Origin of the sequence: Sinosporangium siamense (assembly GCF_016863435.1) — a bacterium.
Classification (GTDB): domain Bacteria; phylum Actinomycetota; class Actinomycetes; order Streptosporangiales; family Streptosporangiaceae; genus Sinosporangium; species Sinosporangium siamense.
In genome coordinates this window covers 57268-172610 of sequence record NZ_BOOW01000027.1, presented here as the reverse complement: position 1 = coordinate 172610, position 115343 = coordinate 57268, and the positions used below count along the sequence as shown (strand labels likewise).

General features: G+C 71.0%; 103 protein-coding genes and 1 pseudogene (2 of these 104 only partly in view). 46 read left to right on the top strand and 58 right to left on the bottom strand.

Annotated elements, in window-relative coordinates; all coding sequences use genetic code 11:
• The 3 genes from Ssi02_RS20475 to clpB all read left to right on the top strand — a co-directional run.
• Window positions 1-850: the 3' portion of a DnaJ C-terminal domain-containing protein gene (locus Ssi02_RS20475; RefSeq protein WP_204027745.1), read on the top strand. It extends 74 nt beyond the left edge of the window; 850 of the gene's 924 nt are visible here — the last part of the coding sequence; its start codon lies beyond the left edge, outside the window; the stop codon is at window positions 848-850.
• Window positions 851-965: 115 nt separating this feature from the next.
• Window positions 966-1433, top strand: a complete 468-nt coding sequence (locus tag Ssi02_RS20470; RefSeq protein WP_239129184.1) for a chaperone modulator CbpM — start codon at window positions 966-968, stop codon at window positions 1431-1433.
• Complete coding sequence (gene clpB, locus Ssi02_RS20465; protein ID WP_204027739.1) at window positions 1415-4018, top strand: ATP-dependent chaperone ClpB; 2604 nt, start codon at window positions 1415-1417, stop codon at window positions 4016-4018. Before Ssi02_RS20470 ends, clpB begins: the two co-directional genes overlap by 19 nt.
• A gap of 4 nt (window positions 4019-4022) precedes the next feature.
• On the opposite strand, the gene Ssi02_RS20460 is transcribed toward clpB, so the two are convergent.
• Both Ssi02_RS20460 and Ssi02_RS20455 read right to left on the bottom strand, forming a co-directional pair.
• Entirely contained in the window at window positions 4023-5213 is a 1191-nt protein-coding gene (locus tag Ssi02_RS20460; RefSeq protein WP_204027738.1) for a macrolide family glycosyltransferase, read from the bottom strand.
• A 91-nt stretch (window positions 5214-5304) separates the two neighbouring features.
• Window positions 5305-5970 carry a GAP family protein gene (locus Ssi02_RS20455; protein ID WP_204027737.1) on the bottom strand — a complete coding sequence of 222 codons (666 nt, stop codon included), beginning with the start codon at window positions 5968-5970 and terminating at the stop codon, window positions 5305-5307.
• A gap of 81 nt (window positions 5971-6051) precedes the next feature.
• On the opposite strand from Ssi02_RS20455, the gene Ssi02_RS20450 reads away from it, so the two are divergent.
• On the top strand, window positions 6052-6702 hold the full coding sequence (locus tag Ssi02_RS20450; RefSeq protein WP_204027736.1) for a TetR/AcrR family transcriptional regulator: 651 nt from the start codon (window positions 6052-6054) through the stop codon (window positions 6700-6702).
• Window positions 6703-6731: 29 nt separating this feature from the next.
• On the opposite strand, the gene Ssi02_RS20445 is transcribed toward Ssi02_RS20450, so the two are convergent.
• On the bottom strand, window positions 6732-6998 hold the full coding sequence (locus Ssi02_RS20445) for an SDR family NAD(P)-dependent oxidoreductase (RefSeq protein ID WP_204027734.1): 267 nt from the start codon (window positions 6996-6998) through the stop codon (window positions 6732-6734).
• Entirely contained in the window at window positions 6995-7153 is a 159-nt protein-coding gene (locus Ssi02_RS20440) for a hypothetical protein (protein ID WP_204027733.1), read from the bottom strand. The genes Ssi02_RS20445 and Ssi02_RS20440 overlap by 4 nt, the downstream gene beginning before the upstream one ends.
• 147 nt (window positions 7154-7300) lie before the next feature.
• On the opposite strand from Ssi02_RS20440, the gene Ssi02_RS20435 reads away from it, so the two are divergent.
• Together Ssi02_RS20435 and Ssi02_RS20430 are read left to right on the top strand one after the other, a co-directional pair.
• Entirely contained in the window at window positions 7301-7849 is a 549-nt protein-coding gene (locus Ssi02_RS20435) for a SigE family RNA polymerase sigma factor (protein ID WP_204027732.1), read from the top strand.
• Window positions 7846-9039, top strand: a complete 1194-nt coding sequence (locus Ssi02_RS20430) for a TolB family protein (protein ID WP_204027731.1) — start codon at window positions 7846-7848, stop codon at window positions 9037-9039. Before Ssi02_RS20435 ends, Ssi02_RS20430 begins: the two co-directional genes overlap by 4 nt.
• Before the next feature lie 77 nt (window positions 9040-9116).
• Here Ssi02_RS20430 and Ssi02_RS20425 read toward each other — a convergent pair whose 3' ends face one another.
• On the bottom strand, window positions 9117-9659 hold the full coding sequence (locus Ssi02_RS20425) for a GNAT family N-acetyltransferase (protein ID WP_204027730.1): 543 nt from the start codon (window positions 9657-9659) through the stop codon (window positions 9117-9119).
• 307 nt (window positions 9660-9966) lie between these two features.
• On the opposite strand from Ssi02_RS20425, the gene Ssi02_RS20420 reads away from it, so the two are divergent.
• From Ssi02_RS20420 to Ssi02_RS20380, 9 genes are all read left to right on the top strand, one after another.
• The gene (locus Ssi02_RS20420) at window positions 9967-11382 is read left to right on the top strand and encodes an MFS transporter (protein WP_204027729.1); all 1416 of its coding nucleotides are present in this window, start codon (window positions 9967-9969) and stop codon (window positions 11380-11382) included.
• A 162-nt stretch (window positions 11383-11544) separates the two neighbouring features.
• Window positions 11545-11955, top strand: a complete 411-nt coding sequence (locus tag Ssi02_RS20415) for a YciI family protein (RefSeq protein ID WP_239129222.1) — start codon at window positions 11545-11547, stop codon at window positions 11953-11955.
• Window positions 11952-13190: an RNA polymerase sigma factor gene (locus tag Ssi02_RS20410; RefSeq protein WP_204027727.1), complete on the top strand. Its 1239-nt coding sequence runs from the start codon at window positions 11952-11954 to the stop codon at window positions 13188-13190. The genes Ssi02_RS20415 and Ssi02_RS20410 overlap by 4 nt, the downstream gene beginning before the upstream one ends.
• 420 nt (window positions 13191-13610) lie before the next feature.
• Window positions 13611-13931, top strand: coding sequence for a hypothetical protein (locus tag Ssi02_RS20405; RefSeq protein ID WP_204027726.1), 321 nt, complete (start codon window positions 13611-13613; stop codon window positions 13929-13931).
• Between the two features lie 928 nt (window positions 13932-14859).
• On the top strand, window positions 14860-15471 hold the full coding sequence (locus Ssi02_RS20400; RefSeq protein WP_204027725.1) for a class I SAM-dependent methyltransferase: 612 nt from the start codon (window positions 14860-14862) through the stop codon (window positions 15469-15471).
• 85 nt (window positions 15472-15556) lie between these two features.
• Window positions 15557-16093 carry a TrmH family RNA methyltransferase gene (locus Ssi02_RS20395; protein WP_239129183.1) on the top strand — a complete coding sequence of 179 codons (537 nt, stop codon included), beginning with the start codon at window positions 15557-15559 and terminating at the stop codon, window positions 16091-16093.
• Between the two features lie 50 nt (window positions 16094-16143).
• Complete coding sequence (locus Ssi02_RS20390; protein ID WP_204027724.1) at window positions 16144-16941, top strand: glycerophosphodiester phosphodiesterase family protein; 798 nt, start codon at window positions 16144-16146, stop codon at window positions 16939-16941.
• 66 nt (window positions 16942-17007) lie between these two features.
• Window positions 17008-18390 (top strand): MFS transporter, encoded by a 1383-nt coding sequence (locus Ssi02_RS20385; protein ID WP_239129181.1) that lies wholly within the window; start codon window positions 17008-17010, stop codon window positions 18388-18390.
• Window positions 18391-18514: 124 nt separating this feature from the next.
• Window positions 18515-18859 (top strand): RNA polymerase-binding protein RbpA, encoded by a 345-nt coding sequence (locus Ssi02_RS20380; RefSeq protein ID WP_204027722.1) that lies wholly within the window; start codon window positions 18515-18517, stop codon window positions 18857-18859.
• Between the two features lie 416 nt (window positions 18860-19275).
• Here the strand turns inward: Ssi02_RS20380 and Ssi02_RS20375 are convergent, their stop codons facing one another.
• The 4 genes from Ssi02_RS20375 to Ssi02_RS20360 form a co-directional block, all read right to left on the bottom strand.
• Window positions 19276-19830, bottom strand: coding sequence for an FxsA family protein (locus tag Ssi02_RS20375; RefSeq protein ID WP_204027720.1), 555 nt, complete (start codon window positions 19828-19830; stop codon window positions 19276-19278).
• 170 nt (window positions 19831-20000) lie between these two features.
• Window positions 20001-20744, bottom strand: coding sequence for a polyprenol monophosphomannose synthase (locus Ssi02_RS20370; protein WP_204027718.1), 744 nt, complete (start codon window positions 20742-20744; stop codon window positions 20001-20003).
• A gap of 1 nt (window position 20745) precedes the next feature.
• Window positions 20746-22719 (bottom strand): apolipoprotein N-acyltransferase, encoded by a 1974-nt coding sequence (gene lnt / locus Ssi02_RS20365; RefSeq protein ID WP_204027707.1) that lies wholly within the window; start codon window positions 22717-22719, stop codon window positions 20746-20748.
• Between the two features lie 862 nt (window positions 22720-23581).
• Window positions 23582-25900 carry a HelD family protein gene (locus Ssi02_RS20360; protein WP_507763436.1) on the bottom strand — a complete coding sequence of 773 codons (2319 nt, stop codon included), beginning with the start codon at window positions 25898-25900 and terminating at the stop codon, window positions 23582-23584.
• A gap of 441 nt (window positions 25901-26341) precedes the next feature.
• Between Ssi02_RS20360 and Ssi02_RS20355 the strand changes: the two genes are divergently transcribed.
• The 6 genes from Ssi02_RS20355 to Ssi02_RS20330 all read left to right on the top strand — a co-directional run bounded on the left by Ssi02_RS20355 (window position 26342) and on the right by Ssi02_RS20330 (window position 33151).
• Complete coding sequence (locus tag Ssi02_RS20355) at window positions 26342-27550, top strand: ROK family transcriptional regulator (RefSeq protein ID WP_204027703.1); 1209 nt, start codon at window positions 26342-26344, stop codon at window positions 27548-27550.
• Window positions 27551-27579: 29 nt separating this feature from the next.
• Window positions 27580-28914: an extracellular solute-binding protein gene (locus tag Ssi02_RS20350; RefSeq protein WP_204027701.1), complete on the top strand. Its 1335-nt coding sequence runs from the start codon at window positions 27580-27582 to the stop codon at window positions 28912-28914.
• Window positions 28915-28920: 6 nt separating this feature from the next.
• Window positions 28921-29865, top strand: coding sequence for a carbohydrate ABC transporter permease (locus tag Ssi02_RS20345; protein ID WP_204027699.1), 945 nt, complete (start codon window positions 28921-28923; stop codon window positions 29863-29865).
• A gap of 3 nt (window positions 29866-29868) precedes the next feature.
• A complete protein-coding gene (locus Ssi02_RS20340; protein WP_204027698.1) occupies window positions 29869-30762 on the top strand; it encodes a carbohydrate ABC transporter permease in 894 nt (297 codons plus the stop codon).
• A complete protein-coding gene (locus tag Ssi02_RS20335; RefSeq protein WP_204027697.1) occupies window positions 30759-32018 on the top strand; it encodes a family 4 glycosyl hydrolase in 1260 nt (419 codons plus the stop codon). Before Ssi02_RS20340 ends, Ssi02_RS20335 begins: the two co-directional genes overlap by 4 nt.
• Before the next feature lie 122 nt (window positions 32019-32140).
• Complete coding sequence (locus Ssi02_RS20330; protein ID WP_239129176.1) at window positions 32141-33151, top strand: N-acetylglucosamine kinase; 1011 nt, start codon at window positions 32141-32143, stop codon at window positions 33149-33151.
• A gap of 268 nt (window positions 33152-33419) precedes the next feature.
• Here Ssi02_RS20330 and Ssi02_RS20325 read toward each other — a convergent pair whose 3' ends face one another.
• From Ssi02_RS20325 to Ssi02_RS20310, 4 genes are all read right to left on the bottom strand, one after another.
• Complete coding sequence (locus tag Ssi02_RS20325; protein WP_204027695.1) at window positions 33420-33896, bottom strand: Lrp/AsnC family transcriptional regulator; 477 nt, start codon at window positions 33894-33896, stop codon at window positions 33420-33422.
• Between the two features lie 279 nt (window positions 33897-34175).
• A complete protein-coding gene (locus Ssi02_RS20320; RefSeq protein ID WP_239129173.1) occupies window positions 34176-34739 on the bottom strand; it encodes a hypothetical protein in 564 nt (187 codons plus the stop codon).
• Between the two features lie 424 nt (window positions 34740-35163).
• Window positions 35164-35316, bottom strand: a complete 153-nt coding sequence (locus tag Ssi02_RS20315; protein ID WP_204027682.1) for a hypothetical protein — start codon at window positions 35314-35316, stop codon at window positions 35164-35166.
• 18 nt (window positions 35317-35334) lie between these two features.
• Complete coding sequence (locus tag Ssi02_RS20310; RefSeq protein WP_204027670.1) at window positions 35335-35505, bottom strand: hypothetical protein; 171 nt, start codon at window positions 35503-35505, stop codon at window positions 35335-35337.
• Window positions 35506-35648: 143 nt separating this feature from the next.
• On the opposite strand from Ssi02_RS20310, the gene Ssi02_RS20305 reads away from it, so the two are divergent.
• Window positions 35649-35810: a hypothetical protein gene (locus tag Ssi02_RS20305; protein WP_204027653.1), complete on the top strand. Its 162-nt coding sequence runs from the start codon at window positions 35649-35651 to the stop codon at window positions 35808-35810.
• Here Ssi02_RS20305 and Ssi02_RS39835 read toward each other — a convergent pair.
• Window positions 35742-36059: a VOC family protein gene (locus Ssi02_RS39835; RefSeq protein ID WP_373870182.1), complete on the bottom strand. Its 318-nt coding sequence runs from the start codon at window positions 36057-36059 to the stop codon at window positions 35742-35744. The two genes, Ssi02_RS20305 and Ssi02_RS39835, sit on opposite strands and share 69 nt — an antisense overlap.
• On the opposite strand from Ssi02_RS39835, the gene Ssi02_RS20300 reads away from it, so the two are divergent.
• Entirely contained in the window at window positions 36049-36966 is a 918-nt protein-coding gene (locus tag Ssi02_RS20300) for an ADP-ribosylglycohydrolase family protein (protein WP_204027652.1), read from the top strand. The two genes, Ssi02_RS39835 and Ssi02_RS20300, sit on opposite strands and share 11 nt — an antisense overlap.
• On the opposite strand, the gene Ssi02_RS20295 is transcribed toward Ssi02_RS20300, so the two are convergent.
• Complete coding sequence (locus Ssi02_RS20295) at window positions 36935-38083, bottom strand: acyl-CoA dehydrogenase family protein (protein WP_204027651.1); 1149 nt, start codon at window positions 38081-38083, stop codon at window positions 36935-36937. The two genes, Ssi02_RS20300 and Ssi02_RS20295, sit on opposite strands and share 32 nt — an antisense overlap.
• Window positions 38084-38337: 254 nt before the next feature.
• On the opposite strand from Ssi02_RS20295, the gene Ssi02_RS40155 reads away from it, so the two are divergent.
• Window positions 38338-38577 (top strand): DUF6247 family protein, encoded by a 240-nt coding sequence (locus tag Ssi02_RS40155; RefSeq protein WP_507763435.1) that lies wholly within the window; start codon window positions 38338-38340, stop codon window positions 38575-38577.
• A gap of 265 nt (window positions 38578-38842) precedes the next feature.
• On the opposite strand, the gene Ssi02_RS20290 is transcribed toward Ssi02_RS40155, so the two are convergent.
• From Ssi02_RS20290 to Ssi02_RS38805, 3 genes are all read right to left on the bottom strand, one after another.
• Window positions 38843-39370, bottom strand: coding sequence for a hypothetical protein (locus tag Ssi02_RS20290; RefSeq protein ID WP_204027650.1), 528 nt, complete (start codon window positions 39368-39370; stop codon window positions 38843-38845).
• Between the two features lie 285 nt (window positions 39371-39655).
• Window positions 39656-40741, bottom strand: coding sequence for a M24 family metallopeptidase (locus tag Ssi02_RS20285; protein WP_239129170.1), 1086 nt, complete (start codon window positions 40739-40741; stop codon window positions 39656-39658).
• 152 nt (window positions 40742-40893) lie between these two features.
• Complete coding sequence (locus tag Ssi02_RS38805; protein WP_239129167.1) at window positions 40894-41088, bottom strand: hypothetical protein; 195 nt, start codon at window positions 41086-41088, stop codon at window positions 40894-40896.
• A 30-nt stretch (window positions 41089-41118) separates the two neighbouring features.
• Between Ssi02_RS38805 and Ssi02_RS20280 the strand changes: the two genes are divergently transcribed.
• From Ssi02_RS20280 to Ssi02_RS20260, 5 genes are all read left to right on the top strand, one after another.
• Window positions 41119-42258 carry a PP2C family protein-serine/threonine phosphatase gene (locus tag Ssi02_RS20280; protein ID WP_239129164.1) on the top strand — a complete coding sequence of 380 codons (1140 nt, stop codon included), beginning with the start codon at window positions 41119-41121 and terminating at the stop codon, window positions 42256-42258.
• Between the two features lie 5 nt (window positions 42259-42263).
• Window positions 42264-43169 carry a 5'-3' exonuclease gene (locus tag Ssi02_RS20275; protein ID WP_204027645.1) on the top strand — a complete coding sequence of 302 codons (906 nt, stop codon included), beginning with the start codon at window positions 42264-42266 and terminating at the stop codon, window positions 43167-43169.
• 43 nt (window positions 43170-43212) lie between these two features.
• The gene (locus Ssi02_RS20270) at window positions 43213-44196 is read left to right on the top strand and encodes an alpha/beta fold hydrolase (RefSeq protein ID WP_204027642.1); all 984 of its coding nucleotides are present in this window, start codon (window positions 43213-43215) and stop codon (window positions 44194-44196) included.
• 3 nt (window positions 44197-44199) lie between these two features.
• Window positions 44200-45081, top strand: a complete 882-nt coding sequence (locus Ssi02_RS20265; protein ID WP_204027640.1) for a MerR family transcriptional regulator — start codon at window positions 44200-44202, stop codon at window positions 45079-45081.
• A gap of 171 nt (window positions 45082-45252) precedes the next feature.
• A complete protein-coding gene (locus tag Ssi02_RS20260) occupies window positions 45253-45576 on the top strand; it encodes a hypothetical protein (protein WP_204027638.1) in 324 nt (107 codons plus the stop codon).
• A 919-nt stretch (window positions 45577-46495) separates the two neighbouring features.
• On the opposite strand, the pseudogene rox reads toward Ssi02_RS20260, so the two are convergent.
• A pseudogene (gene rox, locus Ssi02_RS20255) lies at window positions 46496-47933 on the bottom strand (rifampin monooxygenase).
• Window positions 47934-48551: 618 nt separating this feature from the next.
• Between rox and Ssi02_RS20250 the strand changes: the two are divergent.
• Together Ssi02_RS20250 and Ssi02_RS20245 are read left to right on the top strand one after the other, a co-directional pair.
• Complete coding sequence (locus Ssi02_RS20250; RefSeq protein ID WP_373870181.1) at window positions 48552-48971, top strand: SWIM zinc finger family protein; 420 nt, start codon at window positions 48552-48554, stop codon at window positions 48969-48971.
• A gap of 301 nt (window positions 48972-49272) precedes the next feature.
• On the top strand, window positions 49273-50697 hold the full coding sequence (locus Ssi02_RS20245; protein WP_239129161.1) for an RNB domain-containing ribonuclease: 1425 nt from the start codon (window positions 49273-49275) through the stop codon (window positions 50695-50697).
• 150 nt (window positions 50698-50847) lie between these two features.
• On the opposite strand, the gene Ssi02_RS20240 is transcribed toward Ssi02_RS20245, so the two are convergent.
• Entirely contained in the window at window positions 50848-51015 is a 168-nt protein-coding gene (locus Ssi02_RS20240) for a hypothetical protein (RefSeq protein ID WP_204027634.1), read from the bottom strand.
• A gap of 274 nt (window positions 51016-51289) precedes the next feature.
• Here Ssi02_RS20240 and Ssi02_RS20235 point away from each other — a divergent pair, with 274 nt between their 5' ends.
• Complete coding sequence (locus tag Ssi02_RS20235; protein ID WP_204027633.1) at window positions 51290-51475, top strand: hypothetical protein; 186 nt, start codon at window positions 51290-51292, stop codon at window positions 51473-51475.
• Here the strand turns inward: Ssi02_RS20235 and Ssi02_RS20230 are convergent.
• The 7 genes from Ssi02_RS20230 to Ssi02_RS20200 all read right to left on the bottom strand — a co-directional run bounded on the left by Ssi02_RS20230 (window position 51457) and on the right by Ssi02_RS20200 (window position 59149).
• Window positions 51457-54216, bottom strand: a complete 2760-nt coding sequence (locus Ssi02_RS20230; RefSeq protein ID WP_204027632.1) for a DEAD/DEAH box helicase — start codon at window positions 54214-54216, stop codon at window positions 51457-51459. The genes Ssi02_RS20235 and Ssi02_RS20230 overlap by 19 nt on opposite strands.
• A gap of 268 nt (window positions 54217-54484) precedes the next feature.
• Window positions 54485-55369 carry a diacylglycerol/lipid kinase family protein gene (locus Ssi02_RS20225; RefSeq protein WP_307825727.1) on the bottom strand — a complete coding sequence of 295 codons (885 nt, stop codon included), beginning with the start codon at window positions 55367-55369 and terminating at the stop codon, window positions 54485-54487.
• 24 nt (window positions 55370-55393) lie between these two features.
• Window positions 55394-56272 (bottom strand): twin-arginine translocase subunit TatC, encoded by an 879-nt coding sequence (tatC, locus tag Ssi02_RS20220; RefSeq protein WP_204027631.1) that lies wholly within the window; start codon window positions 56270-56272, stop codon window positions 55394-55396.
• Between the two features lie 53 nt (window positions 56273-56325).
• Complete coding sequence (tatA, locus tag Ssi02_RS20215; protein WP_204027630.1) at window positions 56326-56649, bottom strand: Sec-independent protein translocase subunit TatA; 324 nt, start codon at window positions 56647-56649, stop codon at window positions 56326-56328.
• A gap of 348 nt (window positions 56650-56997) precedes the next feature.
• Window positions 56998-57189: a hypothetical protein gene (locus Ssi02_RS20210; RefSeq protein WP_204027628.1), complete on the bottom strand. Its 192-nt coding sequence runs from the start codon at window positions 57187-57189 to the stop codon at window positions 56998-57000.
• Window positions 57186-58160 (bottom strand): helix-turn-helix transcriptional regulator, encoded by a 975-nt coding sequence (locus Ssi02_RS20205; RefSeq protein ID WP_204027627.1) that lies wholly within the window; start codon window positions 58158-58160, stop codon window positions 57186-57188. Before Ssi02_RS20205 ends, Ssi02_RS20210 begins: the two co-directional genes overlap by 4 nt.
• Window positions 58157-59149, bottom strand: a complete 993-nt coding sequence (locus Ssi02_RS20200; protein WP_204027626.1) for a helix-turn-helix transcriptional regulator — start codon at window positions 59147-59149, stop codon at window positions 58157-58159. Before Ssi02_RS20200 ends, Ssi02_RS20205 begins: the two co-directional genes overlap by 4 nt.
• Window positions 59150-59246: 97 nt before the next feature.
• On the opposite strand from Ssi02_RS20200, the gene Ssi02_RS20195 reads away from it, so the two are divergent.
• Window positions 59247-60314, top strand: coding sequence for a DUF3866 family protein (locus tag Ssi02_RS20195; protein WP_204027625.1), 1068 nt, complete (start codon window positions 59247-59249; stop codon window positions 60312-60314).
• A gap of 323 nt (window positions 60315-60637) precedes the next feature.
• On the opposite strand, the gene Ssi02_RS20190 is transcribed toward Ssi02_RS20195, so the two are convergent.
• Together Ssi02_RS20190 and Ssi02_RS20185 are read right to left on the bottom strand one after the other, a co-directional pair.
• Window positions 60638-62344 (bottom strand): hydantoinase B/oxoprolinase family protein, encoded by a 1707-nt coding sequence (locus Ssi02_RS20190; RefSeq protein ID WP_204027624.1) that lies wholly within the window; start codon window positions 62342-62344, stop codon window positions 60638-60640.
• Complete coding sequence (locus tag Ssi02_RS20185; protein ID WP_204027623.1) at window positions 62341-65163, bottom strand: hydantoinase/oxoprolinase family protein; 2823 nt, start codon at window positions 65161-65163, stop codon at window positions 62341-62343. Before Ssi02_RS20185 ends, Ssi02_RS20190 begins: the two co-directional genes overlap by 4 nt.
• Before the next feature lie 29 nt (window positions 65164-65192).
• Here Ssi02_RS20185 and Ssi02_RS20180 point away from each other — a divergent pair, with 29 nt between their 5' ends.
• Window positions 65193-65564 (top strand): hypothetical protein, encoded by a 372-nt coding sequence (locus Ssi02_RS20180; protein WP_204027622.1) that lies wholly within the window; start codon window positions 65193-65195, stop codon window positions 65562-65564.
• Between the two features lie 47 nt (window positions 65565-65611).
• Here the strand turns inward: Ssi02_RS20180 and Ssi02_RS20175 are convergent, their stop codons facing one another.
• The 9 genes from Ssi02_RS20175 to Ssi02_RS20135 form a co-directional block, all read right to left on the bottom strand.
• Window positions 65612-66547: an ABC transporter ATP-binding protein gene (locus tag Ssi02_RS20175; RefSeq protein ID WP_239129158.1), complete on the bottom strand. Its 936-nt coding sequence runs from the start codon at window positions 66545-66547 to the stop codon at window positions 65612-65614.
• Complete coding sequence (locus Ssi02_RS20170) at window positions 66432-67313, bottom strand: ATP-binding cassette domain-containing protein (protein ID WP_239129156.1); 882 nt, start codon at window positions 67311-67313, stop codon at window positions 66432-66434. The genes Ssi02_RS20175 and Ssi02_RS20170 overlap by 116 nt, the downstream gene beginning before the upstream one ends.
• Entirely contained in the window at window positions 67310-68269 is a 960-nt protein-coding gene (locus Ssi02_RS20165) for an ABC transporter permease (protein WP_239129153.1), read from the bottom strand. The genes Ssi02_RS20170 and Ssi02_RS20165 overlap by 4 nt, the downstream gene beginning before the upstream one ends.
• Entirely contained in the window at window positions 68266-69282 is a 1017-nt protein-coding gene (locus Ssi02_RS20160) for an ABC transporter permease (RefSeq protein WP_204027620.1), read from the bottom strand. The genes Ssi02_RS20165 and Ssi02_RS20160 overlap by 4 nt, the downstream gene beginning before the upstream one ends.
• Before the next feature lie 4 nt (window positions 69283-69286).
• On the bottom strand, window positions 69287-70918 hold the full coding sequence (locus Ssi02_RS20155; protein WP_204027618.1) for an ABC transporter substrate-binding protein: 1632 nt from the start codon (window positions 70916-70918) through the stop codon (window positions 69287-69289).
• 27 nt (window positions 70919-70945) lie between these two features.
• Window positions 70946-72475 (bottom strand): hydantoinase/oxoprolinase N-terminal domain-containing protein, encoded by a 1530-nt coding sequence (locus tag Ssi02_RS20150; protein ID WP_239129150.1) that lies wholly within the window; start codon window positions 72473-72475, stop codon window positions 70946-70948.
• Complete coding sequence (locus tag Ssi02_RS20145) at window positions 72472-73545, bottom strand: S-methyl thiohydantoin desulfurase family protein (RefSeq protein WP_204027616.1); 1074 nt, start codon at window positions 73543-73545, stop codon at window positions 72472-72474. The genes Ssi02_RS20150 and Ssi02_RS20145 overlap by 4 nt, the downstream gene beginning before the upstream one ends.
• 182 nt (window positions 73546-73727) lie before the next feature.
• The gene (locus tag Ssi02_RS20140; protein WP_204027614.1) at window positions 73728-74675 is read right to left on the bottom strand and encodes an FKBP-type peptidyl-prolyl cis-trans isomerase; all 948 of its coding nucleotides are present in this window, start codon (window positions 74673-74675) and stop codon (window positions 73728-73730) included.
• A 681-nt stretch (window positions 74676-75356) separates the two neighbouring features.
• On the bottom strand, window positions 75357-75917 hold the full coding sequence (locus Ssi02_RS20135) for a TetR/AcrR family transcriptional regulator (protein ID WP_204027612.1): 561 nt from the start codon (window positions 75915-75917) through the stop codon (window positions 75357-75359).
• A 102-nt stretch (window positions 75918-76019) separates the two neighbouring features.
• Here Ssi02_RS20135 and Ssi02_RS20130 point away from each other — a divergent pair, with 102 nt between their 5' ends.
• A complete protein-coding gene (locus tag Ssi02_RS20130; protein WP_204027610.1) occupies window positions 76020-76964 on the top strand; it encodes an NmrA family NAD(P)-binding protein in 945 nt (314 codons plus the stop codon).
• Here Ssi02_RS20130 and Ssi02_RS20125 read toward each other — a convergent pair.
• From Ssi02_RS20125 to Ssi02_RS20100, 6 genes are all read right to left on the bottom strand, one after another.
• Window positions 76961-78163 (bottom strand): erythromycin esterase family protein, encoded by a 1203-nt coding sequence (locus Ssi02_RS20125; RefSeq protein ID WP_204027609.1) that lies wholly within the window; start codon window positions 78161-78163, stop codon window positions 76961-76963. The two genes, Ssi02_RS20130 and Ssi02_RS20125, sit on opposite strands and share 4 nt — an antisense overlap.
• A 438-nt stretch (window positions 78164-78601) precedes the next feature.
• Window positions 78602-79960 (bottom strand): Pup--protein ligase, encoded by a 1359-nt coding sequence (pafA, locus tag Ssi02_RS20120; RefSeq protein ID WP_204027608.1) that lies wholly within the window; start codon window positions 79958-79960, stop codon window positions 78602-78604.
• Window positions 79961-80149: 189 nt separating this feature from the next.
• A complete protein-coding gene (locus Ssi02_RS20115) occupies window positions 80150-80686 on the bottom strand; it encodes a hypothetical protein (protein WP_239129147.1) in 537 nt (178 codons plus the stop codon).
• A 90-nt stretch (window positions 80687-80776) separates the two neighbouring features.
• The gene (prcA, locus tag Ssi02_RS20110; protein WP_204027917.1) at window positions 80777-81568 is read right to left on the bottom strand and encodes a proteasome subunit alpha; all 792 of its coding nucleotides are present in this window, start codon (window positions 81566-81568) and stop codon (window positions 80777-80779) included.
• 42 nt (window positions 81569-81610) lie between these two features.
• Window positions 81611-82456 (bottom strand): proteasome subunit beta, encoded by an 846-nt coding sequence (gene prcB, locus Ssi02_RS20105; protein ID WP_373870177.1) that lies wholly within the window; start codon window positions 82454-82456, stop codon window positions 81611-81613.
• Between the two features lie 333 nt (window positions 82457-82789).
• The gene (locus Ssi02_RS20100) at window positions 82790-82999 is read right to left on the bottom strand and encodes a ubiquitin-like protein Pup (RefSeq protein WP_204027607.1); all 210 of its coding nucleotides are present in this window, start codon (window positions 82997-82999) and stop codon (window positions 82790-82792) included.
• Between the two features lie 471 nt (window positions 83000-83470).
• On the opposite strand from Ssi02_RS20100, the gene Ssi02_RS20095 reads away from it, so the two are divergent.
• The 3 genes from Ssi02_RS20095 to Ssi02_RS20085 all read left to right on the top strand — a co-directional run bounded on the left by Ssi02_RS20095 (window position 83471) and on the right by Ssi02_RS20085 (window position 85537).
• The gene (locus Ssi02_RS20095) at window positions 83471-84334 is read left to right on the top strand and encodes a serine/threonine-protein kinase (RefSeq protein WP_239129144.1); all 864 of its coding nucleotides are present in this window, start codon (window positions 83471-83473) and stop codon (window positions 84332-84334) included.
• A 291-nt stretch (window positions 84335-84625) separates the two neighbouring features.
• Complete coding sequence (locus Ssi02_RS20090; RefSeq protein ID WP_204027606.1) at window positions 84626-84997, top strand: VOC family protein; 372 nt, start codon at window positions 84626-84628, stop codon at window positions 84995-84997.
• Between the two features lie 105 nt (window positions 84998-85102).
• Window positions 85103-85537: a nuclear transport factor 2 family protein gene (locus Ssi02_RS20085; RefSeq protein WP_204027605.1), complete on the top strand. Its 435-nt coding sequence runs from the start codon at window positions 85103-85105 to the stop codon at window positions 85535-85537.
• Between the two features lie 235 nt (window positions 85538-85772).
• On the opposite strand, the gene Ssi02_RS20080 is transcribed toward Ssi02_RS20085, so the two are convergent.
• From Ssi02_RS20080 to Ssi02_RS20065, 4 genes are all read right to left on the bottom strand, one after another.
• The gene (locus Ssi02_RS20080; RefSeq protein WP_204027604.1) at window positions 85773-87182 is read right to left on the bottom strand and encodes a cobyrinic acid a,c-diamide synthase CobB; all 1410 of its coding nucleotides are present in this window, start codon (window positions 87180-87182) and stop codon (window positions 85773-85775) included.
• Window positions 87183-87291: 109 nt separating this feature from the next.
• Window positions 87292-87894, bottom strand: coding sequence for a cob(I)yrinic acid a,c-diamide adenosyltransferase (cobO, locus tag Ssi02_RS20075; protein WP_204027603.1), 603 nt, complete (start codon window positions 87892-87894; stop codon window positions 87292-87294).
• A complete protein-coding gene (locus Ssi02_RS20070) occupies window positions 87852-88745 on the bottom strand; it encodes an NACHT domain-containing protein (protein ID WP_204027601.1) in 894 nt (297 codons plus the stop codon). The genes cobO and Ssi02_RS20070 overlap by 43 nt, the downstream gene beginning before the upstream one ends.
• A 111-nt stretch (window positions 88746-88856) precedes the next feature.
• The gene (locus tag Ssi02_RS20065; RefSeq protein ID WP_204027599.1) at window positions 88857-89282 is read right to left on the bottom strand and encodes a CBS domain-containing protein; all 426 of its coding nucleotides are present in this window, start codon (window positions 89280-89282) and stop codon (window positions 88857-88859) included.
• Window positions 89283-89671: 389 nt separating this feature from the next.
• On the opposite strand from Ssi02_RS20065, the gene Ssi02_RS20060 reads away from it, so the two are divergent.
• Window positions 89672-90121, top strand: a complete 450-nt coding sequence (locus Ssi02_RS20060) for a hypothetical protein (RefSeq protein ID WP_204027597.1) — start codon at window positions 89672-89674, stop codon at window positions 90119-90121.
• A 75-nt stretch (window positions 90122-90196) separates the two neighbouring features.
• Here the strand turns inward: Ssi02_RS20060 and Ssi02_RS20055 are convergent, their stop codons facing one another.
• The 8 genes from Ssi02_RS20055 to Ssi02_RS20020 all read right to left on the bottom strand — a co-directional run bounded on the left by Ssi02_RS20055 (window position 90197) and on the right by Ssi02_RS20020 (window position 100700).
• Entirely contained in the window at window positions 90197-92224 is a 2028-nt protein-coding gene (locus Ssi02_RS20055) for a putative cobaltochelatase (RefSeq protein WP_204027594.1), read from the bottom strand.
• A gap of 94 nt (window positions 92225-92318) precedes the next feature.
• Window positions 92319-92783, bottom strand: a complete 465-nt coding sequence (locus tag Ssi02_RS20050) for a histidine phosphatase family protein (protein WP_275410719.1) — start codon at window positions 92781-92783, stop codon at window positions 92319-92321.
• Window positions 92784-93451: 668 nt separating this feature from the next.
• Window positions 93452-94204, bottom strand: coding sequence for a CbtA family protein (locus Ssi02_RS20045; protein ID WP_204027590.1), 753 nt, complete (start codon window positions 94202-94204; stop codon window positions 93452-93454).
• 8 nt (window positions 94205-94212) lie between these two features.
• Entirely contained in the window at window positions 94213-94407 is a 195-nt protein-coding gene (locus Ssi02_RS20040; protein WP_204027588.1) for a CbtB domain-containing protein, read from the bottom strand.
• A 292-nt stretch (window positions 94408-94699) separates the two neighbouring features.
• Window positions 94700-96214, bottom strand: coding sequence for a depupylase/deamidase Dop (gene dop, locus Ssi02_RS20035; RefSeq protein WP_275410718.1), 1515 nt, complete (start codon window positions 96212-96214; stop codon window positions 94700-94702).
• An 85-nt stretch (window positions 96215-96299) separates the two neighbouring features.
• Window positions 96300-97451, bottom strand: coding sequence for an acyltransferase family protein (locus Ssi02_RS20030; protein WP_204027586.1), 1152 nt, complete (start codon window positions 97449-97451; stop codon window positions 96300-96302).
• Window positions 97452-97775: 324 nt separating this feature from the next.
• Window positions 97776-99539, bottom strand: coding sequence for a proteasome ATPase (arc, locus tag Ssi02_RS20025; protein ID WP_204027584.1), 1764 nt, complete (start codon window positions 99537-99539; stop codon window positions 97776-97778).
• A gap of 312 nt (window positions 99540-99851) precedes the next feature.
• Entirely contained in the window at window positions 99852-100700 is an 849-nt protein-coding gene (locus tag Ssi02_RS20020; protein WP_204027582.1) for a tRNA (adenine-N1)-methyltransferase, read from the bottom strand.
• A 104-nt stretch (window positions 100701-100804) separates the two neighbouring features.
• Here Ssi02_RS20020 and Ssi02_RS20015 point away from each other — a divergent pair, with 104 nt between their 5' ends.
• From Ssi02_RS20015 to Ssi02_RS19995, 5 genes are all read left to right on the top strand, one after another.
• Window positions 100805-101902 carry a GNAT family N-acetyltransferase gene (locus tag Ssi02_RS20015; protein ID WP_239129143.1) on the top strand — a complete coding sequence of 366 codons (1098 nt, stop codon included), beginning with the start codon at window positions 100805-100807 and terminating at the stop codon, window positions 101900-101902.
• A 595-nt stretch (window positions 101903-102497) separates the two neighbouring features.
• Complete coding sequence (locus tag Ssi02_RS20010) at window positions 102498-103280, top strand: AAA family ATPase (protein WP_204027578.1); 783 nt, start codon at window positions 102498-102500, stop codon at window positions 103278-103280.
• Window positions 103281-103288: 8 nt separating this feature from the next.
• Entirely contained in the window at window positions 103289-105163 is a 1875-nt protein-coding gene (locus tag Ssi02_RS20005) for a helix-turn-helix transcriptional regulator (protein ID WP_204027577.1), read from the top strand.
• 224 nt (window positions 105164-105387) lie between these two features.
• Complete coding sequence (locus Ssi02_RS20000) at window positions 105388-107553, top strand: HelD family protein (protein WP_239129141.1); 2166 nt, start codon at window positions 105388-105390, stop codon at window positions 107551-107553.
• A gap of 108 nt (window positions 107554-107661) precedes the next feature.
• On the top strand, window positions 107662-109968 hold the full coding sequence (locus Ssi02_RS19995; protein WP_204027574.1) for a hypothetical protein: 2307 nt from the start codon (window positions 107662-107664) through the stop codon (window positions 109966-109968).
• 237 nt (window positions 109969-110205) lie between these two features.
• Here the strand turns inward: Ssi02_RS19995 and Ssi02_RS19990 are convergent, their stop codons facing one another.
• Window positions 110206-111699 (bottom strand): FHA domain-containing protein, encoded by a 1494-nt coding sequence (locus tag Ssi02_RS19990; protein ID WP_204027572.1) that lies wholly within the window; start codon window positions 111697-111699, stop codon window positions 110206-110208.
• A gap of 226 nt (window positions 111700-111925) precedes the next feature.
• Window positions 111926-113020, bottom strand: coding sequence for a site-2 protease family protein (locus Ssi02_RS19985; protein ID WP_204027909.1), 1095 nt, complete (start codon window positions 113018-113020; stop codon window positions 111926-111928).
• Window positions 113021-113436: 416 nt separating this feature from the next.
• Between Ssi02_RS19985 and Ssi02_RS19980 the strand changes: the two genes are divergently transcribed.
• Window positions 113437-114297: a RecB family exonuclease gene (locus Ssi02_RS19980; RefSeq protein WP_239129218.1), complete on the top strand. Its 861-nt coding sequence runs from the start codon at window positions 113437-113439 to the stop codon at window positions 114295-114297.
• A 623-nt stretch (window positions 114298-114920) separates the two neighbouring features.
• A protein-coding gene (locus Ssi02_RS39360) for a sensor histidine kinase (RefSeq protein WP_204027568.1) crosses the window boundary here: on the top strand, window positions 114921-115343 show its 5' portion. It continues 801 nt past the right edge of the window; only the first 423 of its 1224 coding nucleotides appear in the window; the start codon lies at window positions 114921-114923; its stop codon lies beyond the right edge, outside the window.

Sequence of the window (115343 nt, the reverse complement as noted above, 5' to 3'; positions counted from 1 at the left end):
CTACCGCAAGCTGGCCCGCACCTACCACCCGGACGTCAACAAGGACCCGGGGGCCGAGGAGAGGTTCAAGGAGGCCTCCGAGGCCTACCAGGTGCTGTCCGATCCGGAGACGCGGCGCCGCTACGACGCGTTCGGGCCCGACTTCCGCCGGGTGCCGGAGGGCGTCGACCCGCAGGCGTGGGCCCGCGCGGGCGCCGCGGCCGGGGCGGGCCAGGGAGGCCGGGGGGGCGGGGGGCGGCGGCGGGTCGATGTGAACATCGACCTGGAGGACCTGCTCGGCGAGATGTTCGGCGGCGTGGGGGGCCGCAGCTGGGGTCCGGCGCCCGGCGCCGACCAGGAGGCCGAACTGGTGCTCACCGTCGAGGACGCCTACCGGGGCGGGCGCAGGACACTCACCCTCGGCGAGGGGCGGCGGCTCGACGTCTCGATCCCTGCCGGGGTGACCGACGGGCAGCGCATCCGGCTGGCCGGCCAAGGCGGGCACGGCGGGCGGGGCGCGACCCGCGGCGACCTCTACCTGCTCGTGCGCATCGCCGACCACCCGCGCTACCGCGTCGAGGGGCGCGACGTCCACGTGGCGCTGCCGCTCACCCCTTGGGAGGCGGCGCTGGGGGCGACCGTCCCCCTCGACACCCCCGGCGGGGAGACCAAGGTGAAGGTGCCGCCGGGCACCTCCACGGGCCGCCGCCTGCGGCTGCGCCGCCAGGGGCTGCCCAACCCGCACGGCGACCCCGGCGACCTCTACGCCGAGGCCCGCGTCATGGTCCCCGGTCATCCCACCGACACCGAACGCCACCTGTTCGAGCAACTCGCTACCGCCTCCGCCTTCGACCCGAGGAGGCCACGATGACCGGCTCCGCCGTACGGCACCCGGACCGGCCGACGACCCCTCACGCCTCAGGCCGGACCGGCTCCGCCGTACGGCACGGGCCTCGGGGCCCGGCGGCCCCGCGCGGCCGGATCGAGTGGCCGGCCCGAGCACCCGGCCGGACCGGCTCCGCCGTACGGCACCCGGACCGGCCCACGACCCCTCACGCCTCAGGCCGGACCGGCTGCGCCGTACGCCGCCCGGACCCGCGCGGGAGGCCGCGATGAGCCGGCTTGTCGTGCGGCGGGTGCCTCCGGGGCGGGTGCTGGACCTGGAGAGTTTCGCCCATGCCACCGGGCTCCACCCCGATCTGGCGCGGCGGCTCGTCGCGCTCGGCCTGCTTGAGGCCGCGCCCGACGCGGGCGGGCGGCTGTGGTTCCCCCTGTCGCAGATCGCCGCGGCGGGGCGGATCCAGCGGCTGCGGGCCGGGTTCTCGCTGAACTACGCCGCGCTGGGGCTGGTGATGGACCTGCTCGACCATATCGCGGAGCTGGAGGCGGCTCTGCGCGACCGACGCCGCAACCCACGCACCGGAGGAGGGTCGCCGTGGACCCGAACCGACTGACGCACAAATCGCAGGAGGCGCTGCACGACGCGCAGACGCGGGCGCTGCGATTCGGCCATACCGAGGCCGACGGCGAGCACCTGCTGTCGGCGCTGCTGGACAAACCCGACGAGCTCGTGCCGCGCCTGCTGCGCCAGGCGGGCGCCGACCCGGACCGCCTCAAAGACGACCTTGAGGCCGAGCTGGAGCGCCGTCCCCGCGTGAGCGGGCCGGGGGCGACACCGGGGCAGATCTTCGTGACCCGGCGCCTGTCGCGGCTGCTCGACGACGCGGAGCGGGAGGCCGACCGGCTGAAGGACGAGTATGTCTCGGTCGAGCACCTGCTGACGGCGCTGCTCGACGAGGGCTCGCAGACCGTGTCCGGGCGGCTGCTGCACGACCACGGTGTCACCCGCGACGGCTTCCTGCGGGCACTCACGGCGATCCGCGGCCACCAGCGGGTCACCTCGGCGACGCCGGAGGCGGCCTATGAGGCCTTGGAGAAGTACGGCAGGGACCTGGTGGCCGACGCCGCCGCCGGCAAGCTCGACCCGGTGATCGGCCGCGACGCCGAGATCCGGCGGGTGATCCAGATTCTCTCCCGCAAGACGAAGAACAACCCGGTGCTGGTCGGCGACCCCGGCGTCGGCAAGACCGCCGTCGTGGAGGGCCTCGCCCAGCGTATCGACCGCGGCGACGTGCCCGAGGGCCTGAAGGACAAGACGGTCTTCGCGCTGGACATGGGCTCGCTTGTGGCGGGGGCGAAGTACCGCGGCGAGTTCGAGGAGCGGCTGAAGGCCGTGCTGAACGAGGTCAAGGCGGCCGAGGGGCGGATCCTGCTCTTCATCGACGAGCTGCACACCGTCGTCGGGGCGGGCGCGGCCGAGGGCGCCGTGGACGCCGGGAACATGCTGAAGCCGATGCTGGCCCGCGGCGAGCTCCACATGATCGGCGCCACCACCGTGCAGGAATACCGCAAGCACATCGAGAAGGACGCCGCGCTGGAGCGCCGCTTCCAGCCGGTGCTGCTCGACGAGCCCTCCGTGGAGGACGCCATCTCGATCCTGCGCGGCCTGCGCGAGCGGCTTGAGGTGTTCCACGGCGTGAAGATCCAGGACAGCGCTTTGATCGCCGCCGTGGTGCTGAGCCACCGCTACATCTCCGACCGCTTCCTGCCCGACAAGGCGATCGACCTGGTCGACGAGGCGTGCGCGATGCTGCGCACGGAGATGGACTCGATGCCGGCCGAGCTCGACGAGCTGACCCGGCGGGTCACCCGCCTGGAGATCGAGGAGGCGGCCCTGTCGAAGGAGAGCGACCCGGCCAGTGAGGCGCGGCTGGACGACCTGCGCAGGGAGCTCGCCGACCTGCGCGCCGAGGCCGGCTCGATGCGTGCCCAGTGGGAGGCCGAGCGGCGGGCCCTGCGCAAGGTGCAGGAGCTGCGGCGCGAGATCGAGGAGGTGCACCGCCTCGCCGAGCAGGCCGAGCGCGACTACGACCTCAGCCGCGCCGCCGAGCTCCACCACGGCAGGCTGCCCGAACTCCAGCGCAGGCTCGAGGCGGAGGAGGAGCAGCTGGCGGCCAAGCAGGGCGGCAGGCGGCTGCTCCGCGAAGTCGTGACCGAGGACGAGATCGCCGCCATCGTCGCCCGCTGGACCGGCATCCCCGTCACCCGCCTCAAAGAGGGCGAACGCGACAAGCTGCTGCGTCTCGACGAGATCCTGCACCAGCGTGTCGTCGGCCAGGACGAGGCGGTGCAACTGGTGGCGGACGCCATCATCCGCGCGCGGTCCGGCATCAAGGACCCGCGGCGGCCCATCGGCTCCTTCATCTTCCTCGGCCCGACCGGCGTCGGGAAGACGGAGCTGGCCAAGGCACTGGCCGAAGGGCTGTTCGACAGCGACGAGAACCTCGTCAGGATCGACATGAGCGAATACCAGGAGCGCCACACCGTCAGCCGGCTGCTCGGGGCGCCGCCCGGATATGTCGGCTATGAGGAGGGCGGGCAGCTCACGGAGGCCGTACGGCGCAAGCCGTACTCGGTGGTGCTCTTCGACGAGATCGAGAAGGCGCACGCCGACGTCTTCAACACCCTGCTCCAGGTGCTCGACGACGGGCGGCTGACCGACGCGCAGGGCCGTACGGTCGACTTCCGCAACACCGTCGTCATCATGACGTCCAACATCGGCTCGGACTATCTCATCGAGGGCATCTCCCAGGCGGGGGAGATCAAGCCGGAGAGCCGCGAGAGCGTCATGGCGGACCTGCGGCGGCACTTCCGGCCCGAGTTCCTCAACCGGGTGGACGACATCGTGCTGTTCAAGCCGCTCACCGAGGCCGAGATCGAGCAGATCGTGGACCTGATGTTCAACGAGATCAGGGCGCGCCTCGCCGACCGCCGCCTGACGCTGGAGGTCACCGAGAACGCGCGGCGCTTCATCGCCCGCCAGGGTTACGACCCGGTGTACGGCGCGCGCCCGCTGCGCCGCTTCATCGCACGTGAGGTGGAGACCCGCATCGGCCGGGCGCTGCTCCAGGGCGACGTCGAGGAGGGCTCGGCGATCAGGGTGGACGAACGCGACGGCGAGCTGATCGTGACCTTCTGAGGCGCTATCTCAGCGGGTCGTTGAGCGTGAGGATGTGCTCCACCAGATCGGCGGCGCGTATGGTGCCGCCCTCGGACTTGGCCTCGGCGCGCAGCCACGCGGACCTGCGGGCCACCTCCGGGTCGGTCGTCAGGTCGGCCAGTGCGCCGCGCAGGGCCTCCGGGGTGGCGTCCTCCGTGTCGAGGCGGCGGGCCACCCCGAGGGCGACCAGCCGGTCGGCGTTGTCGAACTGCTCGGCCGCCTGCGGCACGGCGATCATCGGCACGCCGGTGAACAGCCCCTCGCCGCAGCCGCCCATGCCGGCGTGCGTGACGAACGCGTCGGCCTGCTCCAGGATCGCGAGCTGCGGCACCCACGGGTGCACCTCGACGTTGGCCGGGATCTCCCCGAGCTCGGCGGGGTCGACGTATTTGCCGATCTGCAGCACCACATGCCACCCGGGCAGGCCGCCGAACGCCTCCAGGCAGCGCCGGTAGAACTCCGGCTGCCGCGTGTAGGCCGACCCGAGGGAGATCAGCAGCACCTTTTCTGCCCCCGCGGGGCGCGTCCACCCGCCCTGCTCGCGCAGCGGGCCGAAGCACGGCCCGACGAACGACACCACCTCCGGGTCGACCTGCTCGGCGTGCGGCTGCATCGCCCGCGGGATCAGCGCCAGCACCCGCGGCGGGCGCCCGGAGAAGTCGTCCACGTCCGTCGTCGCCGCCCCGCACCCGGCCAGCCACCCGGCGAACCGCCCGCGGTAGTCGTCGGCCCCCGGCAGCGCCCACATCTGCGCCGCGACCTCCTCATAGCCCTTCCAGGCCACATATGTCGGCGACAACTGCACGAGCGGCCGCCGCTGGACCTCGGCGAGCGCGCGGGCGGCGTAGGCGCCGATGTCGTAGAGGTAGAGGTCGGCCGGGTCCCTGTCGTATACCTCGCGGAGCTGCGGCAGCACCCGCATGGCGTCGTCCAGGAAGACCCCCATCGCGGCGATCGGATCCTCCGGCCAGTCGTTGTCGGCGACCGGCAACCCCGAGGAGTAGGGCACGAGCTCGGCCCCCGAGGACCTGACCAGGCCGGCCACCGCCGCGTCGTTGGCATAGGTGACGCGGTGGCCGCGGGCCACCAGCTCGTGCACGACCTCCAGGCTCGGCAGGACGTGGCTGACGGCGGGAATGCCGACCATGGCGATGTGTGCGCGGCGAGCGGACATGACCTTCACTCTATGCCGACGATCAACACCCACCGGGGAATGCGGCCCGGCATGTCGCCACACTGGGCGAACCCCCACCCGAGGCGGCCGGTCACACACTCAGCCAGTTGGCGACCTGCTCCGCCGCCTCCAGGACGAGCAGGATTCCCGCGATGAAGACGATCCAGCTCACCGCCGTGCGGGAACCGGAGGCGAGCTTGTCCTGCCACCGTTCGAACCGCGCACGCACCCGTTCCCCCAGGGCGGCCCACGCGGCGAGAAGCAGCAAACCGGGGATCACCATGACGGTCACGTACACGGCGAGGAGCGGCAGCCACTGCACGGCCGCCAGGCCGGCCGAGGTCATGATGGCGATCGCGCCGAAGTACGGCACAGCGGTGGAGAACTCGAACAGCCAGGTCCCAAGCGCCAGCACCAGCATCGCGCGCATGGTGAAGGTCCGCGTCCGGACGGACGCGCGTTCGGGGTCCTTGCCGGGGATGTAGTAGCTCCCCACGATGAGTGCGACGCCGAGGAGGCCCTGCCCCCAGGCCCACACGGTGTCGTCGATCAGCGGCTCGACGGCGCCCAGGCCGAGCATGAGCAGGACGCCTAAGGCGAAGTACGCCGCCGCGACCGTTCCGAGGTATGTGCCGAGCAGGAGGCTCATGCGGCGCGGCCTGGCCAATAGCAGGTAGAGCGTCACCCCGATCACGCTAGGGCTCAGCGTGTCGAGCAGGGCCAGCCCGAGTACGGCTCCGATGGTCTCGATCGACAAACCTGTCTCCTTACAGGGTCAACGAGCCGCAATGACACGCCCGTGTTATTTAAAGTAGCACAGGGGTGTTACCATAAGGACGTGCCGCGACTCGTTGATCACGACCAGCGACGGGCCGAGATCGGCGAGGCCGCCATCCGGGTGATCCTGCGCGAAGGCCTGACCGGCGTGACCGTCCGCGGCATCGCCGCCGAAGCCGGCTGGTCCACCGGGTCCCTGCGGCATTACTTCGGCAATCAGCACGAGCTGCAGGCCTACGTCGTCCGGGCCGCCACCGAGACCCTCCACCGCCGGGTCCTCCCGCGCGTGCAGCGGCCCCGTACGGAGGGCTCGGTGGTCGACCGGATCGCCGGCATCGTGGAGGAGAACCTGCCACTGGACGCCGAGCGGCGCGAGGAATACGCGTTGTGGGCGGCGGTCGTGGAATGGGAACGCCACCACCCTCCCGAGAACGGCTCGGTCACGTGGGACGACCAGCGGGCGCTCTACCGCCAGTGCATCGCCGCCATGCGCGGCCACGAACCCGTCCGCGACCCCGACCGGGCCGCACACCCGCACCCCGACCCCCAGGTCGAACTCTGGGCGGCCCTCCTGCACACCTTCGTCGACGGCCTCGCCTCCCAGCTCGTCAACACCCCCGGTGAGCTGTCCCCTGGCACCGCCGCCGCCCTCCTGCGCTCACTACTGGAGGCCGTGCCCGGCCAGCAGCCGGATCCGCACGCGCTCCAATGAGGCTGAGAACAACCGAGAACACCCTTAGATCAGCTTCCTCCGGTCACGTTGACGGTCTCACCGGTGATGTTGCCGTTGAACGGAGAGCCGAAGAAGACGATCGCGCGGGCGACGTCCTCGGGGGTCGACAGGCGTCCTGTGGACGTGTGCGCGATCTCCGCGTCACGCACGCTCTGCGGCATCATCGCGAGATTGTTCTCCGTGCCGCCGCCCGCCGTCACCGCCTTCAATGTCGTGTCGATGTCGTCGACCTCCACCCAGGGGATGACGGCCTGCTTCTGGTACTCGCTGCTCATGACGGCCCCGTCGATGCCCGGCCCCGCGCGGTGGCTCTGCCGTTCGGCACGAGCACAGCGCGCACCGGGCTCGCGGGCGCGGGGGACACGACCGGCCAGTAGTGCTCGACCACGTCCCGCAAGGCCGCCGCCGGTGCATATCGCCGATAACGCATGAATCCCCCTTCCCCCGGCCACCGTACGGCATCGCCCCGCCGGCGGGAGACGGGAGCGGGGGCCGCACAGAACTCCTCGGGAAGATGCAACAGTTTGCCCTCCGGCGCCCACTGAGAGGTGACAGAGACGACGAAGGGCATGGGTAGTTGGAAACAGACCCGCGGTTCGCGGAGTTCGTCGCCGCACGGGGCGACGCGCTGCTGCGCTACGGCCACGTGCTGGCCGGGAACCCGCACGACGCGGCCGACCTGGTGCAGGAGGCGCTGCTCAAGCTGCGCGCCTCCTGGCGACGGCTCAAGGCCGAGGAGAACGCCGAGAAGTATGTGCGCACCATCATGGCGCGCATGCACGCAGCCACCTGGCGGTTGCGCCGGCGCGAACTGCTCACCTGGGACCTGCCTGAGCGGGGCCGCCTCGACGCGCTTCCCAGCGGCTTCGAGCAGACCATGTGGGAGGCGCTGGCCGGGCTGCCGCGCAAGCAGCGGGCGGTGGTGGTCCTGCGCTACTACGAGGATCTCAGCGACGAGGAGATCGCGTCGGCCTTGGGCATCTCCCGGGGCACCGTGCGCAGCCAGGTGTCACGGGCGCTTGACAAGCTGCGGTCCGCCCCGCCGGCGAGCGGTCTCAGCGTCGCCGGAGGCGTCACATTCGAGCAGGCCGGAAGCGCCACGTCCAAGCGAGGGGAACGGCGATGAACGACGTTGAGAACACGGTGCGCGAGACCTTGGCGCGGGCGGCGGGCCGAGCGCCTCGCCTGTCCGCCGCGGCGGCGGAGCAGCTGGAGAGAGGCTACCGGCGGCGCAGGCAGCGGTCGCAGGCGCTGCTCGCAGCGGTGGCGGCGGCGGCGGTCGCGGGGGGCGGCGTTCTGGGGGTGCGTATCGGTGACGAACAGGGGCCGTCACCGTCCGTCAACCCGCTGAGCGTCCCCTCGGCGATGATCACCAAGGCGGTGGACATGCCCAAGCCCATCGGGAAGGTGTGGCCACAGGCCTTGCACAAGCTGCCGCAGAAGGACGGTGAGGGCCGGAAACTGAACGCGGCGGTGCTGATCGACGATCACATGGTGCTCCTCATCGCCTCGCGCGGGTTCGAGCGCAACGAGGCGATCTACACCTACGACCTGGCCGGCAAGAAGCTGCGGAAGATCGCGGATCTGCCCACGTCGAAGGGAAGCGAGACCTTCCCCGCCGATTTCCGGGTCGGCGACGGACAGATCGTGTGGTGGACCGCGTCGAAGGAATTCAGGCGGATCTGGACCGTCCCCCTAACGGGCGGCGAGGTGCGGCAGGTGGTCGAGGAGAAGGTCGGGGGGAACACCCGCGGGTTCGACCTCGCCGGCGGCAAGGTCGCGTTCTCCGCCATGGAGGGCGGAGTTTTCACCGTTCCGCTGACGGGAGGCGCCGTGACACCCGTCGAGGGTGGCGCCGGGTTGCACCTGCTGACCTGGCCGTGGGCCGGTTCACCGGCCGACCCCGGCGCCTCGGCGCCCTATACGCATCTCGTCAACCTGGAGACAGGGGAGAGCAGCTCGGCCCTCGTCAAGGAGGGTGAACAGCTGTACGCCTGCGGGGTGCGGTCGTGCACGGGAACCACCAAGGACGGCAAGGCCTTCACCCGGCAGCGGGACGGCTCCCAGCAAAAGGAGATCCCGGTCGGCTACCAGATCCCGGAACCGCCGAGCCAGAGCCGCTTCCACTTCCGCAACATGTTCGACCGCCCCGGGATCGGTCTGTACGACGTGGACACGGGCACCTTCGCCGATCTCGGCATCCGCGAGGAGGTCGCCAGCCGCGGCGAGGTCCCCCGCGCGGACCGTACGGGACGCTTCATGAGCTACCACATCAAGAGCGGCCACTATCTGATCGACCTCACCAAGATCCCCTAACGCACGAACCGTCGAGCGGGCGGGTCACAGTGTTTGCTCCCCCGGACCACCCGGCGGTACGGTGACCCGCCTGAGCCTCACGGCCGGCCGGGCCGGTCGAGCCGGTAGACGTAGTGGGTCTTGTCGTCCGCCGGGTTGTCGGGTTCGAGGTCGCCTTCTGCCACGCGGCGCATGCCGGCCTTCTCCAGGGCCCGCCAGGACGCCCGGTTGACCGCCACCACCGGCACCAGGACACACGTGGCGCCGGGGATGTCGTGCCAGGTCGCCTCCAGCACGGCGCCGAGCATGCGGCCGCCGTGCCCCTTCCCGACCTGGGCCGGGTCGCCGATGAGGTAGTCGACGGTCACCGCGCCCTCGGGCACCTCGGTCACGGTCGCGAGCTCGGCGGCGTATTCGGGATAGTCGCTCAGCCGGCAGCGCTGCACCAGGCCGAGGGGGTGCCCGCCGAGGCTGATCAGCAGGTCTTCCGAGGGCTCCTCTCCGCGCGCGGCGGGGCCGAAGTCGCGTTCGATCGCCTCGGCGGAGGTCTCGTGGTTCCACCACCTCGCCACGTGCGGCTGCTCCAGCCATGTCCTCAGCAGCGGGAAGTCCTGCTCGGTCAGCCGGCGCCACGTCACCATGCGACCCCCCTCCTCATATAGCGCTGCCGCATGGTAAACCGACCGGACGGAGACGGCGAAACGGTTTTCCGCAGGACGCCGGGTTTCAACCGGGGGGTGAAAGGTCTCCGCGGGGCCTGCCACGGTGTTTGCGGAAAAGTCTCCGGGCTCGGTTCAACGGAAGGCTTGAAGTCATGACATTCGCCAACAGCGAGCGTGTTGTCGTGGCCAGCCCCACAGCGGCACGCGTCTTCTCGCCCGCCTGTCCTCCCGGGGTCCTCCGCCGGTCCTTCCCGGCTTCCGCCGTACCGGCCACGGGAGCGGGGGCGTGAGCGACTCCCCCGCCACGTGGCGGGACCTCCTCGGCGCGGGGCACCGCGGCGCCGTGAGCGTGCTGGCGGGCGGGCTGCTCGTCGGCGCGGTCAACATCTACCTGACCGCGAGCCTGCTGCCCACCGCCGTGGCCGATCTCGGCGGCGCGAGCTTCTACGCGTGGAACCTGACGCTCTATCTCGTCGCCATGGTGGTCACGACGATGCTCGTCAGCCGGTTCCTCGCCCGGTGGGGCAACGTCGGCGCCTATCTGATTGGTTTCGGGGTCTTCGCGGCGGGCTCGCTGGTGTGTGCGGTGGGCCCGTCGATGCCGGTGCTGCTGGCCGGCCGCGTCGTGCAGGGGCTCGGCGCTGGGCTGCTGTCGGGGCTCGCGTACGCGGTGATCCGGTCGGCGCTGCCGCCGCGGCTCTGGACGCGGGGCGCGGCTCTGATGTCGGGGATGTACGGCATAGGCAACCTGGTGGGCCCGGCGCTCGGCGGCCTGTTCGCCCAGTTCGGGCAGTGGCGGCCGGCGTTCCTGCTCATGGCGGGCGCGGCGGCCGTGGGCGGGGTGCTCGTCCCCCGGGTGCTGCCGCGCGGGGAGCGCGGCGGGGCGCGTGCTCCGATCCCAGTGGTGTCGCTGGCCCTGGTCACCGCCGCGACCACCGCCGTCAGCGTGGTCTCGGTGCTGCCCGGGGCGGCGGCGATGGGCGTGGGGATCGTGGTGGCGGTGGCGCTCATCGCCGGGTTCGTCGTCTATGAGCGCCGCAGTGACCTGCGGGTCTTCCCCCGCGCGACCTACCGCGCGGACTCCCCCTTGAAGTGGGTCTACCTGACGATCGGGCTGCTGTCCTTCGGCGTCGCCGTCGAGTCCTTCCTGCCGCTGTTCGGGCAGGAGTCGGCGGGGTTGCCGCCGTTTGTGGCGGGGCTGTTCGCCGCCGCCGTCTCCCTCGGGTGGTCCGCGACCCAGATCTTCAGTGCGTCGGCGGTCGCGGAGCGCGCGGTGCGGCGGCTGTGCGTGCTCGGGCCCGTCCTGCTCGCGGGGGGTTTCCTCGCCCTGGCGCTGATGCAGCGGGAGGATCCGCCGGTCTGGCTGGTGGCGGCCTGGGTGCCGGCGCTGCTGATCGCGGGCGCCGGCATCGGGCTCGCCTACCCGCACCTGTCGGTCGCCGCGATGTCGGCCACCGCGGATCCCGAGGAGGGCAGGGCGTCCGCCGCGGGCATCGCGACCGTGACGTCGCTGTCCACGGCGTTCGGTACGGCTGTCGCCGGCGTCCTGGTCAACCTCGGGGGCGCGTCGATGGTGGACTCGGCCCGCATCATGCTGATCGGCTTCACGGTGGTCTGCGCCTTGGGGATCCTCACGTCGCGCGGCACCCGCCGGGCGCGTGCGGGCGCTCCCGAGGCCGCCGATGCCGTGACGGCGCGTTAGGGGACGGCCCCGGCCTGGTTGGCTCCGCCGTACGCCGCAGGAGTTCGGATAAGTTTTTTGGATTCGGGGAGAAAACGTGTCCGGTAGGAAGCGAGGGCTTCGACGTCTCCGGTGAATGGGCGCCGTGAGGGCGCCGGTGAGAAGGAGAAGACCGTGAAGTACATGATCATGCTGTACGGCTCGCAGGACGACTACGACGCGATGGCGGGCACCTCCACGCGGCAGCCGGCCTGGTCGTCGGACGAGCTCGCGGCGCTGGGCAAGTTCATGGAGGAGTGGAGCGCGGAGTTCATGGAGACCGGCGAGATGGTCAGCGGGTTCGGCCTGGTGGCGCCCGTGCACACCCGCAGGGTCAGCCTGAAGGCCGGGGTGCCCGTCGTGACCGACGGGCCCTACTCCGAGACCCAGGAGGTGCTCGCCGGTTACAACATCGTCGAGTGCGACAGTTTCGACCGGGCCACGGAGATCGCCGCGCGCCTGGCGAAGTGCCCTGTTCCGGCGGCGGTCGCCGAGACATACGCCTGGCATGTCGACGTGCGGCCCATCGAGGGCGGGTTCGAGACCGGGTCGTGAGTGATCGCGACGTCGAGGGCCTGCTGCGCGATCTCGCGCCGCGGGTCCTCGGCGCGCTCGTGCGGCGCTACGGGCACTTCGACACGGCGGAGGACGCGGTCCAGGAGGCGCTGCTCGCGGCGGCCACGCAGTGGCCCGGCGAGGGGGTGCCGGACAATCCCCGGGCCTGGTTGATCACGGTGGCGTCGCGGCGGCTGACCGACCTGCTGCGCAGTGAGCAGGCCCGCCGGAACCGCGAGGGTGTGGTCGCGCAGCGGACCCTGCCCGAGGAGTGGCTGGCGCCGGCCGCCGACCGGCCGGCGCCCCCTGCGGACGACACGCTGGTGCTGCTCTTCATGTGCTGCCATCCCTCGTTGTCGCCCGCCTCGCAGATCGCGCTCACCCTGCGCGCGGTCGGGGGTCTGACGACGGCGGAGATCGCCCGCGCCTTCCTGGTGCCCGAGGCCACGATGACGCGGCGGATCACCCGCGCCAAGCAGCGGGTGAAGGACAGCGGCCTGCCGTTCTGCCTGCCTCCGGCGGCCGAGCGGGGCGAGCGGCTGGGGGCGGTGCTCCATGTGCTCTACCTGATCTTCAACGAGGGCTACACGAGCACCTCGGGGCCGCGCCTGCACCGGGTGGAGTTGTCGGCCGAGGCGATCCGGCTGGCCCGGCTGGCGCACCGGCTGCTGCCCGGCGACTCCGAGGCGGCGGGGCTGCTCGCGCTGATGCTGCTCACCGACGCGCGCCGTCCGGCGCGCACGGCGGCCGACGGCACGCTGATCCCGATGGCCGAGCAGGACCGCGGGTTGTGGAACCGCGACGCCGTCGCCGAGGGCGTCGCGCTGATCAGCCGGGCGCTGCCTCGAGGGCCCACAGGCCCTTACCAGTTGCAGGCGGCCATCGCCGCGCTCCACGACGAGGCCCCGACCGCGGAGGCCACGGACTGGGCGCAGATCAAGGCGCTGTACGAGGTGCTGATGGCGGTGGCGGGCAGTCCCCTCGTGGCGCTGAACCACGCGGTAGCGGTGGCGATGGCCGACGGGCCTCAGGCCGGGCTCGACCTGGTGGCGAAGGTGGAGGACGCACTCGCCGCCGACCATCGTCTGCACTCCGTGCGGGCCCACCTGCTGGAGATGGCGGGCGACCGCCCCGCCGCCCGCGCCTGTTACCTGGAGGCCGCGTCACGGGCTTTGGGGCTCACGCAGCAGCGCTATCTGCGGGCGAAGGCGGCCCGCCTGGAGGATGACGGCTGAGCCGGGGGCCACAGGTCTGACCGGGTACGGCGGAGCCGGCCGGGCGTCAGCCCGAGCTCGCCCGGACCAGGTAAGGCGTCCCGGCGAACCGCCTGACGGGTACGGCGGAGCCGGGTGGGCCTGGGGGCAGCCTGCTTGTCTTATGGGTCGGGCGTCACGGCGGGCAGGGTTGAGCCGGGTGGGTGTCAGTTCGAGGTCGGCCGGGCGGGAGCGAAGACCAACCGGCCTTCCTGATGAGTGCGACGGCTCCGGAACTCGCGGCTGCGACGAATGTAGGGCAATGCGCAGGTTTGTCACCCCTACCTTCGTCTAAGAAAGGTAGATCTTCTCGCTGCGTCGCAACCTGGGCGGCGTCGCGCGCATCTCTCAGTGGCGGGCCTGAGCAGGTCCGCAGCGCGACCCGAGCCAAGGAGTTCTCTCATGCGCCTACGCAGCGTCTCTGTGGCCGTGATCATCGCGGCCGCCGCTCTGGCGGCGACCGCCACGGCCGCGACGGCCGATTCGGCCCCCAACGGCAGCGCCGCCGTCGTCTCGTCAAGCGACAGCAAACTCGACAACAACCACCGGCACCTCTCCCCCCAGGCACGCAACGCCACGCAGCACCTCTCCCCCAGTGCCCGCGCCAAGGCCGCCGCCAGAGCCAAGGCGAAGCACCGCCGCCTGTGCGCGTCCAAGTCGTCCCGCAAGTCGCCGGGGTGTGTGACCACCCGCCTGCGGCCGGTGGCGAAGAAGGGAAAGTGACGGGCGAGCCCGCGTGAGGCCCGGCCGACGCCGCGCTCGATGACGTGCCCGCCCCCTTCCTCCGTGAGATCCGCCGGGGCCGCCGGCGAGGGATGGCCCTGCCGGTCCGCGAAACGAAGGGGGCGGTGCCCGACCCGGGAATCGCGGAGCGCTGATCGGGACCCGGGAGCACCCTTCCCGGCCGATCACGCCCGCCGCTCCCGGCGCGGGCACCCAGGCAGTACCGGCCAGGCGCCGGTCCGAGTTGGTACCGGTTCGGTACCGGTCCGGTCTGAGGCGGCATGGCCCGGCAAGGCCGACGACCGACATGTCGGGATGTCATAACCGGCATCGCGGGGATGCCGGCAACCGGCATGGTGGCCGGCCCGGCCACACCGGTCCAGTGGTCCGGTGGTCTGGGGGTCCGGCTATGCCGGTCCGCTGGTCCGGGGGCCGGCCATCGGTCCGGCTGCGCCGTACCCGGCGCGCCGCTCAGGTGGTCCGGGGTCCGGCTACGCCGGTCCGCTGGTCCGGCCATGGGTCCGGCTGCGCCGTACCTGCCGGACCGCTCAGGTGGTCCGGGGTCCGGCCACACGGGTCCGCTGGTCCAGGGGCCGCGGGGGCGGCTGCGCCTGGCGTACCGCTCAGGTGGTCCGGTGGTCCGAGGGACCGGCCACGCCGGTCCCCTGGTCCGGGGGTCCGGGGCCGGAGGCCGGCCATCGGTCCGGCTGCGCCGTACCTGGCGCGCCGCTCAGGTCGTCGCGCCGAGGCTCGCGTGACTCGCCACCGGCCGGGCGCTGCCGTCGCGGTTGCCGTCAGGGTCTTCCCTCCCCCTCGGGCCGCGTCCACCGGGTGTCCTCACGCCCGGTGGACGCGGGCGGCGGGGGTCTCACGCCCGGCGGACGCGGGCGGCAGGGGGTGGGTGCCGGGGCTGATAGCGTCTTTGCGCGTGGCGCACTACTTCGAGGACAGTCCGCAGGCGGCCAGTCGGCCGGGGGCGGTGACGCTGGTCCTCCCCGATCTGCATCTCAAGCTGGAGACCGACCGCGGGGTGTTCTCCCCCGAGCGGATCGATCTGGGCACGCGTGTGCTGCTGGAGAGTGTGCCGCCACCACCGGCCGAGGGTGATCTTCTGGACCTGGGGTGCGGTTACGGGCCGATCGCGCTGACCATGGCGACGCGGGCGCCGGCGGCCACGGTGTGGGCGGTCGATGTCAACCGGCGTTCCCTGGAGCTGTGCGCGCGCAATGCCACAGCCGCCCGCCTTGACAAAGTAAGGTCGATGCATGTCGACGAGGTGCCGCAGGACGTGCGGTTCGCCGCCATCTGGTCCAACCCCGCCATCCGCATCGGCAAACCCGCCCTGCACGCCATGCTGACGCGCTGGCTGAGCCGGCTCGTCCCGGGCGGCAGCGCCTACCTGGTGGTGCAAAAGCACCTCGGCGCCGACTCCCTCCAGCGGTGGCTGACCAGTGAGGGCTTTCCCGCCAGCCGCCACTCCTCCCGCTCGTCCTACCGCATCCTCAAGGTCTCCGCCGCTTCCGGCGGCTCCGAAGGCTGAGACTGGTAGCGTTCAGGGCGAGCCGTCACACGGCCCGCGCCTTAACAAAGTAAGGTCGATGCATGTCGACAGGTGGATCCCTCACATGACCGCACGCAGGCAGATGCGGCCGACCGACGTCAAACGGCTCAACCGGACCTGGCGCAGGAACACCGAGCAGCGGCTCGGCCTGATCGTGGAGTCGGTCACCGGCCCGTTCAACGTCGGTTCGATCTTCCGTACGGCGGCGGCCTTCGGGGTCGAGCACGTCTGGCTCGCCGGCAACGCCACCCCGCCGACCAACCCCAAGGCGCAGAAGACCGCCCTCGGCACCGACCGGCTCGTGACCTGGAGCGAGCCCCTGCCGGCTGCCGACGCCGTGCAGGCCGCCAAGGACGAGGGGCTGGCGGTGATCGCCGTCGAGCTGACGGGGGACGCACTGCCACTGCACGAGTCGCCCCTCGCCGGGGACGTGTGCCTGGTGGTCGGCGGCGAGGACCACGGCTGCTCCCCCGCGCTGCTGGAGGCGGCGGACGGGGTGTGCTACATCCCGCAGGTGGGGCGCGTGGGGTCCTTCAACGTGGCGGTGGCCGCCGCCATCGCGCTGGCCGAGGCGCGCCGCCAGGGCTGGACCGCCCCGTGACATCGCCGATCACGGCGGGAGAAGCCGCGTGAGAGGGGGATACTTCGCTCGTGCTTGACCGCTACGCGTTCCTCGACCACCCGGGGCCGCTCGCCTTCGCCCACCGCGGTGGGGCGACCGAGGGCCGGGAGAACACCATGCCCGCCTTCCAGCGGGCGGTCGACCTCGGCTACACCTATCTGGAGACCGACGCCCACGCCACCCGCGACGGCGTGCTGCTCGCCTTCCACGACCACACCCTCGACCGGGTGACCGACCGCACGGGCCGCATCGCCGACCTGCCCTACCGCGAGATCAAGCGGGCCCGGGTCGGCGGCGTGGACGACATCCCCCTGCTGGAGGACGTCCTCGGGGCGTGGCCGGACACGCGGCTCAACATCGACGTCAAGGAGGCGGCGGTCATCGCGCCGCTGGCCGAGATGGTCAAACGCACCGCCGCCCACGACCGCATCTGCCTGACGTCGTTCTCCGAGACGCGGCTGGCCGCCGCCAGGGCCGCGATGGACCGCCCGGTCTGCTCCTCGCTCGGCCCGCGCGGCGTGGCGGCCCTGCGCATCGCCTCGGCCACGGAGGGATACGGCAAGGCCCTCGTGCGCCTGGCCCGGTCGGGCGTGCCCTGCGCCCAGGTGCCATACGGCTTCCGCGGCCTTCGCGTGGCCACCCGCTCGCTGATCCGCACCGCGCACGCCCTCGGCATGCAGGTGCACGTGTGGACCGTCGACCGCCCGAGGACCATGGAGCATCTCCTCGACATCGGGGCCGACGGCATCATGACCGACAACATCTCCGGCCTGCGTGCGGTCCTGTCCGAACGTGGTCAATGGCATCCCCGCCCCGCCTCCCCCTGACCTTGGTCCGTGCTCCCCGGGCATGATGAGGCGAGGCCCCCGCTCGATCCCCCCAGGAGCCCGATGATGACCACCGTCAAGGCCGTCGACGACGACTCCCCCACCTCCCGTCTGCGTGAGCAGCGCGGGTGGTACTGGTACGACTTCGCCAACTCCGCCTTCCCCACCACCGTCATGACGGTCTTCCTCGGGCCCTACCTGACCGAGGTCGCCAAGTCCGCAGCCGGCGGCGCGGCATATGTCGACGTGCTCGGCATGGACGTGCGCCCGGAGGCCTACTATCCGTTCGTGCTCGGGGTCTCGGCGATCCTGCAGATCGTCCTGATGCTGATCTCCGGGGCGCTCGCCGACCACACCGGCAGGAAGAGGGAGCTGCTCGGCTTCTTCGCCTACCTCGGCGCGGGAGCCACCCTGTGCATGTGGTTCATCTCCGATGGGGGCTACCTGCTCGGCGGCTTCCTGTTCATGATCGGAAATGCCTGTTTCGCGGCCGCCATGGTGGTCTACAACTCGTTCCTGCCGGAGATCTCCACACCCGACGAGCGGGACAAGGTGTCCTCGCGGGGCTGGGGCTTCGGCTACCTCGGCGGCGGCACGCTGCTCGTGATCAACCTCGCGCTGTTCACGCAGGCCGACGCGATCGGCATCGGCGAGGCGTCAGCCGTACGCATCTCGCTGGCCTCGGCGGGACTGTGGTGGGGCGCGTTCACCATCATCCCGATGATGCGGCTGCGCAACCGGGTGCCCAGAGCCGCCGAGGCCCAGCCGCACGGGGCCCAGGCCCGCGAGCCCCTGGGACAGGCCCTCGCCGGGTCGTTCCGGCAACTCGGCCGCACGGTGGCCGGGCTGCGGCACTATCCGCTGACGTTGTTCTTCCTGCTCGCCTACCTCGTCTACAACGACGGGGTGCAGACCGTGATCTCGTTCTCGGCGACCTACGCGGACCAGGAGCTCGGTCTGAGCACCAATGTGCAGATCAGCGCCATCCTGCTCGTGCAGTTCGCGGCCTTCGGCGGGGCGCTGCTGCTGGGCCGGCTGGCCGCGAGACACGGCGCGAAACGGGTGGTGCTGGTGAGCCTCGTGGCGTGGACCGCGGTGGTGGCGGTCGCCTACTTCCTGGAGCGCGGGGCTGCCTGGCAGTTCTACGCGCTCGGCTTCGCCATCGCGATCGTCATGGGCGGCACGCAGTCTCTGTCAAGGTCGATGTACTCACTGGTGATCCCGGCCGGGCGGGAGGCCGAATATTTCAGCCTGTATGAAATCAGCGACAAGGGGGCCGCGATCTTCGGCTCCTTCGTGCTGGGCACCGCCGTACAGATCACGGGCAGCCAGCGTGCGGGGATCGTATCGCTGGTGGTCTTCTTCGTGATCGGCTTTGTGTTGCTGTCTCTTGTGAACCTGCCGAAGGCCATCAGAGCCGCCGGAAACGAGGTGCCCGAGCGGATCTGACCCAGCGCGCACCCAAAAGCGCGATTGGATCACGTCCAGGATGGGAATCCAACCACGGTATCAAGCGTTGTACGCCGTGGGAGACAGACCCCTCAAGATGGGGCCCTGTAGGAGGCATTTGAACATGGGCGAGCGTGCGCTTCGCGGCACCCGACTCGGGGCGACCAGCTACGAGAACGACCGTAACACGGATCTGGCCCCGCGCCAGGAGGTGGCCTACACCTGCCCGAAGGGTCACGACTTCGACGTGCCGCTTGCCGCCGAGGCCGAGATCCCCGCGACATGGGAGTGCCGCAGTTGCGGCGCGACCGCCGTCCGGGTGGATGGCGAGCTGCCTGAGCAGAAGAAGATCAAACCACCGAGAACCCACTGGGACATGCTCTTGGAGCGACGCACCATCGAGGACCTTGAGGAGGTCTTGAACGAGAGGCTGGCGATCCTCCGGGCCCAGAGGCGCAAGAGCGCGTGACCTGACCCACGAGCGAATACTGTAAGAAGCCCCCGGCACACCACCGAACGTGCCGGGGGCTTCTCATGCCCACACCCACCGCCGGGGGAAGACCGGATGCCTCCGGAACCACCCGTGCCCCTCTACCTTCCCCGGCCGCCCCGAACGGCGCGCGGCTTTTCGCTTACGCGCGCCCGGCCTGGTGTTGAACAAACGGCAACCTTCACGCGAGGCTTGGGAGCCGTATCGGGACGTGTGTGCCGGAAATCGACCGGCGGCGCGCTGGTGGCGCGCCGCCCGTCTTCTGATCGCACCTAGCGGAGCGGAGACAACTTGTCTTTCCCCTGCCCCTAGGGAAGGCAAAGAAACATTTCCACGCATCGCACGGCTCGTACTGCACGGCCTGTACGGCGGAAGCCCGGGTGGCGTGCTCCCCGTCAGCTCGTGCGGCGCGGATCCAGGGGGCGAGGGCTCCCGGCCTCCGGCGGCTCGCGCCGCTCGTCCCTCAGCACCTCACCGTGGATGACCGGACCCGAAGGACGCTCCGCCTCCTCCGGCCGGGAGGCACCGGGAGGGGTGAAGGGCATGCCGAGGTTGATCCCCGCGTAGGGCGAGGCGGCGGCCATCTTCTCCAGGCGGCGCTTGAACATCCAGTTGCCGACCTTGCGCACGACAGGCCTGGTGAACGGCAAGATGCACGCGAACCCCACGATGTCGGTCAGGAACCCGGGGATGAGCAACAGCGCACCGCCCGCCATGAGCAGTGCACCGTCGCCGAGCTCACGGTCGGGCATCTTCCCCGAGGCCAGAGCGGCGTTGATGTCCCGCCAGACCTTCAGCCCCTCACGCCGCACCAGCCACCCGCCGAGCAGCATCCCGAGGACCAGCAGACCCACCGTGGTCCATCCGCCGATCACACCTCCGATCTGGATCAACAGCCAGATCTCCAGAACCGGGATCAGCAGGAAACTCAGCAAAACCAGGGCACGCATTTTCCCTCAATCACGAAGTCACACGGTGGGCACGTCGCGAGAGGAACAACGTCCAAACACCCGGAGGCGTTCCACCTTCCCCATTCTCCTCCGGCTCCTCCGCCCCGCCGGCCCTGCGCTCGTCACTCAGGCTTCGCCGTACCTGCCGAGCGTCCGAGGCCAGGGAGTGGTCAGCGGTGGCGTTTGAAGCGTTTGGGGACGCCGGTGACGCCCCAGGCGGTGATGCGCCACATGGCTTCGGTCATGACGCTGCGATCCATCTTGCTCGTGCCGACGGTGCGGTCGACGAAGGTGATGGGCACCTCGACGACGCGCAGGCCGCAACGCACGGTGCGCAGGGTCAGGTCGATCTGGAAGCAGTAGCCCTGCGACTCGACGTCCGAGAGGCCGATCTTCTCCAGGGTGGCGGCGCGGTAGGCGCGGAAGCCCGCCGTGGAGTCGCGGACGCGCAGGCCGAGCATCATGCGCGAGTAGGCGTTGGCGCCGCGCGACAGCAGCTCGCGGCTGCCGGGCCAGTTGACGACCTTGCCACCGGGCACCCAGCGGGAGCCGATGGCGAGGTCGGCGCCGCCGGCGACGGCGGCGAGCAGTTTGGGGAGCTCCTCGGGCTGGTGGGAGCCGTCGGCGTCGATCTCGACGAGCACGTCGTAGCCGCGCTCCAGGCCCCAGCGGAACCCCGCGATGTAGGCCGCGCCGAGGCCCTGCTTGCCGGGCCGGTGCAGGACGTGGACCTGGTCGTCGGCTGCGGCCAGGCCGTCGGCGACGGCTCCGGTGCCGTCGGGGCTGTTGTCGTCGGCGACGAGCAGGTGCGCCTCGGGGACGGCGTCCCGGATCCTGCCGACGATCCCTTGGATGTTGTCGGCCTCGTTGTAGGTGGGGACGATCACGAGGACCCGACCGAGCCTGTTGTCCATGTCAGCCAACCCCGTTCGCCTCGTGATCACTTGGAGCACCCACGCTACGCGGTCGGCGGCTCGCTGCCCATGCCAACGCGCTAATTGCAACCGCGACAAGGACCCATTCCGGCGCCGGCCCCACGCGGGTGGCCAGGGTGGCTTCGGTGCGGACCTGCACAGTCCGGGCATTCATATCAGCGACGAGTTCGCCGGTGCGCCAGCTGACGCGGCCGTCGGGCTCCACGAACGCCGAGACCCCGGTGGTGGCGGCGGCCACGACGGCCCTGTTGTGCTCGACGGCGCGCAGGCGGTACATCGCGAGTTGCTGGACGGGCAGGTCCGACAACGCGTAGGTCGCGTTGTTGGCCTGCACGACGATCGGGCTGCTGCCCGCTTTGACGGTTTCGCGGACGACGGGGTCGAAGGCGATCTCGTAGCAGTTGACCGCGCCGATCGTCGCCGGGCCCATCCGCAGGTCGCCGGGCTCGGTGCCGGCGATCGACTGGCGTCCGACGAGCCTCGCGCGGGCGAACAGGGTCTGCACGAGCTCCTGCATCGGGGTGAACTCGCCGAACGGCACGAGCTGCTGCTTGTCGTAGTAGTCGCCGGGCCCCGTCACGGGGTCCCACACCAGGGAGCGGGTGGCCCGGTGCTCGTCCCCGATGGCCACGACCACGCCGACGAGCACGGGCACGCCGACGTCCTTGACCGCCGCGTCGATGACGGCCCTGGCGGACGCGTCGCGGTAGGGGTCGATGTCGCTGGAGTTCTCCGGCCAGACGACCAGGTCGGGCTTGGGGAAGCGGCCCGCGCGCACGGCGGCGGCCAGCTCGTGGGTCTTGTTCGCGTGGTTGCGCAGCACGACGGCCCGCTCGTCGCCCATGGGGTTCATGCCGCGTCCCGGCACGTTGCCCTGGATCGCGGCGATCGTGACGGTGCGCCCCTCGTCCCCGGGGCGGGGTACGGCATAAGCCAGTACGGGCACGGCCACCGCCCCGGCCAGCAGCAACGCCACGGGCCGCCATCGGGCGGCCGGGCGGCCGGCACTCCGGGTGCCTGACCTGTCCCGGCCCGACCCTGAGCCACCGGCGTCCGTGGCTTCCAGACCGCCTGAGCCACCGCCGTCCGTGCCCTCCAGACCGGCCGCGCTCTGCGCCGGTGCCGCGCTCCGCGCCGCCGTCACTCGTCTCAGCGCCGTCACGCCCTTCACACACGCCGCGGCGATCAGCGCACCGCAGAGCGCGACGGCGAAGGTCGTGAGGGGCGCTCCGCCGAGCGCCGCATAGGGCGTGAACGGCGACCCGGCCTGGCTGAACGCCACCCTGGCCCACGGGAACCCGCCGAAGGGGAACAGGCTGCGCGCCCACTCCCCCGTCACCCAGAGGGCGGCGGTCCACAGCGGCCACAGGGGCAACCGCATGACGAATGCCGTCGCCGCACCGAGGGCGGCGTAGAAGCCGCTCTCCATGGCGGCCAGCGCCAGCCAGGCGTCGAACCCGATGGGCTGCACCCAGGCCATCGCGGGCACAAGGAACCCGAGCCCGTTGAGGAATCCCAGCCAGGCCCCGCGCCGTGGACGCGTGCCGTAGACCGACAGGGCCGCCAGCGCGACCCCGGGAGGCGCGAGGAACCACAGGTCGAGCGGCGGAAAAGCCAGGTAAAGCAGCACCCCGCCGGCGATCGCGGCGGCGACCCGCGCCCAGAGCCGTCCGGGCCCCTCGCCACGAACCGCCGGGGCGGTCGTCCGCCCCTCACCTGTCTTGGCCCCTTCGTCACCGGCCTCCGGCCCGCCACGCTCCTCCGCGGGGACGGACGCCGCGCCGTCCCGCACGGCCGCGCTCGACGACCGGCCGCCGTCGGATGCGCCACGAGCCGCCGAAGCGGTCGTCCGCGGCTCGCCTGCCTCCACCTCCTGCGTGGCGGCGGGGGGGGACGGAGAGTCCTCGGCGGAAGCGCCCGCAAGTCCGCGAGTCGCCGCGGCGGCAGGCTGCACGTCGCCTCCTTCGGCGGCCTCGCCGCCAGGGGCCACCTCAAGGGGGGAGAACCCATTCTCGGCGGGAGACCGGCCACTCGCCGCGGCGGCGGGCCGCGCCCCATCCGTCTCAGGCGCACCGCTCCGAGCGGACACGGTCAAGGACCGGCCACTCGGCGAGGAGGCGGGCCGCGCCCCATCCGTCTCAGGCGCACCGCTCCGAGCGGACACGCTCGAGGACCGGCCACTCGGCGAGGAGGCGGGTGGCTCGCCCGCGGAGTCACGCGCGGGTTCCCCGGCTGTGCCGTGCGCCGCCGGGCCCGGGCCGGGCCGGTCGGTGGACGGCGGGGCCGTCGGGGGGCCTGCCGGGACTGTCTTGTCGTGCACCGCCGGGGCTCTCCTCGGGAACGTGTCTGCGTGTTGCCCGAACGCTACCGCCCCGTGTGGCCGGTGCCCAAAAGGGCGGCGGGGTGGCCCTCTCCAGAGCGAGAGGGCCACCCGACGCGGCCTTCGGGCACGGAACGGGAAGAGGGCCCGGAAACCCTTCGGACCGGATCCGTCCCGTCGGCGGCGAGCGCGGAATTCCGTTGTCTACTGGGCGTCCGGGCCCGTCCCGGGTCCAACCCCCCGCCCGGTCGGGGTGCCCCGCCCCGACGGATCGCCGACACTGCACCTGGCTGCAGCGGCGGAAAGCCACTCCGCCGCGTGCGCAGGATCCGACGATGTCGAGAACGACCGACCGGCCAGTCCCGTGCTGGACTGGGCAGCAAACTACCGACCTCAGCGCAGATGTCAACCCTGTCCCGACCAGGCTGGACACCAAGTTTTCGCAGCCTAGACATGTTCCTCTAGGGGCTCCCTAATGCCGCCATCTGCGGCGATGTCAGGGCAGCGGTGGACGGGCTGTGAGGCGGGACAGGACGGGCGGCAGAGAAGTGGTATGGACCACACCGAGCCCCCGGGTGGCGCGGGTGAGGGCCACGTAAAGATCGTTGGCGCCCCGGGGCGACTCGGTGAGGATGCGCTCCGGCTCCGCCACGATCACCGCGTCGAACTCGAGCCCCTTGGCGTCGGCGACGGTCAGCACCACCGCGGGAGCCTCCAGAGCGGTGGCCGAGGGCCCCGCGACCGCGCCGGGCACCGCGGCGGCGACGGCGGCGCCGAGCTCGTCCACGGCGCTCTCGGGGACGAGGACCGCCATGGTGCCGCCGCTCCCGTCGAGCTCGGCGGCGACGACCTTGGCCAGCCCGCCGGCGAGTGTGCCGACCTGTTGCGACCAGGGCGGGGCGGCGCCCTCGCGCACCGAGTCCGGCGGGTCGAGCGAGGCGTCGATGGAGGCGAGCACGTCGGCGGCGAGCGCCATGATCTCGGCCGGGGTGCGGTAGTTGACGGTCAGCCGCTCCTCGCGCCACCGCCCGCCGGTGTAGGGGTCGAGCACCGCGCCCCACGAGCGGCCTCCGGCGGACGAGCCGGTCTGGGCGATGTCGCCGACCACGGTCATGGAGCGGGCGGGGCAGCGCCGCATGACCATGCGCCAGGCCATCGGGGACAGCTCCTGCGCCTCGTCCACGATCACGTGGCCGAACGCCCACGTGCGGTCGGTCGCGGCCCGCTCGGCCGTGGTGAGGTGGCTGACGTCGCCGCGGTGCCGCTCGGCGAGCCGCTCGGCGTCGATCATGTCCGACAATCCGGTGAGCTCCAGGACCTCGCGGGCATAGGTGAGCTCGTAGCGCCGCTCGTGCTCCTCGGCCTCGCGGGCGGCGGCGAGCTCCTCCTCGTTCTGCAGCGCGGTGGCGACGAGCACGGACTGGTCGATCTCGCCGAGCAGCTCGGCGGCCTCGTCGAGCAGCGGCACGTCGGACTCCGTATACCAAGACCGGCCGCGCACGGGCGGCTCGCGCAGCATGAGGGCGCGCTCCTCGCGGGTGAACGCCTCGGCGGCGTAGGCGAGCCGCTCGCGCGAGGTGAACAGGCCGAGCAGGAGCTGGTGAGGCGTGAGATAGGGCCACAGCCGGTTGAGCGCGGTCTTGACCGCGGGCTCGGTGCGCAGCTCCTCGCGCAGATCGGCGAGCTCGTCCTCGTCGATGAGGTTGCGGCCCATGTGCTTGGCCGCCTGGCGGGCCAGCTTGTTGAGGATGTGCCGCACGAAGACCGCTCGCGCCTGGTTGTGCAGGCGCCCCGAGCGGACCGCCTTGGTGCGGGCGGCGTCGCAGACGCGCCAGTCGAGGAAGAGCTTGTATTTGCCGAGGTCGAGCTCGACCGACCGCTTGGGCACCCGCTGGCGGTCGCGGACGGCCCTGGCGATGACCTGGGCCATGCGGGCGTCGCCTTTGACCTGGGCGGTCTCGGGGCGGTCGCGGGTGGTGGCGGTGAGCCCGGGGAACATCTCCCCGATGGTCATGAGCAGCACGTCGGTCTCGCCCAGTGAGGGCAGCACCTGCTCGATGTAGCGCAGGAAGGTGAGGTTGGGGCCGATGATCAGCACGCCGCGCCGGTCGAGGCGCTCGCGGTGGGTGTAGAGAAGGTAGGCGGCGCGGTGGAGGGCCACGACGGTCTTGCCGGTGCCGGGGCCGCCCTGCACCACGAGCACGCCGGGCAGGTCGGCGCGGATGATGCGGTCCTGCTCGGACTGGATGGTGGCGACGATGTCGCGCATGCGGCCGGTGCGCTTCTCGGCGAGGGCCGCCAGCAGGGCCGCCTCGCCGTTGAGTGTGGCGCGGTCGGCGTCGGTCAGCCCTTCGAGGTCGAACAGGTCGTCGTTGACGGCGACGACGCGCCGGTCCCGGGTCTGCAGGTGCCTTCTGCGGGTGAGGCCCATCGGGGAGGCGGGGGTGGCGCGGTAGAACGGCTGGGCGACCGGTGCCCGCCAGTCGATGAGCAGCCGCCTTTCCTCCTCTGACAGGCCGATGCGGCCGATGTAGAGCGAGGTCTGGTCGGTGTGGTCGAGGCGGCCGAAGCACAGGCCGTTCTCCACCGACCACAGGCGGGAGAGTCTCGCGGCATACATGCCCGCCATGGAGTCGCGCTCGGAGCGGTTCTGATGGGTGCCGCCGCTCCCTCCCTGGCCCAGCACCTGGTCGAGGCTGCGCTGCGTTGTCTCGCGCAGGACGTCGAGGCGGGTGTAGAGGCGGGACACGTAGTCCTGCTCGCGGGCCACCTCGGTTTGACGAGGCGAGATGGGGCTGTTACTCTTGGCGCTAATGGGATGCTCCGGGCCTCTCGTGGCTTGTGTGATCTGCGTGAGAGCGGGCACAAGCCTACCAGCCCCGTCGAGCCCCTCCTCCTCTCGCTCACCCTCGCCCCTTGTGCGGCGGACCGTCCTTTTTTGATCACCCTGCTCGCGGCGGCGTCCGCCGTACGGCGAAGCCCGCCCGAGGAGCGGCGAACGCCGGCCGGCCTGCGGCAAAAAATGCGGATTCCGCGGCGAAGTGGCGGGGCGCACGGCGGGGATCGCACCAGGCCGGGCTTTTCGCCGCGATGGCACTCCGCACCGTAACGTTCCAAGCATCGATGCTCACAGGTCCGCACCCGGTCCGTCACAGCTTGGTTGCGACGGCCCGTCATGTCTTGACCTGGAAGAGGCGAATGAATACGTTTCAAGCAAGTTAGGAAACTTTCCTAACTCACAGGGAGGAACACGCGAGTGAGCCAGCCGACGCCAGGCACCCCGAGCCTGCTGCGGGCCATCAACGACCGGGCCGCGCTCCAGGCGCTGCTCGAACGCGGGCCGCTCACCCGTCCGGAGATCGGCGCCATCACCGGCCTGTCCAAACCCACCGCCTCCCAGCTGCTGGTGCGGCTCCAGGAGGCCGGTCTGGTCGTGCTCGACGGCATCCGCGAGGGGCTGCCGGGCCGCACCGCCGAGCTCTACCGCATCAATCACAAGGTGGCCTACGTCGGCGCGCTCGACGTGACCCCCTCCCGCATCGAGGTCGCCGTCGCCGACATCACCGGCGCCGCGGCCGGGCGGTTCCGCCTGGCCACGCCGGGGCGGTCGGGCGGCGACGTGGTGCACCGCGTCCGCGAGGCGCTCGAAGGGGCGTGCGCGGGCGGTTCGGTGCCGCCGTCGGCGCTGCGCCGCGTCGTCATCGGCATCCAGGGCGCCGTGGACCCGGCGACCGGGCGCCTCGGCTACGCCGCCCACATCCCCGGGTGGCACATCCCCGACCTGCTCGGCACCCTGCGTGAGGGGCTGGGTGTGCCGGTCGATGTGGAAAACGACGTCAACCTGGTCGCACTGGCCGAGCAGGCGCGTGGCATCGCGCGTGGACACGCCGACTTCGTCCTGATGTGGGCGGACGAAGGCATCGGGTCCGCGCTGGTGCTCGGCGGCCGGCTGCACCGCGGCGCGACCGGCGGTGCGGGCGAGGTCGGCTACATGCCCGCGGTCGGCGCGCCCACCGTGCGTGAGGCCGGGCGCCGAGCCGAGCACGGCTTCCAGGCCCTCGCGGGCGGTCCCACGGTCCGCTCCGTCCTGCGTTTCTACGGTGTGCGCGGCGCCTCGCCGGCGGCAGCCGTACAGAACGCCGTCAACCTGGCCCACTCCGACCGGGCCGGGGCGGCGCGCGCCGCCGACGGCCTGCGAGAGATCGCCCGGCGTCTCGCCACCGGTCTGGCCGCCGTCTGCGCGGTCGTCGACCCCGAGATCGTGGTCCTCACCGGCGGCACACTGATCGCCGGTGGCGACACCTTGCGTGAGCTCGTCGAACAGGAGCTCCACGCGCTAACGCTCCCGCGGCCACCGCTGCGGCTCTCCACCGTCGAGGGCAATCCCGTCCTCGCCGGGGCCCTGGACCTCGCCCTGGACACCGTCCGCGACGAGGTCTTCAGTTCCACCGTCCCCTCCTCCTGATCTCCCCCACCCCATAGGAGGCACCCCCCGTGCACCGACGGTTCACCCCCCTGGCCGCCATAGCCGCCGTCGCCGCTCTCGCCCTGTCCGCCTGCACGGCCGGCACGGAGTCCGCCGCCCCCCTGACCGGCCGGCAGGCCAGCCAGAAGGCCGCCCAGCCGCAGACCGTCGAGCTGTGGCACGGCTTCTCGGCCGACAGCGAGGTCAAGGCGTTCGAGGACGCCGTGGCCGCCTTCAAGACCAAGTTCCCCCACATCACCGTCAAGCTCACCAAGGGTGTCCAGGACGACCAGATCATTCAGGCGATCCGCGGCGGCAACCCGCCGGACATCGCCTCCTCCTTTACCACCGACAACGTGGCGCAGTTCTGTAAGACCGGGATGTTCCAGGACCTCATGCCGTCGATCCAGGCGGACAAGGTGGACTTGAACGTGTTGCCGGCCGTGGTGCGGTCCTACACCGAATACGAGGGCAAGCGCTGCGTGATGCCGCTGCTGGCCGACGCCTACGGCCTGTATCTCAATACCAAGCTGATGGACGGCAACCCCGCGCCGAAGACGCTCACCGAGCTCGCCGACCTGGCCAAGAAGCTGACCAAGCGCAAGCCGAACGGCGACATCGAGGTGGCCGGCTTCCTGCCCTCGGTGCAGTATTACGAGAACACCCCCTCGCACCTCGGCCCGATGGTCGGCGGCAAGTGGTATAACGCCGACGGCACCTCCGCCATCGGCTCGGACCCGGCGTGGAAGCAGCTCCTGAAGTGGCAGAAGGAGCTGGTCGACTGGTTCGGGCACGACAAGATCGAGAAGTTCCGCAAGGGCCTCGGCCAGGAGTGGTCCGACGACAACCCCTTCCACAAGGGCAAGGTCGCCATGGCGCTGGACGGCGAGTGGCGCAACGCGATGATCAAGAACTCGGGCATCGACCTCGACTACACCACAGCGCCGCTGCCCGTCGCCGACGACAAGCCCGGCCTCTACGGCTCCGGCTTCGTCGCCGGCACCATCATCGGCATCCCCAAGGGCGCCAAGCATCCTGAGGCCGCCTGGCAGCTCATCCGCTATCTCACCACCGAGACCGACGGTCTGGTGACGCTCTCCAACGCGCTGCGCAACGTGCCGACCACCTCGGCCGCGCTCCAGTCGCCGCAGCTGGCGAAGGACGCCAACTTCCAGACCTTCCTCGACATCTTCTCCCACCCCAAGACGAACACGTTGCCCGCACACATCAACAGTGTGTTCAACCAGGACACCTTCACCACGTTCATCCAGAAGTGGGAGCAGGGCAAGGTCAAGGATCTCGACGCCGGTCTGGCCGAGGTCGACAAGGCGATCAACGACAAGCTAAAGCTCGCGGGCGGCTGATCCTCGATGGCCGTCCTGTCCTCTCCGGCGCCGCCCTCGCGGCGGCGCCGGGAGGGCCTCCGGGCCCTCCTCTGGCTCTCCCCGTGGCTCGCCGGGATCGTGCTGTTCTTCGGCTACCCGCTGGTGGCCACCGTGTACTTCTCCTTCCACCGGTACGACCTGTTCACGCTGGAGTTCATCGGGCTGGAGAACTACCGCTACTTCTTCCGGGACCAGCGCGCCCACACCGCGATCGGCAACACCTTGTGGCTGGTCGTGTTCATGGTGCCCGCCCAGGTGCTGTTCGCGCTGGGCACGGCGCAGCTGCTGACCAAGCTCAAGAGGGGGGCCGGGTTCTTCCGTACGGTGTTCTACCTGCCGTCGCTGGTGCCGCTGGTGGCCGGTACGGTGTCCTTCGTCTTCCTGATGAACCCGTCGAGCGGCCCGGTCAACCAGTTCCTGGCGTTCCTCGGCATCGACGCGCCCGACTGGTTCGGCGACCCGAGCTGGTCCAAGCCGGGCCTGACGATGCTGGCGCTGTGGGGCATCGGCAACACGATGGTGATCTTCCTGGCCGCCCTGCTCGACGTGCCGAAGCACCTCTACGAAGCCGCCGCCATCGACGGGGCCAAGGCGTGGCGGCAGTTCCGCAGCATCACCCTGCCGATGATCTCGCCGGTGCTGATGTTCTCCGCCGTCACCGGCGTCATCTACGCTCTGCAGTACTTCACCCAGGCCATGGTCGCCTCCCGCGTCGCCGCCGGTGTCACCGACTCGCCCGGCACCTCCTTCGTGCCCGGCTATCCCGGCGAGTCCACCCTGACGCTCCCCCAGTGGCTCTTCCACCAGGGCTTCCGCGACTTCACCATGGGTTACGCCTCCGTGCTCGCGCTCGTCCTGTTCGCGGCCTCGCTCGCCCTCACCCTGCTGCTGCTGCGCCAGTTCCGCGCCTTCACCGACACGGAGAGGTGACCCATGAGCCTCACGATCACCCCTCCGGCGCAGAACAGCCGCCGGCCGGCGCCGCCGACGCCGCGCGGCATGCGCGCCCGCCGGACGCTGCACTGGATCGCGGTGCACTCCCTGGCCATCGCGCTGGCGATCATGTTCGTCGGCCCGCTGGTGTTCGTCGCGCTCACCGCGCTGATGACCGACTCCCAGGCCCTCACCTCAACCCTGTGGCCGGAGTCGTGGAACTGGGGGAACTTCGCCGAGGTGCTGGAGCGGTCGCCGCTGCTGCTGTGGCTCGGCAACACCCTGATGTACGCGGGCCTGGCCACCGTCTTCATGCTGCTGTCGTCGATCCCCGTGGCGTACGCGCTGTCGAAGTTCCGCTTCAGGGGCCGCAACCTGGCCTTCTTCCTGGTCATCTCGGCGATGATGCTGCCTCCGCAGGTCGTCGCGGTGCCGATCTACCTCCTCTGGGCCCGGGCCGAGCTCACCGGGACGCTGTGGCCGCTCATCATCCCGATGCTGCTGGGCGACGCCTACTCGATCTTCCTGCTCCGGCAGTTCCTGATGACCATCCCCCGGGAGTACACCGAGGCCGCGCGGGTCGACGGCTGCTCCGACTTCACGACGCTGATCCGCGTGGTGCTGCCGATGGCGAGGCCCGCGATCGCGGCGGTGGCGCTGTTCCAGTTCTTCTACTGCTGGAACGACTACTATGGGCCGCTCCTCTACGCCTCCACCGAGGAGGCCAATTGGACGTTGTCGATCGGCCTGGCCTCCTTCCGCGCCCTGCACAGCGTGCAGTGGAACCTCACCATGGCGGCGACGCTTCTCGTGATCGCCCCGGTGCTTATTGTCTTTTTCCTCGCCCAAAGGGTTTTCATCGAAGGTGTCACACTGACAGGAGTTAAAGGGTGAAACTTGCCGTTGTCGGGGGCGGCTCGACGTACACACCGGAGCTGATCGACGGGTTCGCCCGGCTCCGGGACACGCTGCCCCTCACCGAGATCGCGCTCATCGACCCGGACGAGCGGCGGGTGTCGCTGGTCGCCGGGATGGCCAGGCGCATGCTGGCCCGCGCCGGCCACCCGGCCGTCGTGCGGGCGCACACCGGTGTCGAGGAGGGGGTGGCCGGCGCACAGGCGGTGCTGCTGCAGCTGCGCGTCGGCGGTCAGGCCGCCCGCGAGGTCGACGAGACGCTGCCGCTGGACTGCGGCTGCGTCGGCCAGGAGACCGTCGGGGCCGGCGGCCTCGCCAAGGCTCTGCGCACGGTGCCGGTGGTGCTCGACATCGCCGCCGCCGCCGCCGAGCACGCGCCGGACGCGTGGATCGTCGACTTCACCAACCCCGTCGGCATCGTCACCAAGGCGCTGCTCGACGCCGGGCACCGCGCCATCGGCCTGTGCAACGTGGCCATCGGCTTCCAGCGCCGCTTCGCCAAGCGGCTCGGCGTCGCGCCCGAGCGGCTGTCCCTCGGCCACATCGGCCTCAACCACCTCACCTGGGAACGCTCGGTCCACCTCGACGGCGCCGATGTGCTGCCCGCCCTGCTCGCCGAGCATGGGCAGGACATCGCCGACGAGGTCGGCCTGCCCGTGGAGCTGCTGCGCCGGCTCGGCGCCGTGCCGTCCTACTACCTGCGTTACTTCTACGAGCACGACCGCGTGGTCGAGGAGCAGCGCACCAAGCCGTCGCGGGCCGCCGAGGTCGCCGCGATGGAGTCGGCGCTGCTCGAGATCTACGCCGACCCCGCCTCCGACACCAAGCCCGAGCTGCTGGAGAAGCGCGGCGGCGCGTTCTACTCCGAGGCGGCGGTGGCGCTCATCGCGTCCCTGCTCGGCGACCGCGGCGACGCCCAGGTCGTCAACGTCCGCAACGGCACCACCCTGCCCTTCCTGCCGCCCGAGGCGGTCATCGAGGTGCCCGCCGTCGTCACCGGCGACGGCGCGATCCCCCTGCCGGTCGCGCCCGTCGAGCCGCTCTACGCGGGCCTGATCGCCCACGTGTCGGCCTACGAGTCCCTCGCCCTCGACGCGGCCCTGCACGGCGGTGTGGGACGCGTGGAGGACGCGCTGCTCGCCAACCCCCTCATCGGCCAGGCGTCGCTCTCGGCCGACCTGGCGGCGCGGCTCGTCGCGGCCAACGCCGCCCACCTCCCATGGGCCCGGACCTGAGCGGCACCGGGCCGCGCGACACCCCGCGGGCAGCCTCGCCCCCGGGCGGGCACCATCGGCAGAAACAGGAGAAGCAGCATGTCCCCCCGACCCGCGTTGACACACAGCCCGGCGGGCAACCCGTGAACGAGGCGACCGGAGAGCAGGAGCCGCCCGTGTTCCTGCGCACGGTCCTCGCGGTCGACGGCGGCAACTCCAAGACCGACGTCGTCCTCGTGGCAGAGGACGGCACCATCCTCGCCACGGGCCGCAGCCGCGGCTTCCAGCCGCAGAGCGAGGGCGTCTCCACCGCCGTCGACGTGATCGACGACGCTGTGCGCCGGGCGCTCGGCGAGTCCGCCGGCGCGCCCTACGCCGACCACGTCGCCGCCTACGTCGCCGGCGCCGACCTCCCGGTCGAGGAGGACGCCATCCGCGAGGAGCTGAAGGCCCGCTCCTACGGGCGTGAGATCGTCGTGGGCAATGACACCTTCGCCCTGCTGCGGGCCGGCGCGTCCGGCCCGTGGGGCGTCGCCGTGGTGTGCGGCGCCGGCATCAACGCCGTCGCCGTCGCCCCGGACGGGCAGGTGGCGCGTTTCCCCGCGCTCGGCAAGCTCAGCGGCGACTGGGGCGGCGGCATGGGGCTCGGCGAGGAGACCCTGTGGCACGCGGTCCGCGCCGAGGACGGGCGGGGCGAGGGCACGGCCCTGGTCTCCGCCGTACTCGGCGTCTTCGGCACGGAGACCGTCGAGGAGGCCGTGCTGGACCTGCACTTCGGCCGCCGCACGATCGGCGAGCTGCACCGGCTCGTGCCGGCGCTGTTCGCCACCGCGGCGGCGGGCGACGCGGTCGCGGTCTCCCTCGTGGAGCGCATGGCCGACGAGATCGCCGCGATGGGGGGCGTGGCCGCCCGGCGGATCGCGCTCCACGACGTGCCGGTCGAGGTCGTGCTCGGCGGCGGTGTGCTGACGGCCCGGGACCCGCTTCTGACGGACCTGGTCGAAAGACGTTTCGCCGGGTTGATGCCCCAAGCCAAACTGGTCGTCACCGACGTGCCGCCGATCGTCGGCGCCGCCTTGCTGGGGCTGGACGCCATCGGCGCCACGGAGGAGGCCAAGGCCCGGCTTCGCGCCCGGTTCACACCCGGCGGCTGAAGCCCCGCAAGCCGCCCCGGCCGGCCGGGGCGGAGACGGCGGTGCGCGGCGCGGCGCGCACCGCCCGTCCCTTTGTCTTCCGTCCCCTTGCCGTACGGAGGACGCGGGGGCGCGGTGCTTTGAACGCCTGGCGGCGGGCGCCGTGAACGCCTGACGGCGCGGTGGTTTGAACGCCCGGCTTCGGCCGGCCCTGATCGCCGGGCTCGGGAGCGCTCCGGCGGCGGGCGCAGGTGAGTCGCGCGCCCTGCCCCGGCCTCCGTCGGCCTCGTTAAGCCTTATCGGCTTCTTCCGCGTCCTCGTCCTCGCCCGGCACCGGGAAGCGGTGTTCATACGGGGTGCTCAGCACCACCGTGGTGCGTGTCGACACATTGGCCGCTGCGCGGATCTGCTGGAGCAACTCCTCCAGTCCTATGGGCGACGAAACCCGGACCTTCAGGATGTAGCTCTCATCACCCGCCACACTGTGACACGCCTCGATCGCCGACAAATGTTTCAGGCGTTCCGGGGCGTCGTCCGGGGCGGACGGGTCGATCGGCTTAATCGAAATGAACGCCGTCATCGGCAGCCCGATAGCGTCATAATCGACAAGCGACGTATATCCCCGCAAAACTCCGCGCTTCTCCAGGCGGCGCACCCGCTGGTGCACCGCCGACACCGACAGCCCGGTCTCCCGGGCAAGATCGGTAAAGCTCATGCGGCCGTCCCTGGCCAGCAACGTCACGATCCTGCGGTCGATCTCCTCCACCCGCCACACGCTAGCGCTCCCAGACGCCCGATGTGACCCGACCTCGATCACGGGAACGTTCCGAAATCTCCATTCGGCCATGAAAAGCGCTGTCCACCCACGCATTTTCCCACAATGACCGCATAGTTCATCCCGTACGATCCAGCCGGAAGGTGATTACAGAGCTCTGGACCGCCCCACAACGTGGGAACGGTCCATCAACCGGGCGAATACCCCCTTACCCCCGTTGTTTTTGCCGTCATGCTCCCGGCGGGCCCTGAAGCCCGCTGCCGCCGGCTGTCAGCCCCGCTGCACCCCGGCGTCGAGTTGCTCGACAACGGGCCCCAGCAACGCGTTCAGCTCCCGCGCCAGCACCACCAGAGCCCGGTGGGCGGTCTCCGCGAGATCGGGTCCCGGCACCTCCGGGGCCGGGGGCAGGCCGTCCAGCGGTATGGGCGCGTCCATGTGGAGCACCGTGCGAAGGTAGGGCACCTTGGCGAGGTCCTGCCGGGCGGGCTCCACGAACTGCCCGAAGATCTCCGGCCAGTCCCGCCACCCCCGGTCCCGCCACCACTGCCGGCTCACCGTCAGCTCCGCCGGAAGCGGCGCCGCCAGCGTCACGTGGGCCAGCGGCGACCCGTCCCACGAGTTGCGCACACACTCGGCCGCGAGCACCCGCCGGTGGCGGCGCACATGCCCCGGATCCGACAGCGGCGGCGTCGCCACCCGCCACGCCGCACATGCGAACTCCACCGGCGAGATGTCCCCGAAGCTCGCCGCGAACTCCTCCTCGCACCGGTGCACATCGGCGGCATAACGGCTCACCGCGTCCCGCGATCGCTCGATCCAGAAGGGCTCGGCCACGTCACATCCCTCCCAGGCGCCTGGCTTCCCTTGGCCCGGCCGGACGCCGCCGCCCCCACCGCCCGCCACGGCCGGCCCCGGACGACACCCCCCGCCACGCAAGATCCCCTCAGATCCTACGCACCGGACGCCGAAGGCCCCGTGGCCGCACCACCAAGACAGGGCCGGCCGCCGGGTCCGGCCTGGCCGTCTTCATGACGATCAACCAGGCCTGGTTCATGGGCGCGTTCTTCCTGCTGTCCGGTTACTTCGTCCCCGCGTCGTTCGACCGGAAGGGACCGTGGGCGTTCCCGCGGGACCGGCTGGTCCGGCTGGGGATCCCGCTCGTGGTCTCCTTCGTGCTGGACCCGCTCGTGGAACCGGGGCACAGCTTCGGGACGGGGCCGCTGTGGTTCGTGCTGGCGCTGCTCGTCTTCGACTTCGCCTACGCGGGCTTCCGCGTGCTCGCCCGTGCGCCGCGCCCGCGGGCCGCGAAGGCTCCGGCCTGGTGGGCGGTGCCCGCGTTCGTGCTGGTGCTGGCCGCGGTGACGTTCGCGGTGCGGATCGTGCTCCCGATCGAGTTCTTCGTGCCGGTCATCGGGTTCCCGAGCAGCGCCTACCTGCCGCAGTACACCGCCTTCTTCGCGCTGGGGGCCATCGCCCGGTGTCGCGGCTGGTTCCAGGCCATCACTGCCAGGATGGGCCGGGCCGGGCTCGGCATGGCGGTGCTCGCCACCGTGGTGCTCATGCCGCTGATGCTGAACGGCAACTCGACCGGGCACGGCACCCTGGCCTCGCTGTTCTACGCGCTGTGGGACTCGGCCTTCGCCGTGGGCCTGGTGCTCGCGCTGATCACGTTCTTCCGCGCCAGGCTGAACAGCCAGGGGCCGGCACGCCCGCTACCTGTCGGCGAACGCGTTCACCGTCTACGTGATCCACGCCCTCGTCGTCACCGGCGCGGGCTACACGCTCAGCACGCTGACGATCCCGTCCGTGGCCAAGTTCGCGATCGCGGGTGTCGCGTCACTGGTGGTCTGCTTCGCGCTCGCAGGTCCGATCCGCCGCATCCCAGGCGTGCGCCGCGTCCTTTGACGGTACGGCACGCCGTAGGGGATCACGGTTCCCGAGATCCCGCACCAGGTTGCCCGAGGGATCGCGCAGAGCACGACCGCGCGGCCCCCATGGCGGGTCGGCGGGCTCCTCCAAGACCTCGGCGCCGAACTCCCTGGCCTTGGCGAAGGTGGCATGATCGTCCCGGCGCGGAGGCAACCGTGCGGAACGGACAAGGCGAATTGCGGCGGCCGGTCGCGCTGATCCACACTGGTGGGCAATGCCGACCACCGCACCGCTCACGCGAGCGACCGCGTCCCTGTACGGCCTGGCCCTGGGAGACGCCCTCGGATCCCAGTTCTTCGTTCCCGCCAACCACCGCGCCCCGCACGCGCGGACCACCCCGCCCGCCCCCTGGGGCTGGACCGACGACACCGAGATGGCCTGCTCGGTCCTCCGCGTGCTCACCGATCACGGCGCCGTCGATAAGGACGCGCTCGCCCGCGGCTTCGCCGTACACCACGATTTCGACCGGGGCTACGGGCCCGCCGTCAACCGCATGCTGCGTCTCATCCGCGAAGGCGGCGACTGGCACACGCTGGCCTCCGAGCTCTTCGGCGGGCAGGGCTCGTGGGGCAACGGGGCCGCCATGCGGGTCGCCCCGCTCGGCGCGTGGTTCGGGGCCGATCTCGCGCAAGCCGTACGGCAGGCCGAGATGTCGGCCCTTGTCACGCACACCCACCCCGAGGCCGTCGCCGGTGCGATCGCCGTCGCGACGGCCGCCGCCGTGGCCGCCACACACCCCGAGCTGAGCCCCGGCGGTTTCCTCGACGAGGTGCTCGCCCGCACCCCGCCCGGGCGGGTGCGGGACGGCGTCGCGCTGGCCCGGCGGCTCCTGCCGCTCCGCGATCCGCATCTCGCCGCGCGGGACCTCGGGAACGGCAGCCGCACCAGCGCAAGCGACACCGTGCCGTTCACCCTGTGGGCCGCCGCGCACCACCTCGACGACTACGAGGAGGCGTTCTGGCTCACCGCCGCGGCGGGCGGGGACGTCGACACGACGTGTGCCATCGTCGGCGGCATCGTGGGCGCGCGGGTGGGACTCGGCGGCCTGCCGGGCGAGTGGCTCGCGGCGGTCGAACCCCTGCCCGGCTGGGCGCCGGGCGTCAGCCCTCCTTCGCCAGGGATCGTCCGATGACGAGGCGCTGGATCTGGTTCGTGCCCTCGACGATCTGCAGGACCTTGGCCTCCCGCATATAGCGTTCCACCGGGAAGTCCTCGACATAGCCGTAGCCGCCGAACACCTGCACCGCGTCGGTGGTGACCTTCATCGCCATGTCCGTGGCGAAGAGCTTGGCCATCGCGGCCTGCGTGCCGTAAGGCCTGCCCGCGTCACGCAGGCGCGCGGCGTCGAGGTAGAGCGCCCGGGCCGCCGCGACCTGCGTGGCCATGTCGGCGAGCATGAAGCTCAGGCCCTGGAAGTCGATGATCGGGCTGCCGAACTGGCGCCGCTCCCGCGCATATGCCACCGCGGCGTCCAGCGCGGCCTGCGCCACGCCCACCGCGCAGGCCGCGATCCCGAGCCGCCCGCCGTCCAGCGCCGACAGGGCGATGCGGAACCCCTGCCCCTCCTGCCCGACGAGGGCCTCCCGCGGCAGCCGCACCCCGTCGAACCGCACCTGCGCCGTCGGGGACGAGCGCAGCCCCATCTTGTGCTCGGGCTTGCCGAACGACACGCCCTCGGTGCCGGCCGGCACGTGGAAACAGGAGATGCCCCGCGCCCCGTCGTCGGACGTGCGGGCCATGAGCGTGTAGAAGTCTGCCGCGCCCCCGTGCGTGATCCACGCCTTGACCCCGTCGACCGTGTAACCCTCGCCGTCGCCCACGGCCTTGGTGGTGAGCGCCGCCGCGTCGGACCCGGAGTGCGGCTCGGACAGGCAGTAGGCCCCCAGCCGATCCCCCGCGATCATCTCGGGCAGCAGCTCCGCCCGGCGCCCCTCCTCGGCGAACGTCGCGACCGGGAAGCAGGACAGGGTGTGCACCGACACCCCGAGCCCCACCGCCAGCCAGCCGATGGAGAGCTCCTCGAGCACCTGCAGATAGACCTCTTGCGGCTGCCCCGCCCCGCCGAACTCCTCGGGGTATGGCAGGCCCAGAAGCCCCGCCGCCCCGAGCGTCTTGAACACCTCCCGCGGAAACCGCCCCGCCCCCTCATCCGCCACGGCCCGCGGCGCCAGCTCCTTGGCCACAAGCTCTCGAACGAGGTCCATGAGCTCGTGGGCCTCGGGGGTGGGCAGTCTGCGCTCGACTGTCACGGCAACTCCCTGGGGGTGAACGCTCCTACGGGAGCGGGGTCTCCAGCTCTCCAGAACATTGTTACAGACCCAACGCCCAACCGGACCGGGGGCACACTCCTCTGCCAGCGCCCCACCGTCCCGCCCCCGCCGGGAGAGCGTCCCTAGCAAAGATCACTCCCCCTTGTTTATAGTCCCTCAAAGCCAACTCAGGCCGAGGGACCAACTTGACTGCCAACCGGCTGGCCAATTTGGCACGAACTGGGGACATATCAGTGCTCCGTGCCGCCCTTCGGGAATCCCTCCCATGGGTCCGCTCCCTTCCTGACGACGATGCTGAAACATTTATCCACGAACTCACCCATGCGGCTCGCGAGGCGGCAACCTTGGACAATCTCGCCCCCGTGGCAATTCTCCTCACTCAGTGGCGGCACACCGCCGAGGTTCACGCCGACCCGGTTCTCCACGAACTGATCACGCGCGAGCCTGAGGTCGACTTCGGCCCGACAGAGTGAGCCGACTAAGTCAGATAGCCGAGCGCGAAATATGACCAGAAACCTATTCTCCTAAGCCCAGTACAGCGAGAGCCCTCGCGACCAAGATGGAGAGATGGGGAAATTTCCCAAATGGGTGGATGTACGCCCGGACATCGTGGCTAGCGCGGGTGGCGAAGAGGCCGTGGCGGAGGCACGGCGCCGCAATCAGGCGCACATCGACCGATACCGACTGTCTGAGCGTCAGAAGGACACTCGGTCCGCGCAGCTCGAGGTGTCGTGTGCTTTAGGCGATCGGCCATGAGGCCGGCGTGACGGTGAGGGTTGATCGGCCGTTTGGACCGGGTCGCCAGAGGAGGTCGGGGCCGTGGGTGGGCACGGAGTCGGGTGGGGACAGCAGGAAGTCCTCCCAGTAGGGTCTGGTGTCGCCGAGTCGGGTGTCGGCCACGAGGCCGAGGGAGCTCGCATCTGAGATGGCGGCCCAGAGTATGGTCGCGGCGACTCTTTGCGCCTGTGCCGTGGTCAGGCCGTCCAGGTCGAAGTTCAGCATGTCGTGCTCGCGGTGCCGGGCCACGGCGAGCACCACGTCTGTATCTGGATCGAGCCAGAACTTGAGGTCGATCGGCCGGACATGTGCCAACGCGCCACGCACCTCCCCGGCGGGGAGGAAGTCGAGACCTTCCTCACCGAGTACGGCGACCGCGGCCCTCACCGGGTGTTCGAAGTGAAGGCCTGACGCTTTGATCCGGTTTAGCAGCCGGGTCACGGCGTCGTCGTTGAGGGAAGCGTGTGCCCAAAGGATTTCTCCACGCAAGGCCGTGCTCCTCAAGGCAAGGGGATAGGCGCGACTTTTGCTCCGCGAAAGTATTGCGGACAACCTCGACGGGTCCCCGGCAGGCAGGTCGACATAGGTCCATCATGGAACGAAACGGCCCACCTCGGGCTACCGGCTCGCGCTTGCCGGGCGGGGTTCGCGGGGTAGGCCGAGGACGCGTTCGGCGATGATGTTGCGCTGGATTTCGTCGGAGCCGCCCGCGATGCGTGGAACGCCGTCATCCCCGCGTGTTTGGGGGCGCCGGGGTCGGTTGCCTTGCGGGGGTCACACCACGATGAGTTCGCGCGGCCGGTTGTTCAGCCGCTCGCCCTCCTGCTCCCCGCAGATCACGATGTCCTCGATCCTGGCCCCGTGCCGCCCGGCGAGGTAGATGCCGGGCTCGACCGAGAAGGCATATCCGGGGGCGAGGGGCTCGGTGTTGCCCGCCACGATGTACGGCTCCTCGTGGGTCTCGATCCCGATCCCGTGGCCGGTGCGGTGGATGAACAGGTCGCCGTATCCGGCCTCGGCGATCACCTCGCGGGCCGCCGCGTCGATCGACTCGCACGACACCCCGGGGCGCACGGCGGCGCAGGCGGCGTCCTGGGCCCGTCGCAGGACCTCGTAATAGGCCGTGAAGTCGGCGGGCGGCTCCCCTACGCTGTAGGTGCGGGTGGAGTCCGAGCAGTAGCCGCTCGGCATGGTGCCGCCGATGTCGACCACGACCACGTCCCCGGCCTCGATGACCCGGTCGGACAGGTCGTGGTGCGGGCTGGCGCCGTTGGGGCCGGAGCCGACGATGACGAAGTCGACGGAGGCGTGGCCGGAGGCGATGATGGCGTCGGCGATGTCGCGGCCGACCTCGCGCTCGGTGCGGCCGGCCCGGAGGAGACCGGGCACCTGGGCGTGGACGGCGTCGATGGCGGCGCCGGCCTCGCGCAGGGCCGCGGCCTCGGCCGGGCTCTTGCGCATGCGCAACGGGGCGAGAGCCGTACCCGCCAGGATCTGCTCGGCGGCGGGCATGGCGGCGCGGAACCTCAGGGACTGCATGGCCCACATGTGGTCGGCGAGGCCGACGGCGGCGGGCGAGCCCAGGCGGGCGGCGACGTGGGCGTAGGGGTCGTCGGTCTCGTCCCAGGGCACGAACTCCACGCCGAGGCGCGAGGCGGGCGAGTGCTCGGCGGCGGCGAGCTCAAGGCGGGGCACCATGAGGAAGGCGTCGCCTTCTGCGGGGACGACGAGGCAGGTGAGGCGCTCGAGCGGCAGGGCACTGTAGCCGGTGACGTAGCGCAGGTCTGCCCCCGGCGTCAACAGCAGGGCGTCCAGCCCGGCCTTGGCGGTGGCTTCGCGTACGGCTGCGAGGCGGGTCACCGGATAAAGATCAAAAGACTCCGTTGTCACGTCATCCAATGTAGACGCCGCCCGTGATCTTCTCACCACGCGGTGCGGACCGGAACCTGAAAAAAGCTCTCACTCGCAGAAGCCGATCGCTACACTCCGTTGCAGGTTGCTAACGCACTGCGTCAGTTGCGGGCGACGGCGTTGGCGATCTGCTTCTCTCCCCCTCCTCCATGAGAGCGAGCGACATGGTCGGCGTCATGGGCGGCCCCCAGCCGCCTCTCCCCCACCAGGACGACCACCGGAAAGGCCTCCCATACGAAGAACCGAGTAAAGATCCCGAGCTCAGCGACCTGTTCGCGGTGTCCGCGTCCCCTCACCGGGATCCTCCGGCCCGCGGGATCGGCCCTGTGCCCGCTCAGCTCGCGCAGGCGGAGCTGCTGTGCGACATGGGATGGGTGGAGTGGGATCTCCGTTCCGGCCGGGGACGGTGGTCCGACCACGTTTATGTGATCTTCGATCGGAGCCCCGCGGAGGGCCCCGTCGATCTGCACGAGCTGGCCGGCCATGTAGAGGCGCACGACCTGCCGGGGCTCGACCGCCTGCTGTGGTCGGTGCTGACAAGCCACCTGCCGGTGCACGGGGAGTTGCGGATCCGCCGCGGGGCCGGGCCGCGGGACGTGCAGCTGATCCTCGAGGCGGTGTTCGGGCCGGGCGGCGCGACGGCGGTGCGCGGTGTCGTGCAGGACATCACCGAGAGGCGCAGCGCCGAGCGGGTGGTGAGCGAGGTGCGGGCCAAAGCGGCGGAGGAGGGACACGTGTTGCTCGCGTTGCGCAACGCGATCCTGCCCGCCCCCGGGCCGTCGGTGGATCTGGCCGACGTGCGGATCGCCGTCCGCTATGTCCCAGCGGAGACCACGGCGAAGCTCGGCGGCGACTGGTATGAAGCGACGACGCTCCATGACGGCCGTCTGCTGCTGGCGGTGGGCGACGTGTCGGGGCACGGCCTGTCGGCGATCGCGCAGATGGCGCAGCTCCGCCACGGGCTGGTGGGGCTGACGATGACGGGGCAGCCCGCCGACCAGCTGCTGGTGTGGCTCAACGACCTGCTGCTCGCGCCCTCCGGCGCGCCGTTCGACGAGGCGACGGCGACGGTGGTGGCGGGCCATCTCGACCCGGAGAGCCGCGTGTTCGAGTGGGCGCAGGCGGGGCATCCGGCACCGATCCTGGTGAGAGACGGGGTGGCGCGGCAGCTCGACGCGCCGCCGGGGGTGATGCTGGGGGCGGCGCGCGGCGGGCGCCCGGGGCTTTCCCGCGAGGAGCTGCGCGGCGGGGACGTGCTGCTGCTTTTCACCGACGGGCTGGTGGAGCGGCGCGGCAGGGACATCGGGGCGGGGCTCGCGTCGGCGCTCGCCGCGGCGGGCGCCACGTTGAGCGGTGAGGCGGGGGGCGACCTCGACGGCGCGCTCGACCGGCTGCTGGCCGCCGCGGGCGGGAGCAACCCGGAGGACGACATGTGCCTGCTCGCGGTCGGGGTGCTGGGAGAATAGGGCGCATGCCCGGCCTGATGCTGCTCGACACACCGTCGCTCTACTTCCGTGCCTTCTACGGCGTCCCGGAGTCGATGACCGCGCCCGACGGCATGCCCGTCAACGCGATCCGCGGCCTTGTGGACATGATCGCCACCCTTGTGCGCACACACTCTCCCGCAGAGCTCGTGGCGTGCATGGACGCCGACTGGCGGCCCGCGTTCCGCGTGGCGGCCATCCCGACGTACAAAGCGCACCGCGTCGCCCAGGGCGACGAGGAGGAGGTGCCCGACACGCTGGCGCCGCAGGTGCCGGTGATCGAAGCTGTGCTCGACGCGGTCGGCATCGCCCGCATCGGCGTGCCGGGGTTCGAAGCGGACGACGTGATCGGCACATGTACGGCACGGGCCTCCGGAGCGGTCGAGATCGTGACGGGTGACCGCGACCTGTTCCAGCTGGTGGACGACTCTCGCCCGGTCCGCGTTCTTTACACAGTAAGAGGGATTCGCAACCTCCAGGTGATCGACGAGGAGGCCGTGGCGGCGAAATACGGCATCCCCGGCCGTGGCTACGCCGACTTCGCCACCCTGCGCGGGGACCCCAGCGACGGCCTCCCCGGCGTGCCCGGCGTCGGCGACAAGACCGCCGCCGCCCTCATCACCCGCTTCGGCTCCCTCCCCGCTCTTCTCACCGCCCTGGACGCCGGCGAGACCGAGGGCTTCCCTGCGGGCAGCCGCACCAAACTGGCCGCCGCCCGCGCCTACCTGGAGGCGGCTCCCGCCGTCGTCCGCGTCGCCCACGACGCGCCGGTTCCCGACATCCCGCTCACCCTCCCGTCCGCCCCGCGCGAGCCGGAGATTTTGGTGAAGCTCTCCGAGCGTTACGGGCTCGACGGGCCGCTCGGCCGTCTGCTGAGCGCCCTCAGGTCATGAGGCCTTGACCCTGACGCAGGGTCAAGCTCCCAACCTGGTTGGCATGACGACGAAACCCAATGCGGCCGAGGCCAACGGCCCGCGCAAGCCGTACACCCCGGCCGGCCAGGCGAGAAGTGCCGGGAGGACGGAACCCGACGCGGCCGAGGCCACTGGACGGCGCAAGCCGTACATCACGGCCGACCATGTGAGTAGTGCCCGGAGGACGGAACCCGATGCGGCCGAGGCCGATGGACGGCGCAAGCCGTACATCCGGGTTGGCCAGGCGAGTGCCGACAGGACGACGCGGCGCTTCACGGTCCACCACGACGGCGTCACGATTCCGGTGACCCGCGGTGGCCGGGGGCGCCCGTTGGTCCTGTGCCCCGGGCTGAACTCGACGCAAGCCGACCTGCACGAGCTGACCGATTTGCTGCGGCGCGACCACGACGTGGTGACCTTCGACCTCAGGGGGCACGGGCTCGCCTCGGCCGCCGGGAGTTACTCCTTCGAGTCGTTCCTCGGCGACCTCGCCGCCGTGCTGGAGCCGGGGCGCCTCGGTCTGCCCTCGGCACCCGTGGTTGTGGGCTACTCGCTGGGGGCGGACCTGGCCGTGAATTACGCCGCCGCGCATCCCGGCGCCGTCGCCGGGCTTGTCCTGATCGACGGGGCTAACCCGGTGCCGGAACCGTTCATCACCGAGGACGCCCTGCCGGAGTTCCGCACGATGTTCGAGGACCTGGCAGCGCGGCAGCAGGGGTCACTTACCGGCCGGGAGATCCTTGAACTGAACGTCGAGATCGATGCGATCCGGGCCGGGATCCTCGACCGGTACCGGAGGATCGACCGGCCCATCAGCGTGATCATTTCAACCTCGATGGCCGGTGCCGAGGAGCGATTCAATCGCAACTGGCGCGCCGGTGCCGAGCGGCTCGCCCGCGAACTGCCGCACATCTCCACCTCCTGGCTCGACGCCGATCACCGGCTGGTCTTCACCCATGCGCCGGAGATCGCCCAGATCATCCGAACCTTCATGAACGGAACCTAGAAGATGCTGACCATCGGCGAGCTGGCGTCGTACGCCGGGGTGACGGTGCGCGCGGTGAGGCACTATCACGCCAAGGGGCTGCTACCGGAGCCGGAGCGGGACCACTCCGGCTATCGGAGGTACGGCGCCGCCGCCGTGGTCGAACTGATCAAGATCCGGACTTTGGCCGAGGCCGGCGTCCCTCTGGCGCGGGTGCGGGAGCTGCTACGGGCCGGCGAGGAGGAGTTCGCGGCGGCGATCGCGGACCTCGACGAACGGCTGCGGGCGGAGATCCAGGTACGGCAGCAGCACAGGGAGCGCATCGCCCGGCTCACCGCCGGGGACCACCTGGTGCTGCCCCCGGAGGTGGTCGACTTCCTCGACCGGCTGCGGGCACTCGGGGTGCACGAGCGAATCGTCCAGCTCGAACGCGACGGCTGGATCCCCCTGGCAGCGCACTCGCCCACCCGGGTCGCGGAGTGGGCCGCACGCAAGCGGGACCAGATCACCGACCCGCGGTTCATCGGCTTCTACCTCACCCTGGGCCAGGCCCTCGACTGGCCCGGCGACGACCCCCGCCTGACCGGGCTGGCCGACGACGTGGCCGATTACATCACGCGGGAGATGGGCGAGGACTACGCCGACGACATCGACGTCGAGCCACCGCTGGTCATGCTGATGGACACACTGGCCTTCGACACCGCACCACCGGCACGCCGGCTGACCGAGTTGCTGAAGGAACGAGGCTGGACCGGTTGGACCAGGCTCAAGCGCACGGACGGTCTGGATCGACACCAACGGCTACACCTCGATAGGCCCTGCCCGCGAAGTCACCTTGTCCTGCCCCAACTGCGGCGACACTCGGTGACCGAACTGCAAGAGCCGAACTTAAGGGATATTTCTTAGTCCGCCTTTCCGGCGGCCCCACCACGGTGCTGAGATCCTCGCTGAACCGGGTGCTGCCCCGGTCTTGACGGCACGCGTAGCGTGTCTAATCTTCTAATAAGAAGCTTTCTTAACAGTGCGCCACCCACGGGGGACCCATCCACGGCCCACCAACCTGCTGGAGGTCAGCAGATGCACATCAGAAAGCACGCCGCGGCCCTGGCCGTGACCTTCCTCGCCATCGCAGCACTCTTCGCCACGGCCACTCCCGCACAGGCCGAACCCACCGGCTGCAGCGACGGCACGAGGGACCGGACCCCTACGGGCGGGATCTACTGGTACCGCTGCACCGGCGGTGACGGGTCGTACGCCATCGTGTACCGCCTCAGGCACCCCAACCCCCACGCCGACACCTGGTACTACGGCCTTCGCACCGAATGCGTGCCCACCGGCCAGACCATCGAATTTGCATACACCTTGGGCAATCGCGAGCCAACCTCTGTGGCTTTCTGCTGACGTCAGCTCCGGGGCCCCGGTCCCGCCGACGGTCCCCGGAGCTGACGTCAGCGGGGACTCCGACGCACGGCAGTCGAAGGGGCCCCGAGCGGCACCTCAGGTCGGTGTCAACGCGCCGCGCACGCAAGGCCGAGACTTCGACGCATGGTGCCATGTCAGGCCGCTCAGCACACATGTAGCACGGGTGCTGCTCAACCCGTGGTCGGGGCTGCCGCAGGGGGCGGAGGAGTACCTGCGCTACACCGCCGCCCGTCCCAGTGTGGATCCCGAGATAGCGGCCAGACTCCGGGAGGCGCCTGCCGCGTGGGATGCGCGCCAGACGGGGGCAGCATCACCTGATCCAGGCGCGGAGGACCCGCCGCAGCCTCACCCGATAAGGACAAGGCAGGACAAAAGCCGATAATCCATCCATCGAATACCGCACAAAGCGGCGCCCGTCCCAACTCCCGAGATCTCTCATTTCCACGAATCAACCATTGGCAACCGGGGATCTTCCGCCCCGGCGTCGAACGCGCATTCGATGCCGTCGAGACCCTCTGGAGGCAAACACCGCGGTCCCAGCCGACCATGCCTGGCTGGGACCGCGCCCTTCAGAAGTGCCTCAGCGCCGCATCACGCATATCTTCACGATGACACCTGTGTCCAACTGCAAGTTTCCCCTCCGCTAAACGTCCTCAGGCACATCTTCATCTCATACCGCTGATTCTCCGGGAGGTTTCCGCTTCGGGTAGCCCATTCCCAAAGCCACCCTCCGGTGGAGACCGTGTGGCGGGGGGTCTGGGGTGACCGAGCAAGAGAACATGTGGTGGCGGGCGGGCGCCGTCGCTGTGACCACCTCGGCGGTCTTCTCGCCTTCGTCCGGGCGGTCTGGGTCCTAACCTCGGCATAAACGCCCCGGCTGCCGGTCCCGGAGTGCGCATCAGGCGACGGCGGCCCCGAACCACCTGGGCAGATGGGTGAGCAGGTCACGCTGATCGTCGCCGGCCCACGCCACGTGGCCGTCCGGCCGCAACAGCACGGCCGGCACGTCCAGTTCCTCGCCGACGATGGCGACGTCGGTGACGTGGTCGACCCGGTCCGCCCAGCCCGCCGCCGAGAGCCGGCCGGTCTGGTCGAGCAGCAGTCCGCGGCCGCCGTGCATCAGCGCGTACAGGCGCCCGCGCTTCAGCCGCACGTCCCGCATCCGCCTGCCGAGCAAATCATGTCCCTCGCCGAAGTCGTAGCGGACCGCGATCGCGGTGATCTTCTCGATCAGGTAGCGGTTCACCTCCTCGAAGTCCATCAATTCCGACAGCAGCCGGCGCACGGCCCGGGGGCCCGGCTCGGCGGACAGCAGCTCCGTCTGCGCGCGGGTGTTGTCGAGTACGGCGGCCGCCACGGGGTGCCGTTCGGCGTGATAGCTGTCCAGCAGCCCCTCCGGTGCCCACCCCGCCGACCTCGGCGGCCAGCTTCCAGCCGAGGTTGAACGCGTCCTGGAGGCCGAGGTTGAGGCCCTGCCCGCCGGTCGGCGGGTGGATGTGCGCCGCGTCGCCGGCCAGCAGCACCCGCCCGGTGCGATAGTGCTCGGCCAGCCGTGTGGCGTCGCCGAAGCGGGACAGCCGGCGCGGTGAGTGCACACCGAAATCGGTGCCGGCGAACGCTTGCAGCTGCCGCCTGAGCTCCTCAAGCTTCGTCGGGGCCGTGCGGTCCTCGGCCACTCCCTCGGCGGGCACGATGACGCGGTATACCCCGTCGCCGAGGGGCATGGCGCCGAACCGCACATGGGTCTTGCGGACCTCGGCGATCACGGCGGCCAGCGTCTCCGGCGACGCGGTCACCTCCACCTCGCCCACCAGCGTCTCGACCCTGCTGGGCTCCCCGGGGAAGCCGACCCCGAGCAGCTTGCGCACCGTACTGCGACCGCCGTCGCAGCCGACCAGATAACGCGAACGCAGCCGCGCGCCGTCGGCCAGTTCAACTGTCACCCCGCCGTCGTCCTGACTCAGCCCGGCCAGCTCGCAGCCGCGCCGTACCTCGACGCCGAGCTCGGCGGCCCGCTCGGCCAGCAACCGCTCGGTGACGCTCTGCGGAATGGCGAGAACGTAGGAGTGCGCGGTGTCGAGCCGGTCGGGCCACGACCTGCCGATGCCGGCGAAGAACCCCCCGGCCACGACCTGCTGACCGTGCGCGAGGAACCGCTCCAGCAGACCACGCTGATCCAGCACCTCGATGCTGCGCACATGCAAACCGAGCGCACGAACCTGCCCGGTCGGCGCCGCCTCCTTCTCCAGCACGACCACGTGCACGCCGTGCAGCCCCAACTCACTCGCCAACATCAGGCCGGTCGGCCCGCCCCCGGCAATGATCACGTCGAACATGAACCACCCATTCGGTGAGGTCGTGTTTCGGCCGGCTGCTCCCGCGGTCCGGCAGCGCACATCCTGCGAGCGTGCGTACTTCGGCAATCCCCGATCTCCGCAAGTTCCGGCCTCGGCTGGAGATTGTGCGGCACGACCCGGGCCTTGCCGCAAGGCCCCCGGTGCGCTATAGGTTGAAAGTGGAAGGGAGTCAGCACCCTTCCTGCTCCCATACGTGGTGACGTTCTCACATCGGGCATACGAGAGACCTGCCGCCGCACCAGGAGTGCGGTCAACGCCACCACAACGGCAGCCACCGACCACCCCACGGCTGCCACCACGTACGGCGAAGCGACGTCGGCCGGGCTCTTTACCGCCGTGGTGGCTCGTGCTGTGACCGGAAAAGCGATTCGCGCCGACGTGCCTGCGAACCTCGGAAGTTCCTTCGCAACCGGCGCCGAGAGCGCGCCGGGTCACCGCGCGGCAGATAATCGGCTGCCCAGAGACGACGTGCTTGGCGCCTGGGTCCCGTCTACGGGATGATCTCGGGGTTCTTGCCGGCTGCCTGCCGGCGGTTCGCCCACCGCTCACACAGTGCGGTGAAGGCGTCGTCATCGAGGCCGTAGACCGAAAGTGATCATGTTCGACTTCTCAAGAGATGACCTTCGCACATTGGCCGGAGCGAAATCGTACGATCGCGGTGTCGCCTACATCGACGCCGTCGAAGACCTCCAATTGGATGGCAGCAGAATCTTCGCGACCGTGTGCGGTTCGGAGCCATACGAAGTGGAACTCGCCGTCGGCCGACGCGGGCTGAACGGAGTCTGTGACTGCCCGTGGGGGCAGGAGGGCAACTTCTGCAAGCACTGCGTTGCGACGGGCCTGGTCTATCTGTTTCGGAGGGAACACGACGACGAGATACCGGAGCGACTGGACCTGCGCCTCTATCTGAACGCCTTAAGTCCCCGGGAGCTGGTGGCCCTGCTACTGGAGTTGGCCGAAGGTGACCGTAATGTCCGGCGTCGGCTGGAGGCGCTTGCCACGGGCGAGGCCGTCTGAGCCCGCGGTGTGAAGGATTGTTGTGACCAAGGCGACCGCATGCCCCATATCCCAGCGGTCCGGCGTGGCCACGGTGACCGCCGCCACTCGGAGGGCGTCAGGGGCGGCGAACACTCCTCACCCGCGCCCGGCCGGAGCGCGGGAAGACGCCAGAGGACGCCGGAAGACGCCGGAAGACATGGTGTGAAAGCCGAGGTCACCGCGAAGACATTCAGTCCATGACAGCTCATGACGGTAAAACAGGTCCCTCTGTGCGGAGGCCCGACTGCCGTGGTGGGGGCGGCGGCGGTAGGTTGTGCGAGTGTCACGCATCCGAGTGCCGGGCGAGTGCCACCCCAGGCTCGAGGAGGGGTTCGAGCGGATTCATCGGGAGTTCAAGCTGCCGCTGGAATTCCCGGACAACGTCCTCGATGAGGCCGACTGGGTGGCGAAGGTCCCCTTCATTCCTCCGCTCGACCGCACCGACCTGCCGTTGGTCACCATCGATCCGCCGGGGTCGATGGACCTGGACCAGGCGCTGCTTATCGAGGAGCGCCTAGGCGGCGGTTACCGGGTGTGGTATGCCATCGCCGATGTCGCGGCGTTTGTGGGGCCGGGTGGGGCGGTCGACAGTGAGGCGAGACGGCGGGTTGAGACGGTTTACATGCCTGACGGCAGGGTTCCGCTGCATCCGCCGGTGTTGTCGGAGGGGGCGGCGAGTCTGCTGCCCGGGCTGGTGAGGCCTTCGGCGCTGTGGTGTGTCGATCTCGACTCCGATGGGGCGATCGTCGGGACGGACGTGACGCGGGCGCTGGTGCGCAGCCGTGAGCGGCTCGACTACGGCTATGTGCAGGCCGCTGTGGACACCGGCACCGCCGACGGCACGCCGAAGTTGCTGGCCGAGGTGGGGCGGCTGCGTCTGGCGATGGAGCGGATCAGGGGCGGGGTCACGCTTCCGACGCCCGAGCAGGAGGTGGCGCGGCGCGGCGATTCCTACCATGTCGAGTTCCGAGCGCCGCTGCCCGCCGAGGCGTGGAACGCCCAGATGTCGCTGCTGGTCGGCATCGCCGCGGCGCGCATCATGCTGGACGCCGAGGTGGGGCTGCTACGGGTGCTGCCGCAGGCGGGACCGGCGCGGACCGAGCGGGTGCGGCGCGTCGCCGCCGCCCTCGGGGTGCCCTGGCCGGACGGCGCGGGTTACGGCGAGGTGGTCCACACCCTCGACCCGAAGGTTCCGGCGCAGGCCGCCTTCCTCCACGAGTCGCGGTCGCTGCTGCGCGGGGCGGGATATGTGGCCTTCGACGGCGTTCCCCCGGCGGATGCGGAACACGCCGCCGTGGCCGCGCCGTACGCGCATGTGACGGCCCCCCTGCGCCGCCTGGCCGATCGTTATGCGACGGAGGTGTGCCTGGCGGTCGCCTCGGGTGAGGACGTGCCCGAGTGGGTGAGGACCGCCCTGCCCTCCCTGCCCGCGATCATGGAGGTGGGGGCGAGACGGTCACGCGGCGTGGATCGGGCGTGTGTGGACCTGGTGGAGGCGTTCGTGTTGCGCGACCGGGTCGGCCAGACGTTCGAGGCGGTGGTGGTGGACGTCGCCGAGGGCAGGCCTGGCGGGATGGTCCAGCTCACCGACCCGGCGGTGATCGCCCGCTGCGACGGCGACGGGTTGCCGCTGGGCGAGACGGTGACGGTACGGCTGACGCGCGCCGAACCGTCCACCCGCGAGGTCCGCTTCGCTACCACCTGAGCGGAAATAAGGCCAGGAGTCGGCGGCCACAAAGCCATGAGGCCACACGCCGCCCGTACGACGTGTGGCCCGGTTCGGCTTGTCGGTTGTCCGCGCCTTCAGTGCGTAGCGGGGCTGACCCGCCCGCGATGGGGGCTCAGTGGCCCGTGATCACCTCTTGACGGACCAGGTCGAGCCGACGCCTGCCAGGTGGAGGGCCGCGAAGAGGAGGCCGGCGGTGGTGAGCGTCGAGACGGTCAGCACACTGCCCACGGCGACGTTGGCGAGGTCGAAGATCAAGGCTAGGAGGAACAGCACTGCGGCGACGAGAGCTAACATCTCTACCTCCTGGGAGGGAGCCAGACATCTGCCTCTTCAAGGGGAAGAGCCAGACGTCCAGGAGATTGAACGGACATTGCATAGCGTTTCCGGGAAATCATGAAAGAAACTGACTTCAAGGTAACGTTCTGTGCCTTATTCACCACCTCCCCTTGACCGGGCGGTCAGTTTGAACGGATCCGGAGAGGTCCCTCCCAGCCAAGACGGGGGTGCCGTCGCCCATCTGCATACCCGGCCCCTCCCAAACGAGAACCGGCAATCGGAGGAGCCTGGCATGACCCGCACACTCGCCCGCGAAGCGGCGGTCACGCGTCACCGAAGCCGCACGCCGAATGCCGAATGCCCGGCCACCCCGGCGACACGTACGGCGAAGCCGCGCGGGCCCTTCCCCGGAAACGCGTACGGCGGAGCCGGCATCCCCGGCTCCGCCGTACGAAACCATCACGTCAGCGACGAGTAAGCCACCACTCCCCGCTTGATCGCGTCGACCGCCTTCTCCGACGTGGCCCTGACCTTGCCGCCGGGCGGCGCCGCCAGGGACACCTGCCCGAGCAGGTCGATGAGCTGCTTGCACCACCGCACGAAGTCACCCGCGGCCAGCTCGGCCCCGTTGACCCCGTCGCTGAGAACGGCGTCCAAGGTGTGGCCCTTGGCCCACCGGAAGGCCGCCCACGAGAACCCGAAGTCGGGCTCGCGGATGAACGACAACCCGTGGTCCTTCTCCACCCCCTCCAGATCGCCCCAGAGGCGGACCATCTGGGTGAGGGCCTCCGTCGCGGAACCGGCCGGGATCTTCGGCCGCCGGGCCTCGTCGGACTGGCGGGACTCGAACACCAGCGCCGACACGCAAGCGGCCAGCTCGGCGGGCTCCAGGTTGTCCCAGATCCCGCCCCGCAGGCATTCGGCGGTGAGCAGGTCCAGCTCGGTGTAGAGGCGGCCGAGGCGCCGCCCCTCGGCGGTGACGGTCTCGCCGTCGAGGTAGCCGAGCTGGTCGAGAACCCCGCACACGCGGTCGAAGGTGCGGGCGATGACGTGGGAACGGCTTTCGACACGGCGGCGCAGGGACTCGGTCTCACGCATCAGCTTGTGGTATCGCTCGGCCCAGCGGGCGTGGTCCTCGCGGTCCTCGCAGCCGTGGCAAGGGTGTTGCCTGATCGCCCGGCGCAGGCCGGTGACCTCCTCGTCCTCGACGGCGTGGTCACGCACGCGCGCCGGCTTGCCGAGGTCGCGGTCGCCGATCTTGGCGTTGAGGGTGGCGATGAGATTGGCGCGTTCCTTAGGGCTGCGCGAGTTGAAGTTCTTGGGAATGCGCACGGTGTCGACGGGTTCGACCGGCACGGGGAAGTCGGTAGGGGACAGCCGTTTGACCTGTTTGCCGATGGTGAGCACCAGCGGCGAGGGGCCTTCGCCGTTGCGCGGCATGCGGCCGGGGTCGAGCACGACGGCTAGGCCGGCGCGGCGTCCGCCGGGGATGCGGATGACGTCGCCGGGCCGCAGCGCCTCCATGGAGCGGAGGGCTTCGAGCCGGCGGGCGGTGCCGCGCTGACGGGCGAGCTCGGACTCCCGGTCGGACAGGCGGCGGCGCAGCGTCGAGTATTCCTCGAAGTCACCCAGGTGGCAGGTCATCGCCTCCAGGTAGCCCGACAGGGCCTCCTCGGCCTTGCGCACCTGGCGGGCGATGCCGACGACCGCCCGGTCGGCCTGGAACTGCGCGAAAGACGACTCCAGCAGGGTGCGGGCGCGCTCGCGGCCCACCTGTCCGACGAGGTTGACCGCCATGTTGTAGGACGGGCGGAAGCTGGACCGCAGCGGGTAGGTGCGGGTGCCGGCCAGGCCGCCGACCGACACGGGGTCCATGCCGGGCTGCCAGATGACCACCGCGTGGCCTTCGACGTCGATGCCGCGCCGCCCGGCCCGCCCGGTGAGCTGGGTGTATTCGCCGGGAGTGAGGTCGGCGTGGGTTTCGCCGTTCCATTTGTCGAGTTTTTCGATCACTACGGACCGGGCGGGCATGTTGATGCCGAGCGCGAGCGTCTCGGTGGCGAAGACGGCCTTGACCAGCCCCTGGGTGAAGAGTTCCTCGACGACCTCCTTGAAGGTCGGCAGCATTCCCGCGTGGTGGGCGGCCAGGCCGCGCTCCAGGCAGTCGCGCCACTCCAGGAAGCCGAGGACGGCGAGGTCCTCGTCGGGCAGATGGGCGGTGCGCTCGTCGACGATCTGGCGGATCTCGTGCCGCTCACGTTCGTCGGTGAGGCGGATGCCGGCGTAAAGGCACTGCATGACGGCGGCGTCGCAGCCGGCCCGGGAGAAGATGAAGGTGATCGCGGGCAGCAGGCCCTCTGCGTCGAGCCGCTCGATCACCGCGGCGCGGTCCGGGGGGCGGGGCCGCTGCGGGCGGCTGTAGCCGCGCCTGCCCTTGGCGAAGCCTCTGGCGCCGCCGGTGCGCTCCTGGTCGCGGGTGACGCGCAGCAGGGAGATGTTGAGCCGGGGGCGGCCGTCGCGCGGGCCCTCCTCCTGCTCGTCGAGGGCGAACAGGTCGAACAGGCGGTTGCCGACCAGCATGTGCTGCCAGAGCGGCACGGGCCGGTGCTCGTCGACGATCACCGTCGTGTCGCCCCTGACCTCCCCGAGCCACTCGCCGAACTCCTCGGCGTTGCTGACGGTCGCCGACAGCGCGGCGAGCCGCACCGACTCGGGCAGGTGGATGATGACCTCTTCCCACACCGCGCCCCGGAACCTGTCGGCGAGGTAGTGCACCTCGTCCATGACCACGAAGCCGAGCCCGCCGAGGGTGGCCGACCCGGCGTAGAGCATGTTGCGCAACACCTCGGTGGTCATGACCACGATGGGGGCCTCGCCGTTGACCGTGTTGTCGCCGGTCAGCAGGCCGACCTTGGCTGCGCCGTACCTTTTGACAAGGTCGTTGTACTTCTGGTTGGAGAGGGCTTTGATCGGCGTGGTGTAGAAGCACTTGCGGCCCTCAGTGAGGCCCAGATGCACGGCGAACTCGCCCACCACCGTCTTGCCCGACCCGGTCGGCGCCGCCACGAGCACCCCGTCGCCGGCCTCGAGCGCGCGGCAGGCGTCGAGCTGGAACTCGTCGAGATCGAAATCGTAGAGTCCGCGGAAGGCACGGAGGGCGGGCCCGTCGCCGGCGTGCATTTCCTGAAAGGCCGCATACCGCTCCGCTGGAGTTGTCATAGCGTCAGCCTACCGATATGACCATTCCGGTCGGTCCGATCGGAGACCGATCAACGGCACGTACGGCCAAGCCCGCTCAGGCCCATGAGCACGCCCGAAACGGCGGCCCAGGTCTCCTAGACGGGGCCGTACGGCCAAGCCCGCTCAGGACCGTGAGCATGCCCGGAACGGCGGCCCAGGTCTCGTAGAAGGGGCTGTACGGCCAAGCCCGCTCAGGCTCGTGAGCACACCCGGGCCACGGACCCGCGGCCCGTACGGCGAAGCCCGCTCAGCCTTGATGCAGCACCTTGAGCGCCCCCGGGACGACGGTGCACGTCACGGGAGCGGGGCCGATCCGCTCGCCGTCGGCGTAGGCGATCACGCCGGGGGCCTCCACCGTCACCTCGCGCACCCGTACGACTGTGACGGCGGGGTGGTCGAGGTGGGTGCCCCGGTAGACCCGGGGGAAGGTCCGCAGCAGCTCGCCGCGTGAGACCGCTCCCACCGTCACGACGTCGAGCAGGCCGTCGTCGGGCCTGGCGTGCGGGGAGATGCGCATGCCCGCGCCGTAGGAGCGGGTGTTGGCGACGGCGACGAGCACGGCCTCCTGCTCGACGCGTTCGCCGTCGAGGGTGAGGGCGAACGGGATGGGGGTGAAGGACCGCAGCTCCCGCACGAGGCCGCGCACATAGCGGGCGGCGCCGGGCGGCCAGGTGAGGGTGTTGGCCCGCTCGTTGACGCGGGAGTCGAAGCCGCAGGCGGCGACGCCGGCGAACCACTCGCCGGGGCCGATCGTGGCGGCGTCCACGGTCCTGGTGCGCCCGGCGGCCACGACGCCGGCCGCGGCCAGCAGGGACCGCCCGTCGGTCTCGGTCCAGCGGGGCACGGGCAGGCCGAGGGCGGAGGCGAAATCGTTGCCGGTGCCGGCCGGGATGATGCCGAGGGGCACCTCGGTGCCCGCGACGGCCTGCACGGCGAGGTGCACGAGGCCGTCGCCGCCGTAGGCGACCAGGGCGGCGGGTTCGCCGACCGCGGCGGCATGGGCACGCGCAAGGGTGTCGGCGGCGGACGTGCCGACGATCACCGTGACCTCGCGTCCGCCGCGCCGGAGCCGCCCGATCACCCGGCCGAGGTGCCGCCGGGTGCGTCCGCCGCGCGCCGCCGGGTTGACCAGCAGCGCGATGTCACCGCGAATGTGCTATCTCCCGGAGGCCGAGGGGCCGGAGGTCTCGCGGTCGCGCGGGTCGTCGTCGGAGAGCTCGGACGCCTCGTCGTCGGACAGGTGCGAGTAGTCCTCGGTCTTGGGCAGCCTGCTCTCCCGCCAGTACATGAACAGCTCGGCCAGTGCGAAGAAGATCACCAGCGGGATGGAGAGGGCGATCATCGCGATGGGGTCGCTGCCGGGGGTGGCGATGGCGCCGAAGACGAACATCGCAAAGATGATCATGCGGCGGTGCTTGGCGACCGTGGCCCGCTTGAGCACGCCGATGACGTTGAGCAGCACCAGCAGCAGCGGAAGCTCGAACGACACCCCGAAGACGATGAACATCAACAGTGCGTAGTCGATGTAGGACGTCATCTCCATGAAAGGAGTGGCGTTGTCGGGCGCGAAGGAGAAGAGGAGCGCCAGGCCCTTGTCGAGGACGAAGTAGGCCAGCGCGGTGCCCGCCGCGAACAGCGGAACGCCGATCGCCAGGAAGATCGAGGTGTAGCGGCGCTCGTTGCGGTAAAGACCAGGCGTGACGAACGCCCAAATCTGGTAAAGCCAGAGCGGGGCGGAGACCACCATGCCGAAGACGATCGCGACCTTGAGGTTGACGAAGAACGCCTCGAACACGGCCCGGACCTGGAAACAGGTGCCGGCCTTGAGCGACTGCGCGAACGGCAGGTTGCAGTAGGGACTCGACACGAACTGCCAGAGCGTGTCGAAGAAAACGAACCCCACGACCGTGCCCGCGGTGACCCCGAGCATTCCGATCACCAGGCGATTGCGCAGCTCACGGAGATGCTCCATGAGCGGCATGCGCCCTTCGGGGTCGGCCTTCCCTTCCGGCTTGGACCTCTTAAGCAGCGCCATCGGTGTCCTGATTCGGCGAGAGTGCGACTGTAGGGGCTGTGGTGCGGGGCGGCCTAGCCGCGGTGGGCGTCATGCGGAACACCGGCGCTCTGCGAGGCGCGCAGGCGGGCGTTCTCCTCCTCAAGCCGGCGGATGCGCTCGGCCTCGGTCATCACCTGGCCGGTGATGGGCTGAGCCTCGGAGGCGGCGACCGGCGGCGCGGGCGCGGCGGGCGCGGCCTTGGAGGAGTCCTCGTCGTCGCGCAGCTTGGTCGTCTCCGACTTGAAGATGCGCAGGGACCGGCCGATGGCGCGCGCGGTGTCGGGCAGCCGCTTCGCCCCGAAAAGCAGGACAATGATGAGCCCGATGATGATCAACTCTGTGGGTCCGACGGGCATGATGTTTCCTTATCGTCCGAGCAGCAGGCGAGTCTTTCCCCCGATCGTACGCGCAGAAGTCCAAAGACTCACCACCCCGAACGAGCATGTGATTCCCCGCCGTTTCGCCGTGGGAGAAACCCCAGTGCATTTCCCCCGGCCAGGTTAATCGAACATACACTCGGCGGGGGACATGATCAAGCGCGCCGTTTAGTCCAGTAATCAGGCCAAACGTCCGGTCAGAGGTGTTCTCCCGCACGGTCGATCGCGGACCGCAATAGCCGGCACGCGAGCCGCGCCCCACCCAAGGATTCGATGTTCGGCCCGCCGTCCCCCCGCGTTCGGCGGGCCGACCCCAGATGTTCGCCCTCACTCCCCCGGGAGGGTGCGGCTCCCGGCGGCGCGGATCTCATCCCCCAGGTGGGCTCGCTTGGGCGTCAGCACCGCGCGGGACCGCTCGATCTCCTTGGCGAGGGCGCCGACAGCGGCCTGGACCCGCACCGCCGCGACGGCGATCACGACCAGCCCGGAGAACCCCGCGCCCACGAGAATCCATGTCATGGGCGATCATCGTAGAGCGCGAGGGCGACCCCGGCCTGCTCACGGGCCCGCGCGGCCAGGGCGGCGGGGGCGACGATGCGGCCCGTCTCGCCGAGGCGCAGCGCCAGCCGCACCATCCAGCCGGTGTCGCGGGCACGCAGGGTCACCCGCAGGCGGCCCTCCCCCAGCTCCTCGACGCTCTCGCAGGGGTAATATTCCGCGACCCAGCGCCCGGCGGGGGTGAGCTCCAGCTCGGCCAGCTCGTCGGTGGGCGAGGGGCGGAAGACCCCCTGGGTGACGTCGGTCGGCTCGGCCCCCTCGGGCGGGGCCGCCGGCACGTCGAGCACCGTGGCGTCCTGCACCCGGTCGAGCCGGAAGAGGCGCACGGCCTCCGCGCGATAGCACCAGCCCGACAGATAGGTGCGGCCGTCGACCACGACGACCCGCAGCGGGTCGACCTCGCGGCTCGTCACCTGGTCGCGGGCGGGCGCGTAGTAGCGCAGGGACAGCCGCCTGCCGCGCCGCAGCGCCTCGTTGACGGTGGCGAGCGCGCCGGGGGCGGCGTCGACCTCGACCGCGACCTGGCTGCTGACGGCCGCGGCGCCGTCGCCCGCCGCGCGCTCAAGCTTGGCGATCACGCGGGTGAGCGCGTCGCGCTGCTCCGGCTCCGGCAGCTCGGCGAGCGGCAGCTCGTTCATCAGCCGCAGCGCCACGAGCAGGGCGCTGGCCTCGTCGATGCCGAGGCGCAGGGGCCGCGCGATGGTCTCGGCGTTCTCGATGAGGATCTCGCCGCCGTCCCACGACACGTCGATGAGATCGCCGGGGGTGTGACCGGGCAGTCCGCACATCCAGACGAGCTGCAGGTCGTCGATGAGCTGCTTCTCGCTGAGCCCGAACACCTCGGCCACCTCGGCCACCGGCGCCCCCTGGTGGGACATGAGGTAAGGCACGAGCGCCAGTAGCCTCGGCAACCTGTCCGCTGTGCTGCTCATCTGCCGGCCTCCGTGCCGTTGCTCTCGTATGCGCCCTTGAGGGTGGCGATCACCGCGTCGCGGGCGTCGGGCGGGCCGAGGACCTGCGCGTCGGGGCCGAGGCTCGCCATCCAGACCGCGAAGCGGGCCGGGTCGATGAAGGTCAGGTCGGCCTCATCCCACTCGCCGTCGCCCTCGCGCACGGCGGCGGCGATCTGCCGCACCCCCTGGCAGGTGCCCTTGCGCACGCGCAGGGTGGCGGTGCGCCGCACGGGCGGCTCACTCGGGGACTCGTCCCATGGGCTGACCATCGCCCGCAGGTCGACGCCCTCGGGCACCACGACCGCCCCCGGGCGGCCGAGAGGGGTGACCTGGCCGACGACCCGGCTGAGGCGGAACACGCGCGGCGCGTCGCGGTCGCGGTCGTGCCCCGCGAGATACCACTTGCCGCGGCGGGACACCACGCCCCACGGCTCGACCGTGCGGGTCAGCACCGACTCGCCCGCGGCGACCCGGTAGCCGAAACGCACCGCGCGCCGGTCGCGGACCGCCTCCCAGAAGGCGGGGAAGGCAGGGTCGCGGGTGTCGACGCGGAGCTCCAGCGCGCCGCCGCCGCCGAGCGCGGGCTCGTCGGTGGCCACGCCGCCCGCCCGCAGCTTGAGCAGCGCACCGCTCGCGGCCTCGGCGAGGCTGGCCCGCTGCCACACCCGGGCGGCCAGGCCCAGCACCGCGGCCTCGTCGGGCTCCAGTGTGATCTCGGGGAGCTCGTATGCCTCGGGGGCGATGCGGTAGCCCGGCTCCTCCTCCCACGGGTCGCGGTGCACCTCGATGGGAACGCCGATCTCACGCAGCTCGTTTTTGTCCCGCTCGAACATGCGCTGGAACGCCTCGTCGCCGTCCCTGTCGTAGCCGGGCACCGCGTGGCGGATCTGCTCGGCCGACAGCGGCCTTCGTGTCGCGAGCAGGCAGATGACGAGATTGAGCAACCGCTCGGTCTTGCGGCGCGACATCCGGCCGTCCTCCTTTTGCTGTCAATCGTGCTGCGCACCCGGCGGATCAGCGTCGGTTCCCGCCATCGGGGAGGCGGGGAACGCTACCCTTCCCCACGTGATCAGATGGCGCAAGGGAACGGTCGAGCGGATCCGGCGGGAGTGGCCGGGTGCGGTGGAACTGGACGTCGCCCTCCCGGAGGGAGGATGCCGGGCACTGGCCTATCCGCCGCTGGTGGGTCGGCCCGAGCCGGGTGACGAGGTGCTCCTCAACACCACCGCGCTGGCGATGGGTCTCGGCACCGGCGGCTATGCCATGGTGGTGGCGATCCCCGACCGGCTGCCCGGGGATCCGACCGGTCCCGGGCACCTCGTCAAAGCACGTTACACCCCATTGCAGGCGACCGTGCTCGGTGCCGACGAGCAGGGGTCGCCCCACCACGAGACACTCCGCGAGGCCGACTCCCTGACCGGCATGCCGGTCGTGGTCGCCGACCTGCACTCGGCCCTGCCCGCCGTCCTGTGCGGGCTGCGGGCCGACCGCCCCGGCACCCGCGTGGCCTATGTGGTGCCCGACGGCGGCGCCCTGCCCGCGTGGTTCTCGATGTCGGCGGCCAGGCTGCGCGAGCTCGGCTGGCTCTGCGGGGTGGTGACCACCGGGCAGGCGTTCGGCGGCGACCTGGAGACCGTCACCCTGCACACCGGGCTCCTCGCCGCCCGGCACGTGCTCGGGGCCGACGCGGCGATCGTGGCCCAGGGGCCCGGCAACCTCGGCACCGGCACGCGGTGGGGCTTCTCCGGGGTGTCGGCGGGTGAGGCCGTCAACGCCGCCGCCGTGCTCGGCGGCCGTCCCGTGGCCTCCCTGCGCGTCAGCGAGGGCGATCTGCGCGAGCGGCACATCGGGGTGTCCCACCACTCCCTGACCGCCTACGGCCGCGTCGCGCTGGCCCGCGCCCAGGTGGTGGTGCCCCTGCTAGACGGCGACTTCGGCAAGCGCGTCCGCGCCGAGGCCGCACCCCTCGCCGAGCGCCACGAGCTCGTCGAGGTGCCCGTCGGCGGCCTGCGCGAGGCCCTTGAGGCGAGTCCGGTGCGGTTGTCCACGATGGGGCGAGGGCTGGACCAGGACCTCGCCTCCTTCCTGGCCGCCGCCGCCGCGGGCCGGCACACCGCCACACTGCTGGACTGAATCACACCGCCGGCCTGAGACGCTTCCGCCCAGGCGACGGCTTCGCCGTACCGCCCGCCGGCGTCAAGAAGGCTCCGCCGCACGGCCCCGCCCAGGGGACGCCGCGGTCAAGAAGGCTTCGCCGTACGGCCCCCGCCCAGGGGACGCCGCAGTCAAGAGGGCTTCCGCCGTACCGCCCGCCGGTGGTCGAGAAGACTTCGCCGTACGGCCCCCGCCCAGGGGACGCCGCAGTCAAGAGGGCTTCGCCGTGCCCGGCCCTCGCGGGGCGGGCACGGGCGAGCCCCCCGGGGGCCGCCCCGCCACAGTGCGGCCCCCGGGAGGGTTCAGAGCGCGTGCGGGTAATGGCGACGCGCATGCTCCTCGGTGATGTAGCCCTCGCGCAGGTCGGTGCGGACCGCTTCGGGGTCTCGCCGGCCCGGATGGCCGTATCCGCCACCTGAGCCGGTCCGCAAGTGTACGACGGCACCCTTGGCCAAGGGAATGCGGGTTCGCAGAGCACATTCCTCGATTCGGCCGCCGGGGTGCTCGACGACGAGCCGGTTCGGGCGGCCCGGAAGCCCTCCGTCCCTCCCCCATGGGGCGGTGGCGGTGCGGGCCAGAGCGCTCGTGAGGTGCTGATCTTCCAGGCAGCGCACCGAGAGATCGAGCCCGAGCCCGCCCCGGAACCTCCCGGGTCCGCCGGAGTCTGCGGCCAGGGCGAGCCGTTCGACGCGCCAGGGATTGCGTGCCTCCCAGACCTCGGCGGGGGTGAGGCGGGTGGCCGACTGCGACAGGTACATGAGCGCCGCGGCCCCGTCGCCGTGCCGCGACGCCCCCTGCCCGACGGGGTGGGGCGCGCCGTCGGCCCAGGGTTCGCCGGCCTCGCGCCGCCCCCACCACACCAGCGCGTTGATGTCGCCGCCGCTGGCCGCGGGCACGTCCGGCACCACCTCGGCGAGGGCGTCGAGCACGAGTTCGATGAGGTGGTCGGCCGGGATGCCGTACATGAAGCAGGGGGCGGGCCGCACGGGGTGGAACAGCGATCCTTCGCGGGTGAGGATTTCGAGCGGCCGGAAGTGGCCCTCGTTGGGCTGCTCCCCCGCCCCCGCGAGGAACGCCACGGCGAGGCGGCAGGCGGCCACCGTGGAGGGCAGCGGGCAGTTGATCGGCCCGGGAGTCTGATCGGGGCAGCCGGTGAGGTCGATCTCGACGCGTGAGCCTTCGACCGTCACCCTCACCCCGAAGGGCACGGGCACGCCGCCGACGCCGTCGGAGTCGATCGTGCCGCTCGCGGTGTACTCCCCGTCGGGGAGAGCCGCGAGGAAGGCGCGGACGAGTGCCTCGCCGTGGGAGTACATGCGGGCGACGCAGGTGTCGAACTCGGCTCTGCCGTACCTCTCGACGAGTGCGGCCAGGGCCTCCCCTCCGGCCCTGGCGCCGGCGACCATCGCGTCGATGTCGCCGGCGACCGCGTCCGCCATGCGGCTGTTGGCGAGGATCATGCGGTGGATGTCGGTGACGAGGCGGCCGGCGTCGTACAGTTTGACGCCGGGGAAGATCGTGCCCTCCTGGTAGACGTCGAGGGTGTCGGTGCAATAGGGGTCTTTGCCGCCTATGTCTAGCCAGTGGGCCTTGATCGCGGAATAGGCCGTCAGGGTGCCGTCCACGAAGACCGGCACGACCATGGCGGCGTCCTGCGGGTGCGAGCCCGTGCCGTAAGGGTCGTTGTAGAGGATCACGTCCCCCGGATTCAGCGCGGCGGGGCCGCCCACCCCCTCGACGGCGGCCCGCACGCAGAAGCCCAGAGTGCCCATGAATGCCGGCAGAGTGGGCGCCTGGGCCAGCATGCACATGTCGGCGTCGTAGAACGCCACCGCGAAGTCCAGCGCCTCGTAGATGATCGGGGAGAAGGCGGTGCGGACGACGGCCCGCTTCATGTGGTCGGCGGCGGCGTTGAGGCCCTGCCGCACGATCTCGGTGGTGATCGGATCCGCCCCGGCGCCCCGCCCCGGGTCCGCGGCGGCGAAGACCGTTCTGACGGTCCGCGTCATGTCGTCTCCTCCCTGGTGATCAACAGCACTCCGCTCGGGTGAGGACGTACGGCGAAGCCCTCGTCCACGTAGGTCGTGGCGGTGGGCTCTGTCACCACGAGAGGGCCGGCCTCGGGGGCGGTGAGCGCGCTCCTCGGCACGGCCCGGGTCCGGACGCGGGCCCGCCGCCGGAAGGACCACACGTCGATCTCCCGCTCCTCACCCGCCTCCGGAGGCGCGGGCAGCGGTCCGCCGTGCCGCGCCCGCGGCACCCGCAGAGTGGCCCGCACGGTCACGATCTCCAGCGGACCCGGCAGTTCATGCCCGAAGGCACGCCGGTAGGCGCCCGTGAAGGCGGCCCGCACCTCCGCCGCGCTCTCTCCCTTCGCCACCCGGACCGTGAGCGTGTGCTCCTGCCCTTGATGGCGCAGATCGAGATCGACCTCCCGCACGGCCTCGCCGGCCGGCGGATGCTCCCCCGAGTTCCGAAGGTCCTCGCCAGACCCCGTGCGGGGCCACAGGCGGTCAAGCAGGGCCTCGCCGTACGGCGGATGCTCCCTCAGAGGCCGGACGGCCTCGCCCGGCGCCGAGGGGGCGTTCACGGGCCGCTCCCGACCATCTCTGCGCGGATGCCCCTCTGGGCCACCGACGGGCTCGGCGGACGCCGTGCGGGCGCTCAGGGGCCCTGCCAGACCGCTCCGGCGGCCGGCGCCCCCGGTGGACACCCCAGGGCCGTCCACGGGCTCGTGCAGTACGGATATCACCTGCTCGGGTTGTGCGGCTTCGCCGTACGGCGCGGTGAGGCGGGTGAGGAGCGTCTCTGCGAGGTCGAGGGCCTCCTTGAGGGTGGGGTCCGACAGGGGCCGCAGCAGGGTGCGGGCCGTGCTGCGGACCAGGTCGGCCTGGATGAGCCCGGCGGCCGAGAAGTTGCCCGCGTTGGGCGGGACGACGACGGCGCTCAGCCCGAGCTCGTCGGCCAGCAGGCAGCCGAACAGCGGCCCCGCGCCCCCGAAGGCCACGAGCGCGGCCCGCCGCGGGTCCACCCCGCGCTCCACCGTGACCCCGCGTACGGCTTGCGCCATGTGAGCCGCCGCGATGCGCAGCACACCCTCGGCCACCGCGTCGGTGCCCGGGAGCCCCGCCGGCGCCGCCAGAGGCGCCAGGGCGGCCTCTGCGAGCCCGGGAGCCAGATCGACACCGCCCGCGAGGTGCCCCGGCAGGATCAGCCCGAGGTGGAGGGCGGCGTCGGTGACGGTCGGCTCGCCGCCGCCACGCCGATAACAGGCGGGACCGGGCACGGCCCCCGCACTGCGCGGCCCGACCCGCAACAGCCCGCCCACGTCGACATAGGCGACCGATCCACCCCCCGCCCCCACGGACCTGACATCAACCCACGGGCACTGCAACGGCAGCCCCGTCACCTGCCCCTGAAAGAGCAACGGCAACCTGCCGTCCTCAATCAGCGCCGTATCAAAACTCGTGCCCCCGACATCAGCCGCAATCGCCGCACTAAGCCCCAGAGCCTCCCCCACCGACCAAACCCGCCCAACCCCAGCGGCCACCCCGGGCTGACCGCCGACAGCGGACATCGCCCCCGGCAACTCGCCATGAGGGACCGAGAACGCCCCCAACGCCTCACCCTGACCCGCGGCCACATCCCTCAGCGGCTGAGCCGCAAGAGCCGAGCCGAGCGGCCCGGCACCCCCACCGGCAGCTGCCCGGCCGGACGGCTCCGCCGGACCCGCCGCGACCCCCGGCACGCCGCTCCGGCAGCCGCCGGGCGGCGGCACGGCGTCGGCTCCGGCGACCGAAGAGTCCGCAGAACCGGGCGTGCCGCCGACACCGCCGGACGTCAACCCAGACGACCCGGCCGGATCCGTCACGACGGCCGTCGAACCGGCTGTCACACCGGCCCTCACACCGGCCGTGACAACACCTGATGCCTCGGCCCGGCTCGCTCCCTCAAGAGGCAGGAGCGGCTCGGCGACAGAGCCGGCCGGGGCCGGCACCAGGCCAAGGGTGTGGGCCAGGTGGGCGGTGGCGGTGGCGCCGGCGACAGGGCCGGAAAGGATGGTTTCGAAAGGCCGCTTGGCCGCCTCCTCCAGGGTGAGGGCGCCACCGCCCGAGCGGGTGACGAGGAGTTTTCCGGTGAAGCCCCGGGTGCGGAGTTCGTGGTCGAGGTTGTGGAGGTAGGGGCCCATGCGGTGGCGTACCAGGGCGTCGACGACCGTGGTCGTGGTGCGTTCGTACTCGCGGTACTCGCCCGACACCTCGTGTGACAGCGACACCTCCCCGGTGAAGCCGGACGAGCGGAGAGCCGCGAGGACGGCGTGTTCGTGGGCCGGGTTGGCGTAGGCGTTGATGAGGACGACCGCCACCGTGCCGACGCCTTCTGCGGCGAAGGCCGCCGCGGCCCGCCGTACGCCCGCGGGGTCGAGGGGCCGCACCACGGAGCCGTCCGCGGCGACGCGCTCGGCGACCTCCTGCCGGAGTCTGCGCGGGACCAGGGGCGGCGGGGGTGTCCAGAAGAGGTCGTAGGGGTCGTCGCGGTCGCCACGTCTGATCTCCAGGACGTCGCGGAACCCTTCGGTGGTGATGAGGCCGACCGCGGCCCCGCGGCGCTCCAGGAGGGCGTTCAGGCCCACGGTGGTGCCGTGGACGAAGTATTCGCACCGGGCGAGCCCGGCAGCGCCCACGGCCGCGTCCACGGCGGCGAGCACGCCGCGCTCGGGCGCGGCGGGGGTGGTGGGATGCTTGGCGACGGTGATCTTCTTGGTGGTGGTGTCGAACGACACCAGGTCGGTGAACGTTCCACCAACGTCAACCCCGATTGTGGTCATGGCTCCGGACCGTAGGTAAATATGAGCCCATGGGGCTACAGAGCGGACGTGACAAGGACAATTGGCGCGATCTGGTGATGGAGCGCGGCCCCGTGGGACGCTGGCGGCCGGCGCTGGGGACGGCGGGCGTGCTGTCCGGGGACGAGGTGCTGTTCGACGCGGACGGCACGGGCCGGCTCCACAGCCACTCGGTGGTCTTCGGCGAGGAGACGATCGCGTTCCGGTGGCGGATGGCGCACCGGGGCAGGCTGATCCTCCTCGTCGACGGCGAGGAGGAGGCGGTGGCGATGGAGTTCCGCGACCACATCTCCGACGCCGGCCGCGCCACGGTGCTGGCCGAGGTGGCCAACCCGGGGTTCTGGATCATGCCGGACCCGCTGAAATGGGCCGGCGATACCTGACCAACTCAAACCGGACACCTGCCTCCAACCCGGCGACACCTGAGGCCTCACCCGCGCCGCCCGCCGAGGACCTCCTCCGCCCGGTGGCACGCCACCCTCCGCCCCTCCAGCGACCGCGGACGCGGCGCCTCCTCCCGGCACCGGGAGACCGCGAGGGGACATCGCCGGCGGAACGGGCATCCCGAGGGCGCGGGGCTCGCCTCGGTGCGCCCGGAGGCCGCGGGCGGCGGCCCGCCGACGCGGGGCACGGCGTCGCGCAGGGCCAGGGTGTAGGGATGGGCGGGCCGGGTGAGCAGATCCCCCGTGGGTCCGCTCTCCACGACCCGCCCGGCGAACATGACGTGCGACGTGCCGCACAACCGGTCGACCACCGCCAGGTTGTGCGTGATGAGCAGATAAGCGAGCCCGTGCTCCCCCCGCAGCCGCTCCAGCAGGTCCAGGATCCTGGCCTGCACCGTCACGTCCAGGGCGCTGGTGGGCTCGTCGAGCACGAGCACCCGGGGCCGTACGGCGAGAGCCCGCGCGATCACCGCCCGCTGCCGCTGGCCGCCCGACAACTCGTGCGGGCGGCGGCCCGCGAGTGCCGGGTCGAGCCCGACGCCGGCCATCAGCTCCGCCACCGCGGCCCGCCGCTCAGCAGCACGGAGCCGCCCGGTGAGGCCTTCGGCGATGGACGTGCCGATGCGCATGCGCGGGTTGAGCGCCTCGCCGCCGTCCTGGAACACCGGCTGCACCGCGGCACGGAACCCGGCCCGCTCGGCGCGGCGGAGCCTGGTCACGTCGGCTGTGCCGTACGTGATCCGGCCGGCGCGGGGGCGCAGCAGGCCGAGCAGGGCGCGGGCGAGGGTGGTCTTGCCCGAGCCGCTCTCACCGATGAGGCCGGCGCCGCCGGCGTCGACTGCCAGTGACACGTCGTGCACGACGGGCACCGGGCCGTAGGCCAGGGTCAGGTTCTCCGCCGTCAGCGTCGGGGCGGTGTTCACGGCTCTGCTCCCTCATCTGGGGCACGGCGGCGAGGAGGTCGCGCGTGTAGGGGTGGGCGGGGGCGGTGAGGACCCGGGCGGCGGGACCGGCCTCCACGACGCCGCCGTCCTTCATGACGAGGACGTCGTCGGCGACGGTGGAGACGAGCGCGAGGTCGTGGGAGACCAGCAGCAGGGCCAGGCCGCGTTCCTCGCGCAGCCGGCGCAGCACGGCGACGATCTCGGCCTGGACGGTGACGTCGAGGGCGCTGGTGGGTTCGTCGGCGGCGACGACCCCCGCGCCGAGAGCCAGAGCCAGGGCGATGGCGAACCGCTGCGCCTGGCCGCCGGACACCTGGTGGGGATAGCGGCGCAGGATCTCCGGGTCGAGCAGCACGTCGGCGACGGCCTGCTCGGCGCGGGCGCGGGCGGCGGCGCCCTTCACGCCGTGGCGGGCGAGTGCGCGGCGCATGAGGGTGCCGAGGCGCATTGCGGGGTTGAGCGCGGCCTGGGGGCTCTGCAGGACGAGCGCGACCTTGGCGCCGCGGATCTCGCGCAGGATCTTCTCGGGGGCGTTGAGCACGTCGACGCCGCACACGACGACCCGCCCGGTGACGTCGGCGCCGTCGAGGAGGCCGAGCACGGCCAGCAGCGCGGTGGTCTTGCCGGAGCCGCTCTCCCCCACCAGCGCCGTGCAGCGCCCGGCGGCGAGGTCGAGTTCGGGCACGCCGGAGACGACGCGCCCGCCGATGCGCACCTCGAGGTCGCGGATCTCGATCAGCGTCATCTGCTCCTCCCGCGCGGGTCCAGGGCGGCGCGCAGTCCTTCGCCGAGCACGTTGAAGGAGAACGCGGTGACGAGGATCGCGAGGCCGGGGAAGGTCACCACCCACCAGTCGGTGGTGAACAGGCTCTGCCCCTGCTGCACCATGAGCCCCCATTCTGCGGTCGGTTCGTGCGCGCCGAGGCCGAGGTAGGACAGGGCGGCGGCGGTGAGGATCACGCCGCCGGCGTCCAGGGAGAGCTGCACCGTCACGGGGGTGACGGAGTTGGGCAGCACGTGCCGGAACACGATCACGGGCGCGGGCACGCCGAGGCAGCGGGCCGCGTCGACGTAGCCGCGCGCCGACACCGACTGGGCGACCGCGGCGGTCAGCCGGGCATACCAGGGCCACCAGGTGACGGCGATGGCGACGACGACCGTGGCGACGCTCGGCTGGAGCACGACCGCGAGCGCCAGGGACAGCAGCAGCGCGGGGAAGGCCAGGAAGACGTCGGTCACGCGCATGATGACGTCGCGCACCCAGCCTCCGGCGTACCCCGCGACGACGCCCAGCGTGACCCCCACGGCCGCGGCGAGCGCGAGCACGGCCACCGCGATGAACAGCGAGGTGCGCGCGCCGAACAGGATGCGGCTGAGGATGTCGCGGCCCACCTGGTCGGTGCCGAACCAGTGGCCGGCGCCCGGCGACAGCAGCGCCTGGGCGGGGTGGGTGGCGGTGCCGCCGTCCTCTGGGTAGGGGGCGATCCAGGGCGCGAGCAGCGCCGCCAGCACGATCGCCGCGAGCAGCACGGCCCCCGCGGTGGCGAGCAGGTCGCCGCGCGCCGCGCCGGCGAGCGCGCGCAGCGGGGTACGGCGGAGCACGACGCCGGCCGGGACCACGAGCCCGCCGGGCCCGGACACCGTGATCGGGTCGGGCGTCTTGCCGGCTTCCGCCGTACCTGCGTCGTGTTCGTCCTTCACCGGCCCCTCACTCTCGGGTCGACGAGGCCCTGCAGGAGGTCGACCGCCAGGTTGGCGGCGACGTAGAGGAGGGCGACCAGCAGGGTGACGCCCGCGATGGCGGGGGTGTCGAGCGACCGGATGGCGTCGGCGGCGTAACGCCCGACGCCCGGCCAGTTGAACACCGCCTCGACCAGGAACCCGTTGACGATCGCGTAGGCGAACACGAGGGCGATGAGCGAGAGCACCGGCCCGGCGGCGGGCCGCAGCGCGAAGCGGGTGAGCACGGCGATCCGCCCGAAGCCGAGGGCGCGGGCGAGGCGGGCGTGGTCCTGGCCGCTCTCCTCGATGAGCGCCGCCCGCGTCATCTGCGCGATCACCCCGGCCGGGTAGGCCGCGACGACCAGGGCGGGCAGCACGAGGTGCCACAGGGTGCTGGTGAAGATGGGCCAGTTGCCGGTGATGAGGGCGTCCACGATGGTGATGTTGGTGTAGACCCGCAGCGGGCTGGTGACGTCGAGGGAGTTGTCATACTCCCCCGCGACCGGAAACCACCCGAGGTTGCCGGCGAAGACGGTCTGCACGACCAGGGCCAGCCAGAAGACCGGCAGCGACACCGCCAGCATCGAGGTGAGGCGTACGGAGAAGTCCGGCAGCCCGGCCTTGAACCTCGCGGCGAGCACACCGAGCGGCACCCCTGCGGCCACGGCCACGATCATGGCGGCGCCGACGAGTTCGAGGGAGGCGGGGAAGGCGAGCGCGAGGTCCTGGGCGACGGGCTGCTTGGTGTGCAGGCTGACACCCCAGTCGCCGCGGGCCAGATCGCGCGCATAGTTCCAGAGTTGCGTCCACAGGGGGTCGTCCAGGCCGAAGCGGGCGCGGGCGGCGGCGAGCTCGGCCTCGGTGGCCCTCGGCCCGGCGAACGCGACCGCGGGGTCGCCGGGCACGAGGCGCATGACGGCGAAGGTGAGGCCGACCACGCCGGCCACGACCAGGACGGCCTGGCCGAGCCGGCGGGTCAGGTAGCGCGGCACGGGTCTACGCGCCCGGCGTCAGGTCGTAGACGAACACCACGTTGGGGTAGGCGGGGTTGTCCACGTAGCCGGAGACGCCCTGGGCGAGCACGCGCTGGTAGTTGACGACGTACGGCACGGCCACCACGGCGAGTTCGTCGATGAGCCGGGTCTGCAGGTCGGCGTAGGACTTGAGCGCCGCGTCCTTGTCGACCGCGGCCAGTTCGGTGAGCTTGTCGACGGCCTCGTCGAACTTGTCGTCCTTGAGGTAGGTCAGGTTGAACGACGGCTTGGCGGAGCTGCGGAACACGTTGACGAACCACGAGTAGGCGTCGGCGTAGTCGGGATACCAGTACATGACGAAGATGTCCTGCCGCTTGGCGGTGTCGCCGGACTTGGCCTGGTCCCACTGGGTGCTCCACTGGAGCGGTTTGGCCTCCAGCGTCACGTTGAGCTTGCTGAGGGTGGAGCTGAGCAGGGTGGCGAGGAGCTGCTGGTCGGCATCGCCCTGCGCGTAGGTCATGGTGAGCTTGAGCGGCTTGCCGCCGGGCCCGTGCCCGGCCTCCTTCAGCAGGGCCTCGGCGCCGGCCAGGTCCTGCTTCTGGGCGCGGCCTGGCACGTGGCCGAACAGTCCCTGCGGCACGAGGCCGCTGGCGGCGGCGCCCGCGCCCTTCAGCGCGGCTACCAGGCCGTCGTAGTCGATAGCCTTCTGCACGGCCTTGCGCAGCCGTACATCCTTCAGGGGGCCGTGCTGGGTGTTGAACAGCGCGAGGAGGTTCTGGAAGGACGCCGCCTGCTCGGTCTGGGCGCCCTGGGCCTCCGCCTGGGCGAAGAGCTGCGGGTTGAGCCGCGGCGCGAAGCCCACTTCGCCGCGCTGCACGAGCTGGGCGGCGGTGGTGAGCTCGGGGGTGACGCGGAACTCGACCCGCTTGTACTTCGTGCCCTGCCAGCCGCCCCAGTAGCCGTCGAACGCCTTGAGGCTGAGTTCGACCTCCTTGCCCTTCTGCCAGGTGTCGACGGTGTAGGGGCCGGATCCGGCGTCCTTGCCCTCGGCGAACCACTTCTTCAGATCGCCGGACCCCGCGGCGGTGGTGTCGTAGATGTAGGCGGCGAAGTCGGCGGAGGCCAGCAGGTCGAGCGGCGCGGGATATTTGAGTTTGAACTCCAGGGTCTTGGCGTCCTTGGCCTTGATGGACTTGACCGAGTCCCAGATGTAGGCCGCGCCCGCGCCCTCCTCCTTGGTGCGTTCGATGGCGGCTTTGGCGGCTTCGGCGTCGAGGGGCTTGCCGGTGTGGAACTTCACGTTCTCGCGCAGGGTGAAGGTCCACTTCTTGGCGTCGCCGGACGCCGTCCAGGCGGTGGCCAGGCGCGGTTCGACCTTCTGCGTCTGGATGTTGAACTTCGTGAGCGACTCGTAGATGTTCTGCATCGCGATGATCTCGTTGGAATACGAGCTCGCCGGGTCCCAGTCGGTGACCACGTCCAGGTTGGGGGCGTAGACGAAGGTGGTGTCGACCGCACCGCCGCCTGCCGCGCCCGAGGGCGCGGCCCCCGGGGAGCGGTCTCCGGATCCGCGCACCTGGCCGCCGCCGCAGGCGGCGACGAGGGCGAGGGCGGCGGCGGTTCCGATGGCGAGCAGGCGTCTCTGCCGGCGCATGGTGGGGGGGTTCCTTTCATTCGCTGATCACTTCAACGGGCCGGCCGCCTTCACGTGCACGCGGACGGCGGGCCCTTCGAGGTAGCTGAGCGGCACTTCGGACAACTCGACGATCTCCACCGCCGCCGGATCGGCCCCGGCGGCGACCGCCCGATCGGCGGCCTCACGCTTGGCCCGTTCGACGGCGGCGTCCCTGCCGGTGCGGCCGGCGACGATCGTGCCGGACCTGCCGCCGGCGAGCGCGATGGCGGCGCCGACGGCGTTGGCCACGTCGGCGTCGGGGGGCCGGACGACCTCGCCGGCGCCGGGGATGGTGTCGGGGAGAAGGAACGCGCCGCCGCCGACGGCGACGAGGGGCCGATCGCCCCTCCCGAGGGATACCCGGTCGACCGCGTCGGCCACCATCTCGTCGGCGAGCCGTACGGCTGCCGCCAGACCGTCGAGGTCCGGGACGGGATGGGTGCCGACCCGGCCGCGCCCGGCGGCGACGGCGGCGTCGGTCAGGGTCGCGGTGCGCCCGCCGAAGACCAGCGCCTCCCGCGTGATGCGGTATCCCACCGAGCGGGGCCCCACGGCGCCGCCGGCGACGACGCTGCCGCCGCCGAGCGCGATCGCCAGGATGTCGGGCATGCGGAAGTTGGTGGTGACACCGCCGATCTCGGCGGGTGCCGCGGACTCGCGCGGGAAACCGCCCGCGAGCACCCCGAAGTCGGTGGAGGTGCCGCCGACGTCGGCCACGATCGCGTCGGACACCCCGGACAGCAGGGCCGCGCCGCGCAGGGAGTTGGCGGGCCCGGAGCCGATGGTGAGCACCGGGTAGCGGGCCGCGTGGTCCACGGCCATCAGGGTGCCGTCGTTCTGCGCGAAATAGGTCTGCGGGGCGAGGCCGCGGCCGGCCAGGGCGTCGGTGAGGGCACGCGTCACGTCGCGGGCCACGCCGTACAGCGCGGCGTTGAGCACGGTGGCGTTCTCGCGTTCCACGAGGCCGAGGGAGCCGATCTCGTGCGACAGGGAGATCGGGACGGCGGCGCCGAGCTCAGTGCGGACGATCTCGGCGACCTCCCTCTCCTGGTCGGCGCCCGCCGGGCTGAACACCCCTGTCACCGCGACCGCGTCGGCCTCGCGCCCGCCTTCGGTGAGGAAACGGCGGATGGCGGCACGGTCCAGCGGCGCGATGGGGCGCCCGTCGACGAAGTGGCCGCCGCCCACGACCGCCTCGCCCGCCGACACGGCGCGGCGCAGGTCCGCGGGCCAGCCGGTGAGGGGCGGGATCGCCGTAGTCGCGGGTGCGCCGAGCCGCAGGACGGCGACGCGGCCGAGGGAGCGGCGCTCCAGGATCGCGTTGGTGGCGTGTGTGGTGCCGAGCATGACCCGGGTCACCTCGTCCGCCCGCCCGCCGATCTCGCCGAGCACCGCGTCGAGCGCGGCCCGCAGCCCCGCGGTCACATCGGGGCTGGTGGGCCGTTTGGCGCGGGCGAGCACGCGGTCGGCCGCGTCGAGCACGACCGCGTCGGTGTTGGTGCCGCCGACGTCGACGCCGACGCGCAGGGCGGTCAAGGGATGTCCTCGACGGGGACGTAGTCCAGGTCGTAGCCGAAGGCGCGTGGCCCGGCGACCTCGATGCCGCGCGGGGTGCGCCACAGCGGATCGCAGGGCCAGGCGAGCACACTGATCCGCTGCCCGTAACGCAGCCCCTCGGTCTGTACGGCGGAAGCCGTCTGGGTGTCGACCACGGTGATGAGGTCGGGCACCATGGCGAGCACGCGGCCGTCCTCGACGGCGACGAGGTTCTCGTTCTGGATCTCCAGGGTGATGATGCGGCCGCGGTCGCCGCCCACCCCCGTGACGACGGCGGCGCCCCGGGCGAAACCGCCGGTGGTCTCCCGCCGCAGGTCGGTGATCTTGCCGTTGAGGAGGTTCCTGGCACCGAGCTCGGCGGTGAGCGCTCCCAATGGGTCGGCGGCGCCGTCGACGGCGCGGCCCAGGGCGATCGCGCGGCTCACGGTGCCCTCGATGAGCGCGCCGCGCGCCTCGGCCGCCCGCAGGATGTAGTCCGCCATGAGGGCGCTCGACCCGGCCGCCACACAGACGGCGCGGGCGATGCGCTCGGCCCACGCCCCGTCCACGGGCCGCACGGCCGTCACGTTGCCGACCACGTCCGCCAGCACGATCACGGTGGGGGCGAGCCCCGCGACGTGCATCGAGACCATCTGCACCTCGGGGAAGGCCCGCCCCATGGCGTCGGCGTCGAGCAGCGGCAGACCGAGCCTGGCGGCCCACCCGACGGGGTGCACACCGTTGGAGCCGCCGATCTCCGAGGACATGACGGCGGCGGGCCTGCGGCCGAGCAGGCGTTCGACCTCGCGGAGGATGAGAGCGGGCTGGTCGTCGCCGTGGATCATCTCGTGGCCGACGGTGGGGGCGCCGATCATCCCCAGCGGGAGGATCACGTCGTCCGGGCTCAGGTCGCCGAGGGCGATGAGGGGGACGCCGCCGTATTGCTCGACCGCCCGTCGGGCGGCGAGGGCGCCGGAGGCGACGTCACCGCCGCCTCCCGTGCCGAGTACGGCACAGCCACGGGCCAGTGGTGCGACGTCGTCCGCCGTGATGAGCCGACTCGCCTCCATGACGGGAATCATTGTGCAATCAGAACATTTTGCTCAATGGTGGTCATCGACATGAAACGGCACCTTATTGGTGCCCCGTCACAACGAACACACCCGCCCCCCGCCTTAGCGATCAACGTCCGGAGGCCGGACGTGAGCGCTGAGGCGGAGGACGGGTGATCTTGCGAGGTCAGAGGCGTGGATCAGTAGGAGCCGAGCACGTCCACCACGAAGACGAGCGTGTCGGTGCCCTTGATGTTGGCCTGAGGCTGCCCCTGCTTGCCGTAGCCGAGGTCCGGCGGGATCGACACGAGCAGGCGGCTGCCGGCCTTGGCGCCCACCAGGCTCTGGTCCCAGCCCTTGATCACCTGGCCGACACCGATCGGGAAGGAGACCGGCGCGCCGCCCTTGGCCCAGCTTGAGTCGAACTCGCGGTCGGTGCCCCAGATCTTTCCGGTGTATTGCACCATGATCGTCTGGCCCTTTTCGACCTTGGCGCCGTCGCCCTCGATGACGGTCTTGGAGATGAGCTCCTTCGGCGCCTTCTCATCGGTCTTGGTCGACAGCTTGGGCGCCGCGCCCTCCGGGCTCTCCAGCTTGACGCCCTTGACCTCCGGGTCGGCCCCCGTGCCCTTGATCATGACCGGAACCGCGCGCACCGGGTCGAACACGAACACCTTCGGGTTGCTCGTGTCGATGCCCTGCTGCTTGGCCTGCTCCAGGTCCTCCTTGGTGTAGCTGTCGGCGGGAGCCACCACCGCGACGAACCGGCCACCCGGCTTGACCTTGTGGAAGGCGTCGAACAGCACCTTGGGCAGCTTGTCGTCCACCTTGATCAGCTCAGGCTTGCTCGTGTAGGTCGAGCCGGCCATCGCGTTCTTCTTGCCGTCCCAGTCGAAGACGGTCAGGTTGGCCAGGACCGAGTCGCCCTTCTTGAACGACTCACCCGTGCCCTCGCTCAACATGTTGACCGAAGACGTCTTCGCGGGCGAACCGCCCGGGAACTTCACCTGAGGCTGCTTGCCGGCCTCCCCTGTGACCTGAAGCGCGGAGGAGGACGCGGACGTCGCGCCGGTGCCCTTATCCGTCCCACAAGCTGCGGCAAAGAGCAATGGCACGGCCAGCAGGGCGGCCAGTCGGCGTCGGCGCATGGAAAGGTATCCCTCGGGGAAGACGTCGGTTGTCCGCGTCACCTTATCCGAATGCGCTGTAGGGCGAAGCTAAGCAAACCGGTCCATTGCCGAGAGTTGACCGCTTCCCATTCAACCCTTGCCCTGCCACCTGCGCGTCGTCCCTGTTTCCGTTTCCCAGGTGAACGCGTTCTCCGGGCTTTCAGGGCGACGGGGCTGCGTAGAGCCACTCGTGGCCCGCGCGCGTCTGCGGGTGGGGCTCCCCATCGTGCCCCGGAATGGTCATCTTGTACGCGCGGAGCTCCCCCCGCCCCCGTGACAGCGGGATCAGCAGTGCCCCTCATAGTGCCATGTGCGCGAAGGAGTGATTTTTCATCTCTTTCCGCAGGGCGCCCCGCGCCCTTCCGGAACGTTCCACTCACTCGCTGGAGCCCGCACGAGAAAGACCGCTCGGCGTAATAGTCGCCACCGCCCTCGACGCCCACCGCACCGACACCGTCGGTGCGGTCACCGTGCAAGGCGAACCCGGCCTCGCCCGGCGCGGCGTTCGCATGCTGCGCCCACTCATCTAGGCACCGAACGCCCCAAGCCCAACAGATCCTTCACCCGACCGGAACGGCCGGCTCGCCGGGACGTCCTTGAGGATGCCGTCGTACTCCGCCAGACGAGCCGGGTCCATCGGAAAAATGCCGACCGGCCGGGTCATCCCTGGGAAGGGGAGAGTCCCGTCACGGCGAGGTCGAGCAGGCGGTCGGCCTCGGCGGCGGGGCTCGGACTGTGCTCCGTGGCCAGGGCGATGCCGGTGATCAGGGTGATCAGGTCGTCGATGGTCACACCCGGCGTCAGCGCGCCGTCGTCCGCGGCGCGGCGCACCAGGGGGGCGCCCGCCTCGGTGAGCTGTGCCGTACAGCAGTACTCGTGCGCGGCGGCTGCCCGGTCGCGGGTCAGCGCGGTGGCCAGCCCTCGGATGGTCGCGGCGCCCGCGGTGACCACGCGCAGCCACTCCAGCAGTGCGGCCCGGGTGTCGGCCCTGCCGGTCAGCTCGCGGGCGCGCGAGCACAGGGTCTCGACCCGCTCCCGGAAGACCGCCTCCAGGAGCGCTTGGCGGGTGGGGAAGTGGCGGCGCACGGTTCCGGATCCGACCCCCGCCGTGCGGGCGATCTGCTCCAGGGACGCGTCGGCACCGTACGTGGCGATCGCCTCTGCTGCCACGGCGAGCAGGAGGGCGTGGTTGCGCTGGGCGTCCGCCCGCTGGACGGGCATGGCGTCACCTCACGTTTGCTAAGTGGCGGGGTCCGCCGTATCGTACCGCAGCAGAAGCGGCGGACCCCGCCGTTTATGTTCGCTCACTTCAGGAGTGGCCTCATGTTCACCGATCCCGCGCCCGTCCTCGTCACCGGCAGCACCGGACAGCAGGGCGGCGCCACCGCCCGTGCCCTGCTCGCGGCCGGCGTCCCCGTACGGGCACTGGTCCGCGACCCCGATAGCGACCGCGCGAGGACGGTCCGGGCCCTCGGCGCCGAGCTGGTCACCGGCGACCTCCACGACCGCGACTCCCTGGTCCGCGCCGCGCGAGGGACTCGGGCCGTCTTCTCGGTGCAGCTGCCCCCGCTGAGGGCGGACGGGTTCGACTTCGACGGCGAGCTGATCCAGGCCGTCAACCTGATCGAAGCCGCGCTGGCCGCCGGGGTGCCGCAGTTCGTGCACACGTCGGTCTCGGGAGCGGGGCAGCACGTCGAGGCCCCCGGCTGGACCGAAGGGCGATGGGCGGCGCTGGAGCCGTATATGACTACCAAGGCCGGCATCCAGGACAGGGTGCGCGAGGCGGGCTTCAAGAACTGGTCGATCATCAAGCCGGGCTTCTTCATGGAGAACTTTCTCCCGTCCGCGGCCTACCTGTTCCCCCGCGGCGTCGAGGGCGGCCTGGTGACCGTGATGAAGCCGGCCACCCGGCTCTCCCTTGTCGCGGTGGACGACATCGGCGCGACGGCCGCCGCCGCCTTCGCCGAGCCGCACCGGTTCCACGGCGTCGAGCTGGAGCTGGCCAGCGACTACCTGTCGATAACCGAGATCGCCGCAGCCCTCTCCCGCGCGCTGGGCACCGAGCTGGCCGCGCCCGAGATGACGCTGGAGGAGGCGGTCGCCGCGGGGATGCCGGGGGCGGGCGTCGCCTCCCACGAGTTCGTCGAGGTGGTCGGCCAGCCCGCCCGACCGGAATACGCGCGGGACCTCGGCATCCCGCTCACGACCTTCGAGCGATGGGCGCACACATACCTGACGCCCGCGGCCCGACCCTCCCGGAACGGCTAGCTCTCCGGAACGTCCTTGAGGAACACGATGCCGTCGTATTCCGCCAGATTCGCCGGGTCCATCGGAAAATAGCCGAAGTAAGGGGACTCGCGAGGAGCGGGCGGCGCATCACCGAACACGGTGGCCAGCCGACGGGCGTCGACAAGGCAGCGGTCCTCCGGCAGCGCGTACAGGAGCCCTTCGAGGGTGTCCGGCGGCGGGTCCTCCACACCCTTGCGCCGGATCGTGCCGAGGGCCGTGGCCAGAAAACCGTATTCCTCACCCAGACGGGCACTCACGACCGCGCCGGTGCTCCACCAGTCCACCGGCCGGTCGCCCATGTGTATCACGCTCTTCTCCCGCTGAAGATGGCGGTTGTGCGCGTGGACGAGCACCGGCCCCCGGTCGGCGAGGGCGAAGAGGTTGCCGGCCATCATCGAACCCCGCACGCTCATCAACCACGCCATACGCCCCGGCGAGGTGTCGGCCACCCAGAAGTGATAACGCAGCAGCCCCGTAGCCGTACGCCCGTAGAGGCGCGCCCGGTCCCACTCGTCCGGCGAGGACGCCGCGATCAGGCCGGGCGCCTGCGCGTCGAGCAGCGCCACCAGATCGTCGGCGAGCAGTCGCAGCTCCCCGGCCCCGGCCGACCGCCCCACGGACCGGGCCGGCTCCATCATCGCGGCGGGCTCGGTCCACCGCTCGTCGGCACCGATCAGGCGGTCGAGTGTCTCGGCGGTGCACGGAAGCAGGTCCGCGTCCACCCGGTCAGCGAGGTAGCCGTGAAGCGCGGTCAGCGCCTGCCGGGGACTCGCCGCCGCCGCCATCTCCAGCGGCCCGTCGATCCCCGCGAACCGGATCCGCTCGGAGGCGGGCCTGCCGTCGTTGTACTCGCGCATCCACCGCACAAGCTCACGATTGGCCGCCGACGCGCCCCACCCGTGGCTGAACCCACGCTCCATGACCTCGTCGAGGGTGCCCGCACCCGAGGTGACGTAGTCGTCCACGACCAGGCCCATCAGGCAGTCGCTCTCAAGCGCGATCGTCCGGTAACCCTCTTGCTCGACGAGCTGCCGGAAGAGCTCGTTGCGCAGCTCAAGCAGACTGTCCTCGCCGTGCGCGGGCTCCCCCAGTGCGAGGAGCCGCGGGCGGGACTCAAACAGCCTCATGACGGCGGCGGCCTCGATGCGATGGACAGCGTCCTTGATTTCGGGATTCATACCTTTCAACAATATCGTTGAATCTTCTAATAGAGACTTTCATGCGAAACCGCCCAGTTCATGGATGGGAAACCTTCAACTAGGGGTCAGACCTGCACGCTGACCTGCTCCGTTGCGCACTGGCGATCAGACGCCACACCAGCCTCACCCTGGGCCGTCTGTCTACGACTGGAGACCCCAGCGGCCGGGCATGGCCGTGCGGGCCCCTGGCATGGGCGAAGATCAATTGACCGGGAGGAAGAGCACCCCTACGTGACGGTCAGCATGCAGGAAGCAGCGAAATAGCCGCACGCCCGCGGCCGACGCCGGGGAGATCGCCAACCAGGCCGGGCAGGCCGTACGGAGAAGTCCGGCAGCCTGGCCTTGCGCCGCTTCGCCGTAGACGCGGCAGGTGCCGGAGGGCGGGACTGGAGGTCGTCCCGCCCGGTCGCCGAAGGGTTACATGCCGGCGATGAGCTTGTCGACGCGTTCGTCCACGCTGCGGAAGGGGTCCTTGCACAAGACGGTGCGCTGGGCCTGGTCGTTCAGCTTGAGGTGGACCCAGTCGACGGTGAAGTCGCGGCGTTTCTCCTGGGCCTTGCGGATGAACTCGCCGCGGAGCCGGGCCCTGGTGGTCTGCGGGGGCACGGACTTGGCTTCGAAGATCCTGAGGTCGGAGGCCACGCGTTCCACGGCGCCCTTACGCTGGAGGAGGTAGAAGAGGCCGCGGCGGCGGTGCACGTCGTGGTAGGCGAGGTCGAGCTGGGCGACGCGCGGGGACGACAGCGGCAGGTCGTACTTCTTCCGATAGCGCTCGATGAGCTGATATTTCGTGACCCAGTCAATCTCGCGGGCGACGAGGTCCAGGTCGCCGGTCTCCACGGCGCGCAGGGTCCGCTCCCAGAGCTCCAGCACCCGGGTCGCGATCGCGTCGCCGCCGCGCCGCTCCACGAAGTCCCTGGCCTTGCTGAGGTATTCCTGCTGGATCTCCAGCGAGGACGCCTCCCTGCCGTTGGCGAGGCGGACCCGGCGGCGGCCCGTCATGTCATGCGACACCTCGCGGATCGCCCTGATCGGGTTCTCCAGGCTGAGGTCGCGCATCACGGTGCCCGCCTCGATCATCCGCAGCACGAGGTCGGTGGCGCCGACCTTGAGCAGCATCGTGGTCTCGCTCATGTTGGAGTCGCCGACGATCACGTGCAGGCGGCGGAACCGCTCGGCGTCGGCGTGGGGTTCGTCCCGCGTGTTGATGATGGGCCTGCTGCGCGTGGTGGCCGACGACACGCCTTCCCAGATGTGCTCGGCCCGCTGGCTCACGCAGTAGACGGCGCCGCGCGGCGTCTGGAGCACCTTGCCGGCCCCGCAGATGATCTGCCGTGTGACGAGGAACGGGATCAGCACGTCGGCCAGCCGGCCGAACTCACCGTGCCGCCCGACCAGGTAGTTCTCATGGCAGCCGTAGGAGTTGCCCGCCGAGTCGGTGTTGTTCTTGAAAAGGTAGATGTCACCGGCGATGCCTTCCTCGCGAAGCCGCTTCTCGGCGTCGACGAGCAGGCCCTCGAGGATGCGCTCCCCTGCTTTGTCGTGGGTGACGAGCTCCACGACGTTGTCGCATTCCGGTGTGGCGTATTCAGGATGACTGCCCACGTCCAGATACAGGCGTGCGCCGTTGCGTAGGAAGACGTTGCTCGATCGGCCCCAGGACACCACTCGCCGGAACAGGTAGCGTGCGACCTCGTCCGGCGACAGTCTGCGCTGCCCCCGGAACGTGCAGGTGACGCCGTACTCGTTCTCTAGCCCGAAGATGCGACGATCCATCACATCACACTATGTGGTAGGGGGGCTCCACGGGGAGGGATCTTCCCCGCATGTTTTGGCGAGAGCTGGGAAAGGGCGCCCCCAGAAGGGTGAGGCGCCGGGCTTGTACGGCTGTGCCGTACTCGCGTGTGCCCGGCCGAGGCGGCGGGCCCGCACCCCCCTGCGCAGGGGCCCGCACACCCGCGAGGGTCAGGAGGTGAAGATCTCCGCGACCTTCACGATCTTGCCCTTCACGGTCCAGATCAGGGACGGCTGCTTCTGGCCGGTCTTGATGCGGCGCAGCAGCTCGGTCCGCGAGCACCGCTTGGTGCCGACGCCCCGCTTGTCCATCGTCGTGCCGCTGCCGGGCTTGCAGCCGTAGGCGCTGAGGAAGATGACGTTCGAGGCGATCGGCGCGGCGTAACCGGTCACGTCGCCCTCACGCGGGCCGACGAACCTGTCGACGTGCTTGCCCCGCGCGTATCTCACGGGCTGGTACTCGGCGAGGCCGCCGCTGTAGTGGCTGATCCAACCGCGCAACACGCCGTTCTTACGGGGCTTGAGGCCCTTGGTGAAGTCGTGTCCGGGGTCGGTCTGGAAGGTCCTGCCGTACGGCGCGGGCTCGGGATAGGCCGGAAGCGACGCGGCGCCCGCGGCGGGGGCGAGTCCGCCTGCCAGCACGGCGAAGGACATCGTCGCGGCCGCGGCGGACAGCGCGGCGCGGCGGGTGAGAGTCGAAGTGTTCACATCCGGATTGGACGGCTTGATCGGGGCCGGGGTTGCCGTGGATCACGTGATGTCGATCACATTGGCCACGGCCTCCCCGGCCCTCGCCGGCTAGTCGCCGGAACCGGTGTCGATCTCGCCCTCGGGAGCGGTCGGCGGCGTCTCCGGCTTGGCGCCCGCCTCAGGCTCCTTCGGCTCCTTCGGCTCTGCGGCCTTGGGGGCGGTCTCCTCCAGCAGCGCGGCCAGGCGCGGCCCGGTGAGCCGCTGGAACTTGCGGTGCGGCCGGTTGCGGTCGAGCACCGCGACCTCGAGCTGGGTCGCCGTCGGCCGCTCCCCACCGGGCTCGGTGAGGGCGAACAGCGCGGCCGACAGCGCCTCGGCCAGCGGCATGCCCTCGCGGTAACGCTCCTTGAGCCGCCCGCCGACCGCTTCGGCCTGGCCGCCCATCGCCGAGGTGCCGTGCTCGTCGAAGACCGAGCCGTCGAAGGTGAGACGGTAGATCTGGTCGTATTCGGGGGCGTCGCCGACCTCGGCGACCACGATCTCGACCTCGAAGGACTTGACCGACTCGGTGAAGATCTGGCCGAGGTTCTGCGCGTAGAAGTTGGCGAGGCCGCGGGCGGTCACGTCGCCCCGGTCGTATGTGTAGCCGTTGACGTCGGCGTAGCGGATGCCGCCGAGGCGCAGCGCCTCGAACTCGTTGTACCTGCCGACCGCGGCGAACCCGATGCGGTCGTAGATCTCGCTGATCTTGTGCAGCGCGCGCGAAGGGTTGGGCGCGACGAACAATATGCCGTGCTCGTATTGCAGCACGACCACACTGCGGCCACGCGCGATGCCCTTACGCGCGTAGTCCGCCTTGTCCCGCATGATCTGCTCAGGCGAGGCATATCCAAAGGGCATGGACACCTGTGTGCGTTCCTCTCGTGGTGGAGTGCGTGCCGGCTAGCGCAGGGGGGCGGACGGGCCGTCCGGGTCGCTCATGCGCCCTTCGAGCATGGTCTGGACGTAGCCCTGGACCTCCTCATCCGACAGGCGGCGGAACCCGTCGGCGGTGATCACGGCCACCACCGGCCAGATCCTGCGCGTGACGTCGGGTCCGCCGGTCGCCGAGTCGTCGTCGGCGGCGTCGTAGAGCGCCTGCACACAGGCGAGCACCGTGTCCTCGGGCGAGGCGCCCTCGCGGTACAGCTTCTTCAGCGAGCCTCTGGCGAAGATCGAGCCCGAGCCGATCGAGTGGAACTGCTGCTGCTCGTAGGGCCCGCCGCCGACGTCGTAGCCGAAGATGCGGCCGGCGTCCTTGTCGGGGTCGTAGGCCGCGAAGATCGGCACGACCACCATGCCCTGCATCGCCATGGCGAGGTTGCCGCGGATCATCGCCGACAGCCGGTTGGCCTTGCCGACCACCGAGAGGGTGCGCCCCTCAAGCTTCTCGTAGTGCTCCAGCTCCACGCGATAGAGCCGGGCCATCTCGATGCCGATGCTCGCGGCGCCGGCGATGCCGAGGCACGAGTGATCGTCGGCACGGAAGACCTTCTCCATGTCGCGCTGGGATATGAAGTTGCCCGACGTCGCCCGGCGGTCGCCCGCCATGACCACGCCACCGGCGCAGGTGGCCGCCACGATCGTGGTCGCGTGCGGAATCTGGTCGCCGACCGGCGCGGCCAGGGTCTCTCGGCTCGGCAGCAGCCCAGGCGCATATGCTCCGACGAACTCGGTGAACGAGGGGCTCCCCGTGTTGTGGAAAAGGTGGTTCATCAAGCCGGCGGGCAGTTCCCTGTGCGGTGCCACGCGACTCCCTCCAAAACAAAAGGTCCGATACGGCCGACCCTACTCATGTTGCCGTGCTGCTTGCACTTCCCTCGATCAGCTAGACGCGAACCCGCCCCGGGCACCGATCTTCACCGGCGCCCGGGGCGGGCTCTCACACACATGGGATATGAGCGGTCCTCAGGCGGGCCGCCCCCTGCCGACAGGGGCGCGCGGCACCCACGGCCGGGGTCCTGCGGACCCCGCCCCGGGTCGACCGGCGTCGTCGGCCTGGTTCTCACCCCCGCCCGGGGGCGGCCCGGCCTGACCTGCCGGACCGCCCGCCGTTCACTCGTCGCAGGCCGGCCCTAGGAACTACTGGCCGCCCTTCTGCACATATGAACGAACGAACTCCTCGGCGTTCTCTTCGAGGACCTCGTCGATTTCGTCAAGAATGGAGTCGACGTCGTCGGAGAGCTTCTCCTGGCGCTCCTGAACCTCAGGTGACACCTGGCTCTCGGTCTCCTCCACCTCGCTCTCACGCCGGCCTGTCTGCTTCTGGCCGCCCGTGTCCTTGGTCGCCATGTGCACTACCTCCAAATGGGGGACGGTCCCTCTAGGCTCTTATCTTTCCCTGATCCCGGCCCGATTGCGCCTCGTTACTTGACCTAACGTCGACCGGCCTGACTTCCCATCCGCGACCGGCCCGCGGGTTCACCGCGAAGGGGGCTTCCGCCGTACGGCACGAGCCTCCTGGAGCCCCTGATTCGGCGGGGACAGGAGGGCCTGTCCGGCGGGGGAGCTGCGTCTCCGGGACGGATACGACATGATCCTGTGCCAACATTTCCCTTGATACGCGGGAACTCCTAACCGATCTTGAGGCAGGATGTAGGCGTACGTCCTCGCCGCCGGGCCGGCGGAGAGGTGAAACGCCTGCGGAGGCGGCGCGCACCCCACGCGGCACGTGCCGAGCGGGACATCGCGCCCTGTCAGGAATCCCAGCCGGCGACGGAAGGGGCCCCGGAGTTCGTTCGTCCATGGGTGGAGGCCAAAAGGGTGGAGAGCGCACAGCTCCTGGCAGATCGCTACCAGGTGAAGTCGCGACTCAACCGAGGCGTCGCCGAGGTCGTCTGGCGCGCTCACGACCTGCGCCTGCGCCGCGACGTCGCGATCAAGGAGATCGAGCCCCGGCCCAGGAACGGCGCAGGCCCCCGGGAGGCCCGCCGCCGCGCCCTGCGCGAAGCGCGCTCCGCCGGCCGCCTGAGCCACCCTGCGATCATCACCGTGCACGACCTCGTGGAGGAGGCCGGACGCCTCTGGATCGTGACGGAGCTCGTCGAGGGCCTGTCCCTCCGCGACACCGTGCTCCACGTGGGGCCCCTGCCGCCGCGCTGGGCGGCGTGGATCGGCTTCCAGCTCCTCGGCGCGCTGCGGCACGCCCACGGGCTCGGCGTGTTCCACGAGAGTCTGAGCCCCGCCACCATTCTGCTGACCGGCAATCGCGTACTTTTGTCCGAGTTCGGCCTGGCGAGCATCGGACGTGACGCCGGGACGGCCCTGGCTTTGACGTCCGCGCCGGCTTTCATCGCGCCTGAGCGGTTTCAGGGGGAGGTTCCGACGGCGGCTGCCGATCTGTGGTCGTTCGGGGCCTCGCTCTATCACGCGGTGGAGGGGTGTCCCCCGTTCCCCGGGGCCGACGTGGTCACGGTGCTCAGCGGCATGATGGCGGCCGGGCCGCGGCCTCCCGTGAAGTCGGGGCCGCTGTGGCCGGTGCTTGAGGGGTTGCTGCAGCGGGACCCCGCCCGGCGGTTCACGGTGGAGCAGGCTTCGGCCGTGGTGGGGGAACTGCTGCGGGAGGCGGGGATCTCGGTGGAACCGCATCGGCTGCCTTCTGTACCGCCCAGCGCCTTTACGACGTAGATCAGCTTCTTACCCTCATTCGCCCTCAGGGCTTTCGCGCTTCGGTTGCCCGGGTTCCTGGCGCCCTCGCGTGTCCTGATGAGGGGTATTCGACGCACTTGCAACCCCTCGCCATGCACGCCGCTACGTGTGGCCTCCCGGAGGCGTGGGCCCTATGACGCTCGCCTTCCTGTCCGAGCGCACGTACGTTTAACTCACCTAAAGTCGAATGCGGGTTCGAGAAAAGAGCGGCGGAGTGTCGGGGGAGCAGGGTAACGTCGGGACGGACAGCTTCGGAGCCAAGGAGGAGCGATGAACTACGGCATCAGCAAGGTCACCATCTATGTCGACGACCAGAAGCAGGCGCTCGACTTCTGGACCAAGAAGATGGGGTGCGATATCACCACCGACCTCGCCTACAGCGACGACATCCGCTGGCTCGAGGTCACCCCGCCCGGCGGCGGCGCCCGCCTCGTCCTCCACAAACGCACCGCCGAGAGCCCTGCCCCCTCCCCCATGGGCCACGCCCTGTTCTCGACACCGGACATCAAGGCCACCTGCGCCGAGCTCGCCGACCGCGGCGTCACCTTCACCCAGTCTCCGGTCCAGGAGTCGTGGGGCTGGTCGGCCGTCTTCACCGACAACGAGGGCAACCACTTCCACATCAGCCAGGAGCCCAACTAGGGCCTTTTGGCGTTCCACGCCGTTACTCGGGAGCTGACGGCACCGGCGAGAGTGCCGATCTCACCGCGTCGGTCGGACGCGGATATATGACTGGAGTGATCAATCGTGTCCACGCCACCCGCGACCACCCGCGCCGTCGTGGAGGAACTGTTGCGCCGGATCGGCGAGGGCGACCCCGAGAGCATCGCTGAGATGTATGCCGAGCCGGGCGACTGGAAGCTGGACTGGCCGGAGGCCGAGCACGGCCGGACCGCCACCCCGTGGATCCGCCACCGTTCCACCCGCGCCGACGCCGCCGCCCACTACCGCGAGCTCGCCGAGCACCACGTGCCCGGGCAGGCGGCGACCGAGATCGAGCGCATCCTCGTCGACGGCCGCGACGCGGTCGTGCTCGGCGAGATCCGTCAGACCGCCCGCTCCACCGGACGTGCCTATCGCGCTCGCTTCGCGTTGCACGTCACCGTCGAGGACGGCCTTGTCACCCGGCACCATGTCTATGAAGACAGCCTGGCCGTCGCCCAAGCCTTCGAGGCGAAGTGATGAAGCTCGCTGAGGCATCCGCACAGTGAACGGTTACAGCCACTCCTTGAGGACTGCGACCAGCGTGGGTGCCTCGTAGCGGATGGCAAGATTGTCGATACCTGCACTTGAGGTGATTGGCTCGACGGCGATGCCTCCGGGCGGCTCCTATTGCAGGACCCCTTTTCGACCCTCCGGCGGCGTGCCAGTGGGCCCGGCAGAAGGTGGAGTCGACGTTCACCTCCCCGCTCCCCGCTCAGCCGTCGGCGAGGAGACGGAGAGCAAGGTGCGGGGTGGCCGTCCAGTGCAAGTGAAGATAGGAGGCCACAACTCGCCCACGGGCGAACCCGTCTGCTCCGTCACGCCAGCGGAACACGGCAGGAGAGTCTGATGCGGGGGTCACGATCGTGCGGTGGAACTCGTGGCCGCGATAGCGCTCGCCCTCGCGGGTCAGGGCGGTGTCGCGGGCGGCGACCGCGTCGCGATAGCCAAGGGTGAGGCGTTTGGTCATGGTGGCCGAGGCGTCGACGACCCCGCACATGGGGGCGCCGTCGAGATCGCGGCAGAGGTAGAGCAGACCGGCGCACTCGGCGGCGATGGCGCCGTCGAAGGCGGCCACGCTCTTTCTCAGCGGCTCGTTGGCGGAGAGCTCGGCGGCGTAGACCTCGGGGAATCCACCGCCGATGACAAGCGCGTGCACCCCCTCAGGGAGGGCATCGTCCCGCAGAGGGTCGAAGACCACGATCTCCGCCCCCGCGGCGGTGAGCAGCTCGACCTGCTCCACATAGCCGAAGGTGAACGCAGGTCCCCCCGCGACCGCCACAATCGGCCTCACCGCACCCGCGACCTCACATCCAGGCGAGGAGGCCGAATTCGTCCTCTCACCTGTGGTTCGGCTCGGGACGGGCCCTATGGACGTTCCCTGCGTGACGAGGGCCTCTGCCGGGTCCCACGCATGGGCGTTGAGACTGGGGGCGGTGTGCGCCAGCCGGACAAGCTCGGGAAGGTCGCATGAGGCGGCGATCAACTCACCAAGGGCATGCACGGTCTCAAGGGCGTCGCTGCGGCGCTCGGCCACCGGGATCAGACCCAAATGGCGGGACGGCGTGGCAATGTCCGGAGTTTTCCGTATGGCGCCAAGAACCGGGATGCCGATCTCGGCGAGGGCGTCACGGCAGATATGCTCATGCCGTTCGGAACCCAGGCCGTTGAGAATCACCCCACCCAGCCTCACCCGCGTATCGAAACCGGCGAACCCGGCCACCAGAGCAGCGACCGAGCGCGCCTGACCGGCCGCACTCACGACCAGCACCACAGGAGCATCGAGGATACGGGCCACATGGGCGGTGGAGGCATAGTCGCCCATGCCGACCACTCCGTCGTACAGCCCCATGACCCCCTCGATCACGGCGATGTCGGCTCCTGCCGTACCGTGCATGAACAGGGGGCCGATGAGGTCTTCGCTCTGCAGCCACGGGTCAAGATTGCGTCCGGGGCGGCCGGTGGCGAGGGCGTGATAGCCAGGATCGATGTAGTCGGGACCGACTTTGTGCGGGGACACCTTTTGGCCACGTGCAGTGAGCGCGGCCATCAGCCCGGTCGCGACCGTCGTCTTCCCCGTCCCCGAAGCCGGCGCGGCGATGACAAGCCGCGGAACGGCTACCATCCCGCATCCTCGGCACTCGCATCCGCCATGCCACGCTTCACTACCCGGGACTCCCATATGTCATGGCGTGAGAACCGGCCGTCTTGCCCCACCACGCGGACCGGATAAATCACCACTCGATCCCTCGCTGCCCCTTCTGCCCTGCGTCCATGGGGTGTTTGACCTTGGTCATCTCGGTGACGAGGTCGGCAGCGGCCAGAAGATCCGGGTGAGCGTCGCGCCCGGTGATCACAACGTGCTGTGAACCGGGTCGGCCCGCAAGCGTCGCCACCACATCGTCGACGTCGATCCACCCCCACTTGATGGGATAGGTGAACTCGTCCAAGACATAAAGCCGATAGGTCCCCGCAGCAAGATCACGCTTGATCTGCTCCCACCCCTCACGCGCATCAGCGGCGTGGTCCTCTTCCGCACCGGGCCGCTGGATCCACGACCAGCCCTCCCCCATCTTGTGCCACACCACCGTGCCGCCCTCGCCGGAGTCCCCCAGCACCCGCAGCGCCCGCTCCTCACCGACCTTCCACTTGGCCGACTTCACGAACTGGAACACACCAACGGCCCACCCCTGGTTCCAAGCCCGCAACGCAGTCCCGAAGGCCGCCGTCGACTTCCCCTTCCCCGGCCCGGTGTGCACCATGACCAGAGGCCGGGTACGGCGCTGCCGTGTCGTCAACCCGTCCTCCGGCACCACGGACGGCTTCCCCTGCGGCATGTGCACCCTCTTCTCGTGTAATACGGCAGCTTCCGATCCGCGCCCGCGACCTGCTGCGCCAGACGCCCGTCAAGCTTAGAGGGGCCATTGGCACTGGATTGGTGTTGGATGGAGCGATTTAGGGGAGCCACACCGTCCGCCCTGATACCGCAGATGCCGACTGCCCTCAGCACGTCTTCCCACGGCCGCGGAGCGGACGGCGGCAGGGACTCGCGCAAGTAGTCGGCCACCACCTCCGGCTTCAGCTCCCTGGGCACGATGACCGCCGCAGCTCTCAGCGGGCGTTGCGCGCCGGCGACGGCCCGGGAGTATTCGGTGGTCCTGGAGGTGATGATCACTTGGTCTCGTTCCCCCAGAGTGCGGGACAGCTTGCCGATCACCGCGGCGCAAGCCGGCTCGGGCAGCTCGTCCAGGCCGTCGAGGACGGCGAGGATCTGCCCGCGCCGCGCCAGCAGGTCGGTGCCGTCGGGCCCCTTTCCCCACGCGCGCAGGGCGGCGTAGTCGGTGCGCACGCGGGTGGCCACCCAATCCTGAAAGCGCGGATACACCTCGATATCCCAATCGGCGACCGGCAGCAGCACCGGCACCGGATCCTCGCTCTCCCGCGTCTCGATCAGTTCCAGCAGGAGCTGAATGGCCAGCGTGGTCTTGCCCGTGCCTGCCCCGCCGGTGATGACCATCCTGCGCCGGCGCAGAGCGCGGAAGGCGACCGCGAGCGCCGCGACGTCGTCGGACCGTGCGGCGATGGCGGGCTCGTGCTGACTGATCTTTTGCGGATGGTCCATGAGTTTGGCCCGGCGGGTCATGTGCCAGGAGACCGGGATGGGAGGATCCCCCAGAGCACGCGTCACGATCTGCCCTGGCGGCTTCTCCCTGATCTTTAGTTAATGCTTGATCCGGGGAATCTCGTCTGGTCCAAGTTCCGCAGCTGTGCAAGGCCTCCACAGCCCACAGGCCTTGTGTCAGTGAGAGGTGGCCGAGATGGCCTCCACGAGCTCGCCGACCTTTTCCTGGGGCAGCTTCGCCGCGAGATCGGCCTGGCTGATGATTCCGACCAGTTTCTCGTTCTCCAGCACCGGTAGGCGACGTATCTTGTGCTCGAGCATCTGGTGCAGAACCTCGTCGACGTCGGCGTTCGCGTCGATGGACCACACGCTTGTCTGCTCGATGAGCTCCCCTGCGGCGACCGCGGCCGGGTTCCTGCCTTTCGCGATGCATTTCACGACGATGTCGCGATCGGTGACGATGCCTACGAGCCGGCCTCCCTCTCCGCAGACCGGCAGTGCGCCGACATCCAGCTCCGCCATCCGGCGAGCCGCCGCGTGAGCGGTCTCGTTGATCTGCAGACACTCACACCCACGATGCATAACATCACGCGCTGTCGTCATGTCGTCAACCTCCCCGTGACTCCCCTTCGGTGTGGTGTTGCTCTACAGAAAGCTCGCGAAACCCATCAAAGACGGTCTTTGACCGGCACTTTTAATAAGTGGCTACATGTCGTTCGTAAGCCATGTCAGCCCGCCGCAGCGGCTCGGCTCGGCCGGCGTCGACCGGGCCCGGCACCAGAAAGCCCCGGTCACTGAGGCGCATTCACGGGATCGCCGCAACACAGGTGATCGTTTGCTGGTGGCAGTCAGCCTAGCGAGGTGGTCACCGCTGGGCGTCCCTCCCCGGGCGGCCAGTGCGATCCCGGGAAGGACGCCCGCCATGTCTAGTCCGGGAGTTCTCTGGCCCGGCCTGAGAACCAAACCGCGGGACCTGATCGTTCCTACCGTGCATGAGGTCATTTCAACGAGCGAGCGCGTGGTTGGCCGCGTTCGTCATGGGCCTGCCCGCGCTGGGCCTGGTCGCAATGATCGTCGCGTTACGGGGCCGGCCGTGGGTGCTGTTCTCGGTGCCGTACCTGCTGCTGTTCGTGCTGGCCTACCTGGTAGGCCTGATCCCGCTCGCCCTGTTGCGCTTTCGGCCGGACTGGCTGCGCGCGCTGGTAGCGGCCGCAGCCGTATACGCGATCGCGTCGGTCACGCCGCTGGTCGACCCGATGACCCGTTATCCGTACCACGTGGTCAGGTGCGGTGGCCTGCCCGTCGTCGCCAGCGGCTTCGCGGCCGCCATGAGCTACAACCTCCCCGGGAACGAGGACTACTGGGTGACGCCGTTCGACGGGACGTTCTTTTGCACGGCGAAGGAGGCCGAGGCCGCGGGCTTCTCCCACTACGTCTTCTGACCGGGATCCCGGGCCTGGCAATCTCCGGGAAATTCGCGATGTCGTCCGGCGAACCCGTGAGCCACAAGCGGCCGGTCAGGCCGCGCGGCGGCGGTCGCGGACCATGCCGGCCAGGCCGCCGGCGGCGAGGCCTGCCAGGGGGATCGATTCGGCGTGCAGGTGGGTGGCGAGGGCAGTGGCGAGGCCGAGGCGGATGGGGCCGGTTTCGCAGTCGACCACTACGGCGGGGGTGCCGGTGAGGTGGGCGGCGGCGCGGTGGACGTCGTGGACGGTGCCGGAGGTGGTTCGGCCGTCGGTGACGACGATGAGGAGGGGGCGGCGGGAGGGGTCGCGCATGCGTTCGATGCGAAGGACATCGGCGGCTTTCAGGAGGGCGGCGGCCAGGGGGGTGCGGCCGCCGGTGGGGAGTTCGCGGAGGCGGGCGGCGCCGGCTTCCACGGAGGAGGTCGGGGGGAGGGCGAGGGTGGCCGTGGTGCCTCGGAAGGTGATGAGGCCGACCTTGTCCCGGCGCTGGTAGGCGTCGAGCAGGAGGCTCAGCACCGCGCCTTTCACCTCGGTCATGCGTTTGCGGGCGGCCATGGATCCGCTGGCGTCGACGACGAAAAGGACCAGGTTGCTCTCCATGCCTTCCCGTACGGCTTCGCGCAGGTCGCCGGGTTCCACGATGAGTCCGGTGCCGGTACGGCCGCGTTCGTGCTGGTGGGGGGCGGCGGCGCGGAGGGTGGCGAGGAGGTGGGGGGACTGCAGGCGGCCCTGGGGTGGGCGGGAGGCGGTGATGCGGCCTTTGCCGGTGCGGGCGCGGGAGCGACGGCCTTCGGCGCCTTCGCCGATGCCGGGCACGCGCAAGGGGCGGACTCGGTACGGCTCGGCCGCGGCGGCGATGGATTCACCTGGGGCGGAGCCTTCCGGCTTCCGGCTCTCCTGGGTGTCGGCGGGAGGCTGCCTTGGGGGCTTGGGCGGGACCGTGTCCTGAGGGGTAGCGTCTTCGGGTGCCTGCTCCGGGCCGGGGCCCTGCCCGGGTGGAGTGCCGCCGCCGTCCGGGCCGCCATCGCCGCCCGGGCCGGCCGGGGGCTCGTCGTCGGGGTCCTCACCCGTCGTCTGGTCGAGGAGGTCGTCGAGGAGTGACTCGTCCAGCCCGGGGGCGTCGAAGGGGTTGCGCCGTCGCCGGTGCGGGAGGGCCAGGCGGGCTGCCTGCCGTACGTCTTCCGCCGTCACGGTCTCGCCGCCGCGCCAGGCGGCGTGGGCGATGGCGGCGTTGGCGGTGACGAGGTCGGCGCGGAGGCCGTCGACTTCGAAGCCGGCGCAGACGGCGGCGATCTGGCGGAGGGCGTTGTCGGGGAGGGCCACGCCGGCGACTCTGGCCCTGGCGTCGGCGATGCGGGCGGCGAGGTCGTGTTCGGCGTCTTGCCACCGGGCAACGAAGGTTTCGGGGTCGGCGTCGAAGGCGAGGCGTCGCCGTACGACCTCCGCCCGAGGCTCTGGGTCGCGCGGGGCGCGCACCTCGACGGTCAGGCCGAAACGGTCGAGCAGTTGGGGCCGCAATTCCCCCTCTTCGGGGTTCATGGTGCCGACGAGGAGGAACCTGGCGGCGTGCCGCACCGAGACGCCTTCGCGTTCGACGTAGCAGGTGCCGAGGGCGGCGGCGTCGAGCAGCAGGTCGACGAGGTGGTCGTGGAGCAGGTTGACCTCGTCGACGTAGAGCACTCCGCGGTGGGCGGCGGCCAGGAGGCCGGGTTCGAAGGCTTTGACGCCTTCGGTGAGGGCGCGTTCCAGGTCGAGTGATCCGGCGAGGCGGTCCTCTGAGGCGCCGACGGGGAGTTCGACGAGGGCGGCGGGGCGCATCTGGCCGCTGTCGGCGGCGGTCTCGTGGGGGCCGTCGGGGCAGCCGGGGTCGGGGGCGGCGGGGTCGCAGGAGAAGCGGCAGCCGCGTACTACGTGGACGGCAGGCAGCAGGGCGGCGAGGGCACGCACGATGGTCGACTTGGCGGTGCCCTTCTCGCCGCGGACGAGCACGCCGCCGACGCGGGGGGAGACGGCGTTGAGGATGAGGGCGAGTTTGAGGTCGTCCATGCCGACGACCGCGGTGAAGGGATAGGTGTTCACACTGCCCTCCGGACGCGGATCGACCGCTCGCGCGGCGGGTTGGGCGCGGTGTCCCGGTAGGGCATCTCAGGTAGACCTTTCTCTAGACGTATGTTCACAAGCGCACATTCCAGCGCCCGTCCCGGCCGGTGAGGGTGACGCGGGCGAGGGGGGTCGGGTCGAGGCGGCGCCACGCGCCCGGCGGGGCGCCGAGGGCGTGCACGATCGCGGCCCGGACTACGGCGGGATGCGTGATCGCGGTCACTCTGCCCGCCGGCAGCCGGTCGAGCCACTCGCCCACTCGGGTGAGCAGGGCCCGCAGCGACTCGCCGCCGTGGGGTGCGGCGCCGGGGTCGGTCAACCAGGCGGCCACCCCGGCGGGGTCGGCCGCCTGGACCTCGGCCAGGGAGCGTCTTCGCCACACGCCGTGGTCCTGGTCGCGCAGCTCGGGATCGACCCCGGCGGCGAGCCCTAGGTGCAGCGCCGTGTCGGCACACCTCTTCTCAGGCCCCCGCAACACTCCCCCGACCGGTACTGCGGAAGCCGACAGATCCGGTGTCGGTACGGCGGAGGCCAACATTTCGGGTGTCGGTACGGCAGAAGCCGACATGGCGGACCTCGGTACGGCGGAAGCCGGCCTAGCCTCGGACGGCTCGCCCGCCGGGAAGACGGCCCGGACCTGCTCCTCCGTCAAAAGGTGACAGATAAGGGTCAGCCGGGTCACCGGCCGGGAGCCGCCCGATGGGCCGGGAGATCCGGGCTTCTGAGCGGCCCGCGGACCCTGCGGCTTCTCGGGATGACAGTTGGCACCCGGCACCGCAGGAGCGCCGCTCTCCGGCGCGAGTCCAGGACTCACGCCTTCCGGTGACGCATCGACGCCCTCCGCGCTCGCGGCGTTGCGATCCCTCGACGCATCTCCAGGACATACTCCCTCGATAGCCGCATCGGGGACGTCCGCTGCCAGGGGAGCGGTGCCTACCAAGGCACTTCTCGAACGCGGTCCCCCGGTGGACACCTCGGCGGCAGCAGCCGCTACGGGACCGCCGCCCGGCGACGTGTCTCCCGGACGCATGCCTCCGGGAGGCACGTCAACGGCCCCCGCCGCCGGGCCGGTGGACGTGTCAGCGGCACCCGTCCCAAAGCCGGTGCTCACCGTGGGGCTGTCACGCTCCCACGGGTCGCGCGGAGCACGGCGCAAGGACGGTTCCGGCGGCGGTGCCGGGTGGTTGTCGGTCACAGCGACTCTGGTCAGGCCGGGGTCGCTGCGGTGGCGGGCCGGGACGCCGGGCGGGTGGCCCGGTGGGTGGCGAGGGCGTAGAGGGCGCCGACGGCGGCCCACAGTACGACCTGGGTGCCGAGTGAGGCGATGCGGAAGTCCCACAGCAGGGTGGCGGGGAATCCGGCGGGCACCTCGTCAACGGTGGGCATGAGGGCTAGGGCGGCGCCGGCGGGCACGAGGAAGCCCGCGCCGCCGGCCAGCCATCGGGCGGGCGCCGGGCCGTTCGCGGCGAGGCGGTAGGCGGCGCCCGCGGCGGCGACGGCCAGCAGGCCGACGACCACGATCACCAGGTAGAGGACGGTACGGCGGCCGATGGTCTCAGGGTCGCCCACGGCCGGGGGGTTGGCGGGATATTTCAGGAACGGTACAAGGACGACGGCGACAAAGGCCGCACCGGCCAGGGACAGGGCCAGCACCGGCTCGGACCGGGGGCCGGCCCGGCCGCGGAGGGCGGCGAAGGCGAGGGCGAACAGGCCACCGGCGGCTGTGCCGTACAGCGCCAGGGCCAGGAACAGCCCGAACCGCTGCCCGTCGCGGCTGACCACGGGCTCCTCGCCGTGGTCGTGGTCGTGGGCGGCCTCCGGCTGGGATGCGGCGGCCGCCTCCTCAAGGGCGATGGCCGAGTCGATGTGGGGTTCGCCCGCGGTGTAGGCGAAGACGGCGGCGAGCAGGCCCGCGAGCAGACCGGCGAGCAGGCCGCGGACGATCAGTTTGGCGATCACGGGGCGGCTCAGTGGCAGGGGACGCCGAGCAGGTGGCGCCCGTCGTGCATGAGCTCGTGCAGGTAGTCACCCGCTTGCGAGACGGCTCCGTTGTCGAAAGCGACGAGGTAGGCGAGGAGGAGAAGCACGGGTACGGCGAGCAGCCAGCGGGCGATTCCGGACCAGGGTAGGGGCGGGGTGTGCGGAGCCGAGATCTGGCTCACGGCGACCTCCTTGGGATGACGCGTCCCACTTGTAGGTGCGTGGCGGTGGAGCGACCTGGCTCCCCGGGTTCGCCGACCCGGTAAACAGTGGCGCGACCGCACCGGAATTTCACCGGATTTCCCTCGCACCGCCACAAAACATCCGGAACGTATCCCGAGGTGGATCGCAGCGTCAAGCCGGGTGCCACCTGGTGGACCACATCCGGTGCGGAGACTTCGATCCTGGCCACAACCCCGCAACGCCAAACCGGGTGCCGCCTGACAGGCGGCACCCGGTGCGGAGACTCCTATCTCACCGATCCCCGGTGAGGGCGGCCACGAGTTCGGCTGCCGTGCGGCAGCGGTCGAACAGTTCGCCCACGTGGGCCTTGGTGCCGCGGAGCGGCTCCAAGGTCGGGACTCGCTGGAGGGACTCGCGGCCGGGGATGTCGAAGATCACCGAGTCCCAGGACGCGGCGGCCACGGACTCGCTGTATTGCCGCAGGCAACGGCCGCGGAAGTAGGCCCGGGTGTCGTTCGGCGGGTTCTCCACGGCGCGGGCGATCTCCTGGTCGGTGACCAGGCGCTCCATGCGGCCCCGGGCGACGAGGCGGTTGTAGAGGCCGCGCTCGGGCCGGATGTCGGTGTATTGCAGGTCGACGAGCTGCAGCCGCGGGTGCGACCAGGGCAGGCCGTCCCGGGTGCGGTAGCCCTCCATGAGCTCCAGCTTGGCCACCCAGTCAAGCTCGCGGGAGAGCTGCCGGGGGTCCTCGGCGAGCCGGGTGAGCACCGACTCCCACCGGTCGAGGACGTCCTTGGTGATCTCCTCGGAGGCGGTGCCGCGTTCCTCGACGTATTTGCGGGCCTGCTCCAGGTATTCCATCTGGAGCTGGACCGCCGTCATGCGCCTGCCGTCGCGGAGCTGGATCTCGTATTTGCACGTGGGGTCGTGGGAGACGGCCCGCAGCGCGCCGACGGGGTTCTCCACCGCGAGGTCGCGGGTGAGGAAGCCGTCCTCGATCATGGCCAGCACCAGCGAGGTGGAGCCGAGCTTGAGGTAGGTCGAGATCTCCGACATGTTGGCGTCGCCGATGATCACGTGGAGGCGGCGGTATTTCTCCGGGTCGGCGTGCGGTTCGTCCCGGGTGTTGATGATCGGCCGCTTGAGCGTGGTCTCAAGGCCGACCTCCACCTCGAAGAAGTCGGCCCGCTGGCTGATCTGGAAACCCTCGCCCCGCGAGTCCTGCCCGATGCCGACCCGGCCGGCGCCGCAGACGACCTGCCGGGAGACGAAGAAGGGCGTCAGGTGCCGCACGATGTCGGCGAAAGGCGTCGCCCTGCGCATCAGGTAGTTCTCGTGGCAACCGTATGAGGCGCCCTTGTTGTCGGTGTTGTTCTTGTAGAGCTGGATCGGGGCGTTGCCCGGCATCGCCGACGCGCGCACCGCCGCGTCGTGCATGACCTGCTCCCCCGCCTTGTCCCAGATCACCGCGGCCCGGGGGTTGGTCAGCTCGGGCGTGGAGTATTCCGGGTGGGCGTGGTCGACGTAGAGCCGTGCGCCGTTGGTCAGGATGACGTTGGCCAGGCCCAGGTCCTCGTCGGTCAGCTGGCTGGGGTCGGCCACCTCACGCGCCAGGTCGAACCCCCGGGCGTCACGCAGCGGGTTCTCCTCCTCGAAGTCCCACCGCGCCCGGCGCGCTCTGGCCGCCGAGGCGGCGAGATACGCGTTGACGACCTGGGATGAGGTCACCATCGCGTTCGCACCGGGTTGACCGGGCACGGAGATGCCGTACTCGGTCTCGATGCCCATCACTCGACGCACCGTCATGCGCACCCTCTGTTCGTCCGGGGCCGTGTGTCCACCGTATACATTCCCGAGCCTAGACCCTTCATCATGCCCAACGAGCGAACAGTTACGGCACAGATGCCTTTTCGGTGCGTTTGTCCCCCGAACTGGAAAGGGTGTGGGGGGCAAGCCCGTCCGACCGGAGAAATTTCAGCGAAGCCCCGAGCCGGGGCTTCAGCATCCGCTGGAGCGGTTGCTCGGCAAGGCGGTAGACCAGATAGGAGAGCGCGATCGCCGTGGCCGTGGTCAGCGTAGCCGCTGCCCAGGGCGGCATCTGGCCGCGCAGCGCCGGGATCATGAGCACCGCCACCGGGGTGTGGAAGAGGTAGAGCGGATAGGTGATCGCGCCGAGCGGCGCCCACCCCCGCCATCGCGCCTTCCGCAGGCCGCCGACCGCCACGAGCGCCATCAGGACGAACATCACTGTAACGGTGACCACAACGGTCCACTCCGGCACGGGCATGGCCGCGATCCCGACCAGCTTCGCCCGCCCCTCCACCCGGTTGGTCGCCGACAGCACCGCGAGCGCCCAGGAGACCACGACAAGGCCCCAGAGCAGCAGGGACGACCCGAACCTGTAGATCAGGTAGAGCGCCATGCCCGCGATGAAGTAGGGCGCGTACTTAGGCATCAGGATCAGGTCCAGCAGCTTGCTCTCCAGCCCCGCGGCGAAGACCGAGGCGACCAGCCAGGCGGCCATGAACGCCACACACCGCTTCATGGTCACGCCGACCAGCACGAGCAGGGAGATCAGCACATAGAACCTGAGCTCCACCCACAGCGACCAGTAGACGCCGTTGGCGTCCGCGACGCCGACGCCGCGCTGGACCATGGTGAGGTTCACCAGGTAGTCCCGCAGGGAGAACTTCGGGTCGAGCGCGGTGGCCGAGGTCAGCCCGTAGACCCCGGCGACGGCCAGCACACTCAGCCAGTAGGCCGGGAAGAGCCGCACGACCCGCGACACCGCGAACTCGCCGACCCCCCGGCCCCACACGCTCATCAGGATGACGAAGCCACTGATGATGAAGAACAGCTCGACACCGAGGATGCCGAGTCCCGCCAGGGTGGCCACCTCGGGGAAGAGCTGGGCGGGCCGCTGGCCCCACACCGAGTTGAAGGCCACCAGATAGTGGAAGGCCACCACGGCGAGGGCGGCGCCGAAGCGCAGGAGGTCTAGCTCAAGAAGGCGGCCATCCCCTTGGGCGACCGGCCGGGTCACAGGTGCACCGCACCGAAACGTTCACGCACGAATCTTGGACGGAGATCCCAGTGATCAGGTTCCGCCCCTCAGGTCCCTATTTCCCCACGGGTCCCACCCGGCCATGGCCCGGCTCATGCCGTACGGCGCGAGCCCGGGAGGCGCGGGGTGAGCACGAGGGCCGCGAGCCCGATCGGGCGTGGAGACCCGGGCAGCCGGCCTACGTGGCCCCCCGGCCGCGCCGGTGGGACCGAAGACGGCGAAGCCGCGGCCTCCACGCGGGGGCCCGGGGCCCGGACACACCTCCGGCCCCGCATCGGGGTGATGCGGGGCCGGAGACGATGGCTAGAGGTATTGACCGGTGTTGGCGACCGTGTCGATCGACCTGCCGGCTTCGGTGCCCTGCTTGCCGGAGACCAGGGTGCGGATGTAGACGATCCGCTCGCCCTTCTTGCCGGAGATGCGGGCCCAGTCGTCGGGGTTGGTGGTGTTGGGGAGGTCTTCGTTCTCGCTGAACTCGTCGACGCAGGCGGCCAGGAGGTGCTGAACGCGCAGGCCCTTGACCCCGGTGTCCAGGAACTCCTTGATCGCCATCTTCTTGCCCCGGTCGACGATGTTCTGGATCATCGCACCGGAGTTGAAGTCCTTGAAGTAGAGGACTTCCTTGTCGCCGTTGGCGTAGGTCACCTCGAGGAAGCGGTTCTCCTCGGTCTCGGTGTACATCCGCTCGACCACGCGCTGGATCATCGCCAGCACGGTCGCCTCTCGGGAAGAACCGTGCTCGCCGAGGTCTTCGGCGTGGAGGGGCAGGGTGGTCGTGATGTACTTCGAGAAGATGTCCTTGGCCGCCTCGGCGTCCGGCCGCTCGATCTTGATCTTGACGTCCAGGCGGCCGGGCCGCAGGATCGCCGGGTCGATCATGTCCTCGCGGTTGGAGGCGCCGATGACGATGACGTTCTCCAGGCCCTCGACGCCGTCGATCTCCGACAGCAGCTGAGGGACGATGGTGTTCTCGACGTCGGAGGAGACGCCGGAACCACGGGTGCGGAAGATCGAGTCCATCTCGTCGAAGAACACGATCACCGGTGTGCCCTCGGAGGCCTTCTCCCGCGCCCGCTGGAAGACGAGCCGGATGTGGCGCTCGGTCTCACCGACGTATTTGTTGAGAAGCTCGGGGCCCTTGATGTTGAGGAAGAAGCTCTTGCCGGACTGGCCGGTCTTCTCCGCGACCTGCTTGGCCAGGGAGTTGGCGACGGCCTTGGCGATGAGCGTCTTGCCGCAGCCGGGCGGGCCGTAGAGCAGCACGCCCTTCGGCGGGCGCAGCTGGTGCTCCCGGAAGAGGTCGGCGTGCAGGTAGGGCAGCTCGATCGCGTCCCTGATGAGCTCGATCTGCCGGGAGAGGCCGCCGATCTCCTCGTAGGAGATGTCGGGCACCTCCTCCAGCACCAGCTCTTCGACCTCGGACTTGGGAATGCGCTCGTAGACGTAGCCCGAGCGGGGTTCCAGCAGCAGGGAGTCACCGGCGCGGATGGGCTGACCGGCCAGCGACTCGGCGAGCCGGACGACGCGCTCCTCGTCGGCGTGGGAGATCACCAGGGCGCGGGCGCCGTCCTCCAGCAACTCCTTGAGCATGACGATCTCGCCCACGGACTCGTAACCGAGGGCTTCGACCACGTTGAGGGCCTCGTTGAGCATGACCTCCTGGCCGCGCCGGAGCGAGGCCACATCGACGGCCGGGCTGGCGTTGACCCGCAGCTTGCGGCCGCCGGTGAACACCTCCACGGTGCCGTCCTCACGGGCTTCAAGGAACACGCCGAAACCGGACGGCGGTTGCGCCAGCCGGTCGACCTCCTCCTTGAGCGCGACAATTTGGTCTCTGGCCTCCTTGAGAGTGGCCACGAGGCGCTCGTTCTGGCCGGTCACGACGGCCAGCTTCTCCTGCGCGTCGTGAAGGCGCTCCTCCAGAACCCTGGCCTGACGAGGGGACTCCGCCAGCTTGCGGCGCAGAGCGGCGATCTCCTCCTGCAGGAAGGAGACCTGTGTTGTGAGGTCGGCGACCTCCCGTTCGCGCTGCGCGGCTCGAGCCTCAGCGTCGTCGCGAGATGCCACGCCGTCACCTCCTTCCCAGTCGAGGGCGACTACTCAAGACCCTACCTATCTCGGAGCTTTCCGTAACCTGGTCGGCGAGGGTTCGCCGGTTACGCCAAGCAACCAGTGATCAGTGGAGCTCTCTCGCCCCGTCCGGCTCCGCGGATCCCGGCCGTGTGGCCGGGGCCGGCGGGAGAGTGCCGGCGGTGAGAGAAGATCCGTTCGTCCGAAGTCCGTCTACTACTGGCAGCATGTGAACACGGCGATGTGTTCCCGCGTCAAGCCCTGCTCACCCCTATTACGGGCGATGCGCTTATCCCTGTGGCCGAATCGTCATATTCCCTCAGCTCCTTTAGCCGGACGCCTGCGCCGCGGCGGCGGGGTGACCCCCTCCGCCATGCGACGGGCGGTGACGAGAAATCCGGTGTGGCCGACCATCCGGTGGTCGGGCCGCACCGCGAGCCCTTCGACATGCCAGTCGCGGATCATGGTCTCCCACGAATGAGGCTCCGTGAAACTCCCGTGTTCCCTCAGAGTCTCCACCGTTCGCGACAACTGTGTTGTGGTCGCTACATAACAGCAGATAACACCGCCGGGCGTAAGAGCCTTGGCCGCCGCGTCGACACACTCCCAGGGGGCGAGCATGTCGAGGACGATCCGGTCGACGTCGACCTCGTCGAGGGCCGCGACGAAGTCGCCCACCACCAGCCGCCACTGCTCCAGCGGCCCGCCGAAGAACTTGTTGACGTTCTTGGTGGCGATCTCCGCGAAGTCGTCGCGCCGCTCGTAGGACGTCACGTGCCCCGTCTCCCCCACCGCGCGCAGCAGGAAGCAGGTCAGCGCGCCGGAGCCGACGCCCGCCTCGACCACGCGGGCCCCGGGGAAGATGTCGGCCAGGCCGACGATCATCGCGGCGTCCTTGGGATAGACCACCGCCGCGCCGCGCGGCATGGACACCGCGTAGTCCTGCAGCAGGTGGCGGAAGGCGAGATAGGCGGTGCCGCCCGAGGAACGCACCACGGATCCCTCGGGCAGTCCGATCAGGTCGTCGTGCGGAATCATCCCCTTATGCGTGTGGAAGACGCCGCCCTCTTTGAGCGTCACCGTATGCCGCTTGTTCTTCGGATCGGTGAGCTGAACCTGATCTCCGGGCTGGAAGGGCCCGTGCCTGCGAAAACCCATGGGCGAAAGGGTATAGCCGATCGCGGCCACCCCGGTCCGGCGTGCTCACCGGCCGGAAAACCGGTTGGTAGCGGACACCGTACGGCTGATACCCATAGAGGATGTTGCCCCTGGACGAAATCATCCCCGCCGGCCCTGTGGTGCTGCGCCCGCTGCACGAGGACGACGCCGACGCGATCGTCCGCGCCTGCACCGATCCAGAGATCGTGCGTTTTATCCCGTTGGTCCCACTGAACTACACCCGCCACGACGCACTGACCTTCCTGGAGCTCGCCAAGGAGAGCAGAAAGGCGGGCGGCGCGGAGCTCGCCATCGGCGACCGGGAGACGGGCGCGTGGCTCGGCAACATCGGGATCAAACCCCCGTCGAGGTACGGCGGTGCCGAGGTGGGCTACATGGTGGCCCCTTGGGCCCGGGGCCGGGGCGTGGCGACCGCCGCGCTGCGCGCCCTCACCGCGCGGGCGTTCGCCGCCGGGCTGCCGCGCACCGAACTGCTGATCGACGTCGAGAACGCCGCGAGCCAGCAGGTGGCGATGGCGGCCGGATACCGCCGCGAGGCCGTGGTGCGGGAGGTCGCGGCGGACCGGTCCGGGCGGCGGGCCGACATGGTGCTCTACAGCAGCCTTCCCGGCGACACGGGCGAGCCCGCCCGCCGGTATCTCCCGCTGTTCCCCGGCGGAGAGCTGACCGACGGGGTGGTACGGCTGGCGCCTCTCGGCCTCGGCGACGCCGTGCCGTACCGCGAGCTGATGAGCGACCCGGACGTCAGGAGCTCCCTCGTGGCGCCGGACGGCCCGACCGCGGCCGAGGTCGAGCGGCGCTGCCGCCACGCGGTCACGGAGTGGCTGGCGGGTGTGCGGGCGGACATCGCGATCAAGGACGCCGCCACGGGGGAGTTCGCCGGGGACCTCCAGCTCGCCAAGGTCGACCCGGTGCTCAGTGAGGCGATGGTCGGCTACAGCCTGGCTCCGGGGCACCGGGGGAAGGGGTTCGCCACCAGGGCGGTGAACCTGCTGGCGGAGTGGGCGTTCAGCCACACGCCGCTGGTGCGGCTGATCGCGGGCACGCTGCCGGGGAACCTCGCCTCGCAGCGGGTCCTCGCGCGGGCCGGCTTCGAGCGGGAGGCCGTGTTGCGCAACGGGCTGCCGGTTCGGGGCGGGGGGCGGGAGGACAACGTGCTGTGGGCTCGCCTGCGGCCGTGAGTCCACTTCCCCGGGCCGCGTTTTCATCCGGCGTCCGGCGTCCGGACGGCGGTGGTGTCCGTCGGGACCGACAAATCGCTCATAGATAACGGGAAACTGATATTTCCTCATAACAGGGTCGCAAGTTTTTGATCTTACGGCGGAGCTTTCGCAGCCTTATCCGGGGTCTTGGGCACACTCCGGGCCCCCGGGTACCACTCGCGATCGACGCGAAGGCTTTCCCTGCCAAGGGAATTCACGGTCAATCAATCGCTTCTACACACTAAATCGTGATATTTCCGTACCCAACGCCTCTGAGCGCCGGGGGACCGGACACGAGTGTCCACGGGCGGCCCAACGGCCACACATCCCCGCACGGCGCCGTATCGGCCCAGCCGTACCGAGTATGGGTCAGCCGTTGGACCGATATACGGCCTGGCTTATAGACGGGCCACGCCGTCCCAAGGACCGCCCCGGAGCCGGAACCGCCGCCCGTCATTTCCGAGCGCGGCAATCAATCCCGCTTTTCAATCCCCATCCTGCTACAAAATGCAAAATAGGCGATCAAAAATCGACCACCAAGGCATACGATCCTCCCGGAACGGGAGAGCAGCCTATGCGCAACTGGCCTTTCGCCGGACGCCGGCGTGAACTCGAGTCGATATCCCGGCTCGCCCAGGACAGGGCGGCCCGGGGTGTGGTGATCGCGGGCCCTGCGGGCGTCGGCAAGACCCGCCTGGCCGCCGAGGTGCTCACGCGGTTCCCCGCCGACCGGGTGACCGTGCTCGCGGTGCGTGCCACCAAGGCCGGCAGCGGCATCCCGAACGGCGCGCTGGCCGACCTCCTGCCGAGCCACACGCCGCCCGGCGTGGCCAACACCCTGCGCTGGACCGCCGACGAGCTCCTGGCGCTCGGCGGGGGCCGTCTGGTGCTGCTCGACGTCGACGACGTCCACCTGCTCGACAGCCACTCCGCCCTCGTCGTCAACTCGCTGGTGCGTTCGGGCCGCGCCAGGCTCATCGCCACCCTGCGCTCCGGGGAACCCGCCCCCGACAGCATCGAGGCGCTGTGGAAGGACGGCCACGTGCACCGCGACGACCTGCGCCCGCTGACCGAGCGGGACGTGCGGGAGATCCTCGCGGCGGCGCTGAACGGCCAGCCCGACGACGCGGCGGTGCAGCACCTTTCAGCGGTGAGCGACGGCAACGCGCTGTTCCTGTCGGAGATCGTGACGTCGGCTCTGGCCTGCGGAGCGCTGCGCCCGGAACACGGCATGTGGAAGCTGGCCGCCCTCCCACCCCTGGCGCCCCGCCTGGTCGACCTCATCCACAACGCATCGGGGCGCTGTCGCGCGATCTCAAGGCCGTCCTGGAATACACCGCGTTCGCCGAGCCGGTGAGCACCCGGATGCTGACCGCCCTGACCTCCGAGCACGCCGTCCTGCTGGCCGAGGAGCGCGGCCTCATCCGCGTCGTCGTCGACGGCCGCCGCGAGACCGCGAGCCTCGGCCACCCGCTGTACGGCGAGGTCGCCAGGGAACGCTGCCCCGAACTCCGCAGGCGCAGGCGCCACGCCGACCTTGCGGTGGAGCTGGAGCGTTCTGGGCTACGGCGCCGCGAGGACCGCCTGCGCGCGACCGCATGGCGGCTGGAGAGCGGCATGACGGCCTCCCCCCGGCTGCTGATGTCGGCGACCAGGCTGGCGTGGTCCGCGCACGACTACCCGCTCGCGCAGCGGCTCGGCCGGGCCGCGCTCGCCGAGGGCGGCGGGGCCTCGGCCGCGATCCTGCTGGCCACGCTGCTGGACTTCGCCCAGCAGCCCGACGAGGCCAAGCGTGTGCTCGACTCGGTGGAGGAGCCGGGCGACGAGGAGACCCGGGTCGAGCTGGTCCTCGCCAGGGCGGGCAACCTGGCCTGGGGCATGAACCTCCGCCCCCAGGCCGACGCGCTGCTCGACCGGGCGGAGTCGGCTCACTACGCGGAGCCGTACCTCACGCGCATCACCGTGCACCGCCTCGCGCTCGCCGCCTCGGCCGCCGAGCCGGCGGCGGCGCTGGAGCTCGCCCGCAGGGTGCCGCTCCACGCGCTGCCGGCCCCGCTGCGCGCGCAGGCCCTCAACGCCACAGCGCTGGCCCTCTGCTACGCGGGCCGCACCGCGGAGGCGGCCGAGAAGGTGCGTACGGCTCTCGCGGAGGCGAACGCCTGGCGCGACACCATCCCCGCGCTCATCTCGCCGCTGCACTCGACGTGGGCGCTGTGCGGCTACTTCGCGGGGGACCTGGCCATGATCGACGAGGCCGTCGCCTCCCTGACGGCCGCGGCCGCCGGGCAGCGCGGGTGGTCGCAGGGCGAGGGCAGCCTGTCCCTGGCCCGGGGCCACGCGGCGACCCTGCGCGGCGAGCTGGATCTCGCGATGCGCGCCCTGCACGGGCCGGCCGGGCACACCGCGCTCACCGTCGGCGGCTGCATGGGCGCCTACGCAGCGGTCCAGGCCCTGCGCGGCGAGGCCGCGGCGGCGGCCGAGACGCTCCAGGCGGCGGTCGCCCGCAACCGGACCACATGGACCGCGTTCACCCGGTGGGTCGCCATGACCCGCGTGTGGATCGCGGCGGCAGGCGGCGACGGCGGACGCGCGGCCGAGCTCGCGGTGTCGGCCGCCGGGGACTGCCGCCTGGCGGGCCTGCCGGGCTTTGAGTTCGTGTCCCTGCACGACGCGGTACGGCTGGGCCGGCCCGAGGTGGCCGCCGACCGGCTGGCCGAGCTGGCCGCGACCCACGACGGGCCGCGGGTGCGGCTCGCGGCGCGGCACGCCCGCGCCCTGGCGGACGGCGACGGACAGGCGCTGGCCGAGGTGGCGGCGGGGTTCGCCGGGCTCGGGCTGCGCCTGCACGCCGCCGAGGCCGCCGCGCAGGCCGCGGTCTGCCTGCGCCGCGCGGGCCGCGAACGGGCGGCGCGGGCCGCGGAGACCGAGTCGTGGTCGCTGGCCTCCGCCTGCCAGGGCCCCGACACACCGGCGCTGCGCACACTGGCGGCGCCCGACCTGACCGCGCGTGAGCTGGAGGTCGCGCTGCTGACGGCGGCGGGCCTGAGCCATCGGGAGATCGCCGAGAAACTCGTGATCTCCATGCGCACGGCGATGAACCACCGCAACCAGGTCTACATGAAGCTCGGTGTGCACAGCCCCGCCGAACTCGCCCGCCTCCTCAGCCGCTTCCGCCGTCTCCCCCGTCCCACGGGCCCCCGCCGCAGCCTGAAGAGAGGCAACCCGGCGAGCCCGCCGTAAAGCTGATCGCAGCTCGGGTGGCGATGGGGGATCTCGGCGGTCTCGTTATGTGCCGGCGAGTGGCGCAAGGCCGGCCGCTCCCAGGAGGTCCGAGTTCCGGACGACGCCCGACGTGCACGGCGCGCCCTTCCGGGCGGCTGACGGGCACAGGTAAGTCAAGCCTTACCTTTCGCGGAACTTGGTCGCATAGTGGAGGGCCTTGACGAGGGAAAGGTCGGCTACTGGTGAGGTTCGACGACGACGGCGCGCGTCAGGCGGAGGCGGAGCAGCGTCACGTGACCGCCGTTTACCACCTCCTGGACGAGCGGCTCGCGGACGCGCGGGCGCGGCTGGCGGACGTGCTGCGGGCGGAGGCGGCCGGTCCGGGTGAGATATACGCGCGAGAGGCCGCGGCGGGGCACCTGGCCGGCCGGGTCCGGCATCTGGAGGGGGCCGAGGAGGGGCTCGTCTTCGGCCGGATCGACGCGGCGGACGGGACGGTGCTGCACCTCGGGCGGATCGGCCTGCGCACGGACGGCGGCGAGACGCCCTTACTGGTCGACTGGCGGGCCGAGGCGGCGCGGCCGTTCTACGAGGCGACGCCGCTGCGCCCGCTGGGATTGAGGCGCCGCCGCCACCTGCGTGTCGAGGACCGCCGGGTGCGGGCGGTGAGCGACGAACTCCTGGACGGCTCGCCGGCGGCGGCCGGCGATGTCGTGGGCGACGGCCCGCTGGCGCGGGCGCTCGAGGCCGGGCGGACGGGGCGGATGCGGGCCGCGGTGGCGACGCTGCAGGCCGAGCAGGACACGATCGTGCGCTCCGCGCACCGGGGAGTGACGGTGGTGCAGGGCGGCCCCGGCACGGGCAAGACGGTGGTCGCGCTGCACCGGGCCGCCTATGTGCTGTACGCGTTCCCGCGCGTTGCCGAGCAGGGCGTGCTTATCCTCGGCCCGAACACGCGCTTCCTCGACTACATCTCCCAGGTCCTCCCCTCCCTCGGGGAGAACGGCGCCGTCCTCGCGACCTGCACCGGCCTCGCGCCGGTGACACCCGCCGACGCGGAGCCCCCCGAGACGGCCCGCCTCAAGGGCACGGCCGGCCTGGCGGACGCCCTCTCGGCCGTGGTCCGCTCCCGCCAGGCCCCGCACCGCCGCTTCGCCGTACCGGTGGGAAAGGAGGTGGTCCGCCTGCCGCGCGAGGACGTGACCAGGGCACGGGAGGCGGCCGTCACGAGCGGCCTGGCGCACAACCCGGCCGGGGCGCTGTTCAAGCGGTACCTCGCCGACATGGTCACCGGCGCCGTGGAGCGCGCGATGATCGCCGACCTCGCGGCCATGGACGCCGAGGCCGTGGAGAGCACCGGGCTCAATCTCGACGAGGCCGTCGAGGCCGACCTGCGCGCTCTCGGCTTCGACGGCGCACAGGACGCGGCGCCGGCGGAGGAGTTCGACGCGGACGCCGTTCGCGCCGCCCTGCTCGGCGATTCCCGCTTCGACCGGGCGGTCGCGGCGCTGTGGCCGCGGCTGACTCCCGAGACCGTCGTCCGCGCCCTCCTGGAGGACGCCGAGGCGATGGCCCTCCACCTGCCCTCGCTGACCGAGCGGGAGCGCTCCCGGCTGCTGCGCACCCCGGGTGCCGGCTGGACCGACGCCGACGCCGTGCTGCTGGACGAGGCCGCGGCCCTGGTGGAGGGTCCTCCAGGGCGCACCTTCGGGCACGTGGTCGTCGACGAGGCGCAGGAGCTGACCGCCATGCAGTGGCGTATGGCCTTGCGCCGCTGCCCTTCCCGGTCGATGACCCTGGTCGGCGACTTCGCCCAGGCAGGCCCCGCGGCGACGGCGCGCACCTGGGCGGAGGCGCTGGAACCGCACCTGGGCACCAGGTATGCCCTGCACACGCTGACCATCGGCTACCGCAGCACCCACGAGATCCTCGCCGCCACCCGCGACCTGCTCGCCCGGATCGCCCCCGGCCAGACGCCGAGCCGCGCGCTCCGCCACGGCCCGCTCCCCCGCGAACTCACCGCCCACCGGGACACGATCACCGCCGTGCTGGCGTCCGAGCTGCGGGCCCAGGCCGCGGCGCACCCGGGCGACCTCCTCGCGGTGATCTGCGCGGACACCCGGGCGGCCGGCCTGGCCGCCGCCGGAATCGGCCGGTGGGCCCGCATCGTGCCGGCCTCCCATGTCCGCGGCCTGGAATTCGACGCCGTGCTCCTCGTCGACCCGCCGGAGATCGTCGCGGCCCGCCCCGGTGGCGAACGCGACCTGTACGTCGGCCTCACCCGTGCCACCAAACGGCTCTGCACCATCACCGTCCAGCCGGCATGCCGGGAGCAACCCTCGCCGTGCGGGACCTGTGTCCGCGCCGGTCAGGCGACGAGCGCCGGGCCACCGGATTCAGAAGGATAGACCTCCATCACCTTTTACTACCAAGCGCTCACTTGTGTACTGCGGACCCGCATTGAACGGGTACGGCCTACTCATGACGGCACACCAAGGAACAGTCACGCTGCGGTAATGGACGGCCATGTCGACACCGGCGTCGGAGGCGTGACCGAGCTGCGGATCCACGGGGTCTCCGGCTCGCCCCCCGACCAGATGCTCCAGCACCCCCACCCCCGGCGGGTCGCGGGGGACGCGACGACGGGCTTCTACCGCCGCTGGTCCCCCTCGGGCCCCTCCCCCGACATCCCGGGGCGGCCCCGCCGCGAGGCGTACGCCTGGGGGCCGCTCACCTCCGGCGGGCAGAGCCCCGGCAGCCGCGTCTACGCCCTCTGGCTCCTGCTCCTGCCGTTCGCTCTCGCCAATCTCGCGCACTTCATGGCTCCGCGCCCGGTGACGGACACCCACCCGGTGTTCAAGGCGCTCAGGCACCTCGGCGAGATGGCGCAGCGGCTCTTCGCGCTCGGCCTGACCGCCACCCTCACCATGGGGGCCCTCCGCATCTGCGTCGACCTGATCGGCTGGCAGTGCACCGCCCCCGGCCGCATCTGCGCGGCCCCGGGAGCGGCCGTATGGCTCCAGTGGCTGGCCGAGACGTGGCCGGATCAGGCGTCCCGCCGGCTCGCGGTCTGCGCGCTGGTGCCGTGCCTGCTGGCGGCGCTGCTGTGGGCGCTCGCCCGCCACACCTGGACGCGCAACGAGTGCACCGAGGCCCCCGGTGCCGACGGCGAGGGCAACGCCCTGCTGGCACGGTCACGGCTCTGGAACGGCGAACGCCCGGTCCACCGGCTGCGCATCCTGCACACGGGCCTCATGCCGGCGCTCATCGTGCTCGCGGTGGCTCTGCCGTTCGCCGCGGCCGATCCCGCCGCGCGGGGGCTCGCCACGGCGGGGACGACCCTGCTCGCGCTGATCGCGCTGCTGACGGCGCTCCCCGCGACCGCCCGGCGGATCGCCGCCTCCGAAGGGGAGCCACGCGGCGAGCGACGCCTCCGCCTCGCCTGCCATACGCTGCGGACCGCCGCCTGGGCGGTGCTCGCGGGCACCTTGGTGCTCGCGTGGCGCGGGTTCGAGAGCGGGCCGCCCCGGAGCCATCTGGCCGAGCTGTCGGTGATGGGGACCGTGCTGTTCTGGTCGGTGATCGCGCTGGCCGCGGTGGTGGGGGTGGCCACGGCGGCCGCCGCCGTACGGCACCGCCCGAAAGCACCCGAGGGCCGCGAACTCGGCGAGGCGCGGGCGGCGGGCGGCCTGGCCTGCTGGCTGGTGCTGGTGTTCGCCGGGTGGGTGGCCGCAGGGTTCAGCCTGGGTGCCTCCCTGTGGGCGGCCGACCTGCTCGGCACACCCGCCTTCCCCCGGCAGGGCGGCCCCGGCGGCCGGGTGGGGGACCTGCTGTTCCTGCCCGACGCGTATTGGTGGACGGCCATGTCGCTGCCGGTCGTGTCGTTCGTGCTCGGCTTGAGCCTGCTGGCCCTGATGGCCCGGACGTTCCGGCTGGCGGCGCTGCGGAGCAGGGCCTCCGCGGGCGGGGCCTACGGCGGCGACCCGCCGGGGTGGGCGCTCGCCTCCCTCACCGACGCCGCCGGGCGGGTGCTCTCGCTCGTCACGCTGGTCGCGGTCACCGCGCTCAGCACGGTCGTGGTGCTGGCCCTCACCGAGCGCACGCCGGTATCGTTCGCGCCGCCGACCCTGCTGGCGACGTTCGGCACCTTCGGCATGGTCGCGCTGATCGCCGGGCTCGTCCTGCTCCAGCGGCAGGTGTCCCGCGACCCAGAGGCCCGCCGGATCGTCGGCGTCCTGTGGGACGTGGCCACCTTCTGGCCGCGCGCCACCCACCCGCTGGCGCCGCCGTGCTATGCCGAGCGGGTAGTGCCCGAACTCGTGGAGCGGGTCACGACGCTGATCTCGGGCAAGGACGACGTGGTCGTGCTGTCCGGGCACAGCCAGGGCAGCGTCATCGCGGTCGCGGTCGTGCTGCGTCTCCCGCCCGCCACGCGGGACAAGGTGCGGCTGCTCACCCACGGATCGCCGCTGCGCCGCCTCTACTCGGCCTTCTTCCCCGCGTATTTCGGCTCCGAGGCCATGGGCGAGGCACGGCGGCTGCTCGGGGACGGCCACTGGCGCAACCTCTACCGGCCGACCGACCCGATCGCCGGCCCGGTGTTCGAGCGTTGCGACCCCGAGAACGGCACAGCCCGCGACGGCGCGATAGACCGCTTCCTGTGGGACCCGTCACCCCCCGCCGGCCACGGAGGCAAACCCGGCCCGCTGCTCGGCCACGCCGACTATTTCGACGACAAGGAGTACGGCGAAAGCCTCGCCCACCTGACGAAGCCGCAGGTGGCGGCTCCGCTGCGGGAGCCCTCCACGCCAGGCGCCCCGTGAGCCGCCGCACGCCGGGCGGACCGGGTGGGGCGAACCCCTGTCCGAACGGGGCTCTTTGATGAACAATCTCTCATGAACACCGAGAGGCGCCCGCGCCCGGCCAGGGGGTTGGGCGCGGCGTCTCTCAAACCGCCCCTCCCCCGCCCGCCGGTGCTGCCCCGGCGCCACCACGCCTCGGACGAGCCAGGTGCAGGAGCGGGGCACGCTCGGTCGGCGGACCGACGATGGTCCGGGGGTCTACCAGTCGCGGTGGCCGTCGTAGCGCATTGTCCTTGAGACGCCGATGCGGACGATCGTGCCGGGCAGGATGGTGATGGCCTCGTTGGGGGGGATGTCGTAGAAGTTGGGGTCGCCGGGAGGCTGGATCTGGGTGCCGTTCACGGACCCCAGGTCGACCAGGTTGACGTCCCAGTTGTCCAGGGCGACACGGAGGTGGCGGCGGGAGACCGAGCCGTCGGGGCTTGTCACCTTGGCCGGCTTGGCGGTGCCGCCGGCGACCTCGGGGGCGCGGTCGGGGTCGCGGCCGAGCAGGTAGTCGGAGTCCAGGCGCAGGCTTGTGCCGTCGTCGAGCACCAGCAGGCCGAGCGGCGGGCGCGGCCCCTGGTACGGCACGAGCGTGCTCTGCACGAGGGGCACATTGCAGACGGCGCAGTAGGGCGCGTGAGGCGTGTTGAAGTGGTCGTTCTTGCAGTCCACCCCGTAGACCAGGGGGCCGGGGCCGGGCTGCATGGGGCCGTCGGAGGCGGGTCCCTCGGCGGCCGGGGCGGGCTCCATCTGGGACTCGGCGTAGGGCTGCTGGTCCGCGAACGGCGGCTGGTCCCCGAAGGGCGGTGAGTCGGGGAACGGTTGCGAGTCGGGGAACCTGCCGTCGCCGTGGGCGTCCTGGCCGCCGTCCGCCCAATGCTCCTCGGCGTCGGCGCCGACCGGTGCGCCTATCGGGATCGGGCCCGAGGGGGAGCCCAGGTCGGGGCCGGAGGGGGCGGGCAGCGGCGGGAGCGAGTCCGCCGGGGACGGGTAGGGCGGCTGGGAGTCGTGGCGCGCGGGAAGCACTTCCGACTGGGACATGCCGAACGGCGGCGGCGCCGGGTGGTGCTGGGTGGACTCCTGCCAGATCGGCTCGGGACGGGCGGCGGGCTCGGGACGCGCCGGCTCCTGGTAGTAGTCGGGGGCGGCCTCACCCATCGGGTAGGGCGCCATGGGCGCGGCCTGCGGCGCGTCGTTCCTCGCGGCGGCGGGCGCCTCGACTCTCGTGGGGGCGGCGCCGAGCTCGCCGGTGCGAAGGCCGCCGCCCACGACCACGCCGGCGTCCAGGCGGGCGAGGGGGTGGGGTGAACCCGCGCCGGGCAGGAGCAGCTCGACCCGGCTCGCCGGGCCGGGCACGAGCCGGTCGGTCCAGGTGAGGGCGTCGCGGCCGGCCAGGTGCACCTCGCCGTCGCCACCGCCCACCACCGCCGAGGCGGCCCCGCTCACCAGCACGGCCACACCGCCGGCTGCCGGGCCGGCCACCGCGCAGGCCACGGGTTCGCCCATCATGGCCCGGGCCAGCAATTGGGCGACCCTGCGGGCGAGCGCGCGGCCGTCGTCGCCGGCGGCGACCGTCTCGCGCAGCGCCGCGATCAAGTCGGCGGTGGTGTCGCTGTCGGCATCGCAAACCAGCAGCAACCCGCCCACGTGGGCGACCAGTCCGCTACCGGGAAGTGGGCAGACCTCCCCAAAGCCCTGATCGGTCACAGAACTCTCCCTCCCCGGAAACGACCTCTATAACGGACGGCCCCGCACCGGGCCGTAGCAAAAAGGTACAGAAAACAAGTTTCAGGCACGAACGTGGCATAACCGACCGACGGTCCTCACAATGTGTGTTCTTCATTATGAGGAGCCGACCTGATCACTCCACCAGAACCTTAGTCCCGGTCCGCCCCTGAATCGAGTGGGAACGGAGGGATGGACCGGCCCAGGATCACACGCCGGCGAACACCTTGTTGACGTCGGACGTCGCGAGCACGCCGAAGATCTCGCCGCCCCGCTCCACAAGCAGGTATTCACCCGCGGGAGCGTCGCGCATCGCGTCGATCAGCGACTCCCCCGACAGGTCGGCGGCGAGCACCAGCGACGGCTCCAGGCTGCGGGCCAGCGAACCGACCGTGACCCACGGCCGGCGCTGCTCCGGCGTCGACTCGACGGCCACCTCGTTGACGATGGCGACCGGCCGTCCCTCGTGGTCGACCACCACCAGCGCCCCCGCCTGCGCGTCGGCCGCCCGGCGCAGCGCCTCGGCGAGCGGGGTCTCGGCGGTCACCGCGATGGCCCGCCGCGCCAGAGCGCGGGCGTTGACCTGCGGGATGCGCGCCCGGACCCGCGCCACGCGCAGTGACTGGGTGGCGCCGAACCAGATGAAGGACGCGAGCAGCACCGACCAGATGATGTATTCCCACCCGGGGCTCTGGCCGGTCATGAGGCCCAGCACGAACGGCACGGCCACGAGGACGATCGCCAGGCCGCGGCCGGTCCAGGCCGCCGCGATGGTGCCCGAGCCGGGGTTGCGGGTCGCCTTCCACACGCCCGCCCGCAACATGCGCCCGCCGTCGAGCGGCAGCCCCGGCAGCAGGTTGAACACCCCGACCACCAGGTTGGCCACCCAGAGCTGCCAGGTCAGCACCGACAAGACGCCGCCGGGCGGCACCACCATGACGTCGAGGACGAACCCGATGCCGCCCAGGCCCAGCGACAGCGCCGGCCCGGCGAAGGCCACCATGAACTCCCGGCCAGGCGTCTCGGGCTCGCGCTCGATCTCCGAGACGCCCCCTAGCAGGTAGAGGGTGATGCGCCGGACGGGCAGGCCGTACATCTTGGCCACCACGCAGTGCGCCAGCTCATGCAGCAGCACCGAAAGGTAGAGCAGCACGGCGAAGGCGAAGGCCACCCCGTAGCTCGCGACGGCGCTGATGTCGGGCAGGCGACTCTGGAACGCCGGCGCGAAGGTGATGGTGATGAACGCCGCGACAATGAACCAGGTCGGGGAGACATAAACCGGGATCCCGAAAGGCCGGCCCATCCGCAGCCCTGGGGTGTCCTGTCTGGGGCTCTGGGCGCTCACTGGTCTCTTCACCGCTCCTGGAATCGTGGTCCTCGTCCACGATGCTACGCGCATAGAGGCGGGAATCCGCCGATCCGGTGCCCCAACCCGACCCGCGAAGACGCGTAGAGACACCCGGCACGGTCCGCGGAGGCGGGTGGCGGCATCCAGGGAGGAATCCGACACCGCCTACCGAACCGCATAAGGCCCCCGACGCGGCCCGCTGCGGCGCATCAGGCCACCCTGCGCGACCCGCCAAGGCGCAAAGGGCACCCGACACGCCGCCGAGGCGCATTGACGCACCCGACACGACCTACCAAGGCGCATCAGGCCACGCGGCGCGGCCTGCCGGGGCGCGAACTGTCGGTCCCGTGACCTACAGTGCGACCATGACCATGACCGAGCCAGAGATCGTCGGGGCGCTCTCCCCGTCCCGGGCAGGCGATTTCATGACCTGTCCGCTGCTCTACAGGTTCCGGGTGGTCGACCGGCTTCCCGAGCGCCCCTCCCCCGCGGCCGTGCGTGGCACGGTGGTCCACGCGGTCCTCGAGCGCCTGTTCGACCTGCCCGCGGGCGGCCGCACCGTCGAGGCGGCCCAGGCCCTGCTGGAGCCCCAGTGGGAGCGGCTGCTCGCCGAGGAGCCCGACTACGCCGAGATGTTCTCCGGCGAGGCCGAGCTGGCCGGCTGGCTGGCCGAGGCGCGCTCGATGATCGGCCGATACTTCACTTTGGAGGACCCGACGCGGCTGGAGCCCGCCGAGCGCGAGCTTTACGTCGAGGCGGTCCTCGGGTCGGGGCTCATGCTCCGCGGCTATATCGACCGCCTCGACGTGGCCCCGAGCGGCGACGTTCGGGTGGTCGACTACAAGACCGGCAGCGCCCCCGGCCCCGACTTCGAGGCCAAGGCGCTCTTCCAGATGAAGTTCTACGCGCTGGTGCTCTGGCGCCTGTCCGGCCGGGTCCCCCGCCTCCTCCAGCTCGTCTACCTCGGCAACGGCGAGGTCCTGCGCTACTCCCCCGACGAGGCCGACCTCAACGCCACCGAGCGCAAGGTCACCGCCCTGTGGCAGGCCATCGAGCGGGCCCTTGCGACCGGCGAGTGGCGAGCCCGCCCGAGCCGCCTCTGCGGCTGGTGCGACCACCAGGCCCTGTGCCCCGAGTTCGGCGGCACCCCACCCCCCATCCCCGAACGCCGCCCCGGCGACACCGTCCGCTCCACCAAGACCAAACGCCGCGCCGCCACCGACGAACTCTAAATCCGGGAAGAGCAGCCCCCACCCGGTTCCAGAAAGACCGCGGCCCCTGCGGCCGCACGGAGCATCCAAGTCCCCACGCCCGGCTCCCAGAGGGCCGCCAACCACACTCGCAGCGGCACGGAGAACCCACGGGTAACCCCGCCCGGCCACCCGCCGACGCGCACGGGACCGGCCACGGATGCCTCCGCCGTACCGCCGCCCGGCCCGGCCGACCCCACCGGAGCAGGGGCGAGCAGGGCCTCAGCAGGTCCTCACACGGCGGGGTCGGGCCGCACCCCCGGCGGGGAGCCACACTCCCAGGCACGGCAGAGGCGCCCCCGGGCGGAGTGGGGCCACCGGAAAGGGCCGGCGGGGCCTCAGCAGGGCAGAGCACGGGTTGCGCCTTCAGGCGGGCCGTACCCGCGGGCGGAGCCGGGCAGCACTGGCGGGCGGGCCCGGGAAAGGTGGGGTCGCGCTAAGGAGGGCTTTTGTGGGGGGTTGGGGGGGCGGGCAGGGAGGGCGTCGCAGGGGTGTGGAGTGATGGGGAGGGGGGTGTGGGTGGGGGTCTTCTCGGTCTTGTTCCCGAGGGAGGCTCCTCCCTCGGGAGGAGGTCGGGGGGTTGACCTGGGCCTACAGTGAAACGCGTGCGCACCAGCCCCCGAGGCGTGATCCGCCCGTGGCCGGGCGGGCCGCCGGCCGTCGATGTTGTGCTCGCAGTGCTGCTGACGGCTGTGACGATCACGCTCAACCTGTTGTCGGCCGAGCACCGGCTGCTGTGGGAGAGCGGGGTCTGGGTCGGTGAGGGGTTCAAGGCTCCCACCGGCTGGGCGCTGGTGTTGATCGCCTTCACGTGTCTGCCGATCGCGTGGCGGAGGCGGGCGCCCGTGGTGGCGGTGTTGTTGTCGGAGGCGTCCAGTCTGCTGATGATCGTGGCGGGGCAGGCGTCGATCGGCACGGCGGTCGCCGCGATGATCCTGCTCTACTCGGCCGCCGCCTACCGGGGCCTCGCGGTCAACGTGTGGGTGCTGGCGGTGGTGGTGTCGAGCACGGCCGCGGGATGGTGGCTG

Bases quoted from the DNA above. Each gene is read 5' to 3' on its own strand.
- Ssi02_RS20460 (WP_204027738.1), bottom strand. From the start codon at position 5,213: ATGTCCGCTCGCCGCGCACACATCGCCATGGTCGGCATTCCCGCCGTC.
- Ssi02_RS20445 (WP_204027734.1), bottom strand. From the start codon at position 6,998: ATGAGCAGCGAGTACCAGAAGCAGGCCGTCATCCCCTGGGTGGAGGTC.
- Ssi02_RS20440 (WP_204027733.1), bottom strand. From the start codon at position 7,153: ATGCGTTATCGGCGATATGCACCGGCGGCGGCCTTGCGGGACGTGGTC.
- Ssi02_RS20430 (WP_204027731.1), top strand. From the start codon at position 7,846: ATGAACGACGTTGAGAACACGGTGCGCGAGACCTTGGCGCGGGCGGCG.
- Ssi02_RS20425 (WP_204027730.1), bottom strand. From the start codon at position 9,659: ATGGTGACGTGGCGCCGGCTGACCGAGCAGGACTTCCCGCTGCTGAGG.
- Ssi02_RS20415 (WP_239129222.1), top strand. From the start codon at position 11,545: ATGATCATGCTGTACGGCTCGCAGGACGACTACGACGCGATGGCGGGC.
- Ssi02_RS20405 (WP_204027726.1), top strand. From the start codon at position 13,611: ATGCGCCTACGCAGCGTCTCTGTGGCCGTGATCATCGCGGCCGCCGCT.
- Ssi02_RS20395 (WP_239129183.1), top strand. From the start codon at position 15,557: ATGACCGCACGCAGGCAGATGCGGCCGACCGACGTCAAACGGCTCAAC.
- Ssi02_RS20385 (WP_239129181.1), top strand. From the start codon at position 17,008: ATGACCACCGTCAAGGCCGTCGACGACGACTCCCCCACCTCCCGTCTG.
- Ssi02_RS20380 (WP_204027722.1), top strand. From the start codon at position 18,515: ATGGGCGAGCGTGCGCTTCGCGGCACCCGACTCGGGGCGACCAGCTAC.
- Ssi02_RS20375 (WP_204027720.1), bottom strand. From the start codon at position 19,830: ATGCGTGCCCTGGTTTTGCTGAGTTTCCTGCTGATCCCGGTTCTGGAG.
- Ssi02_RS20370 (WP_204027718.1), bottom strand. From the start codon at position 20,744: ATGGACAACAGGCTCGGTCGGGTCCTCGTGATCGTCCCCACCTACAAC.
- Ssi02_RS20345 (WP_204027699.1), top strand. From the start codon at position 28,921: ATGGCCGTCCTGTCCTCTCCGGCGCCGCCCTCGCGGCGGCGCCGGGAG.
- Ssi02_RS20340 (WP_204027698.1), top strand. From the start codon at position 29,869: ATGAGCCTCACGATCACCCCTCCGGCGCAGAACAGCCGCCGGCCGGCG.
- Ssi02_RS20315 (WP_204027682.1), bottom strand. From the start codon at position 35,316: ATGACCGGCACGAAGAACTCGATCGGGAGCACGATCCGCACCGCGAAC.
- Ssi02_RS20300 (WP_204027652.1), top strand. From the start codon at position 36,049: ATGCCGACCACCGCACCGCTCACGCGAGCGACCGCGTCCCTGTACGGC.
- Ssi02_RS20275 (WP_204027645.1), top strand. From the start codon at position 42,264: ATGCCCGGCCTGATGCTGCTCGACACACCGTCGCTCTACTTCCGTGCC.
- Ssi02_RS20270 (WP_204027642.1), top strand. From the start codon at position 43,213: ATGACGACGAAACCCAATGCGGCCGAGGCCAACGGCCCGCGCAAGCCG.
- Ssi02_RS20265 (WP_204027640.1), top strand. From the start codon at position 44,200: ATGCTGACCATCGGCGAGCTGGCGTCGTACGCCGGGGTGACGGTGCGC.
- Ssi02_RS20260 (WP_204027638.1), top strand. From the start codon at position 45,253: ATGCACATCAGAAAGCACGCCGCGGCCCTGGCCGTGACCTTCCTCGCC.
- Ssi02_RS20250 (WP_373870181.1), top strand. From the start codon at position 48,552: ATGTTCGACTTCTCAAGAGATGACCTTCGCACATTGGCCGGAGCGAAA.
- Ssi02_RS20240 (WP_204027634.1), bottom strand. From the start codon at position 51,015: ATGTTAGCTCTCGTCGCCGCAGTGCTGTTCCTCCTAGCCTTGATCTTC.
- Ssi02_RS20235 (WP_204027633.1), top strand. From the start codon at position 51,290: ATGACCCGCACACTCGCCCGCGAAGCGGCGGTCACGCGTCACCGAAGC.
- Ssi02_RS20230 (WP_204027632.1), bottom strand. From the start codon at position 54,216: ATGACAACTCCAGCGGAGCGGTATGCGGCCTTTCAGGAAATGCACGCC.
- tatC (WP_204027631.1), bottom strand. From the start codon at position 56,272: ATGGCGCTGCTTAAGAGGTCCAAGCCGGAAGGGAAGGCCGACCCCGAA.
- tatA (WP_204027630.1), bottom strand. From the start codon at position 56,649: ATGCCCGTCGGACCCACAGAGTTGATCATCATCGGGCTCATCATTGTC.
- Ssi02_RS20210 (WP_204027628.1), bottom strand. From the start codon at position 57,189: ATGACATGGATTCTCGTGGGCGCGGGGTTCTCCGGGCTGGTCGTGATC.
- Ssi02_RS20205 (WP_204027627.1), bottom strand. From the start codon at position 58,160: ATGAGCAGCACAGCGGACAGGTTGCCGAGGCTACTGGCGCTCGTGCCT.
- Ssi02_RS20200 (WP_204027626.1), bottom strand. From the start codon at position 59,149: ATGTCGCGCCGCAAGACCGAGCGGTTGCTCAATCTCGTCATCTGCCTG.
- Ssi02_RS20190 (WP_204027624.1), bottom strand. From the start codon at position 62,344: ATGACGCGGACCGTCAGAACGGTCTTCGCCGCCGCGGACCCGGGGCGG.
- Ssi02_RS20185 (WP_204027623.1), bottom strand. From the start codon at position 65,163: ATGACCACAATCGGGGTTGACGTTGGTGGAACGTTCACCGACCTGGTG.
- Ssi02_RS20180 (WP_204027622.1), top strand. From the start codon at position 65,193: ATGGGGCTACAGAGCGGACGTGACAAGGACAATTGGCGCGATCTGGTG.
- Ssi02_RS20170 (WP_239129156.1), bottom strand. From the start codon at position 67,313: ATGACGCTGATCGAGATCCGCGACCTCGAGGTGCGCATCGGCGGGCGC.
- Ssi02_RS20155 (WP_204027618.1), bottom strand. From the start codon at position 70,918: ATGCGCCGGCAGAGACGCCTGCTCGCCATCGGAACCGCCGCCGCCCTC.
- Ssi02_RS20145 (WP_204027616.1), bottom strand. From the start codon at position 73,545: ATGGAGGCGAGTCGGCTCATCACGGCGGACGACGTCGCACCACTGGCC.
- Ssi02_RS20140 (WP_204027614.1), bottom strand. From the start codon at position 74,675: ATGCGCCGACGCCGACTGGCCGCCCTGCTGGCCGTGCCATTGCTCTTT.
- Ssi02_RS20135 (WP_204027612.1), bottom strand. From the start codon at position 75,917: ATGCCCGTCCAGCGGGCGGACGCCCAGCGCAACCACGCCCTCCTGCTC.
- Ssi02_RS20130 (WP_204027610.1), top strand. From the start codon at position 76,020: ATGTTCACCGATCCCGCGCCCGTCCTCGTCACCGGCAGCACCGGACAG.
- Ssi02_RS20125 (WP_204027609.1), bottom strand. From the start codon at position 78,163: ATGAATCCCGAAATCAAGGACGCTGTCCATCGCATCGAGGCCGCCGCC.
- pafA (WP_204027608.1), bottom strand. From the start codon at position 79,960: ATGGATCGTCGCATCTTCGGGCTAGAGAACGAGTACGGCGTCACCTGC.
- prcA (WP_204027917.1), bottom strand. From the start codon at position 81,568: ATGCCCTTTGGATATGCCTCGCCTGAGCAGATCATGCGGGACAAGGCG.
- Ssi02_RS20100 (WP_204027607.1), bottom strand. From the start codon at position 82,999: ATGGCGACCAAGGACACGGGCGGCCAGAAGCAGACAGGCCGGCGTGAG.
- Ssi02_RS20090 (WP_204027606.1), top strand. From the start codon at position 84,626: ATGAACTACGGCATCAGCAAGGTCACCATCTATGTCGACGACCAGAAG.
- Ssi02_RS20080 (WP_204027604.1), bottom strand. From the start codon at position 87,182: ATGGTAGCCGTTCCGCGGCTTGTCATCGCCGCGCCGGCTTCGGGGACG.
- cobO (WP_204027603.1), bottom strand. From the start codon at position 87,894: ATGCCGCAGGGGAAGCCGTCCGTGGTGCCGGAGGACGGGTTGACGACA.
- Ssi02_RS20065 (WP_204027599.1), bottom strand. From the start codon at position 89,282: ATGACGACAGCGCGTGATGTTATGCATCGTGGGTGTGAGTGTCTGCAG.
- Ssi02_RS20060 (WP_204027597.1), top strand. From the start codon at position 89,672: ATGAGGTCATTTCAACGAGCGAGCGCGTGGTTGGCCGCGTTCGTCATG.
- Ssi02_RS20050 (WP_275410719.1), bottom strand. From the start codon at position 92,783: ATGTTGGCCTCCGCCGTACCGACACCGGATCTGTCGGCTTCCGCAGTA.
- dop (WP_275410718.1), bottom strand. From the start codon at position 96,214: ATGACGGTGCGTCGAGTGATGGGCATCGAGACCGAGTACGGCATCTCC.
- Ssi02_RS20020 (WP_204027582.1), bottom strand. From the start codon at position 100,700: ATGGGTTTTCGCAGGCACGGGCCCTTCCAGCCCGGAGATCAGGTTCAG.
- Ssi02_RS20010 (WP_204027578.1), top strand. From the start codon at position 102,498: ATGCGCAACTGGCCTTTCGCCGGACGCCGGCGTGAACTCGAGTCGATA.
- Ssi02_RS20005 (WP_204027577.1), top strand. From the start codon at position 103,289: ATGCTGACCGCCCTGACCTCCGAGCACGCCGTCCTGCTGGCCGAGGAG.
- Ssi02_RS19995 (WP_204027574.1), top strand. From the start codon at position 107,662: ATGGACGGCCATGTCGACACCGGCGTCGGAGGCGTGACCGAGCTGCGG.
- Ssi02_RS19985 (WP_204027909.1), bottom strand. From the start codon at position 113,020: ATGGGCCGGCCTTTCGGGATCCCGGTTTATGTCTCCCCGACCTGGTTC.
- Ssi02_RS19980 (WP_239129218.1), top strand. From the start codon at position 113,437: ATGACCGAGCCAGAGATCGTCGGGGCGCTCTCCCCGTCCCGGGCAGGC.